Source organism: Kurthia huakuii LAM0618 (assembly GCF_000505545.1).
Lineage (GTDB): Bacteria > Bacillota > Bacilli > Bacillales_A > Planococcaceae > Kurthia > Kurthia huakuii.
Window position 1 is genome coordinate 517004 of sequence record NZ_AYTB01000008.1, and the last position, 115343, is coordinate 632346.

117 protein-coding genes, 1 other RNA gene and 4 other annotated features (2 of these 122 running past the window's edge) are annotated in these 115343 nt (G+C 38.9%); of the genes, 10 read left to right on the forward strand and 108 right to left on the reverse strand.

Annotation, left to right across the window (positions count from 1 at the left end; all coding sequences use genetic code 11):
- The 31 genes from era to lepA all read right to left on the reverse strand — a co-directional run.
- Positions 1-632: the 5' portion of a GTPase Era gene (era, locus tag V514_RS0106965; protein WP_029499207.1), read on the reverse strand. 271 nt of this gene lie to the left of the window's left edge; 632 of the gene's 903 nt are visible here — the first part of the coding sequence; its start codon is at positions 630-632; the stop codon falls past the left edge of the window.
- Positions 633-652: 20 nt separating this feature from the next.
- A complete protein-coding gene (locus V514_RS0106970; protein WP_029499208.1) occupies positions 653-1003 on the reverse strand; it encodes a diacylglycerol kinase family protein in 351 nt (116 codons plus the stop codon).
- A complete protein-coding gene (ybeY, locus tag V514_RS0106975) occupies positions 990-1475 on the reverse strand; it encodes an rRNA maturation RNase YbeY (RefSeq protein ID WP_029499210.1) in 486 nt (161 codons plus the stop codon). The genes V514_RS0106970 and ybeY overlap by 14 nt, the downstream gene beginning before the upstream one ends.
- Before the next feature lie 27 nt (positions 1476-1502).
- Positions 1503-3629, reverse strand: coding sequence for an HD family phosphohydrolase (locus tag V514_RS0106980; protein ID WP_029499211.1), 2127 nt, complete (start codon positions 3627-3629; stop codon positions 1503-1505).
- A 30-nt stretch (positions 3630-3659) separates the two neighbouring features.
- A complete protein-coding gene (locus tag V514_RS0106985; RefSeq protein ID WP_029499213.1) occupies positions 3660-4616 on the reverse strand; it encodes a PhoH family protein in 957 nt (318 codons plus the stop codon).
- Between the two features lie 125 nt (positions 4617-4741).
- On the reverse strand, positions 4742-5221 hold the full coding sequence (locus tag V514_RS0106990; RefSeq protein ID WP_029499214.1) for a hypothetical protein: 480 nt from the start codon (positions 5219-5221) through the stop codon (positions 4742-4744).
- Positions 5222-5234: 13 nt separating this feature from the next.
- Entirely contained in the window at positions 5235-6215 is a 981-nt protein-coding gene (floA, locus tag V514_RS0106995; RefSeq protein WP_029499216.1) for a flotillin-like protein FloA, read from the reverse strand.
- A gap of 24 nt (positions 6216-6239) precedes the next feature.
- On the reverse strand, positions 6240-6938 hold the full coding sequence (locus V514_RS0107000) for an NfeD family protein (protein ID WP_029499218.1): 699 nt from the start codon (positions 6936-6938) through the stop codon (positions 6240-6242).
- A 68-nt stretch (positions 6939-7006) separates the two neighbouring features.
- Positions 7007-8998 carry an ABC1 kinase family protein gene (locus V514_RS0107005; protein WP_235073169.1) on the reverse strand — a complete coding sequence of 664 codons (1992 nt, stop codon included), beginning with the start codon at positions 8996-8998 and terminating at the stop codon, positions 7007-7009.
- Positions 8999-9234: 236 nt separating this feature from the next.
- Entirely contained in the window at positions 9235-9408 is a 174-nt protein-coding gene (rpsU, locus tag V514_RS0107010) for a 30S ribosomal protein S21 (RefSeq protein ID WP_010287987.1), read from the reverse strand.
- A 143-nt stretch (positions 9409-9551) separates the two neighbouring features.
- On the reverse strand, positions 9552-10220 hold the full coding sequence (deoC, locus tag V514_RS0107015; RefSeq protein WP_029499220.1) for a deoxyribose-phosphate aldolase: 669 nt from the start codon (positions 10218-10220) through the stop codon (positions 9552-9554).
- Positions 10221-10382: 162 nt separating this feature from the next.
- Positions 10383-11174, reverse strand: coding sequence for an N-acetylmuramoyl-L-alanine amidase (locus V514_RS0107020; protein ID WP_029499221.1), 792 nt, complete (start codon positions 11172-11174; stop codon positions 10383-10385).
- A gap of 176 nt (positions 11175-11350) precedes the next feature.
- Complete coding sequence (locus V514_RS0107025; protein ID WP_029499222.1) at positions 11351-12151, reverse strand: SDR family NAD(P)-dependent oxidoreductase; 801 nt, start codon at positions 12149-12151, stop codon at positions 11351-11353.
- Positions 12152-12244: 93 nt separating this feature from the next.
- On the reverse strand, positions 12245-13588 hold the full coding sequence (mtaB, locus tag V514_RS0107030) for a tRNA (N(6)-L-threonylcarbamoyladenosine(37)-C(2))-methylthiotransferase MtaB (protein WP_029499223.1): 1344 nt from the start codon (positions 13586-13588) through the stop codon (positions 12245-12247).
- Positions 13589-13609: 21 nt separating this feature from the next.
- Positions 13610-14350, reverse strand: coding sequence for a 16S rRNA (uracil(1498)-N(3))-methyltransferase (locus tag V514_RS0107035; protein ID WP_029499224.1), 741 nt, complete (start codon positions 14348-14350; stop codon positions 13610-13612).
- Between the two features lie 4 nt (positions 14351-14354).
- A complete protein-coding gene (gene prmA / locus V514_RS0107040) occupies positions 14355-15296 on the reverse strand; it encodes a 50S ribosomal protein L11 methyltransferase (RefSeq protein ID WP_029499225.1) in 942 nt (313 codons plus the stop codon).
- A gap of 19 nt (positions 15297-15315) precedes the next feature.
- Positions 15316-16458, reverse strand: coding sequence for a molecular chaperone DnaJ (gene dnaJ, locus V514_RS0107045; protein ID WP_029499226.1), 1143 nt, complete (start codon positions 16456-16458; stop codon positions 15316-15318).
- A gap of 181 nt (positions 16459-16639) precedes the next feature.
- Positions 16640-18478, reverse strand: coding sequence for a molecular chaperone DnaK (gene dnaK / locus V514_RS0107050; RefSeq protein ID WP_029499227.1), 1839 nt, complete (start codon positions 18476-18478; stop codon positions 16640-16642).
- A gap of 94 nt (positions 18479-18572) precedes the next feature.
- On the reverse strand, positions 18573-19157 hold the full coding sequence (gene grpE / locus V514_RS0107055; protein WP_029499228.1) for a nucleotide exchange factor GrpE: 585 nt from the start codon (positions 19155-19157) through the stop codon (positions 18573-18575).
- A gap of 26 nt (positions 19158-19183) precedes the next feature.
- Positions 19184-20209 (reverse strand): heat-inducible transcriptional repressor HrcA, encoded by a 1026-nt coding sequence (gene hrcA, locus V514_RS0107060; protein ID WP_029499230.1) that lies wholly within the window; start codon positions 20207-20209, stop codon positions 19184-19186.
- 90 nt (positions 20210-20299) lie between these two features.
- A complete protein-coding gene (gene hemW, locus V514_RS0107065; RefSeq protein ID WP_029499231.1) occupies positions 20300-21445 on the reverse strand; it encodes a radical SAM family heme chaperone HemW in 1146 nt (381 codons plus the stop codon).
- Positions 21446-21589: 144 nt separating this feature from the next.
- Positions 21590-21760: a hypothetical protein gene (locus tag V514_RS20355; RefSeq protein ID WP_161630177.1), complete on the reverse strand. Its 171-nt coding sequence runs from the start codon at positions 21758-21760 to the stop codon at positions 21590-21592.
- A gap of 285 nt (positions 21761-22045) precedes the next feature.
- Complete coding sequence (gene galE / locus V514_RS0107075; protein WP_029499233.1) at positions 22046-23095, reverse strand: UDP-glucose 4-epimerase GalE; 1050 nt, start codon at positions 23093-23095, stop codon at positions 22046-22048.
- Positions 23096-23100: 5 nt separating this feature from the next.
- Positions 23101-24081, reverse strand: a complete 981-nt coding sequence (locus tag V514_RS0107080) for a polysaccharide deacetylase family protein (protein ID WP_029499234.1) — start codon at positions 24079-24081, stop codon at positions 23101-23103.
- An 11-nt stretch (positions 24082-24092) separates the two neighbouring features.
- Complete coding sequence (locus V514_RS0107085; RefSeq protein ID WP_029499235.1) at positions 24093-25688, reverse strand: GNAT family N-acetyltransferase; 1596 nt, start codon at positions 25686-25688, stop codon at positions 24093-24095.
- 2 nt (positions 25689-25690) lie between these two features.
- Positions 25691-26725, reverse strand: coding sequence for a glycosyltransferase family 4 protein (locus V514_RS0107090; RefSeq protein ID WP_029499238.1), 1035 nt, complete (start codon positions 26723-26725; stop codon positions 25691-25693).
- Positions 26706-27902: an O-antigen ligase family protein gene (locus V514_RS0107095; protein ID WP_152528949.1), complete on the reverse strand. Its 1197-nt coding sequence runs from the start codon at positions 27900-27902 to the stop codon at positions 26706-26708. The genes V514_RS0107090 and V514_RS0107095 overlap by 20 nt, the downstream gene beginning before the upstream one ends.
- A complete protein-coding gene (locus V514_RS0107100) occupies positions 27892-29202 on the reverse strand; it encodes a lipopolysaccharide biosynthesis protein (RefSeq protein ID WP_029499241.1) in 1311 nt (436 codons plus the stop codon). The genes V514_RS0107095 and V514_RS0107100 overlap by 11 nt, the downstream gene beginning before the upstream one ends.
- A 12-nt stretch (positions 29203-29214) precedes the next feature.
- Entirely contained in the window at positions 29215-30345 is a 1131-nt protein-coding gene (locus V514_RS0107105) for a Wzz/FepE/Etk N-terminal domain-containing protein (protein WP_029499242.1), read from the reverse strand.
- Between the two features lie 3 nt (positions 30346-30348).
- Positions 30349-30975 carry a sugar transferase gene (locus V514_RS0107110; protein ID WP_029499243.1) on the reverse strand — a complete coding sequence of 209 codons (627 nt, stop codon included), beginning with the start codon at positions 30973-30975 and terminating at the stop codon, positions 30349-30351.
- A gap of 335 nt (positions 30976-31310) precedes the next feature.
- Complete coding sequence (lepA, locus tag V514_RS0107115) at positions 31311-33146, reverse strand: translation elongation factor 4 (RefSeq protein WP_029499244.1); 1836 nt, start codon at positions 33144-33146, stop codon at positions 31311-31313.
- Between the two features lie 241 nt (positions 33147-33387).
- On the opposite strand from lepA, the gene rpsT reads away from it, so the two are divergent.
- Positions 33388-33636, forward strand: a complete 249-nt coding sequence (gene rpsT / locus V514_RS0107120; RefSeq protein ID WP_029499245.1) for a 30S ribosomal protein S20 — start codon at positions 33388-33390, stop codon at positions 33634-33636.
- Between the two features lie 56 nt (positions 33637-33692).
- Here rpsT and V514_RS0107125 read toward each other — a convergent pair whose 3' ends face one another.
- The 14 genes from V514_RS0107125 to V514_RS0107190 form a co-directional block, all read right to left on the reverse strand.
- Positions 33693-34391, reverse strand: a complete 699-nt coding sequence (locus V514_RS0107125) for a YfjL-like protein (protein WP_029499246.1) — start codon at positions 34389-34391, stop codon at positions 33693-33695.
- Between the two features lie 14 nt (positions 34392-34405).
- The gene (gene holA, locus V514_RS0107130; RefSeq protein ID WP_029499247.1) at positions 34406-35434 is read right to left on the reverse strand and encodes a DNA polymerase III subunit delta; all 1029 of its coding nucleotides are present in this window, start codon (positions 35432-35434) and stop codon (positions 34406-34408) included.
- Positions 35435-35512: 78 nt separating this feature from the next.
- The gene (locus V514_RS0107135) at positions 35513-37639 is read right to left on the reverse strand and encodes a DNA internalization-related competence protein ComEC/Rec2 (RefSeq protein WP_200864016.1); all 2127 of its coding nucleotides are present in this window, start codon (positions 37637-37639) and stop codon (positions 35513-35515) included.
- 119 nt (positions 37640-37758) lie between these two features.
- Positions 37759-38340 carry a ComE operon protein 2 gene (locus V514_RS0107140; RefSeq protein ID WP_029499250.1) on the reverse strand — a complete coding sequence of 194 codons (582 nt, stop codon included), beginning with the start codon at positions 38338-38340 and terminating at the stop codon, positions 37759-37761.
- Positions 38341-38421: 81 nt separating this feature from the next.
- Positions 38422-39057, reverse strand: a complete 636-nt coding sequence (locus tag V514_RS0107145) for a helix-hairpin-helix domain-containing protein (RefSeq protein WP_029499251.1) — start codon at positions 39055-39057, stop codon at positions 38422-38424.
- An 86-nt stretch (positions 39058-39143) separates the two neighbouring features.
- Positions 39144-39884: a class I SAM-dependent DNA methyltransferase gene (locus V514_RS0107150; protein ID WP_029499252.1), complete on the reverse strand. Its 741-nt coding sequence runs from the start codon at positions 39882-39884 to the stop codon at positions 39144-39146.
- Positions 39877-40230 carry a ribosome silencing factor gene (rsfS, locus tag V514_RS0107155; protein WP_029499253.1) on the reverse strand — a complete coding sequence of 118 codons (354 nt, stop codon included), beginning with the start codon at positions 40228-40230 and terminating at the stop codon, positions 39877-39879. The genes V514_RS0107150 and rsfS overlap by 8 nt, the downstream gene beginning before the upstream one ends.
- Complete coding sequence (yqeK, locus tag V514_RS0107160) at positions 40227-40805, reverse strand: bis(5'-nucleosyl)-tetraphosphatase (symmetrical) YqeK (RefSeq protein ID WP_029499254.1); 579 nt, start codon at positions 40803-40805, stop codon at positions 40227-40229. The genes rsfS and yqeK overlap by 4 nt, the downstream gene beginning before the upstream one ends.
- Positions 40792-41364, reverse strand: coding sequence for a nicotinate-nucleotide adenylyltransferase (locus tag V514_RS0107165; RefSeq protein ID WP_029499255.1), 573 nt, complete (start codon positions 41362-41364; stop codon positions 40792-40794). The genes yqeK and V514_RS0107165 overlap by 14 nt, the downstream gene beginning before the upstream one ends.
- Positions 41365-41375: 11 nt before the next feature.
- Complete coding sequence (gene yhbY / locus V514_RS0107170) at positions 41376-41678, reverse strand: ribosome assembly RNA-binding protein YhbY (RefSeq protein ID WP_029499257.1); 303 nt, start codon at positions 41676-41678, stop codon at positions 41376-41378.
- On the reverse strand, positions 41679-42515 hold the full coding sequence (aroE, locus tag V514_RS0107175; protein WP_029499259.1) for a shikimate dehydrogenase: 837 nt from the start codon (positions 42513-42515) through the stop codon (positions 41679-41681).
- Between the two features lie 12 nt (positions 42516-42527).
- Entirely contained in the window at positions 42528-43631 is a 1104-nt protein-coding gene (gene yqeH, locus V514_RS0107180) for a ribosome biogenesis GTPase YqeH (RefSeq protein ID WP_029499260.1), read from the reverse strand.
- Positions 43632-43634: 3 nt separating this feature from the next.
- Positions 43635-44153, reverse strand: a complete 519-nt coding sequence (locus V514_RS0107185) for a YqeG family HAD IIIA-type phosphatase (RefSeq protein WP_029499261.1) — start codon at positions 44151-44153, stop codon at positions 43635-43637.
- Between the two features lie 53 nt (positions 44154-44206).
- On the reverse strand, positions 44207-44989 hold the full coding sequence (locus V514_RS0107190) for a phosphatidylserine decarboxylase (RefSeq protein WP_029499262.1): 783 nt from the start codon (positions 44987-44989) through the stop codon (positions 44207-44209).
- Positions 44990-45070: 81 nt separating this feature from the next.
- Here V514_RS0107190 and pssA point away from each other — a divergent pair, with 81 nt between their 5' ends.
- Entirely contained in the window at positions 45071-45610 is a 540-nt protein-coding gene (gene pssA / locus V514_RS0107195; protein WP_029499263.1) for a CDP-diacylglycerol--serine O-phosphatidyltransferase, read from the forward strand.
- Positions 45611-45711: 101 nt separating this feature from the next.
- On the opposite strand, the gene mtnN is transcribed toward pssA, so the two are convergent.
- From mtnN to cymR, 21 genes are all read right to left on the reverse strand, one after another.
- Positions 45712-46404: a 5'-methylthioadenosine/S-adenosylhomocysteine nucleosidase gene (gene mtnN / locus V514_RS0107200; protein WP_029499264.1), complete on the reverse strand. Its 693-nt coding sequence runs from the start codon at positions 46402-46404 to the stop codon at positions 45712-45714.
- 87 nt (positions 46405-46491) lie between these two features.
- Positions 46492-47151 carry a YrrS family protein gene (locus V514_RS0107205; protein ID WP_029499266.1) on the reverse strand — a complete coding sequence of 220 codons (660 nt, stop codon included), beginning with the start codon at positions 47149-47151 and terminating at the stop codon, positions 46492-46494.
- Between the two features lie 139 nt (positions 47152-47290).
- Complete coding sequence (gene greA / locus V514_RS0107210) at positions 47291-47764, reverse strand: transcription elongation factor GreA (protein WP_029499268.1); 474 nt, start codon at positions 47762-47764, stop codon at positions 47291-47293.
- Positions 47765-48016: 252 nt separating this feature from the next.
- On the reverse strand, positions 48017-48655 hold the full coding sequence (gene udk, locus V514_RS0107215; protein WP_029499269.1) for a uridine kinase: 639 nt from the start codon (positions 48653-48655) through the stop codon (positions 48017-48019).
- Positions 48656-49933 (reverse strand): peptidase U32 family protein, encoded by a 1278-nt coding sequence (locus V514_RS0107220; RefSeq protein ID WP_029499270.1) that lies wholly within the window; start codon positions 49931-49933, stop codon positions 48656-48658. It lies immediately after the preceding gene.
- A 16-nt stretch (positions 49934-49949) separates the two neighbouring features.
- On the reverse strand, positions 49950-50879 hold the full coding sequence (locus V514_RS0107225; protein ID WP_029499271.1) for a peptidase U32 family protein: 930 nt from the start codon (positions 50877-50879) through the stop codon (positions 49950-49952).
- A 14-nt stretch (positions 50880-50893) separates the two neighbouring features.
- Entirely contained in the window at positions 50894-51526 is a 633-nt protein-coding gene (locus tag V514_RS0107230; RefSeq protein ID WP_029499272.1) for an O-methyltransferase, read from the reverse strand.
- A gap of 147 nt (positions 51527-51673) precedes the next feature.
- Entirely contained in the window at positions 51674-52789 is a 1116-nt protein-coding gene (gene mltG, locus V514_RS0107235; protein ID WP_029499274.1) for an endolytic transglycosylase MltG, read from the reverse strand.
- Between the two features lie 194 nt (positions 52790-52983).
- Positions 52984-53271, reverse strand: coding sequence for a DUF1292 domain-containing protein (locus V514_RS0107240; protein WP_029499275.1), 288 nt, complete (start codon positions 53269-53271; stop codon positions 52984-52986).
- 15 nt (positions 53272-53286) lie between these two features.
- Complete coding sequence (locus tag V514_RS19680; protein WP_029499277.1) at positions 53287-53802, reverse strand: DUF1292 domain-containing protein; 516 nt, start codon at positions 53800-53802, stop codon at positions 53287-53289.
- A gap of 12 nt (positions 53803-53814) precedes the next feature.
- Positions 53815-54357 carry a DUF1292 domain-containing protein gene (locus V514_RS0107250; protein ID WP_029499278.1) on the reverse strand — a complete coding sequence of 181 codons (543 nt, stop codon included), beginning with the start codon at positions 54355-54357 and terminating at the stop codon, positions 53815-53817.
- A 14-nt stretch (positions 54358-54371) separates the two neighbouring features.
- Positions 54372-54698, reverse strand: a complete 327-nt coding sequence (locus V514_RS0107255) for a DUF1292 domain-containing protein (RefSeq protein ID WP_029499279.1) — start codon at positions 54696-54698, stop codon at positions 54372-54374.
- Between the two features lie 12 nt (positions 54699-54710).
- Complete coding sequence (locus V514_RS0107260; RefSeq protein WP_029499280.1) at positions 54711-54992, reverse strand: DUF1292 domain-containing protein; 282 nt, start codon at positions 54990-54992, stop codon at positions 54711-54713.
- 11 nt (positions 54993-55003) lie between these two features.
- Positions 55004-55423, reverse strand: coding sequence for a Holliday junction resolvase RuvX (gene ruvX, locus V514_RS0107265; protein WP_029499282.1), 420 nt, complete (start codon positions 55421-55423; stop codon positions 55004-55006).
- Complete coding sequence (locus tag V514_RS0107270) at positions 55423-55692, reverse strand: IreB family regulatory phosphoprotein (protein ID WP_029499284.1); 270 nt, start codon at positions 55690-55692, stop codon at positions 55423-55425. The genes ruvX and V514_RS0107270 overlap by 1 nt, the downstream gene beginning before the upstream one ends.
- A 66-nt stretch (positions 55693-55758) precedes the next feature.
- Positions 55759-58419: an alanine--tRNA ligase gene (alaS, locus tag V514_RS0107275; RefSeq protein WP_029499286.1), complete on the reverse strand. Its 2661-nt coding sequence runs from the start codon at positions 58417-58419 to the stop codon at positions 55759-55761.
- 69 nt (positions 58420-58488) lie between these two features.
- Positions 58489-58703 (reverse strand) — a binding site (T-box leader).
- Positions 58704-58755: 52 nt separating this feature from the next.
- A complete protein-coding gene (gene recD2 / locus V514_RS0107280; protein ID WP_029499289.1) occupies positions 58756-61161 on the reverse strand; it encodes an SF1B family DNA helicase RecD2 in 2406 nt (801 codons plus the stop codon).
- 15 nt (positions 61162-61176) lie between these two features.
- Complete coding sequence (locus tag V514_RS0107285; protein WP_029499291.1) at positions 61177-61836, reverse strand: tetratricopeptide repeat protein; 660 nt, start codon at positions 61834-61836, stop codon at positions 61177-61179.
- Between the two features lie 14 nt (positions 61837-61850).
- Positions 61851-62978 (reverse strand): tRNA 2-thiouridine(34) synthase MnmA, encoded by a 1128-nt coding sequence (mnmA, locus tag V514_RS0107290; protein WP_029499293.1) that lies wholly within the window; start codon positions 62976-62978, stop codon positions 61851-61853.
- 22 nt (positions 62979-63000) lie between these two features.
- On the reverse strand, positions 63001-64143 hold the full coding sequence (locus V514_RS0107295) for a cysteine desulfurase family protein (RefSeq protein WP_029499295.1): 1143 nt from the start codon (positions 64141-64143) through the stop codon (positions 63001-63003).
- Positions 64144-64187: 44 nt separating this feature from the next.
- A complete protein-coding gene (gene cymR / locus V514_RS0107300) occupies positions 64188-64607 on the reverse strand; it encodes a cysteine metabolism transcriptional regulator CymR (RefSeq protein ID WP_029499297.1) in 420 nt (139 codons plus the stop codon).
- A 108-nt stretch (positions 64608-64715) separates the two neighbouring features.
- On the opposite strand from cymR, the gene V514_RS0107305 reads away from it, so the two are divergent.
- Positions 64716-66002 (forward strand): replication-associated recombination protein A, encoded by a 1287-nt coding sequence (locus V514_RS0107305; protein WP_029499298.1) that lies wholly within the window; start codon positions 64716-64718, stop codon positions 66000-66002.
- A 157-nt stretch (positions 66003-66159) separates the two neighbouring features.
- On the opposite strand, the gene V514_RS0107310 is transcribed toward V514_RS0107305, so the two are convergent.
- From V514_RS0107310 to hisS, 5 genes are all read right to left on the reverse strand, one after another.
- Entirely contained in the window at positions 66160-66921 is a 762-nt protein-coding gene (locus V514_RS0107310) for a tRNA threonylcarbamoyladenosine dehydratase (protein WP_029499299.1), read from the reverse strand.
- Positions 66922-67162: 241 nt separating this feature from the next.
- The gene (locus V514_RS0107315) at positions 67163-68893 is read right to left on the reverse strand and encodes a hypothetical protein (RefSeq protein WP_029499300.1); all 1731 of its coding nucleotides are present in this window, start codon (positions 68891-68893) and stop codon (positions 67163-67165) included.
- Positions 68894-68998: 105 nt separating this feature from the next.
- A non-coding RNA gene (gene ssrS, locus V514_RS19955) (6S RNA) lies at positions 68999-69184 on the reverse strand.
- A 118-nt stretch (positions 69185-69302) separates the two neighbouring features.
- Positions 69303-71090, reverse strand: coding sequence for an aspartate--tRNA ligase (gene aspS / locus V514_RS0107320; protein WP_029499301.1), 1788 nt, complete (start codon positions 71088-71090; stop codon positions 69303-69305).
- 16 nt (positions 71091-71106) lie between these two features.
- On the reverse strand, positions 71107-72372 hold the full coding sequence (gene hisS / locus V514_RS0107325) for a histidine--tRNA ligase (protein ID WP_029499302.1): 1266 nt from the start codon (positions 72370-72372) through the stop codon (positions 71107-71109).
- Positions 72373-72454: 82 nt separating this feature from the next.
- Positions 72455-72698: a binding site (T-box leader), on the reverse strand.
- Between the two features lie 165 nt (positions 72699-72863).
- On the opposite strand from hisS, the gene V514_RS0107330 reads away from it, so the two are divergent.
- Entirely contained in the window at positions 72864-74240 is a 1377-nt protein-coding gene (locus V514_RS0107330; protein ID WP_029499303.1) for an N-acetylmuramoyl-L-alanine amidase, read from the forward strand.
- 85 nt (positions 74241-74325) lie between these two features.
- Here the strand turns inward: V514_RS0107330 and dtd are convergent, their stop codons facing one another.
- From dtd to ruvA, 16 genes are all read right to left on the reverse strand, one after another.
- Entirely contained in the window at positions 74326-74772 is a 447-nt protein-coding gene (dtd, locus tag V514_RS0107335) for a D-aminoacyl-tRNA deacylase (protein ID WP_029499305.1), read from the reverse strand.
- 14 nt (positions 74773-74786) lie between these two features.
- Positions 74787-76979, reverse strand: a complete 2193-nt coding sequence (locus V514_RS0107340; RefSeq protein WP_029499306.1) for a RelA/SpoT family protein — start codon at positions 76977-76979, stop codon at positions 74787-74789.
- A 195-nt stretch (positions 76980-77174) separates the two neighbouring features.
- Positions 77175-77693 carry an adenine phosphoribosyltransferase gene (locus V514_RS0107345; RefSeq protein ID WP_029499307.1) on the reverse strand — a complete coding sequence of 173 codons (519 nt, stop codon included), beginning with the start codon at positions 77691-77693 and terminating at the stop codon, positions 77175-77177.
- Entirely contained in the window at positions 77693-79807 is a 2115-nt protein-coding gene (recJ, locus tag V514_RS0107350; RefSeq protein WP_235073173.1) for a single-stranded-DNA-specific exonuclease RecJ, read from the reverse strand. Before recJ ends, V514_RS0107345 begins: the two co-directional genes overlap by 1 nt.
- Before the next feature lie 114 nt (positions 79808-79921).
- Positions 79922-80344, reverse strand: a complete 423-nt coding sequence (locus V514_RS0107355) for an HNH endonuclease (RefSeq protein WP_152528950.1) — start codon at positions 80342-80344, stop codon at positions 79922-79924.
- A 130-nt stretch (positions 80345-80474) separates the two neighbouring features.
- Positions 80475-80687 carry a hypothetical protein gene (locus V514_RS0107360; protein WP_029499310.1) on the reverse strand — a complete coding sequence of 71 codons (213 nt, stop codon included), beginning with the start codon at positions 80685-80687 and terminating at the stop codon, positions 80475-80477.
- 714 nt (positions 80688-81401) lie between these two features.
- Complete coding sequence (locus tag V514_RS0107365) at positions 81402-81692, reverse strand: hypothetical protein (RefSeq protein ID WP_029499311.1); 291 nt, start codon at positions 81690-81692, stop codon at positions 81402-81404.
- Between the two features lie 61 nt (positions 81693-81753).
- Positions 81754-82473, reverse strand: coding sequence for a prepilin peptidase (locus V514_RS0107370; RefSeq protein ID WP_029499313.1), 720 nt, complete (start codon positions 82471-82473; stop codon positions 81754-81756).
- A 151-nt stretch (positions 82474-82624) separates the two neighbouring features.
- On the reverse strand, positions 82625-84403 hold the full coding sequence (locus V514_RS19685; protein ID WP_029499314.1) for a S8 family peptidase: 1779 nt from the start codon (positions 84401-84403) through the stop codon (positions 82625-82627).
- A 176-nt stretch (positions 84404-84579) separates the two neighbouring features.
- The gene (gene secDF / locus V514_RS0107380; RefSeq protein ID WP_029499315.1) at positions 84580-86856 is read right to left on the reverse strand and encodes a protein translocase subunit SecDF; all 2277 of its coding nucleotides are present in this window, start codon (positions 86854-86856) and stop codon (positions 84580-84582) included.
- Positions 86857-87023: 167 nt separating this feature from the next.
- Positions 87024-87257, reverse strand: a complete 234-nt coding sequence (locus V514_RS0107385; RefSeq protein WP_029499316.1) for a post-transcriptional regulator — start codon at positions 87255-87257, stop codon at positions 87024-87026.
- A gap of 141 nt (positions 87258-87398) precedes the next feature.
- The gene (yajC, locus tag V514_RS0107390) at positions 87399-87680 is read right to left on the reverse strand and encodes a preprotein translocase subunit YajC (protein ID WP_029499317.1); all 282 of its coding nucleotides are present in this window, start codon (positions 87678-87680) and stop codon (positions 87399-87401) included.
- A 44-nt stretch (positions 87681-87724) separates the two neighbouring features.
- On the reverse strand, positions 87725-88870 hold the full coding sequence (gene tgt / locus V514_RS0107395; RefSeq protein ID WP_029499318.1) for a tRNA guanosine(34) transglycosylase Tgt: 1146 nt from the start codon (positions 88868-88870) through the stop codon (positions 87725-87727).
- A 3-nt stretch (positions 88871-88873) separates the two neighbouring features.
- Positions 88874-89920: a tRNA preQ1(34) S-adenosylmethionine ribosyltransferase-isomerase QueA gene (gene queA, locus V514_RS0107400; RefSeq protein ID WP_029499319.1), complete on the reverse strand. Its 1047-nt coding sequence runs from the start codon at positions 89918-89920 to the stop codon at positions 88874-88876.
- A gap of 20 nt (positions 89921-89940) precedes the next feature.
- Complete coding sequence (gene ruvB, locus V514_RS0107405) at positions 89941-90945, reverse strand: Holliday junction branch migration DNA helicase RuvB (protein WP_029499320.1); 1005 nt, start codon at positions 90943-90945, stop codon at positions 89941-89943.
- Positions 90946-90960: 15 nt separating this feature from the next.
- A complete protein-coding gene (gene ruvA, locus V514_RS0107410) occupies positions 90961-91581 on the reverse strand; it encodes a Holliday junction branch migration protein RuvA (RefSeq protein WP_029499321.1) in 621 nt (206 codons plus the stop codon).
- A 148-nt stretch (positions 91582-91729) separates the two neighbouring features.
- On the opposite strand from ruvA, the gene V514_RS0107415 reads away from it, so the two are divergent.
- A complete protein-coding gene (locus tag V514_RS0107415) occupies positions 91730-92260 on the forward strand; it encodes a transcription repressor NadR (RefSeq protein ID WP_029499323.1) in 531 nt (176 codons plus the stop codon).
- A gap of 42 nt (positions 92261-92302) precedes the next feature.
- Here the strand turns inward: V514_RS0107415 and pheA are convergent, their stop codons facing one another.
- The 16 genes from pheA to V514_RS0107495 all read right to left on the reverse strand — a co-directional run bounded on the left by pheA (position 92303) and on the right by V514_RS0107495 (position 103638).
- Positions 92303-93166: a prephenate dehydratase gene (gene pheA, locus V514_RS0107420; RefSeq protein ID WP_029499324.1), complete on the reverse strand. Its 864-nt coding sequence runs from the start codon at positions 93164-93166 to the stop codon at positions 92303-92305.
- Positions 93167-93182: 16 nt separating this feature from the next.
- Complete coding sequence (locus V514_RS0107425; RefSeq protein WP_029499325.1) at positions 93183-93638, reverse strand: ACT domain-containing protein; 456 nt, start codon at positions 93636-93638, stop codon at positions 93183-93185.
- 18 nt (positions 93639-93656) lie between these two features.
- On the reverse strand, positions 93657-94946 hold the full coding sequence (gene obgE / locus V514_RS0107430) for a GTPase ObgE (protein ID WP_029499326.1): 1290 nt from the start codon (positions 94944-94946) through the stop codon (positions 93657-93659).
- Between the two features lie 2 nt (positions 94947-94948).
- The gene (locus tag V514_RS0107435) at positions 94949-95485 is read right to left on the reverse strand and encodes a Spo0B domain-containing protein (RefSeq protein ID WP_029499327.1); all 537 of its coding nucleotides are present in this window, start codon (positions 95483-95485) and stop codon (positions 94949-94951) included.
- A gap of 183 nt (positions 95486-95668) precedes the next feature.
- A complete protein-coding gene (gene rpmA, locus V514_RS0107440; RefSeq protein WP_029499328.1) occupies positions 95669-95965 on the reverse strand; it encodes a 50S ribosomal protein L27 in 297 nt (98 codons plus the stop codon).
- Between the two features lie 12 nt (positions 95966-95977).
- Positions 95978-96319 carry a ribosomal-processing cysteine protease Prp gene (locus V514_RS0107445; protein ID WP_029499329.1) on the reverse strand — a complete coding sequence of 114 codons (342 nt, stop codon included), beginning with the start codon at positions 96317-96319 and terminating at the stop codon, positions 95978-95980.
- A 17-nt stretch (positions 96320-96336) separates the two neighbouring features.
- The gene (rplU, locus tag V514_RS0107450) at positions 96337-96645 is read right to left on the reverse strand and encodes a 50S ribosomal protein L21 (RefSeq protein WP_029499331.1); all 309 of its coding nucleotides are present in this window, start codon (positions 96643-96645) and stop codon (positions 96337-96339) included.
- A 13-nt stretch (positions 96646-96658) separates the two neighbouring features.
- Positions 96659-96736 (reverse strand) — a sequence feature (ribosomal protein L21 leader region).
- A 142-nt stretch (positions 96737-96878) separates the two neighbouring features.
- Positions 96879-97679 (reverse strand): septum site-determining protein MinD, encoded by an 801-nt coding sequence (gene minD / locus V514_RS0107455; protein ID WP_029499333.1) that lies wholly within the window; start codon positions 97677-97679, stop codon positions 96879-96881.
- 1 nt (position 97680) lies between these two features.
- The gene (locus tag V514_RS0107460) at positions 97681-98358 is read right to left on the reverse strand and encodes a septum site-determining protein MinC (protein ID WP_029499335.1); all 678 of its coding nucleotides are present in this window, start codon (positions 98356-98358) and stop codon (positions 97681-97683) included.
- Between the two features lie 24 nt (positions 98359-98382).
- A complete protein-coding gene (gene mreD, locus V514_RS0107465) occupies positions 98383-98910 on the reverse strand; it encodes a rod shape-determining protein MreD (protein WP_029499336.1) in 528 nt (175 codons plus the stop codon).
- Positions 98910-99827: a rod shape-determining protein MreC gene (gene mreC / locus V514_RS0107470; protein ID WP_029499338.1), complete on the reverse strand. Its 918-nt coding sequence runs from the start codon at positions 99825-99827 to the stop codon at positions 98910-98912. The genes mreD and mreC overlap by 1 nt, the downstream gene beginning before the upstream one ends.
- A 13-nt stretch (positions 99828-99840) precedes the next feature.
- On the reverse strand, positions 99841-100860 hold the full coding sequence (locus V514_RS0107475; protein WP_029499339.1) for a rod shape-determining protein: 1020 nt from the start codon (positions 100858-100860) through the stop codon (positions 99841-99843).
- Positions 100861-100956: 96 nt separating this feature from the next.
- Entirely contained in the window at positions 100957-101631 is a 675-nt protein-coding gene (gene radC / locus V514_RS0107480; protein ID WP_029499340.1) for a RadC family protein, read from the reverse strand.
- Entirely contained in the window at positions 101631-102107 is a 477-nt protein-coding gene (locus V514_RS0107485) for a hypothetical protein (RefSeq protein ID WP_029499341.1), read from the reverse strand. The genes radC and V514_RS0107485 overlap by 1 nt, the downstream gene beginning before the upstream one ends.
- 179 nt (positions 102108-102286) lie before the next feature.
- Positions 102287-103039 (reverse strand): hypothetical protein, encoded by a 753-nt coding sequence (locus V514_RS0107490; protein WP_029499342.1) that lies wholly within the window; start codon positions 103037-103039, stop codon positions 102287-102289.
- Complete coding sequence (locus tag V514_RS0107495; protein ID WP_029499343.1) at positions 103039-103638, reverse strand: hypothetical protein; 600 nt, start codon at positions 103636-103638, stop codon at positions 103039-103041. Before V514_RS0107495 ends, V514_RS0107490 begins: the two co-directional genes overlap by 1 nt.
- 332 nt (positions 103639-103970) lie before the next feature.
- Between V514_RS0107495 and V514_RS0107500 the strand changes: the two genes are divergently transcribed.
- Both V514_RS0107500 and V514_RS0107505 read left to right on the forward strand, forming a co-directional pair.
- Complete coding sequence (locus tag V514_RS0107500) at positions 103971-104411, forward strand: DUF2059 domain-containing protein (protein ID WP_029499344.1); 441 nt, start codon at positions 103971-103973, stop codon at positions 104409-104411.
- 35 nt (positions 104412-104446) lie between these two features.
- On the forward strand, positions 104447-106015 hold the full coding sequence (locus V514_RS0107505; RefSeq protein WP_235073181.1) for a hypothetical protein: 1569 nt from the start codon (positions 104447-104449) through the stop codon (positions 106013-106015).
- A gap of 47 nt (positions 106016-106062) precedes the next feature.
- Here the strand turns inward: V514_RS0107505 and V514_RS0107510 are convergent, their stop codons facing one another.
- Positions 106063-107319, reverse strand: coding sequence for a bifunctional folylpolyglutamate synthase/dihydrofolate synthase (locus V514_RS0107510; protein WP_029499346.1), 1257 nt, complete (start codon positions 107317-107319; stop codon positions 106063-106065).
- A 79-nt stretch (positions 107320-107398) separates the two neighbouring features.
- Here V514_RS0107510 and V514_RS0107515 point away from each other — a divergent pair, with 79 nt between their 5' ends.
- Together V514_RS0107515 and V514_RS0107520 are read left to right on the forward strand one after the other, a co-directional pair.
- Positions 107399-108298, forward strand: a complete 900-nt coding sequence (locus tag V514_RS0107515; RefSeq protein ID WP_029499347.1) for an ATP-grasp domain-containing protein — start codon at positions 107399-107401, stop codon at positions 108296-108298.
- A complete protein-coding gene (locus V514_RS0107520) occupies positions 108273-109079 on the forward strand; it encodes an ATP-grasp domain-containing protein (RefSeq protein WP_029499348.1) in 807 nt (268 codons plus the stop codon). Before V514_RS0107515 ends, V514_RS0107520 begins: the two co-directional genes overlap by 26 nt.
- A 20-nt stretch (positions 109080-109099) precedes the next feature.
- On the opposite strand, the gene V514_RS0107525 is transcribed toward V514_RS0107520, so the two are convergent.
- Complete coding sequence (locus V514_RS0107525) at positions 109100-111751, reverse strand: valine--tRNA ligase (protein WP_029499350.1); 2652 nt, start codon at positions 111749-111751, stop codon at positions 109100-109102.
- Between the two features lie 50 nt (positions 111752-111801).
- Positions 111802-112013: a binding site (T-box leader), on the reverse strand.
- Between the two features lie 79 nt (positions 112014-112092).
- Here V514_RS0107525 and V514_RS0107530 point away from each other — a divergent pair.
- On the forward strand, positions 112093-112485 hold the full coding sequence (locus V514_RS0107530) for a VOC family protein (RefSeq protein WP_029499351.1): 393 nt from the start codon (positions 112093-112095) through the stop codon (positions 112483-112485).
- 47 nt (positions 112486-112532) lie between these two features.
- On the opposite strand, the gene hemL is transcribed toward V514_RS0107530, so the two are convergent.
- The 3 genes in view from hemL to V514_RS0107545 are tightly spaced (at most 2 nt apart) and all read right to left on the reverse strand, a layout consistent with a single transcriptional unit that may run on beyond the window.
- A complete protein-coding gene (gene hemL, locus V514_RS0107535; RefSeq protein WP_029499352.1) occupies positions 112533-113825 on the reverse strand; it encodes a glutamate-1-semialdehyde 2,1-aminomutase in 1293 nt (430 codons plus the stop codon).
- Between the two features lie 2 nt (positions 113826-113827).
- A complete protein-coding gene (hemB, locus tag V514_RS0107540) occupies positions 113828-114811 on the reverse strand; it encodes a porphobilinogen synthase (RefSeq protein ID WP_029499353.1) in 984 nt (327 codons plus the stop codon).
- 2 nt (positions 114812-114813) lie between these two features.
- Positions 114814-115343, reverse strand: the 3' portion of a protein-coding gene (locus V514_RS0107545) for a uroporphyrinogen-III synthase (protein ID WP_029499354.1). Its footprint extends 205 nt past the window's final position; only the last 530 of its 735 coding nucleotides appear in the window; the start codon falls outside the window, past its right edge; it ends in the stop codon at positions 114814-114816.

The following is a 115343-nucleotide window of genomic DNA, read 5'->3' on the forward strand; positions in this document are numbered from 1 at the left end:
AGTGAATGTGGTACTTCATCGCGCGTTAAATGTAGTGCTTTTTCACGAATCAATTCCGCAATAATAAAACGTTCTGGGTGATCGGTTACTTGATCGGCTGGATAATATTGAGGACCTTCTGGTAAATATTTTTTAAGTGTTGTTAATAAATTATCGACGTTATTTCCTTGAAGAGCTGAAATTGGCACAATCTCCGCAAAATCAAACTCATCTTTATATTGATCAACAATTTTTAAGATTTCATCTGGATGAATCGTATCAATTTTATTAATAATTAAAAATACTGGCGTTTTCGTACCTTTTAGCATATCGATGACATAACGGTCACCTGAACCTAATTTTTGTTGTGCATTAACCATAAACATAATTGCATCTACTTCACGCAATGCATTTTTTGATACTTTTGACATGAATTCTCCTAGCTTATGCTTCGGTTTATGAATTCCAGGTGTATCAATAAAAATCATTTGCGCATCATCTTCTGTTAAGACGCCTTGCACTTTGTTACGCGTAGTTTGTGGTTTATCTGACATAATCGCAATTTTTTGTCCGATTACGCGATTTAAAAACGTTGATTTTCCAACGTTTGGGCGGCCAATAATTGAGATAAAGCCTGATTTGAACTCTGACATAAAATAAATTCCTCCGTTGTTTAAAACCATTTTGGTAAAAAAATGATGCACGCAATACCGACGCTAGCAACAGCATAGATTAATACCGCACCAGCTGCTATATCTTTAGCAGCTTTGGCAAGTGGATGAATGTCTTGCGTTGCTAAATCGACGACACGCTCAATCGCACTATTCATCATTTCAAGCGCAAGCATACCGGCAATTAATAGTACAATGATGCACCACTCCATTGCTGATAAGCCTGTAAAAAAACTAACAGCTAAAACAACAACAGCCGCGACAACATCGACGCGAAAGTTTTGTTCAGCTGCAGCTTGTTTCATTCCGCTTAGTGCATAGCGAAATGAACGTATAAATTTAGTGACGTTCATTCGTATCGCGTGATAAGCCATATGATTCTAAAATTTCATCTTGTTTACCAAACATGATTTTTTCATCTTCAGGAACCATATGGTCATAACCTAAAACGTGTAGTAAGCCATGTACAGCTAAAAATCCTAGTTCGCGTTCAAATGAATGCCCAAATTCTTCAGCTTGCTCACGCGTACGATCAATTGAAATAATGACATCACCTAAAATACGTGGCATACCTTCTGCAATAATCGCTGTTTCACCTTCACCAAGTTCCTCTAGCGCAAATGAAATAACATCTGTTGGAGCATCTTTATGACGATACTCTTTGTTAATTTCATGAATAGCTTCATTCGTAACAAACGTCACTGATAATTCAGTACCATCTTCTACTTGCTCAATTTTCGCCGCATGTTGTAACAATCCTTCTACAAGTTCCAAATCCTGCGTTGTTATTTTTCCTGTTTCATCTAAAAAATCAATACTTAACATATGTGCCTCCTAAGCAATCCATAAGTCTTATTCGTTTGGCTCTGGATATTCAATACGCGAATGGAATGTTCCATTCAATGTTTCACAGAACACTTGCTCAATTGTATGCAACTCTTGAATTGTTAAATCACATTCATCAAACTGGCCATCCTGCAACTTATCTTGCGCGATAGCATGGACTAAGTTTTTAATCTTCTCTGGTGTAGGTTCTTTCATCGAACGTACCGCAGCCTCTACACTATCAGCTACTGTTATAATAGCAATTTCTTTTGTTTGTGGCTTTGGTCCTGGATAACGATAGTCAGCTTCCTTCACAGTTGAATCTTGTTGCTTCGCCTTATAATAGAAAAATTTTACCGCTGTTGTACCATGATGTTGCCGTGCAATATCAACGATTTCTTTCGGCATTTTATATTTTTCTAAAATACGCACACCATCTTCCGCATGAGCAATAATTATATCGCGAGATTTCTCTGGTGGCAAATGGTCATGCGGATTTAAGCCATTTGTTTGGTTTTCGACGAAAAATCCCGGGCGTTTTGTTTTGCCAATATCATGATAATAACATCCTACACGAGCTAGTAAGCCATTTGCGCCTACCGCTTCACATGCCGCTTCTGCTAAATTAGCAACCATAACACTATGATGATACGTTCCTGGTGCTTCCATTAAAATCTTTTTCAATAATGGATGATTTGGACTTGATAATTCGATCAAGCGTAAGCTCGATAAAATGCCAAATGTCGTTTCAATAAATGGCAACGTACCAATTGTTAATGCTCCTGATAATAGCGCCGATACAAGTGCTGCTACTAAATAAAAGATAAGCTCTTTTCCGGTATATGTCGATTGCGTCATCAATAAATAAAATGCAATAAATAACATGTTAACAATTGCGACACCAAAGCTCGTCTGTAATACTTTCGAACGTTTTTCCATATTGCGTACAAAATAAAGTGAACTCATCCCACTCAAAATCATATACAATGCTACTTCCATTTGCATCACAGTAGAGTAACCTTCTTGGAAAATTAGACCGGCCGATAAACCAAGCATAATCGTTATTAATACAGCAATTCGCTCACCTACGAGCATACGTATAAGCATCGGTGCAAGCGCAGCTGGGAATAAAAAGCCAAGTAAAATATCAAACTCTCGGTCAACAATACCGAGCAATTCCATAAACCCTATGCTCACGATATAAATAATCGATACGATTAATAAATTACGAATTTTATGTTCAACTTTCATCTTTTTCGCATTGTTAAAAATCATATAAAAAAAGATCATTTGAATCATGATTAATAAGCTAAGACCAATATAAGGCTTTAGCGATTGATGCGCCGATAACATTCCCGTTACTTCTAATTGATGATACACATCGCGGTCGATTACTTCGCCTTCTTGCACGATAATTTGCCCTTGTAAAATACGAGTCGGATCAATACTATCACTCGCTTGCTGGCGTTTTTGGTCCGTTGCTTGTTGATCAAGTAATTCATTGGCCACCATCGCACCACGTGCAATACGAATGCTCACATTCATTAGATCTGTCGGAAATGAGTACGTTAAGCGAATAGAATTACCAATCGATTCTCGCTTTTCAGCAACATTGGTTTCGCGTACCGGTTCTTTTAAAACATTCGTTACTTTTTCTGCAACAGAGTCGCGTGCATTTTCTAATTCATTAGTAGACGCAGCTAATAGTACACGTAAATCTTCATCGGTCATTTCAAGATTTAATTCTTTGCTATCCAATGATTTTTTTAATGTTGCAAGTTGTTTTTTTTGTTGTGCCTTTTTAGCCTTCGCAGAATCATTCGTGGCATCGATTTTTTTTGCATCGAGTGCATAATTATAAATAGAGCGTACAACCGATGCCTGGTTTTTCCCGACTTCTTCTGAATATGTATAGACCGGTTCCACGCTATCTGCAGCAGCTTGCCTATCTAGTTTTGTTTGTTCAACATCTTCTACCGTTTTTACCGCACGAATTGTTTCAGGTGAAACTTGAAATAATTTAACGTTATAGTGTTGCCCTTGAATATTGCTCATCATTAAAATGAACTGAACTATTCCAACAACACTCAGCACAGCAATTAATAAAAATCGAAATGGTAATAATCGCTGGAGCCTTTGTATAATCGTTGTCAATCGACTCACCCCTTTCTTACGAGCTATCGACTATTGGTTTGTGTCGTATGCATTAATAATTTTTGCAACGATTGGGTGACGAACGATATCTCCCGCTTCAAGTATTTGGAATGAAATTTCCTTAATTCCTTTTAGCATATGTTCCGCATGTGTCAAACCTGAAGCGACACCATTTGGTAAGTCGATTTGTGTTCTATCGCCTGTAATGACCATTTTTGAGCCAAAACCAAGGCGTGTTAAAAACATTTTCATTTGTGCCTTTGTTGTATTTTGTGCTTCATCTAAGATTACAAAGGCATCATCAAGCGTACGACCACGCATATATGCTAGTGGTGCAATTTCAATCGTGCCACGTTCAATCATTCGCGTAGTTTGATCAAGACCTAACACATCATGTAACGAGTCGTATAATGGACGTAAATAAGGGTCTACCTTTTCTTTTAAATCCCCAGGTAAAAACCCTAATGATTCCCCAGCTTCAACTGCAGGTCGCGTTAAAATAATACGTTTTACATGGCCATTTTTGAGCGCTTGAACGGCCATAACAACAGCTAAATACGTTTTACCGGTACCAGCTGGCCCAATTCCAAATACAAGGTCATGCTTTTGCATTGCTCGAATATATTGACGTTGCCCAATCGTTTTCGCGCGAATGGCACGCCCCTTTGTCGTATGTGCAATTGCTTCATTATATAGCTCTGCAAAATATTCAATTTTCCCTGTTTTTGCTAATTCCAACGCCGACACAACGTCGCGTTGATTGATATTAATGTTCTTACGAATGACCCGTAACAACTGATCAATAAGCGCAGCTGCGAGTTCTTTTTGCGCCTCGTCACCAATAATGTTAATCGTATCCCCTCGCGTAATAATTTGTACCGCAAAAGCTTCTTCGATTAATTTCAAATTAGCATCAGATGTACCTAAAAGCATTACTGCTTCATTCGGGTCTTTTAATGATAGTTGAATAGGTTGTTGTTCAGTCATATTCATTCTCCTCAATCAAGAATTGCCTAGCTTTAACTTTACTGTAGCATTATCACTTCATTGGTGCAAAGTATTCCCATGAAAAAAAGAGAGTACTTCTTACTTCCTAGTACCCTCTTTTTTCGTTATTTACGCTTTGCTTTTGGTGGTGCTAATACTTCGGCCATTAACACCGCGCGTTTCACATCATTTTTAGAATGAAACAGTGGATGTTGTTTGGATGTTACGGGTTTTAGTCGTTCGTTGAGCATTTGATCCATCGATTTCACATGTACTCTTTTTGATGGAGTTTGCTCTAGAGCATGATGTACCGTATGCTCGAATGCATCGATGTGTGCTTTATCGTGCGGTTGTTGCGCTAATTGCTCTGCACGCTTCTTTGCTTGTTGCGCCACTTTTTTTGCTTGCTCTTGGCGTTTTGATAGCGGCTTTGTTTCTTGCTCAATATCATTCATTTTGTCTTTCATTTGTTGCATTAAATCTTCTAAACGATTCGGCTTATCCGCTGTTGTCGGTCGTTTTTTTTTCGATTTTCCCTCACCTTTTTTACCTGAAAAAAAATACCCAATAAGCGAGATAATAATAAAAATAATGAGTCCTTCCATACGCTAGACCCCCTTATTTTTCGTCTTGTTGTGAATCATCCATTTTACTTAATGATGTGCGCATCGATGTGTCTGCTTGGATATTCTGATAATTCATATAATCCATAACACCCATATTCCCTTGTTTAAATGCTTCTGCTAATGCGAGTGGTACTTCTGCTTCTGCTTCGACTACTTTCGCCTTCATTTCTTGAACGCGCGCAATCATTTCCTGCTCGCTTGCAACAGCCATCGCGCGACGTTCTTCTGCTTTTGCCTGTGCAATATTTTTATCTGCCTGTGCTTGTTCAATTTGTAATTCAGCACCAATATTTTTACCAATATCGACATCCGCAATATCAATCGATAAAATTTCGAATGCTGTACCAGAGTCTAAACCTTTCGATAACACAGTTTGTGAAATCATGTCAGGGTTTTCAAGTACTTCCGTGTGATGTTTGGCACTACCAATTGTTGAGACAATCCCTTCACCTACACGCGCGATAATGGTTTCTTCACCTGCACCACCAACTAAACGATCAATATTTGCACGAACTGTAATACGCGCCTTTGCCTTTACTTCAATCCCGTTCATTGCTACACCCGAAATAAATGGTGTTTCAATAACCTTTGGATTTACAGACATTTGAACCGCCTCTAAAACGTCACGTCCTGCTAAATCAATCGCCGCACAACGTTCAAATGTTAAATCAATATTTGCACGATGCGCTGCAATTAATGCATTCACAACACGATCGACATTACCGCCAGCTAAATAGTGACTTTCAAGTTGGTTGATTGTTACTTCAATCCCTGCCTTATGCGCCTTAATTAACGGGTTTACGACGCGCGATGGAATAACTCGGCGCAAACGCATACCAATTAATGTAAAAATACTAACTTTAACACCAGCTGCTAGTGCTGAAATCCATAATGCAACTGGTACAAATGTAAATAATAAAACCAGTACGACAAAAACGACCACGATTGCAATAATTGTTCCGATTGATATCATCTTTTCCCCTTCTTCCTCTATTATTTATTCTTTTGCACGCACAACGATACGCACACCTTCAACTGCAATAATCACAACCTCTGTGTTAGCGCCGATAAATCCTCCCTCGGTCACAACATCAAGTCGCTCCTCTCCATACATCGCCGTACCTGATGGTCGCAACGGTGTAGAAGTGATTGCAACTTTCCCTAAAAGTTCCGTACGGTTGACATTCGACACATAGCCCTTTTCCGTATCAGTCGCATCGGATAAAACCATCTTGTTAAAGACATTGAGTTTTTTACCGAAAAATTTCATCATAATCACCATTCCTACTACTGCGACGATAAGTGCAGTTAAAATTGAATACAGCATATACGGCGCATACGGTGCAATCGACATTAAACTCATAATAATGAGTGCAAAACCTATACTGCCGACAATCCCTCCAGGTACAATAAGCTCGAAAGCTAATAAAAACAGCCCGAGAATCAACATCATTACTGCAAGCGCTGTCAAACTTCCTTCTACATAAAAAATACCGTAAACAAAGCCAATTGCTAATAGGTGCACGATAATCGGTGCGATGCCACTTGCTGAGAACAGTGATAACACGAGACTAAGGCTAGCAATGCACAAAATAACAGTAATAATAAGTGGGTGCGCGAGTGACCATGTTGCAGCCGACTCAGGTGTACATCCGCTAAGCAATAGCACACTTCCGACTAAGGCCAATTGTTTCACTTTTTATCACCCTTTCGTTGCTGTGCTTACTTTATCTACGGATTTATGCAAGAAAAGTTTCAAAATATTTAAATTCTTTTAGAATAGCGAAGGGCCTGTACAGACAAACGCACAAGAATAACGGAACTTAAAAATAACCCAACAAATGCAGCAGTGTTTAAATACACCGCATACATCCCATTAATAAACTGGGCAATTGCGAGTAACGCTACCGAAATAAAACCAAATGTGACAGCGACGGTTAATAAAATTAACAGCGATAGCCAATGCGAGATAAATGTCGCATTTTTCGCGTCGGCAAAAATATTTGCCTTAACCGTCATTTCACCACGTTCAAAATTTTGCACGATTTGATCTACACGACGTGGTATATCACGCAATTGAGGCATTAATAAAATCATTTCTTGTACCGCTGTTGTTTTGAGTTCATCAAATGTCACAGCTTGTGCTAAGTCTTCTTTATTTTCAATTGAAAAGCGCTTCGCTTCATTAAAGATATCATACTGCGGATTGACTGAACTCAGCGTACCATCTATCGTAATCAATGCGCGTAACGCCATACTAACCATAGGATATAACTTTAACTCGTGACTCTTCATAATATCAAATAAGCGCTGTACTAATGTTTCGGTCGAAATTTTATCCATATATTGAATGCTAATGAGTAATTGACTTAAATCTTGTTCTAAGCTTGCACGGTTTTTTAAATTACCATCTGTCACTAAATTTTCAAGACCTTGCGCCATAATTTTCACATCATTACGTGCAATACCTATTAATAGCGTACGGAGCCCTCGATTTTGTAGCGGTCCAATACGTCCTGCCGCACCAAAGTCCAAAAATACCGGTTCCCCAGTATCCTCCATAACATACACATTTCCCGGATGTGGGTCTGCATGAAACACACCCGCAACAAGCAATTGTTCTAGGAATGCTCCATATAGTTCACTCAGTACTTGCTGTTGCTCTATACCACGTTGTTTCAGTAATGGTGCTGATTTTGTAATCGGCACACCTTTCATATATTCCATCACTAAAATTTTACGATTTGATAGCTCTGGATATACTTTTGGAATACGCACCTTATGACCTGAGTTTTTTAACGCATTCGTAATTTGTTCCATGTTACGACGTTCAATATCAAAATTAATTTCTTCGCGTAAGCCATTCGCAAAACCTGTTGCTAATTGATAAAACCCTAAATTTTCTGCCCAAGTTGACTCTTCTTCCAACCACATTGCAAAGTGCAACAGAATGTCCAAATCTTTATTCATAATGCGTGTCACATCCGAACGCAACACTTTCACAACAACTTCTTCATTTGTCTCTCGCAACTGTGCGCGGTGCACTTGACCAATCGACCCTGCTGCAAATGGCTGTTCAGCAAAATATTTAAAATAAACGCTTGGGTCCTCGCCGAACTCGCGGCGAATAATTTGTTGCACTTCATCCGTCGGCATCGGTCGAACATTTTGCTGTAATTTTGAAAATTCTTCAATAAAAACCGGTGGTAAAATATCTTTTCTCGTTGATAATACTTGCCCAAATTTAATAAAAATGCCGCCCGTTTCTTCCAAAATATTGCGTAATACAACCGCGATATAACGATCATTTTCATAAGAGCGTTTATACTGTAGTGCTTTCCCTATCCCTTGTTTAAAGGCAATGCGAAACACTTGTGCAAGACGGCGCTTACGATAATAATTGCTACGAATTTTTAATAAGGCATTTTCTTGATTTGCTTGAAAATCACTTTCTTGCTTCGGGTCAAACAACTCAAAAATCAAATAAAAGAGCATGGCAATCAAGAGCATGCTACCGAACCAAACGAGTGTACCAATATTCGACACTTGCTGAAGCACATCTTGATTCAAATAATTTGTATGACGAAAATAAGAATACCAAAAAACAAATGTTGTAAGCACAACACTTAAAACTGCTGATAAAACTAGTTTTATCATATTCAATTTTGTCCCCATCAAACGCCCACTTAAAAAATAAATAAAGACACCCATCACAACAAGTTGTAAAATTAGAATAATGATATTCAAACATAGCACCTCCTTCTCTACTCTTTAAGCATACAATCCTTTCCAAAAAAAGTCGCATATCTTGCTAAAAAAATAACAAGAGACTAGTCAAAAGCTAGTCTCTTCCCATTCAACACTATATCTACATCACATATTTATCAAACAAAAAAGACCTGAAGAATAAATCTTCAGGTCTCATTCATTTGCAATTTGTTAAATCATGATAGTGCGTGTTTATGAACGTAGGGATTGTCTAGGAATGGAAATTACCACTTACGTTTACGAGCAGCTTCTGATTTCTTTTTGCGTTTTACGCTAGGTTTTTCATAAAATTCGCGTTTTCTTACCTCTTGAATAGTACCGCTTTTAGAAACAGTACGTTTGAAGCGACGAAGAGCATCTTCAAGCGATTCGTTTTTTCTAACGACAGTTTTTGTCATCTCTTTTCCCTCCCTCCGAACACACATCAACACAACATGATACTGTTATATGTTCATATCGTTGTGTACTAAAAAATTATAACAGATAATATTTATGCGGTCAATAGATATTGAAAAATTTTAGTCGAATAATAATTTTCTTATTAGTAGTCTGATTCTGCAGCTAAACCTTGCATAATTTTCACACCAGAGCTTGCGCCAATACGCGTTGCACCTGCCTCGATCATCGCCTTTAAATCCTCTAACGAACGAACACCACCTGATGCTTTTACACCAAGGTCTGGCCCTACTGTGCTACGCATTAATGCGACATCTGTTGGCGTTGCACCGCCCGTAGAAAATCCTGTTGACGTTTTCACATAATCAACACCTGCTTCTACTGCTAATTCACAAGCTTTTACTTTTTCAGCATCTGTTAATAAACATGTTTCAATAATAACTTTTACAAGCGTACCATTCGCTGCTTCTACAACCGCTTTCATATCATGTAACACCGCTTCGTACTCAGCACCTTTTAATGCACCAATGTTTAATACCATATCGATTTCGCCAGCACCTTTAGCAATCGCATCTTTTGTTTCAAATGCTTTTACTTCAGATGTACTTGCTCCTAATGGGAAGCCGATTACCGTACATACTTTTGAAACAGCACCCGCTAATTCGCTCGCAGCTGTTTCAATCCATGTAGGATTTACACAAACAGAAGCAAAATCATATTGTTTTGCTTCTGCGCATAAAGCGATAATTTGCTCTTTTGTTGCTTCTGGTTTTAATAATGTATGATCAATATATGATGCATAATTTTCAGTCATGAAAAACTCTCCTTTAATTTAAGTTGTCCGTACCTCTCATTAGGATAGCATGATGGGACATAAATAGAAAGTATTTCTAAAATAATGCCCCGTAGAATCGACTTAAAACACATGAATGGTAACAAAAAAAAGAATTGCATGACGATGCAATTCCTTTTCAGCTTATTTAGCTATCGGAATGCCATTAGACACCCACTTAGCAAGTTCATGGATATAACGATCATTCGCTAATTTTTTATCATCATTCACATTTGTTAAAAACCCTAGTTGCAATGAAATAACGGGCATTGTTGTGAAATTAAACAATGCTAAATCGTCGCGATAAAAATGACCGTCAGAAAAAATTTTATCTTCTTTGGCTACAGCACGCAAAATACGCTCTGCCTGTTTTTTGCTCGTATGATAGCGTTTTTTTGATACAGCTTCTTTCGTTGGACTCATAACATAAAATCCTCGCTGATAATTTTTGCCTCCATCAGCATGCAGTGAAATAACTAATGCTGCGTGTTGTTTATTAGCAAATGTTGCACGCTGTCTATTTGAGAGATCCACATCATGCTTTGTGCGCGTTAAAACTACTTTATAGCCCTTCTTTTCAAGTTGGTGGCGCAGTTCTTTTGCAAACATCATCGTCACGCGATATTCTTTTTGATGCGTTAAAACCCCACTAGCACTTGCTAGTTGCTTAGCACTACGCTCTGTAGATTTAGATGACACACGCTCCATCGATAAATTTTTAACTTCCTGATGACTCGGGTCTAACACAATGACGGGCTTCACTTTTTTCTTTGGTGTTTTTGTTGCCTTTTTCTTAGGTTCTTCTTTTACAACAGGTATTTTTTGTGGCTTTGGTGCCGGTTGTATCACAATAGGTTCTTGTTTTGGTTGCTCGTTAATAGATACACCGTTTTCGAGTGCGGCCAGCGAGTTGCTTAAAGCTGGACGTTGTAACACACTGATAAGCACCGGTATAATAATAGCGATTATGATAAGAGTGATTCGCAGTTTTTGCACAGCTGTCACCTACCTTCTATGTTAAATTATACCTTATTTCTCATCAAAAGAGCGTGTAGACAACGCAAACTAAAAACAGGAATTGCAGTTAGACAATTCCTGTTTACTATAAACTATTACGCTTGTTGTGTAAAATCATTTAAATCTGAAATCGTTGGGTTAGCCATATAATGACCGCCTTCTATTTCCAACGTTTGACCCGTCATAAATTTCGATTCATCTGATGCTAAGTAAACAACCGCATAACCGATATCCTCAGCTTCTCCATTGTATGGTAACGCATTGTATTTTGTAAAAATATCTAACATTTTTTGTGGTAGATTATTTTTTGCTGCTGGCGTCATAATTAATCCTGGTGCTACCGCGTTACAACGAATATAATCTTTCCCGTACTGCGTTGCAATATATTTTGTTAATTGAACAACGCCGGCTTTCGAAGCACCATATGCTGAGCGAATTTGATCTGATGCAAACGCAGCCATAGATGCCGTATTAATAATTGAACCGCCACCTGCTTTTTGCATATAAGGAATAGCGTAACGCGCACCTAATAACACAGAATTTAAATTAATATTCATAACGCGATGCCATTCATCTAAATCAATATTCACAACATCCAAATCTTTTTGTGGATTTGTTACACCTACGTTATTATACAGTACGTTTAATTGGCCGTATGTGTCGACCGTGAATTCAATAGCTTCTTTAATTGATTGTTCCTCTGCTGCATTTAAAAAGACCGCAGTCGCTTCAAATCCCTGCTCTACTAACTGTGCAGCTATTTCTTTTGCGCCATCAATATTATAATCAGCTAATACAACCTTTGCTCCTTCTTGTGCTAATAATTGTGCTGATGCTAAACCAATACCTGATGCGGCGCCTGTTACTAATGCTACTTTACTTTCTACGCGACCCATTGACACAACCTCCTCTTATTTTCAATAATATTTTAACATTAAAGTATTATTCAGCAAAATAAAAAGCCTCTCGAAAAATCGAGAAGCTTTTCGTTATAGTTCAGCAGGCTCATCGTCCATCACACGTACAAATTGCCCTGTAGAAATCGGGTAACCTGATTGCGTTACTTTTACTTTCACAATTTGCCCAATCATATCTGGAGTACCTTCAAAAGCTACTTTCATATAATTAGCTGTATGCCCTAAAAGCATACCTGCATGTTCTTCGCCATCTTTAACAATTTCTTCTGGAATAACTTCCAACACATCATATTCAAAACGACTAGCATATTGTTTCGCAAGTTGATCATTTAATGATAATAAGCGATGTACACGGTCATTTTTAACTGCTTCATCTACTTGATCTTCCATGCGTGCTGCCGGTGTACCTGTACGTTTTGAGAACGGGAAGACATGTAGTTCCGCAAATTCATAATCACGAATAAAGTTATATGTCTCCATAAACTCTTCTTCGGTTTCACCTGGGAAGCCTACAATAACATCTGATGTAATTGCTAAATCTGGCAATACTTCTTTCAATTGTTGTAAACGATTGCCGAAAAATTCCATCGTATACTTACGGCGCATACGTTTTAGCACTGTATCCGAACCCGCTTGAATTGGAATATGCAAATGGTTAACGATAATTTTTGAATTGCGTAATACATCCATTACTTCATCGGTAATTTGAGAAGCCTCAATCGATGAAATACGCAGACGTTTTAGCCCTTTAACATTCGTTTCAAGGTCACGAAGTAACATCGCCAAATTATAATCTTTTAAATCTTGGCCATATCCACCTGTGTGAATTCCTGTTAAAACAATTTCTTTATATCCTGCATCTACAAGTTGTTGTGCTTGCTTCACAACTTGTTCAGGATCTCGTGAACGCATTAAGCCACGCGCCCAAGGAATAATACAAAATGTACAGAAATTATTACAGCCTTCTTGGATTTTTAATGAAGCACGCGTACGGTCTGTAAAGTATGGTACATCTAACTCTTCATAAACACGATTTTTCATAATATTACGTACCGCATTGATTGGTTGACGTTCTTCTTTATAATCTTCAATTAACCCTAATAATTTTTGACGATCCTGTGTACCAACAACAATATCGACACCTGGAATCGCCATAATTTCTGCTGGCGATGTTTGTGCATAACAACCTGTTACACAAATAACGGCATCTGGATTTTTACGAACAGCTCGACGAATGACTTGACGACTTTTTTTATCGCCACTATTTGTTACTGTACATGTATTAATGACATATACATCCGATTGATGATCAAAATCTGTACGTTCATAACCATCCTCTTTAAATAATTGCCAAATTGCTTCTGTTTCGTAATGATTTACTTTACAACCTAATGTGTGAAAAGCCACTTTAGACAAGGCTTCGACACCTCTTTCTTATCATTCAAATTCATATGAAATCGCAGATAACATATAAAGCGGAGCTGTTTCTGCGCGCAAAATTCTTGGTCCTAGTGAAGTAGTAATAACGCCCGCTTCACGAAGTTTTTCAGTCTCATTACGAGCAATACCGCCTTCTGGTCCAAAAATAACTAACATCGACTTACAATCATAAACCTTTTTCAGCTTATCGACAAGTCGCGTACGTTCTTCTGCTTTTGCATCTTCTTCATCCGCTACAAATACAACATCATAATTTGCACATGATTTGACAAGTTGTGCAAAAGAAATTGCCGGCAATACGTTCGGGATATGCGTCCGATGTGATTGTTCTGCTGCTTCTTTTGCGATTTTTTGCAAACGTTCTATTTTTTTCGTCCCTTTTTTTTCGTCCCATTTCACAATTGAACGGGCTGCTTCAAATGGTTGCATTGCATACATACCTAGCTCTGTCCCTTTTTGGACAATCAAATCTAATTTATCACCTTTTGGCAATCCACAAGCAATTGTTACATGAATAGGTAACTCCGGAGAAGAAATTGTACGACCGGTTTGGCGAACGATAACCGCTTGTTCATCAAAACTTGCAATCGTACAAATATGGGCAATTTCTTCACATTCAACAATAATGATTTCGTCACCTTCGCGCATACGCATAACTTTTGTTATATGGCGTGCATCATTACCCTTTATCGAGACAACATCCTCTTTAAATCGTTGTTCTGTAAAATATCGTTGCATCGCGCTACTCCGGTTTACGTGACACAATCGTTACCCAGTCTTCCATCATCATAACTTCATCGATGATAAATCCTGCATTTGTAAGTGATTGCTTCACATCTTCTTTTTTTGTTTCAATAATACCTGATGTAATAAATAAACCACCTGGTTTTACAACTGTGTACGCGTCATCCGTAAATGTCATAATAATTTCTGCTAAAATATTTGCCACAACAATATCTGCTGGTTCTTTAACTGTATCAAGTAAATCACCTTCAACAACATCAATCGTACCACCGATTTTATTTAAGGCGATATTTTCTTTTGCAGAACGCACTGCTATTGGGTCTAAATCAAGCGCATGAACATGGTTTGCTCCAAGCATGGATGCACCAATTGCTAAAACACCAGATCCTGTACCAACATCGGTTACATACATGCCTTGTTGAACATGCTTTTCTAATGCTTGCAAGCTCATAACCGTCGTTGGATGTGTACCTGTACCAAATGCCATGCCAGGATCTAACTCAATCATCAACTCATCGCTTTCTACAGGCTCATAGTTTTCCCATGTTGGCACAATTGTAAAGCGATTTGAAATCTTAACAGGATGATAATATTGTTTCCACGCAGTTGACCAATCTTCTTCATCAACTTCAGATAACGATACTTCGTTCGCACCAAGATTGATATTAAATTTTTTAAGGTTATTGATTGCAAGTTTGATTTCTTTAACGTTTTCAGCTAAAAAGCTCGATACCGGTAAATAAGCTTTTACGATGACCCCTTCTTGCGGGAAATCTTCGCGATCTAATGCATAAATTTCTCCATATTGTTGGTCACGTTGTCGCTCAAAATCTTGTGAGTCTTCAATAACGACGCCACTAGCGCCGGCCTCATGTAAAATATTCGAAATTGCGTCTACCGCTTCTTCCGTTGTGTGAATGGATAGTTCTGACCATTTCACTTGCAATCAACTCCTAAATTTAGTCTTTTAAATCATTAATTTTACGTTTAATTTTATCAAATAATGAGCTACCTTGTTCTTCTGGAATATCACCAGAAATTTCCGCAAACTCACGTAATAATTCTTTTTGTTTTGCATTTAATTTTTTCGGTGTTACAACTTTGACAATGACGTGCTGATCCCCTTGACCATAACCTTGTACATTTTTAACACCTTTGCCGCGTAGACGGAAACGATCTCCGCCTTGCGTACCAGCAGGGATTTTCATTTTTACTTTACCATGTACAGTTGGTACTTCAATATCATCGCCAAGTGCAGCTTGTGCAAATGTAATCGGTAATTCGTAGTAAATATCGTCGTTATCACGCTCAAATTTATCGCTTTGACGAACACGCACAGTGACATATAAATCGCCATAAGGGCCACCATTTAATCCGGCTTCTCCTTTACCACTGACACGAATTGTTTGTCCATGGTCAATCCCTTCTGGAATCGATACTTTGATTTTTGTACGTTTTTTCATTTTCCCTGCACCATGGCAAGTTTCACATTTCTCTTTAATGATTGAACCTATCCCGCCACACACTTGACATGCACGGCGGTTCGTCATTTGACCAAATGGTGTATTAACTGTCTCATTCACTTGACCTGTACCATGACAGTTTGAACATGTATCTTTTGTAGTCCCTGGTTTCGCACCTGCGCCATGACATGTTTCACATGTTTCATCGCGTACAAGTTCAATTTCTTTTTCTACACCAAATACAGCTTCTTCAAATGATAGAATAATTGAATGTTCAATATCTGCGCCCTTACGTGGTGCATTCGGATCACGACGGCGACTGCCGCCTCCACCACCAAAGAATGAACTAAAGATATCTTCGAAGCCACCGAAGTCTCCTCCGCCGCCAAAGCCGCCGAAACCTCCGCCAAATCCTTGTTGTGCACCTGCATGACCAAATTGATCATATTGAGCACGTTTCTGATCATCGCTTAGCACTTCATATGCTTCTGCAATTTCTTTGAATTTTTCATCTGCACCTGGTTCTTTATTAATGTCCGGGTGATATTGTTTTGATAATTTACGGTATGCCTTTTTAATCTCTGCTTGTGTCGCTGTTTTTTCGACACCTAGCACTTCATAATAATCACGTTTTTCCATTTTTACTAGTCAACTCCCGCTCTATTCGCATAGCTATTATTGTATCATGTTTTTTCAGGTTTCGATATATTGAAAAGAGCCAAAGCCCGGATACGGTCTTTGGCTCTTTATATACGATGGACTTTTACTAAAAGGCTATTTAGTTGTCGATCGTGTGATGTGCCAGTTGGGCTTCATCGCATTATTTTTTATCGTCATCTACTTCAGTGAAATCAGCATCTACAACGCCATCATCTTTTTTAGATGCTGCGTCATCGCCTGCTTCACCTTGCTCTGCTTGTTGCGCAGCTGCAGCTTGTTCGTAAACTTTCATTACTAATGGTTGTAATAAACCTTCTAGTTTTTCTTTTGCAGCTTTAATGACTTCTAGTTCACCTGCTTCAATTGCTTTTGCTAGCTCATCTTTTGCTTCTAAAACTGGTCTTTTCTCATCTGCTGTCACTTGTTCGCCAAGGTCAGCTAATGTTTTGTCTGTTTGGAATACTAATTGATCTGCTTCATTCTTAAGATCTGCTTCTTCTTTACGTTTTTTATCAGCATCTGCATTTGCTTCCGCTTCTTGAACCATACGCTCGATATCATCTTCAGAAAGGCCTGAATCTGATTGGATTGTAATATTTTGTTGTTTTTGTGTACCAAGATCTTTCGCAGTAACACTTACGATACCATTTTTATCAATGTCAAATGTAACTTCGATTTGTGGAATACCACGTGGTGCTGCTGGAATATCTGTTAATTGGAAACGACCTAATGTTTTATTGTCAGCAGCCATTGAACGTTCACCTTGTAATACGTGAATATCTACTGCAGGTTGATTATCTGCCGCTGTTGAGAATACTTGAGATTTAGATGTTGGGATTGTTGTATTACGATCGATTAATTTTGTGAATACGCCACCCATTGTTTCGATACCTAAAGAAAGTGGAGTTACATCAAGTAATACGACATCTTTTACATCACCTGTAAGAACGCCACCTTGTACTGCAGCACCTAATGCTACAACTTCATCAGGATTTACACCTTTATGAGGTTCTTTGCCTGTTGCTTTTTCTACAGCTTCTTGTACTGCAGGAATACGTGTAGAACCACCAACTAAAATAACTTGGTCTACTTCTGATGCTGAAAGACCAGCATCTTTAAGTGCTTGGCGAGTTGGAATCATTGTACGCTCTACTAAATTAGCAGTTAATTCGTTGAATTTAGCGCGAGATAATGATACTTCTAAGTGTAAAGGACCTTCTGCACCAGCAGTAATGAATGGTAGAGAAATTTGAGCTGTTGTAACACCTGAAAGTTCTTTTTTAGCTTTTTCAGCAGCATCTTTTAAACGTTGTAATGCCATTTTATCTTTAGCAAGATCAATACCATTTTCTTTTTTGAATTCTGCTACTAAGTAATCGATAACTTCTTGGTCAAAGTCATCGCCACCAAGACGGTTGTCACCAGCAGTTGCTAGTACTTCGAAGACACCATCACCTAATTCAAGGATTGATACGTCAAATGTACCGCCACCAAGGTCAAATACTAATACTTTTTGATCAACATCTTGTTTTTCTAAACCATAAGCAAGTGCTGCTGCTGTTGGTTCGTTGATAATACGCTCTACTTCAAGACCAGCAATTTTACCAGCATCTTTTGTTGCTTGACGTTCTGCATCGTTGAAGTAAGCAGGAACAGTAATAACCGCTTTTGTCACTTTTTCGCCTAAGTAATCTTCAGCATACTCTTTTAAGTGTGTAAGAATCATTGCTGATACTTCTTGTGGTGTATATTCTTTATCTTCCACTTGTACTTTGTAATCTGTACCCATGTGGCGTTTAATTGAGCTGATTGTATTAGGGTTTGTAATTGATTGACGTTTTGCTACTTCCCCAACTTGACGTTCGCCATTTTTAAAAGCAACAACTGAAGGAGTTGTACGTGCGCCTTCTTTGTTAGCGATTACGATTGGTTCTCCGCCTTCTAATACTGCTACACATGAGTTTGTTGTACCTAAGTCAATACCAATAATTTTAGACATATTGAATTTTCCTCCTATATTTAAGCGCCTTTTTAGACGTTTGTTCCATTCTATTCTATTTACTTATTACGTTTTTGCCTGAATTTAGTTTCAATTATTCGTTAACTTTTACCATTGCTGGGCGTAAAACGCGATCTTTTAATTGATAACCACGTTGAAGCTCTTGAAGTACGATGCCAGATTGTTGTTCTGGATCTGATTCTTGCATCACTGCTTGGTGTACATTTGGATCAAATGGTGCACCCTCTGTTGCGATGATAGTTAAACCTTCTTTTTCTGTTGCTTCAACAAGTGCACGATAAACCATATCAATACCTTTTTTCATATTTTGTGCTTCTTCAGTAGTTGCTTCTACCGATAAAGCACGCTCGAAATTATCAAGTACTGATAATAAATCTGTTAATAAAGATTGGGCACGATATTTAGCTTGTGCTTCGCGATCAAGTTGACTACGACGTTTTAAGTTATCAAAATCAGCACGAAGACGTAAATAACGTTCTTCCTCTGTTGCAAGTTTTGCCTCTAACTCTTCAATAGGGTCTACTGCCGTTACTTCCTCAGCTGCTTCTTCAATAGCTTCTGTAACAACTTCAGCTTCTTCCGTTGTTTCCACTACTTCTTCTACAGCTTCTGTTTCTTCGATTGCTTGTTCTTGGTTTTCTTTCTTTTCATCAGTCACTGGTCATCCTCCTTCAAGATGTCATCTTAGCGATTGTTTGTTAGCAGTCGGCTTAAATCGCCACTCATAAAGTCGAGCAACGTCACGACACGCTTGTAGTCCATCCGTTTTGGGCCAATAATTGCAATTGAGCCGTGTTGATCATCTCCAACATCGAACGATGCGGTAATAATACTACAATCTTCCATTGCTAATAAATTATTTTCCGAGCCAATTCGAACTTGCACGCCTTGTTGATTGCCTGCTTGGAAAAGCATTTGCACTTGTGGTGTTTTTTCCATAATGTCGAGCAACATACGCACTTTATTAATATCATGAAATTCTGGTTGATTTAACATATTTGTCTTACCACCATAATAAATGCGCCCTTCATCTTGTGCCGAAATACGGTTAAATAAACTAGACACAAAATCACTGTACGCGCCAACATGCTCTCTAATCAACTGTGCAATTTCCCCATCAATACGAAGAGGAATCTCAACAAGAGGCTTGCCAACTAAGCGGTCATTTAAAATATTCACGATTTTTTCAATACGGCGCATGTCGAAATCTTCTGGTAGTGTAAACACACGATTTTCAACATGTCCACTATCGGTCACAATAATTGCTACAGCCTGCGTCGCCGATAAAGGCACAATTTGAAATCGTTTCACTTTATGCATATGCACATCGGGACCTAAAATAACAGACGTATATGTCGTTAAATCAGATAAAATATTAGCGGATTCACGAATCACTTGCTCTGTTTCCATTAACTGATCAGCATATACTGATCGAATGGTCGCAATTTCTTGGTTCGTAATTATTTGAGGTTTTAACAAATGATCCACGTAAAATCTATATCCTTTTTCCGATGGCACACGCCCCGATGAAGTATGTGTCTTCTCTAAAAAACCTAAGTCTTCTAAATCCGCCATCTCATTACGTATCGTAGCAGAGCTAAACGACACATTGTCTTTTTTCGCAATTTGACGTGAACCGACCGGTTGTCCAGAAGAGATAAAATCGTCAACGATTACTTGTAACACTTGTAGTTGTCGATCTGTTAACATGATCATCACCTCTTTTTAGCACTCGTTCTTAGTGAGTGCTAACACTATATTTAATATAACGAATGTTACTTTTTATGTCAACGTATAAGCTTATGATTCTAATAAAAATTGTTGAAAAACTTCATTGCCTACAAAACGACCATTGTAACTTAGTTTCAAGACATCTTCTGTATTATCAATCAAGCCTTCTGTTTCCAACTTGGCAATATGTTCTGCAAACAATTGTTCCATAGGTACATCAAATTTTTCAATAAACTGTTGTTTTGATACCCCCGCTGTTTTGCGTAAGCCTAAAAACATTTCTTCTTCAATACGTTCTTTTTTTGTTACCTCATGTGTATCCAATAAAGGAAGTGTTCCATTTTCGACCGCTTCAATATATTTTCTTAATGGGCCAATATTTTGATAGCGTACATTATTTAAATAGCCGCTTGCTCCCGCACCAAATCCAGCGTATTCATCATTTTCCCAATAAATACAATTATGTGTTGATTCAAAGCCTTTTTTTGCAAAATTACTAATTTCATATTGCGTTAAACCATGCGCTTCCATTTGTTGCATGAGCATATCATACATTTTGGCTTCTAAATCTTCACCCGGTAAACTTAACTTTCCTTTGTTCATTAAATTATAAAAAATTGTTTTCGGTTCAACAATTAATGAATATGCAGAAAAATGTGGTAAGCCTAATGAAAAAGCAATATCTAATGTTTCTTGCCATTGTTCAAGTGTTTGACCTGGCAAGCCATACATTAAATCAATACTAATATTACTGAAACCAATTTCCTTTGCATCACGTAACGTCTTAAAAACGTGCTCATTTGAATGGGTACGACCTAATTTTTTTAAAATTTCTTGATTGAATGATTGAACACCTAAACTCAATCGATTAATTCCATATTTTTTTAACACCATTAATTTTTCATGCGTCAATTCATCTGGATTTGCCTCCGACGAGAATTCCATCACCTGTTCTAATGGAATATATAAATGAATTAATTCCATCAAACGTGTTAACTGCTCAACAGATAGCGATGTCGGCGTACCACCACCTAGAAAAATTGTTTCGATATGCGTAAAAGTTTGTGGATTATTTTCAACAGTCATGCGCATCTCTTGTCCAAGTGCTTCAATATATTCATCTACTGGCTGATTTTTAAAAAATACTTTATTAAAATCACAATAGTTACAAATTTGATGACAAAAAGGAATGTGTATATAAACGCCCCTAGCCATGTGTAGATCCCTACTTTCTTTCTCGTTAAAGTTCTGTTTAAGTGTACAGCATTTCGAAGTAAAACTATACTATACAGCTTTTCACATTCATAAAAAAAGAAGTCGCCTATTTTTAACTAGGCGACTTCTTTTTTATATTATTAATTAAACAGCTTTTGTGTGCCATAAGTCTTTAGAAGGTTCGATGATTTGCTGCATCGTTTTTAATTCCGTTAATTTTTTCTGCATGTGAGAAACATTTTTTTCAAATCGACTAAGGCGTTTCTCAACTGTTAAAATTAAACTGTCTAAGCGCGCTTCATCCTTTTCCAGCATGCTACTCACTCCTTTATGTTTCTACTACGCTAATAGTACAAACCAATAATAACAAAAAAAACAATTGTTGTATATAACTTTTTACTCATGGTTTTGCGGTTATTCGACTTTCAATGAATTTCCCAATAGACACTGCTGCTACTTCTTATAAATTACCTAAAGGCCTATTTCAATTAACTGTTTCTTCTTTGACATACCTTGTAATTTATAGATAATTTACCACATTAGTCTTTTTACCCTTATATTATTAATAAAAAACAAATTTTTATCATTTCCAATTCATAATCAAACAGTTTTTTTTGACGGAAATACAATTTGAGCTTCGACATGTTGTTCTTTTAACAATTTCAATTGCCAACGCCACGCATCTATACACATTTCTTCTAATGTTTTATTTGGCCTCCACCCTAAAAAACGTTGCGCTTTTGAAATATCGGCAAAGCTTACAGGGATATCACCTTCTCGACGAAGCCCAATATGATATGGAACATCAATTTCATTGACTTTTGCGAAGGTATCAATAAGTTGTAAAACGCTATACCCCGTACCAGATCCAAGGTTAAAAGCTTCGCAACCTGTATTTTGCATACTATAATACAACGCTTTAATATGACCTTTCGCTAAATCCTCAACATGGATAAAATCACGAACACCCGAACCATCAACTGTATCGTAGTCATTTCCAAAGACTTCGAGTATCGGTCGCTTACCACTCACAGCGTCCATTAAATATGGCAATAAGTTATTAGGCACTTCAAGTGGTTTTTCACCCATTTCTCCAGAAGAATGTGCTCCAATTGGATTAAAGTAACGTAGTAATACTACAGAAAAATTCGAATGTGCTGCAGTCAACTCACGGAAAAAGTTTTCAATTGCCAGTTTTGTACGACCATATGGACTAGAACTTTTTAATGTAGCAGTTTCTTGTATTGGGCAAATTGAAGCTGGATGATAAACCGTCGCAGATGAGCTAAAAATAATCGATTGAACATCATATTGTTGCATTAACTGCACAAGCATTACTGTTCCAATTAAATTATCGTAATAATATTGCAATGGATTTTCAATCGATTCACTAACAGATTTTTTACCTGCTAAATGAATAACACTATCAAATTGATACGATCTGAAAATGACTTCAAGTGCCGTACGATCTGTAATATCAACATTTGCATATTGCACCATTTTTCCCGTAATTCCCATAATCTTTGTAATAGTACCCATTTCGCTATTTGAAAAGTTATCGACGATAAACACATCATGACCTTCATTTAACAATTCAATACATACCATTGATCCAATATAGCCTGCGCCCCCTGTCACGAGTACTTTCATGCCATTCAACCCCTTTCTTTTTTCTCCATCTCGTCAACGATTTCTTGCATATTTTTACTTTTAAATCCATAAGTTTTATGCAGTTCATCATAATGTTCAAAAATTTCCTCTAAAGCTTTAAAGTTACGAAAAACGTGTTTTCCTAAATTATGTGGATGCCACCATAAATGGTAAACTTCTTTATTTTTTGCCGCATATGTCATCGCTTCTTTAATACGACGAATACGCAACCGCTCTAAAAGATGTAATTTACGATGATACGGTCGCATAAAAGCGCTTGCCGGAATATTCCAAATTGGGTTCTTTTTAATCTCGTTAATTGGAAAAGTTTGATGACCTGTTAAGTTCCAATACGTGTCAGCGATTTGCAAAACACGGCGCCATTTCCAACCTGCTTCGTGGCACTGTGGGGCATATAACAAATGCCGTGCATTTCCACGATACGCTGTAATCCCCAAACTTTTGCATATATCCAAATAATCTTTATTCGCTTGATTGCGCGGGAAAATAATCGATGTATATGTTCTATCTGCAATAGCCAACGCCGCTTCAATATCTTGCTTAAATTGATTACTTGTCTGACCATCTTCTAAGCAATAATAATGGCTAAATGTATGTGTTCCTATTTCTTGGTGTGGTGTATCTAATACTTGTTGAATAAGTGATTTGCCAAAATAACGCACATCTTGTTCATAAATTAACTTATTATCAATCAATTCATACGGTGCATATTGCTTTTTTTTATAACTTGGTCTATCCATTGGGATATATGCTTTTATTTCGCTCATTGAACCTGCAAATAAAGCTCCTACTGTAGCCCACGTTGCATGAATATCATGTTGTTCAAAAAGTTGGAGCAGCCTTGGTACAACGTCGTATACCGCCAATATATTTTGATCATAATTCCCACCTCGATTAATATCTTGTACGCCCCATCCCAACTCAAAATCCAATGAAACGACAAATATTCCCTGTCGTTGTACCAAATTTATTCACCTCATTTCGTTAATGTCACCTTCGTCGCATCAATTACTTCAAAATCATCACAAAACATTTTTTTCTGTTTAAAGAATCTCGATACTTGCATCGTTGTTACATATACAAAACCTAAATTTTTTAAGATATTTTTTAAAGACTCATTCGAAGCGTCCACTTTCGTATAAATCATTTTGTCATTAAAATTCCTTGCTACTTCATCTGCATAACTCATTGTCATATTCGGAATATAGCGCTCATTTTTCTTTAATAAAATCGTATAGTACCAATCATCATCTTTACATGTTCGATCATTCACTTGAACAACTGTTCCATTAACATTGTAAAATTGATATTGTCGATACAATAAATCAATTTCAATAGGTGACAATTTCCCTTGTAATTCGCGATAGCTCACTTGTTCAGCTGTTTTCAATGGTTTAAGCGTACGCGCCGGTAAACGATATAGTTCAACTTCTGTTGTAAAAATATTCTCTTGTGTGTATTGCGGTAACTCTCGATAATTACGTAGCCAATATCTCGCCGCACCTAATGTATTGCGCTTTAACTTAACAATTTTTGGCGATTTTTTTGTTATTTCAACACATTTCCCAAGCAACATCTTCTTTTGCCAAATCGCCTTTCCGGGATTATTTGCAACATAATACGTGCGAACGAAATTACTATGCGTTGCCCATCGATATTTATAATCTTCATAACCAATGCTAAAGTCTAAAATATCAACATTTTCTTCGTAACGGCGAATCGTCATAAAATAATCGAGTAAATTCCCTGCTCCAAATCGACGATAATCTTCATCGAATGAATGCAAGTAACATACAAATCTTGATCCCTTTGAAAAACAATAACTGAATCCAAGTAAAGTGTCATCTAATTCTAGTACTTCTACCTTTGTAATATCGTAGCGCATCATCTCATGGAAAAATGCTTGTTTCTCTGGTGCTGTAAAACCGCTTGTATCCATCTTCTTTTGCCAGCGTTTATCAAAAAGTGCAAAAATCTCTGGCAAATCCTTTTCAGTTGCATAACGAAATTTCAATTCACCAATTTTATTTAAACGCTTGATACGTTTTTGAAGCACAGATTTATTAACAGGTGCATATACCTCACGCGGGGTTTCAACCAAACTCGTATACGGCGATACTGTACGTGTGAAGTTATATAAATATTTTTCTTTCATGAACGTATGCTCTAAAATTTCATTAGTCGATGAAGCTTCTTCCACTCCTCGCAACTCTAACGTAACAGCTTGTTCACCACCCAATAATTCATTTAAAAACGCTGGAATAATATGTTGCTTATTTTCTTCTAAAATGATGAAGTCCATATAGTTCAAATCAAGGTTCCCAACAAATTGATATTGTTCACCTTGTTTTGTTGATACCAGTTGTAATGGCCAAAATCCTTGAACAACATTATCTAATGTACAAACATAAATTTTGATTACTTCATTTCTCCCAACGGTTCCCCACCATGTGTACAATAAATCGAACTCTAAGAATGGATTATCCGATTTGTTAGCATTAATAATTTGTTGCCACTTCTCTTTATAAGGAAGCCATTCTTCTTGCGTTGTTAATATTTCAAACTGATACATTCCTAACACCTCACTTGTTCGTAAATTGCTATTGTTTGCTGATATGTCCGCCTAAATTGAAATGATTGTTCAAATAATCTGCGACTTTGTTTCGCCAATATTTTTCTAACCTTATCATCCGTCAAAATTTTCGTTAGATATTTACTAAGTTCTTGCGCATCATTACGAATGGTATAGCCATTATAGCCCGGCTTCACTAATTCATGTACACCCCCAACATCCGAAGCCACAATCGGTAACCCAACGGCCATTGCTTCAATAATAGAAATAGGTAAGCCTTCAAAATCCGACATCAACACAAAAATAGAAGCATTCATCAAATAGCTTGAAACATCTTGCTGATCTCCAGCAAAATGGACGCGCTCAGCAATTCCAAGTTCAATTGCTTGTTGCTCTGCTGCTGCTTTCAATGGCCCATCACCAACAAGCGTCAACGTTACATTTAAATCTGTTCTTAGCAATGCAAATGCTTCAAGCACTAAATCTTGACGTTTTGGTGCTTGAAATCTAGATACCATGACAATATTTTTCGTTGGAACAATTTTTTGCTGCTCCATACCAACAATGCCATTGTGCACAACATATAAGCCCTTTTTAGCAGTAATATGGGCGCGTCTTGCAAGATTAGCATCGTAATGAGATACCGCAATAATTGCATCCGTTTGCGTTGCGAGCCCTTTTTCTACTAAACGATATAAACGACGTTTATTACGTGATATTCCTTCTGTAAAAGCCCAACCATGTGCTGTAAAAACCGTTGGAATGTGTAAAGTCTTTGCTGCAAGACGACCAATTGTTCCCGCTTTAGACGAATGCAAGGCGATGATATCTGGTTGCAATTCGCGAAATCTTTGGTGTACTTCTTGTACCGCCTTCACATCTTCAATAGCGTGAAGTGGATGTATTAAGTGAACCAACGAAATAAACGTAATATTTTCATGCTGCACATCATAACCTTTATGACGTTTACCACCGTATAAAATAAAAACATCATGGCCATCTTCTGCAAGTGATAAGCTAAGGCTCATCAAATGCATCTGTGCTCCTCCTAGAACGTCCATTCGTGTAATCATTTGAACAATTTTCATTTTTCTCTCCTCCCAACGGTATCCAAGCTAATGCCAAAACTATCCAAAAATGGCGCCAATGTAAGGTATCAATAAAAAAACCATTGATGATATGTCCTACTATCACGGCAAAACAGATGCGATACACATAACCATAGCTTGCAGAATGAAATTTTCGTGCGCAAATAATCAATGTAGCGACTAAAAATAAGATTAATGTTAATAACCCTAACCAGCCATTCTCAAAAAAAATACGAGCATAGACATTATGTGGTGCAATTGTTAAAAGTATTTCAGATTGTCCCGGGCCACTCCCTAATGGTGATATAACCCCTTCATGCCATGCGGCTTCTTGTGAGGCAAAACGCTCATTATCATAGTTTTGAATCGATGCACGCTCTGTAAATTGCGTTAAAAGTGTTTGATTTTGCAAAATAATTGCTGTAGCAGCAATGGCGACGATTCCTAAATAAAACGTAATACCACTACGCCAGTTGGCCAATTTCACACGAGGAAGTACGTAATAAACAGCAATGGCGATTACCAGGTTTAACCATGCTGCTCGAGAAAAACTGATTAAGACAGCGCCGACAAAAAGAAGTAATAAAACGAAGTACAAACCACGCCTTTTCTGTTCAACAAGCCCTAACATATACAGTGTCGGTAGCACAAAATATGGCCCAAAAACATTCGGATCTTTAAAAAACATTTTAATTCGTTCGAATAAAAACCAATCAGGATTACTCGGTATAACCGCAAAATATACGCCAATTGCGACAAGTGCTGTGAAGAAAGCTCCTACCGTGTAAAAAAGCATAATAGACTCTGCCAAACGCGAGCGATAAATTTCACCAAAGCCGACAAGACCAATCCATGTGACGATTAAATACAGTGTAATAATAAAGTAACTAATCCCTTCCATCGCCTCATATGCGAGCCAAGTCGAGATGAAATTAGCAATAATAAAACCAAACAAAATGAGCATTCCTAATAATGTTTCTTTTGAAAAATAAATCCTCTTGAGTATGATTGCCAACATCGTAGCTAAAATAAGCAATAAATCTGTTGGCGCTGGCTCGATGATGACATATGAGCTTGTTAGCATACTAAGCATGATACACCCAAGAATTAGTCGATCAGATTTCATGCTGCTTTGAGTTATCGCCAATGTCGTCACGGTTATCACCTACCTTATTCATCACTTGCCATGCAAAAATAGCACATACAATATAACCGAGCGTCGTCATAATACTAATCATCCACATTGCTTCAATATGCGTCATCTCATGTGTTGACGCAAATACTAATGCCAAAATAATAAATACAAGGCGAATCAACTCAGCCGTAATTTGCATATAAAATGCTTCACAAACTTGGAACACTCCATTGATTGGTTGTAGTACCATTTTCGTAAAATACATAAGCGATAAAATTTGGATAAATGTTACAGTTGTATCCCATCCATGCCCAAAGAAAAATGTGAAACCAATCGGTGCGAAAATATCAATACTCACGATGATTACAAACGCTATAATAAAAAGATGTTTTACGGTTTCTAAACAATGTTTCTTTAAATCTTGTCCATCTTGCATCATTTTTGCTGCTTGTGATAAATATACTTGCGTTGCCGAGAAACCAACTAAATTCTCTGGAACGGTTAAAATTTTTTGTGCCAAATAATAAAATCCTGCTGTCGCCACGTCAAAGTAAGCTGCTAAAAATAATGGTGGTAAATTAACTGCAACGCTATAAATAACATTTGAAATACTCGAAACAAGTGGAAATTTTTTATAGCGTATAACCATTTCTTTCATTTGTTGTAATGAAGTTTTTTGTGAAGCAAGCAAATCTTTTCTATAATAACGAATGTACTGCATCATACCAGTTAATCGCCCAAGCATTTCGCCAAGTAGCAACCCAATCACACCCATATTTAAAAATCCAAAGAGTAGCTGGCCAAACCCTTGCCCTGTATTCATTGAAATTTTTGCACGATTAATAATGTCATATTGTTCATAACGCAACGCCCAATTGTTCATAGATTGAAAAATACCAACGAACAGTAAACTCAACCCTAAAATCCAAAAGAAGGAATGTGTTTCACCGATGCCAATCCATGTTGTAAACGGCGTTAAGACAAGTAGCAAAATCACAATACCTGCAACGATAAATGTACTAGCATTAGCAATAAATAATAATGCCAAGGCAGCCTTCTTTTCTTTGGGCAACACAAGTGCTGCTTCATAACGAAATGACACAATAATCATTAAGACATACAAAATGGAAGTGAAAATGGAGAGCACTCCGAAGTCTTCTGGCGTGTATAACCTTGTTAGAATTGGTGTGATGCAAAGCAAAATAATACTAGAAACAGCCGATCCTGCGACTAATACAGATAACGCGCGAATAAAACGATGCTTTAATTGCTTCTGCATCCACTTTTTCATTGAGGTTCCCTCCTACTTCACAATGACGATGCCTAAAATATGCATCTTCAATTGAGATACCTTTTTTAAAATGGATTGTGCTTGTTTTACCGACGTTTTTTTTGCATTTGCTAAATAAACAAACATCGTACGATTCGATGCTAGCAACATAGTTTGCATACTATCTAATTGAGTCGTTTCAACAATCACTACATCATATTGTTGTTCCAACTCTAAATATTTTTGTTGCAATGTAGCAATCGGTGTTGATGAACTATAAATAAAAGCATCTGCTTCGTCATCAGTTGTTTTAGCAAAATGCGTATTCCCCTCTAGATTTCCGCTCTGTTTTAAAATCGCTACTTTTTGATGACTTGCTAAAAAACCACTAAGCTGTTGTAAATATTTATCTTGTTGTTTTGTATCATTTAATAAGAGCACTGTTTTACGCCCAGTATTTTTTTCATTGCTAATCAATACCGCTAAATGATACATCCAATGTTTTGTCGTATCCTGTTTACTAATATTCGCAAGTAATTGTGTTTGAAGTCGTTGTACCTTTACCTCAGAATCCACTTTTGTGCTGTATATCTCTCGGATAAGACAATATGCAATAGCTATTAATAACCCGATGACTCCTCCGATTAAAACACTTATTAACCGATTAAATGAACTCTCTTGATTTGACGTACTTTCACTTGCTGAATTTAAGACGAGCGCAGTATTAATTTTTGAATATTTCGTGATTTCTTTTTTGAATACTTCTGCAATTCCATTAACAAGTTTTACTGGCTCCTTTGAATCGGTTGATTTTGCTGTAATCGTAATTAATTGTGATGTATTGACCATCGAAATTTTTACGGTTTCATTATAATCATTCGTTGAAAGCTCAAAACCTGTTGCATCATTTACTTTTTTTATCAATGCTGAACTCGTCAAAATCTCACGATAAGTTTCCATCATATTTTGCGTATACAATAAATTGTCACTTTTATCTGTTTCAATCAAAATTTCAGTTGTCGCTTCATATTTGGGTTTCGTTTGTTCAAAAACGCCGTATCCAACACCTATACCTAATACTGTAATGATCAAAACAAGCCACTTCTGGCGCCAAAGTACGAGTAATATTTCTTGTAATGAATAAGGAGATTCCATCGGTTTCATACTCTAATAAGCCCCCTTTCGTCGTATAACTTGCGCCACAGTTTTTTTTAAAATTTTCATATCTAACTTAAGGTTATAATGTGTGACGTAATAACGATCGAACTCAATTTTTTGACCATGGTTAATAGTGGAACGACCATTTACTTGCGCCCAACCAGTAATACCAGGTTTAACATCTAAACGCTTCGTTTGATATGGAGAATAGTAATATGTGTAGCTTGGGGTTTCGGGTCGAGGACCGATAATACTCATCTCTCCTCTTAAAACATTTAAAACTTGTGGTAATTCGTCCATACTCGTTTTACGAAGAAATTTCCCAATCGGTGTAATACGTGGATCGTCCGCATTTTCTTTAAAAACAAATGAATCTGGAATACCATCAGACCATGCACTGCGATCTTCTTGTTCTACAGTAAATTTAGTTTGATCCATATACATTGTACGCAACTTCCACATTGTAAACACTTTTCCTTGTTGGCCGACACGTTGTTGCTTAAAAAAAATAGGGCGACCATCACTCACCCAAATACTAACGATTGCTAATAAAAAAAATGGGACGAGAATCGGCAACAAGAGAAGTGAAAATACAACGTCAAATAATCGCTTTCCAAATGGCTTATATGACTTCATTCAAACCACCTCTTTTTTCATTGTATATTCATACAATTAAACTAAATTCACTAGAATAAAACACAAATCGTTGTATTCTTTCGTAAATTGCTATAAAATGAATGCGTTTTACCTTTTTTTACCTTTTTAAAAGGTAAAAATATTCATTATAAATTTAATAATTAAAACATCAAATTTAAAACTAACTACTTATGGATTAATTACATAATCACTAATTAAAACACATTATCTATATACATCTTTTAACCTAGCATTTACGTTACCAAATTTTTTCATAGGTGTTAAAAAGTCCAAAAAAAAAGCCTTCTAAACAGAAAGCTTCTCTTTTAAAATTATTATTTTTTAGGTTGATCATCATCCATTTTTAATACAGCCATGAATGCTTCCTGTGGTACTTCAACAGAACCAACTTGTTTCATACGTTTTTTACCTTCTTTTTGTTTTTCAAGAAGTTTTCGTTTACGTGAGATATCCCCACCATAACATTTTGCTAAAACGTTTTTACGCATTGCTTTAATCGTTGAACGTGCCACAATTTTTGTACCGATTGCTGCTTGAATTGGCACTTCAAATTGTTGGCGTGGGATAAGTTCACGTAATTTATCAACAATCACCTTACCACGCTCATATGCGAAATCGCGGTGAACGATAAAGCTCAGTGCATCGACCTGTTCAGCATTTAGCAGGATATCCATTTTAACAAGTTTTGATGGTTGATAACCAATCATTTCATAGTCGAATGAAGCATATCCTTTTGTTGATGATTTTAATTGATCAAAGAAATCATAAACAATTTCAGATAGTGGCATTTCGTAGAAAATGTTCACACGCGTCGTATCAATATAATCCATCGTTAAGAAGTTACCTCGTTTTCGTTGGCAAATTTCCATTACAGCACCAACATAATCATTTGGCACCATAATGTTTGCTTTAACATAAGGTTCTTCAATTTGTTGAATCTTTTGAGGATCTGGCATTTCAGATGGGTTTGCTACTTGTAGTTCTTCACCATCCGTCAGTTCAACATGATAGATTACCGATGGCGCTGTTGTAATTAAATCAATTTTAAATTCTCGTTCAATACGTTCTTGAATAATTTCCATGTGTAACAAACCTAAGAAACCACAGCGGAAACCAAAGCCTAATGCTTGTGACGTTTCAGGTTCATATTGGAGTGCTGAGTCATTTAATTCTAGTTTTTCTAACGCTTCACGTAAGTCATTATATTTTGCTGTATCAATTGGATAAAGACCACAATACACCATTGGATTTAATTTACGATAGCCTGGTAAAGGTTCCGGCGCAGCATTTAAGACAGATGTGACCGTATCCCCCACTCGCGTATCTCCAACATTTTTAATAGAGGCTGTTAAATAACCTACATCCCCAACCGTTAAGAACTCACGCGGTGTCATTTTCGGTGTATGAACACCAACTTCAATGACTTCAAATTCTGCTCCTGTTGCCATCATGCGAATTTTATCACCCGGTTTCACCGTGCCTTCCGCAATACGAATTGAAATAATAACACCTCGATATGCATCATAAACAGAGTCAAAAATAAGCGCTTGTAATGCTGCTTCTGGATCTCCTTCAGGTGCCGGTATTTTTTCAACAACCTGCTCTAAAATATCTTCAATTCCAATACCTGCTTTAGCAGAAGCTAATACCGCTTCCGATGCATCTAAACCAATTACATCTTCTACTTCTTGACGAACCCGTTCTGGATCTGCAGAAGGTAAATCAATCTTGTTAATAACTGGTAAAATCTCAAGGTCATTATCAAGCGCTAAATATACATTTGCTAATGTTTGAGCTTCAATTCCTTGCGCGGCATCTACAACTAAGATAGCACCTTCGCAAGCTGCTAGACTACGCGATACTTCATATGTGAAATCGACATGTCCTGGTGTGTCGATTAAATGCATCGTATATTCTTCGCCATTTTTTGCTTTATACACTAGTTGGACCGCGTTTAATTTAATGGTAATTCCTCGCTCGCGTTCTAAATCCATTGAGTCTAACAATTGGTGTTTCATTTCGCGTGATGTTAATGCTTCCGTTCTCTCTAAAATACGATCGGCAAGTGTCGATTTACCATGGTCGATATGCGCGATGATAGAGAAGTTACGAATGTGTGATTGTCTATCTAATAATTCTTGTCGATTCATCTATTTCACTCCTATTTAAACTACTAGAATTATAGCAGTCGCAGTAGTACATTGGCAACGTTCCATTCATTTCCGATGAAATTCTTAAAAAAAAGCCACTTTTTTTCTGTCAAGTAAATATTCTTTGCATTTCTCTCTTGCTTTTCCATAACTTGCTTTGCTATAATAATGCTTGTTGTATTAGATACAGACACAAGTTGAGAATTTTGCTCATCTCGATTTATCCTAGGAGGTGAATTTCATGCCAAACATCAAATCTGCTATCAAACGCGTTAAAGTTGCAGAAAAAGCGAATGCTGCTAACGTACAAGTTAAATCAGCTATGCGTACAGCTATCAAAAAAGCTGAAACTGCTTTAGTTGCTAAAGACGAAAACGCTGCTGAATTATTAACAGTTGCAGTTAAATCTGTAGATAAAGCTGCTTCAAAAGGCTTAATCCACAAAAACGCTGCTGCACGTACAAAAGCTCGTTTAATGAAAAAAGCTTAATTCTATATCATATAGAAAGAAAAAAGACGTTCCGATTGGGACGTCTTTTTTCTTTGTTATAATTCATGAACCGATTTTAGTGTTGGCATCACGTTTTTAAATTCCAATTTATATGTTGTTTGCCATACATCTTGAACACGTTGAGTTCCGATAATTATCACTTTTTTGTACGCAATACCTTGTTGTTGAAAAACATCATAGATTATACGCGTCGCATCATAAAATGCCTCTGTTGACAAATCACTCGCATCAAGCATCACTACATATGTTGGCTGTTGTAGTAGATTCCCGACCATTTCAGGCTTCCATTTAAGTGTAGTAGCAAGTGAGCTTTTTTGAATATCCATCATTGCTTGTACACTGCGTACGGTCGTTAAATGTCCCTTTAATTGTTGAGTAATATAGCGCTCTGCTTGTTGTTCTATACGAGCACTTGCTTCATCATCACGTTTTAAATTCGGCATAGAATCGTCAAGCACTTTATAAGGACTGTAGTTTGTTACAGTAACCTGTTCTGGTTTTTCCTTGTTTGCTGCATCTGTTACTGTAAACTCAAACTGACCTTTTTTATAATCATATGCTCCATTAGTAACAATAAAAGATTTCAACGGATAATCTTTCATTAATTGCATTTCAAGTTCTATTTTAGCCACACTTTTAGCCATTGGCGTACGGTAAAAATGATTGTAGGTGAACGCTAGCATAAGACAAATAGCTATTACAAGCGCCACAAAAATTTTTTGTTGTGTTTTCATCGCTAATATCCCTTCTAGTTCATCCGATAGCCAATCGGTTTCATCAAGAAAAACTCTAAAAAACGAGCGCGATTGCCACTCATTGTTTTTAATTGTAAATCCACATCACCTAAACCATAAAGTGCATCTAGTAACTGTTGGTCACCAATATGTCCTCTATCTTCGACAATACGTTTTACACGATATGGGTTCACTTTTAATTGTTTTGAAATTTGTTGCGGATGGTACCCTTTTGATAATAAATAATAAACATTAGACATTAAACGCACTTGTGAAGATATTAAAGCAACAAGCGCTATCGGTTCTTCTTTTTGACGCAACAAATCGTGATAAATTGATAACGCTGTTGAACGGTCACCACGAATATAAGCATTCAATAGTTTAAAAACGTCTTGCTCTAATGTTTTAGCAACCATAGCTTCAACAAGTGGTGGTTCAATCAATTCTTTCGTATCGGCTACATATAATGCTAACTTTTCAATTTCCGTTCGCAAATGTAGCATATTCATACCAACCATTTCAATCAATTGCGCTATTGCGTTATCATTCATTATAGCACCACGACTAACGACTTCATTTTTCGCCCAAACTGCTAGGTCACGTTCTTTTGGTGTTTCTGCAAATAAATATAATGCATGCTCCTTCATTTGCTTCGTCACCTTTTTACGTTCGTCTAACTTCGCATAGGGTGCTATAAATACTGTTACAGACGTTTCTGACGGAAATTGCAAGAAGCGTTCTAATTTTTTTAAATCATGATTAAGCTTTTCTTTACCTTTTTCAGTTGCCTTTAAAAATGAGGCATTTTTTGCGACAACTAGCTTTCGATCAGAGAAAAAAGGAATTGTATCTGCTTCATCAATGACTTCATCAACTAATTGCTCGTCCAAATCATAATTCATAATATCAAGCTCGCCTTGCTCTGCTAGTTTATCTTTTAATCGCTGTAACGTTTCATCAATAAAATACGACTCCTCTCCTGCAATGACATAAACCGGTTCAATATGACCGTTCGCTATTTCTTTCCATACTTTTTGAAACATGTAAACCAACTCCTATAATACGTTAAGTATACACAAAAAAGGTCAACTCATACTACCTTCTTCTTTGAAATCATGTCACTATTGTCGCTGTTTGACATACCATGATGTATTTGTGACAATCGCTTCCACCGTACCATCCTCAGCCGTATTTAAAGTTGGAATCTGCTGCTTTTTATATCGCTCGCGCACTTCTTGTGCTGGATGACCGTAGCGATTATTTTTCCCTGTTGAAAATATCGCTAGCTGTGGTTGTGTCGCTTGTAGAAATGCCTCACTACTCGATGTTTTTGACCCATGGTGCCCAGGAGACAAAATCGTTGTTTGTAACAGTGTCTCGTGCACAAGTGATAATTCGCCTGCTTCTTCAATATCGCCTGTTAGAAGCGTTGAAAAAGAGCCTCTCGCAACGTGTAAAACAAGCGAATCATTATTTCCATCATAGGTTGTCTCTTTCGGCCAAATATATGAAAATGTCACGTCCCCCTGCTGCCAATTCGAACCAGCCATACGCTCAAGTACGGGTATGCGCTGAGTAGTTGCTTCAGCCAGCACATCAGCCATTACTGTTTTTGTTGATGAATTCGGTGTGATATGAATTTCTCGAACGCGTATTTCTTGCATGACTTCTTCAGCACCTTCTACATGATCCGCATCAGCATGTGTCAAAATAAGCGTATCAATCGTTGTCAATCCACGCCCTTTTAAATACGGTACAACGATACGGCGTCCAACTTCATACGGCGTCTCACTCGTCTTCCAATTTTCCTGTTGAAAGCGCAATACACCTCCAGCATCTACAACATATACACCTTTTTTATGTGGCAATTCAATAATTGTACAATCTCCCTGACCAACACTTAAGTACGTAATACGCAATTCGTCATGTAACAGAGGTTTCATTTCAAGTAGTACAACAGGACATAAGACTGCTAGCAATGCTAAACCATAACGTCGTTTTTCAAACATAATAAATAATAAAAACACGCCAATCATTGCGATAATCAACCATAGAAAGTCTGGTTTTCCTGGTTGCCAAAGTTGATACGGCCTTTCTGCAAGCCATATTAGTGCCGTTGTTAATTGCGTTCGAAAAGGTTCATATAATGCTAATAGCCATGCACTCAGCGAGGGCATACTATACGATAATATAAAGAACATAAGATTCAGCGGTAATATCATAAACGAAAACAGCGGTACTAAGATGACATTGACAATAAAAGAGGATAAACTCAATTCATAAAAATGATGGAGCAGTAATGGATAGACAAACATTTGACAAACGAATGTCATAAAAAAAGCATTTTTTAGCCAATTGCTTGTCAATAAAATTTTCGTAGAATAAATCAATGATGCTGTTGCTAAATAAGATAATTGAAATCCAACTTGATAGACGACACTTGGATTATAGAGTACAAAACCAATAAAAGTTAGCGCCAGCGCATCCGCTGCAGTTAATTTTGTTTGGCGCATCTGTAAAAGTACAACAATCATTGTCATAATGGCAGCACGCCATACAGATGGTGAACTACCTGCTAAAATCGCGTACGTTGGTAATGCAAGTACAAGTAACCATTTAGCATAATAGATGCGCATTCCACAAAATAGTAGTATTTGATAAAAGGCACCGCCTAACAATGCAATATGCAATCCTGAAATAGCAAATAAATGCGTAATACCTAAAATTTGATAAGCGCGTGATAACTCATCATCGATGTCCTGCTGATCACCGAACAATAATGCTTTCGCTTCACCGCGCAACGATTGCGGAAAATGAGCATCAATGTGGCTCATTAACTTGTATCGGTAACGCGCTAACTTCGCCGTAATTCCGTTATCATAACGAATTGCCTCAAAGTGTTCAATTTCATAAATACCTGTTGCCTGCTGACTTTTCAAATAATCTCGCATTGAAAACTGATAGCGATGCAATGGTGGTTCTGGTGGTATTAATTCGCCAGATGCTTGAATCGTTAAACCTGCAAGAGGCGTGGTCAACAGTTGTTTTTTCTCTTGTGCGCTATGCATCGTATACGTAATGTAGATGCGACCATACTCAGACGTGGCAAAGCCTCGCAATGTTTGACCATTTATTTTTGTGTTGTCTTGGAATGTCAGTGTAATTTCGTTGGGGAGTGTAGTAGGTAATTGCTGTGTGGTATATGTGCGCCATGCAATAGCCGTTGCTAATAGCAGTAATGTAGTCATAAAAATCTTAGAATGGCCGCGCCATATAAGAAATACACTGTACGGGAGGAATAATAAAAAAAGCTTTGGTGACACCGAAGCGGCCAATGTCGCTAGCAATGTTGCCAAAGCAAGGAAAATTACTTCGTTTCTAAAATGTGTTGACCAAATAATTGTTCCACCTTCTGTTCATAAGGTGCCAATTCTTCTGGCGTTGCGCCTTTATCACGCAATTCATTTAGTAAAGATAAATATAATGTCACTTTTTCATCGCTTAAAAAGTCGATTTTACGCTCATCAAACGGCACATGTAACACGTTAACGCCGGCTTGCTCAAATAATTCAATCGCATAATCATTATTTTTATAATCTTTTGCGTAATATAAATTTTTAATACCCGATTGAATAATTGATTTCGTGCATGGTAAGCACGGGAAATGCGTCACATATAAATCAGCGCCATTTGTTGGTGTCCCATACTTTGCGCATTGTAATAATGCATTCGTTTCTGCATGTACTGTACGCACGCAATGGTTATCGACGACATAACAGCCTTTATCAATACAATGATCATCACCTGAAATTGAGCCGTTATAACCCCCAGCAATGATTCGTTTATCGCGCACAATTGTTGCGCCTACTGATAGGCGAGTACATGTGCTACGCAGCGCTAATAAATGACTTTGCGCCATAAAAAATTGGTCCCATGTAATACGCTCCATATGAATGCCTCCTAATGATGTCTTATTGTCTAGTGTAGCCTTCGATTCTTTTTATCGTCAATGCTTTTAGGAGAAGTCAGACTATTGAACAGTAACGAGTGGCCGGAGTCTTTCTACTGTCTTTTCACCAAATCCGGAAACATTTTTTAAATCGTCTACGCTTTGAAATGGTCCATTATCCGTACGATGTTGAATGATTGTTTTTGCTTTTGCAGGACCAATACCACTAATTGTTTGGAGAACTGCTTCATCTGCTGTATTCAAGTTAACAAGCGCCTGGTCGGTTTCTTGTTGTGAAGGGGCTACCACAGTATTTGTAGCACCTACCTCATCTACTTTTTCACCGCGTTTTGGTACATAGATGACCATTTCATCTTGAACTCGGGCAGCATGGTTAATTGCTTTTGAGTTAGCGGTGTCTTTATAGCCTCCAGCAGCCATAATTGCGTCGTATACGCGATCATCTGACTCCATTGTATAAACGCCTGGTTTTTTAACAGCGCCTTTGACATCGACTGCTATCGTTGTTTCAAGCACTGTTCGTTCATCGCTTTGTTGTTCAATTGGTTTTGGTGTCTCTTGTGGTGTATTCGTCGCGAGTTGTTCAATTGGGTCGAGTGGTGTTGTAGGTTGTTTCGTAGATGATTGATTGAAGAAATAAAAGAGGATGGCACCTAAAATGGCGCCGCCGATAAGAAGTTGCTTTTTATATTGCATAAAAAAAGGAATTAGCTTCACGCACCTTTCTTTCGGCATTCATAGAAGCTAATTCCAATATACAATATTTTCTAATTTTTACAAGTTTATTTTACACAATGGAAGAAAATTCTTTCCGAATCAAGCGATGGCACTTCTTCAGTAAAGTCTGCCGTCACGGTAATATTCGTAAAGCCTGCTTGTTGTAACATGGCCATATATTCTTCAATCGGATAAGTACATTGATAATGTTGCTCTTCAAAGCGCTCATATGTGCCATCTGCCGTCACAATGTAAAATAACATATCGTGATGTACAGAATGAGGTACTTCACCCGCTTCGGTATCCCATAAATAGGTGATATCGCCATCATCATATGTGAATGGACTGTCCATAAAAATGTCATCCATTTTATAAAGTGAATGCACATCAAAAAATAAATGCCCACCCGATTTTAGTGCCTCATAAATACGTGTAAAAGTTTGTGCTACAGCTTGTTGCTGTGGTACATAGTTTAATGAATCAATTGGAATCGTTACAACATCAAGTTCATTAAAGCCAGCTAATTCATCCATCGATTGGCAGACGAAAAAGACATTCACATCTTCTTCGTAGCAGCGTTCACTTGCGACCATGAGCATTTCCTCTGATAAGTCGAGTCCACTCACTTGATAACCTGCTTTCGCAAATTCGACAGCCATTACGCCTGTACCGCAACCTACATCAAGCAATGTACGATTGTGTTCTGCAGGTGCATGTGCTTTCACCCATTCAACATATTCCGCATATGGAATATCGGTCATCAGTGCATCATACACTTCTGCAAAACGACCATAACTATTAGTCATTTGAGTCAGCTGCTACAAATGTTTCTGGCGCATCGCCCCATAAACGTTCTAAGTTATAGTAGCTACGCTCATCTTTGTGGAAAATATGAGCTACTACATCCCCTGCATCTACTAATACCCAGCGACCTGCGTCAAAACCTTCCATACGCTTTACATCATAGCCCGCTTTTTCAGCTTGCTCTTTTACTTCGCGCGCGATTGCTTGCACTTGACGTTCAGAACCACCACTACAAATTAAGAAATAATCTGATAGTAAAGAAATTCCTTGCATATTTAAAACGACGATATCCTCGGCGCGTTTGTCATCTACTGCTTTAAAAACTGTATCTAAAAGTGTTTGTGTCATGATTTAAGTCCCTTCTTATTTAGCAATAAATCATTGTAACAATTAAATGAATCTGGGAATATAGGTTGATGTTTCGACATTAAAAACATAATGGAATGACTTAAACATGTAATCATTAAGTCATTTAACTCCATTGTTTTAGCGGCTTCTCGCAATTTATCTACATCCGGAAATTTACGATTCGGTTCAATCATGTCTGCAATATAGACAATTTTTTCTAAATCACTCATTCCAATGCGACCTGTCGTATGGAAACGAATTGCATTGAGCATGTCCGGATCTTCCACACCAAACTCCTGTCTTGCTACATAAGCACCTACAGGCCCATGCCATAATTCATGATGGTACAACAATAATGTTGGATCCATCTGTTGTTCAATAATCATTTGCTTCATCCATTCACGGTCTGCATATTTACATGAATCATGTAAAATTGCTGCAACTTCCGCTTTTTTCGGATTTTGTCCGAATCGCTCCGCAAGAGCCATCGCCGTGTCTGTTACGCCAATTGTGTGAATATAACGTTTTTCAGGCATACGGTCTTTCATCGCTGCAAGTAACTTAGCGCGTTCCATATAATCCTTCCTCTCGAATATATTGTTCCACTGCTTCTGGCAGTAAATAGCGGACGGGTTCTCCCGTCTGTAGGCGCTCGCGAATAATCGTTGAAGAAAGGTCTATTAGCGGTGCTTCAACGAGCTCCACATCATACTCTGTCTTAGCAAAAAAGCCTGGTCGTTGTACACCTACAAAATGCACTAACTTCATGAGCTCATCTATATGATACCATGTGCTAAGTCCATCGATACTATCGCCGCCAATGATAAAGTAAAACATTACATTTGGTTCACGTTCTGTTAACAATGCCATCGTCTCTACTGTATACGAAACACCACCGCGTTCTATTTCAAATGGTTCAAGCGTAAATAAAGGATTGTCAGCAATCGCTCGCTTCGTCATTTCAAGGCGTTCTTTTGCTGTTGCATCCCCTTGTTTTACTTTATGTGGTGGTACAGCATTGGGCATAAACCGTACTTCATCAAGCCCGAGCTTGCTGGCTACTTCATTTGCCATTATTAAATGGGCGATATGGGGCGGGTTAAATGTGCCGCCTAATAGACCAATTTTCTTCATAACTATCATCCTTACGCGCGTGGTAATTCGATTTTGCGGTTTTCGCGTTTTGACGCTTGTTTATATAATACGACAGTTAAGCCGATTAATTGTACTAATTCTGCTCCTGTGCCTTCTACTAATTCTGCTGCGACAACTTTTTTGTCATCTTCACAGTTATCTAAAATGCGCACTTTTAACAACTCACGTGCATTTAATGCTTGGCGAATTTGCTCGCATTGCGCTTCATTGACACCGCCTTTTCCTACTTGGAAAATCGGGTCTAAGTGGTGCGCTTCCGCACGTAAAAATCGTTTTTGTTTGCCTGTTAACATCTATTTGTTTCCTCCTAAATTTGCAAGCAGGACGTCCTCTACGACGGCTGCTTTAGGATATACATCGGTCCAATAACTATAAGCAAGCGCCCCTTGATGGATAAACATGCCTAAGCCAGTAACGACTGTAGCTCCTTTTTCTTTTGACTGTGCTAAAAATGGTGTCATTAATGGATTATACACAATATCCGCGACAATTGCAGTCTTAGATAAATTTTCGAGCGATAATGGCAATTCAAAGTTGCTATGATTGAGTCCTGCTGATGTTGTTTGCACGATAATGCCAAATTCCGCTAGTTGCGCTTCCGCCTCATCAAGCGATAAAGCTTGCGCGGCCACGTCTAGTTCATCACAAATTGCTTGCGCTTTTGTGATGGTACGGTTTGCTACAGTAATATTTGTATAACCTTCCTGTACAAGTGCAAAGCAAATACCGCGTGACGCGCCACCAGCACCAATCACTAATACCTGTTTGTCTCTATGTGTTTTGCCCACTGCATCTTCCAGCGATTTCACAAAACCAAGCCCATCTGTATTATAGCCTTTATACGTGCCATTTCCTTGACGGACAACCGTATTAACGGCTCCCATTTTCTCGGCAAGCGGATCTAGTTCATCTAACAGCGGAATAATCGTTTCTTTATGTGGAATCGTAATGTTAAAACCACTAATACCTAACAGTTTCATTCCTTCAAATGCTTGCTCTAAATTTTCCGGTAACACATGCAGCGGTAAATACGCCGCATCGCGTTCCTCCGATGTCATCCACGTATTGTGCATAAGTGGTGATAGTGAATGTTCAATCGGATTTCCAATGACTGCATACCATTTTTTCACGTTAATTTCCCCCTAAATAAGTGACGGACGAATCATTACTTCTACGCCAGCTGGAGCGTAAGCCGCAATAACAACATCTGGATTTTGGACTGTAATCCAACCAAGTCCAGAGAATACGATATCTGTTTTACCTTCTTTAATTGAGAACTCATGGCGCACTAACTCTGGTAATTGTTCGATGAATTCTTTTGTTGGAGGCGCAAGTAGGTCTCCTTTATGTGTCGCATATAATTCATCAGCCTTTTCAAGCTTTGTACGGTGAATCGTTAAATCATTCGCGATGTGCACAGTGAAATTTGAGCGCATTCCTTGAATAAAGTCAAAGCGCGCCAATGCACCGATGAATAGCGTTTGTTCCGCATTCAACTGGAATGTTTTAGGTTTAATTTCTTTTTTCGGCATAATATATTTTAATTCTGATGGGTCAATATAGTGCGCCATTTGGTGGTGATTAATAATCCCTGGTGTATCAAAAATTGCTTTTTTATCATCTAATGGAATTTCAATCATATCAAGTGTTGTCCCTGGGAAGTATGACGTTGTAATGACATCACCTTGTCCAGTTGCTTGTTTGATAATACGGTTAATAAATGTTGATTTCCCTACATTCGTACAACCTACTACATAAACATCTTCCCCACGACGATATTCCTCGATTTTTGTCATGGCTTCTTCAATGCCCGTACCTTTATGTGCTGATACAAGTAACACATCAACTGGTTTCAAGCCAAGCTGTTTTGCTTCATGACGAATCCAGTTAACTACTTTTTTCGGGTTAATTGATTTTGGTAATAAATCAACTTTGTTCGCGATTAATAATACCGGGTTGTTGCCGACAAAACGGTGTAACCCTGGTAACCAACTTCCATTAAAATCAAAAATATCAACGATTTTTACAATTAAGCCTTTTTGTGTTCCAAGACCATTTAAAATACGTAAGAAGTCATCATCCGTTAGGGCAACAGGTTGTAATTCATTATAATTTTTTAAACGGAAACAGCGCTTGCAAATAATTTCTTCCTTTTCAAGTGCTGATGCTGGTGCGAATCCAGGTGCTTTTGAATCTTCCGTTTGGATTTGTGTGCCGCAACCAATGCAGTGTGGCATTTCGTTCATAATTTATTTTTCCCTCCAAGTTTCAATACCTTTTTTGCGTAAATAATTAAATACGCGGCGTTCTAGGCGACGGTTTAATTTCGTAACAAGGCCGTCCGATTGAGCGACAGGTTTCACTAAAATTGTATGCAAATGAAGCGCATTTGCACCGAGCATATCCGTCATCATTTGATCCCCTAGCATCAACACTTGGTGTGATGGTAGATTCATCAATTGCAAACCGCGTTGAAAGGCATTCGTCAGCGGCTTTCTTGCTTGGAAAATGTACGGTAAGTCAAGCGGTGCAGCAAAATGCTTCACGCGTGCCTCTTTGTTGTTTGACACAATGACCACTTGGATGCCCGAATCGCGAATAAGCTTTAACCAAGCCATTAATTCTGGCGTGGCATCTGCGCGGTCCCATTCTACTAATGTATTATCAAGGTCTGTAATAATTCCTCTAATCCCTAACGCATGCAATTTTTCAGGCGTTACATCATAAACAGAATCTACAAACTCTCTTGGCATAAAACGTTTATACAAAACTATTTCCCTCATTTTTCAATTATTCATTGTGCAACAAGTTACTTAAAAGATTATAACACATCCGCAAACGCTTCACCCACTCGGATTACTGCGTTCTTTTGAACATTATCAAAGAATGTTACACAATCTTTTTCAAATAACATAATGACCGTTGAACCAAATTCAAAATAGCCAACCTCTTCGCCTTTTATCCATTGTTCGGTCGTATTTGTCAGCTTGATAGAATTGACAAACATCGCACCCACCTTAATAAATGCAGTCCGTCCACAAGTAGTTTGCAGTTCCGTAACAAGACGATAGTTATGTGAGAGTGGTTGCTTCCCATACGTCAATCCTAACTTGTTTACAGGATAAGAACGATTGCCAAGTACATATTGGCGCAACACATTACCATCAACTGGACTATGCATACGATGATAATCTGCTGGGCTTAAATAAAAGACGATGTATTGTCCGTTTTTATAATGCGCTGCATGTTCATCTTTTCCTAGTAAATCATGTAATGAATAGTTTTTTCCTTTCACAACAAATTGCTGCTCTGTTGTAATTTCACCAAATGATTCAATTTTTGCGTCTACAGGACTTACAATATGGTGTGGATTTGCATCAATTAGTCGCGCCGTGTCGATTAATTCTCGTGTAAAAAACTTTTGTAGTGACGTAAATTTATCGAGCGATTGTGAAACTTCTTCGGTATTAATCTCGTAGAATTGTTTATATGACGGGATGAAACTTTTACTAATAGGGCTCGTCATTATATGTTGAAGCATTTTTGATGTCATTTTACTGTTTGTTAGTTCGATCATAGTGCGGTATAATTTTTCTTTAAGCATCTAGTTTAACTCCCTTGGCATCTGTTTGTTTTCTTAACTAACAGTATAATAAAGCTACAAGAAAATAAAGGAGCACAATTCATGTTTTTACTCCAAAGAGTCGATGAGACTATAAAAAAAGTAAAGTCACAACTAGCGAATATTGTTACGCTATGTAATATTTCGTTCGGCGGGGCATCGATTATGGCGACGTTTAGTGAAGCCTATAGTCATGCGGTCCTTTATATTTTCATCGCAGCACTGTTAGATCGCTACGATGGAAAAATTGCTAGAAAATTTAATCAAGAATCAGAGCTTGGTAAACAGCTTGACTCGATGAGCGATATTATCTCATTCGGTGTCGCCCCGGCCTTATTATTATATTCATCCGTCTTAGCTCAACTAGGTTCAGCAGGTATGATTGCGGCAATACTTTATATCGTATGTGGCGCATTTCGACTGGCACGCTTTAATGTGTCAGAAGCAAATGGTTGTTTCACCGGTTTGCCAATTACAGCAGCAGGCGTTATTTTAACCGCATCATTCTTGATTGCGCCATTTATTAATCCTGGTGTCTACTTAGTTATTTTCCTTGTACTATCATATGTGATGGTTGCGAATTTTCAGCTCAAAAAAATATAGTGAACATTTTTAAGCATGCTCGGCTTTATAATCATAAAGCTAGCATGTTTTTTTGTGCCATAAAAAAAGAACCGCACATCGGCGGCCCTTCACATGCAAACTTATAATTTTTCAATTGCTTTTAACACAACTTGCGTTGAATGTTTTGCAGCAACTGGTAAAAATTCATCAAAACTAATATTTGATTCTTTCCCAGCAATATCTGATAATGCGCGAATAACAACAAATGGTGTACCAAATTGATAACATACTTGTGCAACTGCAGCTGCTTCCATTTCAACAGCTTTCATCGTTGGGAATTGACCACGCACTTTTTCAACTCGTACAGGGTCGTTCATAAATGCGTCCCCTGTTGTAATTAATCCTGTTGCTGATTGATGCGCGCCTACTTCAGCTACCGCTTCTTGTGCAATGTTCATTAAATGTTCATCTGCTTTAAAGCCTGCTGGCATTTGTGGTACTTGGCCAATTTCATAGCCGAAAATAGTAGCATCTACGTCATGGTGACGTACTTCATCTGAAATAACGATTGCGCCAACATCAAGTGCTTCATCGTAGCCACCTGCTGAACCTGTATTGATGACAACATCTGGATGATATTTCTCCAGTAAAATTGTTGTAGACATTGCTGCATTTACTTTGCCAATACCCGATTTTAATAACACAACATCTTTTCCTTTATATGTTCCCTGTGTATATTCACTGTTGGCAATTGTTTCAGATGTTGCATTTTCTAATGTTGCGCGTAGAAGTTCTACTTCCTCTTCCATTGCGCCGATTACTGCGATTTTCATAATGGTTATTTCCACCTTTCAAATTCTATCTTCTCTACGATATACAAAAAATCCTGTAGTCGTCAAGAACTACAGGATTTTTCTACATTAATAAGTGCCTTCTAATGTTTTTAAAACATCGATTTGTTCTGCTTTCCAGCCTTTATCAGCTACCCATTGCAATGTTACACGATATTTTTTCGCACCATCTACAGTTGTTACAATACCGATGGTCCGATCATTTGCGCCACCATTTTTCACGCGAATAATTTTCATCGTATCTTCAGGAATATTCGTAACCGTTGCCAATGTCGTTACTTTTTCTTGCCAATCGACTGAAGTACCATCATAAGCAGATACGTGGCCTTCTCCAATATTTTCCGTTTGTGTGGTTTTTGTTGGTTTCCATGTTGAATCGACAATGGTCATTTCAACATTCGCATCACTTGATTCACTTTGCGTTACTGTTGAACGTTCTGTAATATCCTTTTGTGCATCTTCAGCGCGTTGTTGCGCTTGTTCTTTTTTCGCTTGTTCTTGTTCTTTTTGTACATCTTCTGTACGTGAATTTGTCTCTTTTTGTTCTGTTTTCTGTTCAGTTGTTTGTTGATCAGAACCATCATATGTAAGAACAAAATAGCCAACGATCACAATTAAAATACTAACAACGGCAATCGCGATATTTAATAGTTTATCGGATTTTTTATTATTAGGTTCAGGCGTTGGATTATAACGTCGGCGCCTTTGTTGTGGTGGTTGTTGGTCCAATGTCATCACCTCATAAGCATATCATAGCATATTTTTAAGAAGTAACGCGCTTTGCACATATTACAATCGCGCTACATTTCGTTAACAAAACGAAAAGCGACAAGCAAAAGTTGCCTGCCGCTTCTCTTTTACAAAGCAATTATTTCACTTCGATAATTTTGACGCTGAATTCGCCACCAGGAGTTGAAATCTTAACTGTTTCGCCAACTTTGTGACCTAGTAAACCTTTTGCGATTGGTGAGTCATTTGAAATACGACCTTCAAATGGATCTGCTTCTGCTGAACCAACAATTTGGTATGTTTCAGGCTCATCACCATCTTCTTGGAATGTTACTGTACGGCCGATTGAACAAATGTCAGAACTGTCTGCTCCTTCTTCAATGATAACGGCGTTACGAATCATTGTTTCTACTAATTTGATACGGCCTTCTACGAAACCTTGCTCGTCTTTCGCTGCATCATACTCAGAGTTCTCTGAAAGGTCACCATAGCCGCGAGCGATTTTAATACGCTCTACAACTTCCGGTCGTTTTACGGTAATTAATTCTTCTAATTCTTTTTCTAATTTTGCTTTACCCTCTGCAGTCATCGGGTATTGTTTTTCTGCTGACATGCTAGTCACTCCTTAATTACTGTACAAGTATTGAACCTTTTCTTAGGAACAGAGCACTTTTGCCCTTATTTACTAAGCTATCCCCAATAGTCCGTATGGTTAAACGAGATTTCTATTCCTAACCATAACGGCAAGTAATAAAAATACTATGTCGCTTACTAAAATGTAGTAAGCGACATAGCTGTTAGTTAGTGTAACGTCCCCAATAAAAAAATTTATCGGTTCAAAGACAAATTCTCACTATCCATAATATTACACTATGTTGCTAGATTCAAGAATTGTTTTGATTTTTGTCACCATTAAATCGATTGCGACCTTATTTTCGCCGCCTTCAGGAATAATAATATCTGCGTAACGCTTTGTTGGCTCAATAAATTGATTATGCATTGGACGTACAACGCTTAAATATTGATCGATAACAGAATCCATCGAGCGACCACGTTCGTTAATATCACGTAAAATACGACGGATAATGCGTAAATCCGCATCGGTATCAACGAATAATTTCATATCCATTAAATCCCGTAAACCTTCATCTGCTAGTACAAGAATTCCTTCAAGAATAATGACATCTTGTGGTTCAATATGCACGGTTTCTTTTGAACGTGTATGCAATGCATAATCGTAAATCGGTTTTTCAATAGCTTCACGATTTAATAATTTTTGAATATCTTGCGCTAATAATTCATTATCAAACGCATTTGGATGGTCATAGTTTGTTTCTAAACGTTGTTCAAATTCTAAGTGGCTTTGATCTTTGTAATAATAGTCTTGTTCAATGACAACGACAGAATGGTCCTTAAACACGTCTAAAATGGCATGTGTAACACTCGTTTTACCTGAGCCTGAACCTCCCGCAATACCAATTACAACTGGGCGACTTTTTGTCATCTATCGCATCTCCTTACGCATCATATCATATGGGCTTACTTTTTTTGGGCATTTAAAACGCACAATTTCAAGTGGGTGACGAGCAGCATCTAATGAATTCCCTTTTTCGTCGAAAATTTCTTCCACAACAACGCGGAAGTTTTCAATATTCGGTCCGAAAAATTCTACTTCATCGCCTGGTTTGAAATAATTACGTTGTTGCAACGTAATCATTTGTGTTTCATCATCGTAGTCAAGGACCATACCGCAGAAATCATATGTTGTTTGTTTACTATGAACGCCAAACATTTGTTGTTCAAATCCTGGCTCACCTTCAAAGAATGACGAATCGGTTTCGCGGTTTGCACATTTTGCGAGCTCTTCCACCCATTCTTTTTTAATGACAAAATTTTCAGGATCTGCACAGTAGGCATCCATTACTTTGCGATAAACAGTAACTACTGTTGCAATATAGTGAATCGATTTCATACGACCTTCAACTTTCATTGAATCAATGCCTAATTCAATAATTTTCGGAATTGATTCGATTAAATTCAAGTCTTTCGGGCTCATTGCAAACGCTTCATCGTCTTCAGCAAACAATGGCTTTTCTTCACCATCTTCAACTGCATATAAATCATAATCCCAGCGACATGATTGGCAACAACCGCCACGATTAGAATCGCGTGCAGTCATATGGTTTGAAAGTACACAACGTCCTGAATAGGCAATACACATTGCACCGTGAACGAATGATTCAATTTCAATATCGACATTTTCCTTCATCAGTTTGATTTCTTCTGCGCCTGTTTCACGCGCTAACACAACGCGCTGTAAGCCTTCATCTTTCCAATATTGTACAGCTTTCCAGTTGGAAAGTGATTGTTGCGTTGACAGGTGAATTTCAAGTTTTGGTGCTACTTCGCGACATGTTTCGATAATTAATGGATCTGCTACGATGATACCTGTTACACCTGTTCCCTCAATGGCCACTAAATAGTCTTCTAAACCATCCATATTGTCGTTATGAGCAAAAATATTTGTTGTTACATAAATTTTTGCGCCATATTTATTTGCAAAATCAACGCCTTCGCGCATTTCGTCAATTGAGAAGTTACCAGCATTTGAACGCAAGCCAAACTCTCGACCTCCGATAAATACCGCATCTGCGCCGTAATGTACAGCGATTTTTAATTTTTCTAAGTTACCAGCAGGTGCTAGTAGCTCAGGCTTTTTCGTAATAACGCGTTTACCATCGATAATCTCGCTAATACGATCATTGATTTCAATTGTTGCCATCGTATTTGGCTCCTCCCTAGTAAACTGTTTCCTTGAAGAAAAAGCCGGTATCAAGTGGACGTAATGCTGGCTGAATCGCTTCAATCGCTTCGACTAATTCTTCCTTCATATCAATATAAGCATCTTCATCTTCAAAGTATGTATCGATTGCTTTACGATATTGCGCTACAACGGTTACAACATATGCTTCTTGTTGAAGAACACCTTCAATACGGAATACATCAATACCTACTTCAAACAATTCTTCTAACTCATCAATGATGCACATATCTGCCGGTGAAAAAATATGCGTGCCATTATAATCTTCATAAATTGGATATTTATTGCCACGTTCTTTATCATGTAAAAACATATTGCGTGCTTCTTTACGATTTTCTACTTCCATCGCTTTATCTTGATACAGGAAATAGTTACCTAAAAGTGGGCGTTTTGATTGGAACATACATGTCATACCATGTACTTGCACTTCGATTTCCACATTGGCATTTTCTTTGATTTCAACGATTTCTTCAACGCCTAATTCACGTGCAAGATATGTACGCGTTGCACCGCGTTTACCCCAATAATTAGCTTGGAACCAGTTTGTTGCAATTGTTTCCGCATCCCAATGAAGCGGTGTCTTAGAATTTATTTCACGCTTTGTCATGACAACAGCTGGGTCGCCAAAATAAATCGCGTCAACACCAATTTCATCGATTGCTTCCATATATGGCGCTAACAATGGTACACGATCGTTATGAAAAATCGCATTCATTGCGACATATACTTTTTTGTCCGCTGCATGGATTAATGCAGTGGCTGCCTTTACATCTTCCAATGTAAACTCGCCTGCTAAACGTAAACCAAATTTTTCTTCACCAATTAAAAACGCATCTGCTCCAGCAATAAGTAGCGCTTCTACATGTTTGACTGATTTCGGCGTTACGAGTAATTCAGGTTTCTTCATCAATAGGTCACCTCTTACTTTTTAATACAAACTAATAACCCATCACCGATTGGGAAAAATGTTGATTGATAGTCTTCGTTTTGAATGACCCAATCAGCAAAATGGTGTAGGTTACGAATCATTGTTCTTTTTCTTCTTGGTACATCTTTCATATCTAAATCTGATAAACCATGCATATACATGTTATCGATATATAAAATGCCCCCTTGTTTCACAAGTGGGCTATATTTATCAAAGAATTTTTGATACTGCCCTTTTGCGGCATCAATAAAGATAGCATCAAAAGTTTCATGAGTGGATGTAACCTCTACTTCCAATGCGTCTCCTTCAATGAGCTTAATGCGGTCCGCTACCTCTGAACGTGCAATAAAATCTTTTGCATTCACAATACGTGTCTCATCACGTTCAATAGTAATGATTTGACACTGTGGTACTGTCATCGCCATACGAATTGCTGAGTAGCCAATGGCACTACCTACCTCTAAAATTCGTTTAGGCTGTTGAATACGCAACATTTGTAGCAATGTTTCAATGGCCGGCAACTGCATAATTGGCACATAATTTTCCTCTGCGAACTGTTCCATTTCTAGCAATAAATCACTTCGCTTAGAAATGAAGGAGCTCGTGTAGGCATCTGAAATATTCACGTTTAACGCTCTCCCTTACATCTATACAAAATACACTTTATCCTATCATAAATGGTTGTAAAAAGCGAGAGTACGGGCATTGTGTCACGACTTCGTAAAAAAAAATAAAAAAAGAGGTGGCTAATTAGCACACCTCTTTAGCATTTCTTATTTAATGTATTTTGCTACATTTTTTTGATGTTCTGCATATGTTTTCGCAAAGTGATTTTGGCCATCTTTATCCGCCACGAAATAAATATATTCTGTCGTTGCTGGATCAATTGTTGCCTTTAATGATTCAATACCTGCATTTGCAATTGGCCCTGGTGGTAATCCTTTATTCGTGTAAGTATTGTATGGATTGTCCACTTTTAAATCTTTATATAAGACACGATTTTTATGTTTTCCTAATGCATATAATACCGTCGGGTCCGTTTGAAGTGGCATATCTTTTTCAATACGATTGTTAAAGACACTCGCAATCGTTTCGCGGTCTGTGCTAGCTGTTGCTTCACGCTCTAATAGTGATGCAAAAGTTAAGAAATCATGTACGGACATATTCTTTTCTTTTAACGTCGGTAAATATTGTTGAACAACTGTATCGGTTTGTTTGACCATATCGGTTGCGATTGTTTCAAGCGATGGTTCTTTTTCATAAAATGCATACGTTGCCGGATATAAGTAACCTTCTAAAGCATAACGAATATCTTTGTCGTTTACCGCTTTCGTTACAGTATCAGGGAATTGTTCTTTCATTTTTTTAATGAATTCTTTGCTTGTCACTAAATCCATAAATTGCTCTTTCGAATAATTCGTATTTTTTGCGACACGATCAGCAATTTGGTCGATTGTTAATCCTTCTGGTACAGTCAGTGTAAACTCTGGTGTACGATAAATTTTACCTGTTTTCAAACTTTTAATAATTTCTTCAATCGTCATAGACGGCGATAAATTATATGTACCTGCTTGGAAACCTGCACTATTATTAAATTTTGTATAATATTTGAAGATTTTCGCATTTTTAATAATGCCTTTATCTTCTAATGTTGCGGCGATTGTATCAATTGATGAACCGATTGGCACTTCAATTTTGACGCTTTTATCAGACTCCGTATCAACAGGCTTCAATGCACCTTGTACATAAAAATAGCCCCAAATACCGACAATTAACACAAGCGTAACAATAATAGCCGTTGCAATTAATACGATTTTTTTAGCGATTTTTTGCTCACTTTGGCGTTGCTCTAATTTTTTCAGTTGCTTTTCAGGCGATTGAGAATCCACAACATACCCTCCTTTTTTCCACATTTCATTATACATGGTTCTAAGCAATTGCACAAAAAAGAGGCTGGGACAAAACAGTTCATTTTCCTTTTTTAGCGTTCGCAACAAAAAACCGGAACCGCGCTGTGGCGCGGTTCCGGTTTTTTTATACTCATCTGAGAGGGTGTTGTTACACGTATGTCCCCGCCTCTTTATTAATTTGCTGAATCATCCAAGCTCATAATGGTATTAATAACTTCTTCGAGCATTTCCCATTCTTCTTCTGATTCAATCTCATAAAGTGCTTCGCCACCATCATCTGCTGGTAACACTTCCGCTGCTTCAATAAATACTTCCGCCGTTTCATCATCTGTATCTTCACAGAAAATCAAATACGTCTTTTCACTATTTGTTGGTTCAACGCGAGATAAAATTTTATAAACTGTCTCATCGCCATCTTCGTCATATTCAACGAAAGTTAGGCCGTGAAAGTCTTGTGCCATCGTATAACGCTCCTCTTAGTCTTCGTGACCAGATAAGATTTCAGTTAAGATTTCTTGCACTTTTTCAAATTCTTCGTCTGATTCAATTGGTGCTAAACCTTGCTCACCAGCTTCATTTTCTCTAATGATAGCTACTTGAAGTTCTGGATTTTCAACTTCTTCTTCTACAAACGCTACATATGTTTTATCTTCTACAGTAAAGCGTGCGATAACAACAAATGTAATTTCATTACCATTATCATCTACTGCAACAATATGCTCTGCATTTTCTTCATCTACACCGTTTGATAAACGTTCTAGTACTTCTGCTACTACTGCTTGGTCCTCTGATGATTCTACTGGTTGTAAATCTTCGTTACCATCTGCATCAACAACGATAACTGCTGCTTGCACTTCAGAACCACCTTCTTTTTCTTCTGCAAATAAGATAAAATCCTTACCATTTGCTTCAAAGCGTTCGATGACTGCAAAAACGATTTCGTTGCCATTTTCATCTACCGCTACTAAATGTTCGTGGTTGTGCTCTGCCATTTACGACATCCCCTATTCATTATCCATATTGTGTAGTACTTCATCAATTAATGCTAACTCTTCATCGCTGTCAACTGGGAATAGCTCTTGACCATTTTCAGTATCTACAAGCTCTGCTGCTTGCATTAAAGGTTGTGCTTCGCTTTCATCATAATAAATGATGTAGTTTTTACCATCGATTTCTAGGCGACGTTCAATCGCAAAAACAATTTCGTTGCCATCTTCATCTTCAGCATATAAATGCTCGTGATTATGTTCGTGCTCATGATCATGGCCTTGACCTTCTTCAGGTTCAAATTCTCCTGATTCTACCAAGTCATTTAACATATCATTAATTAAGTCCATTTCTTGTTGCGTTTCGATTTCACCAAACGCTTCACCGCCATTTTCTGTCGGTACTAATGTTGCGGCTTGAATTTCATTGCCAACTGCTTCGTCATTTGTCGCATAAAAAATAATGTATTTTTTATCGTTTGCTTCAAAGCGTTTCACAACAACCAATTCAATTTCTTGGCCTGCATCATTATGAATATATAAACGTTCTAATTCGCTCATGTGTTTGCCGCCTTCTATGATTGTTTCGATTGCTCGTCAATAATTGATTCAATGTACTTCCATTCAGCAGTACTTTCAATTAAATCAAGTTCGCCATCGTCTGTTAAGATTACCGGAATAATATCCGTTTTTCCTGCTTCATCTTCTTCATACCCTACAGCTGCATACAATGCAAAGCGTTTACCAAATTTGTTGCCTTTTGCTTCTTTTGTAATAAGTGAAAGCTGTTCGTATAAATTTTCATTACCATCTTCATCGACTAATGTAATGATTTTGAACGGATCTTCTTGCACTTCGGTGCTGTTTACTTCAACGTTTTCGTTGTTTATTTCTTCGCTCACGTCAACAGCCTCCTATGCTTCTGTATTTTCTTCTAAGTTGTTGAAAATGTCTTCGATATATTCTTGTTCTTCAGGTGTTTCGATATCACCTAGTTCGCCGTCTTCTGAGCCTTCATCGATTGATGCTACATATACGCGCACATCTTCGTCATCTGATTCATCTTCTACATAATAAAAAATGTATGATTTACCAAATTTATTGCCCTCATCTGTTGGTTCAATTTTGTAAACGATGACCGCTTGGTGTTCTACGCCCTCTTCGTCAACGATGATAAATGTTTGATTCTCTTCCATTATTGTCACCTCTAAAATGATTTTCGATCTAAATAGCCTTGTAAAATCATTACAGCAGCCATTTTATCAATTACTTTCTTACGATCTTTACGACGAACATCCGCTTCAATTAAGACACGCTCTGCAGCCATTGTCGTCAAGCGCTCATCCCATAAAGTAACCGGAAGTGCAAATTGTGCTTCTAATTTTTCTTTATAGGCAATCGACGCTTCGCCGCGTGGACCAACTGTGTTATTCATATTTTTTGGAAAGCCAACAACAAATTCTTTTACGCCGTACTCTTTAACTAACTCACTAATACGCGCTAAACCAAATTCGCCGTTTTCTTCATCAATCTTAATTGTTTCGATACCTTGAGCCGTCCAACCAAGTGCATCACTAATTGCAACGCCGACTGTCTTTGTACCGACGTCTAAACCCATTACTCTCATTATTTTGCCTCGTTATTCTTTTTGATATAAAACTTTACTAATTCTTCGACAATCTCATCACGTTCTAATTTACGCATTTTTGCACGCGCATCTTGATGGCGTGGAATGTACGCAGGATCACCTGATAATAAATAACCTACGATTTGATTGACCGGGTTGTACCCTTTTTCTTCTAGTGCCGCATGTACAGAAAGCAACGTTTCCTTGACTTCCTGTTCCATAGATTCTTCCGGGAAATTAAATTTCATCGTTTGATCGAACTTACTCATGCAATGCACCCCTCTCAGATTCATTAGAAACCATATACCTAAAGTATAACGGAATTAATGCTGGTTTTAAACTGATTTAACCGTTTCGTATACAGATTGTAATGCAGCGTCAAGTTTTGCAGCGTCTTTTGCACCAGCCATTGCCATGTCTGGACGGCCGCCACCTTTACCGCCGCATTGTTCCGCTACGGATTTCACGATATTGCCTGCATGATATTCTTTACCCGCGATGTCTTTTGTTACACCTGCACAAAGCATAACTTTATCGTCTGCAACGGCACCAAGTACAACGACTGCATGATTCATTTTCGCTTTTAAGTCGTCCATTAATTGACGAAGTTGACCATTATCTTTTGCTTCTACACGCGTTGCAAGAACTGTAACACCGTTAATTTCTTGAGCATCATTTAAAATGTCGCCTGCTTGAGCTGCGGCAATTTTCGCTGATAACGATTCATTTTCGCGTTGTTGTTCTTTTAATTCATGTTGAAGGTTTTCAACGCGCATTGTTAAATCTTTTGGATTTGCTTTTACTAATGCTGCTGTTGCTTCTAACATATGTTGCTCTTCTTTAGTAGCTTTATATGCTTCTTTACCTGTTACCGCCTCAATACGACGAGTTCCTGCGCCAATACCGCCTTCAGAAACGATTTTGAATAAACCAATTTCAGAAGAACGTTTCACGTGAATACCACCACAAAGTTCGATTGAGTAATCTGATACTTGAACAACGCGTACAACATCACCATATTTTTCGCCGAATAATGCCATTGCGCCCATTGCTTTTGCGTCATCGATTGCCATTTCTTCAATGATCACTTCGATATCATCCCAAATTTTTTCGTTCACTTGTAATTCGATTTGCTCTAATTCTTCCTTCGTTACAGCACCAAAGTGAGAGAAGTCAAAGCGTAAACGGTCAGGGCCTACATAAGAACCGGCTTGGTTAACGTGATCACCTAAAACATGTTTAAGTGCTGATTGCATTAAATGTGTAGCTGTATGGTTTTTCACGATTAAGTTACGATCTTCACGGTTTACTGATGCATAAACATCTGCGTTTAATGTTAATTCGCCGCTTTCAATGACGATTGTGTGCAATGGTTGACCGTTTGGTGCTTTTTGTACATCTTTAACGGTTGCTGTGAATGCTTCATTTGACAACATACCACCATCTGCAACTTGACCACCCATTTCAGCGTAGAATGGTGTTTTTGTTAAGATGACTAATACTTCATCACCTTCTGCCGCTACCGTCACTTCTTGACCACCTGCAACCATAGCAACAACTTGTGTATCCACATCTAACATATCATATCCAACAAATTCAGAAGCTTGCGTTAAGTTTGCTAACACTTCAGATTGTACTTGCATTGAATCCACATCTTGGCGTGCTGCGCGTGCGCGTGCGCGTTGTGCTTCCATTTCTTTGTCAAAGCCCGCTTCATCAACTGTCATGCCAACTTCTGCTGCATACTCTTCTGTTAATTCCACTGGGAAACCATATGTGTCATATAAACGGAATGCATCTGCACCCGGAATAAATGTTTCACCTTTTGCTTTTTGTGCTTCTACTACATCATTGAAGATAGACAGACCACCATCTAATGTTTCATGGAAACGAATTTCTTCGTTTTTCACAACTTTCATAATAAATGCTTCTTTTTCAGCTACTTCTGGGTAGAAATCTTGCATGATTGCACCGACTGTTGACACTAATTCAAACATAAATGGTTTTTCAATTCCAATTTGTTTTGCGTAACGGACTGCACGGCGTAATAAACGGCGTAACACATAGCCACGACCTTCATTTGATGGAAGGGCACCATCACCGATTGCGAATGCTACTGTACGGACATGGTCAGCAATTACTTTGAATGGTGTGTTGATATCTTCTTCAGAACCAAAGATTTCAGACAATGCAACTTCGTTAGGGCGTTTATATTTACGGTCTGCAAATTGTTCGATTTTTTCAATAATTGGCATGAATAAATCTGTGTCATAGTTTGTTGGAACATCTTGTACAACCGATGTAATACGCTCTAATCCCATACCTGTATCAATGTTTTGTTTTGGTAGCGGCGTATATGTGCCATCTGGGTTGTGGTTGAATTGAGAAAATACTAAATTCCAAATTTCAAGGTAACGTTCATTTTCGCCGCCTGTGTATAACTCAGGATCGGTTGCATCGTTACCATATTCTTCACCACGATCGTAGAAAATTTCAGAGTTTGGACCAGAAGGACCTTCACCAATATCCCAGAAGTTTCCTTCAAGACGAATTAAACGCTCTTCAGGGATGCCAATTTCATTTTTCCAAATGTTATAAGCTTCTACATCTTCTGGATGGATTGTAATTGATAATTTGTCGCCGTCAAAGCCCATCCACTTAGGATCTGTTAAAAATTCCCACGCATAGTGAATCGCCTCTTTTTTAAAGTAATCACCGATTGAGAAGTTTCCTAGCATTTCGAAGAATGTATGGTGACGCGCTGTTTTACCAACATTTTCAATATCATTTGTACGAATCGCTTTTTGTGCATTTGTAATGCGTGGATTCTCTGGAACTACTGAACCATCAAAATATTTTTTTAATGTCGCAACACCTGAGTTAATCCAAAGTAATGAGTTATCATTGATTGGTACAAGTGGCATACTTGGCTCTTGTTTGTGATTTTTTTCTACGAAAAATTCGATATATTTACGGCGAATTTCTGATGCTTTCATTGTATATATTCCTCCTAGATTATGATGAATGACGATAGGCAAACGCAAAATAAAAAGTCCCCATCCCTAGAAAGGGACGAGAACTATAATAACGTTTTCGTGGTACCACCCTAATTCATATGCAAAAAACCGCATATCTCTTAGCACTATAACGTAGTGAACGGCAGTGATTGGCTGCACTCCGGAGTAGCTTTCGGATAAGATATAAGAAGATTCTTGCAGCCTAATGGAACCTCTTTCTTTACATTATATCTCTATCGTACTTTTTCCGTCATCGTTTTCATCTATTCTATAGATGATTATAAGAAAAAGGTCTGACAGTGTCAATTGCTAGTGCTAAAGAAACTGCTGTGGCGTCACACTTTCCATACCAATCATTGGATCAATGGTTGAAATGTTTTCAAGCGTTAAGCGCTTCTCAGAATTATCGGTTGAATAATCGGTGTCATTCGTAGAAATTTCTTCCGCTTCAAGCGCACCATTTAGACGACCAACAAGCGTTGTGCGGCGCGATACATCCGCGATATTTTGAACTCCTCGAACAAATGTCTCCGGTTCGCCACATAAAATCAAGAAATCCTTCGCGCGTGTAAGCCCTGTATAAAGCAAGTTCTTACGCAACATTTTATAGTAACTTCGCACAACGGGCATAATGACCATTGGAAACTCGCTACCTTGCGACTTATGAATAGAGCAACAATACGCCAGCGTTAATTGACTCAAATCGCCACGCGAATACGTCACTTCATTCCCATCAAATGATACGATTAACTGATCGACATTATCTGTCGTTTCTTTCGCTCGAAAAATAGCAATTACTTCTCCCATATCGCCGTTAAACACATTGCTTTGTGGCTGATTGATAAGCTGTAATACTTTGTCTCCAATGCGGTATGTCGTATCACCAAAAGCCATTTCTTTTGTTTTTGCATTTTTCTTAGGGTTAACAAGCTCTTGAATCATATGATTTAAATTATCAATACCTGCATCGCCACGATACATCGGTGCAAGCACTTGGACATCATAAATTGTAAATCCTTTTTTTAATGCACTTTGAATAATCTGTGAGACAACAGTTGGAATTTGCGAAGCATGCGCTTGTATAAATGAACGATCGCCAGTTTTTTCCGTTAAATTCGTTGGAATCATATTATGTTTTAATTGATGAGCCATTTCAACAATCGATGAACCATTCGCTTGACGATACACTTGACCAAGCTCTACTGTTGGAATGACATGCGAATCGAGCATATCCTTTAATACTTGTCCTGGCCCTACAGGTGGTAACTGATCTTGGTCGCCAACAAAAATAATTTGGCAATCTTCTGGTAAAGCTTTTAAAAGTTGATACGCAAGCCATGTGTCCACCATCGACATTTCATCGATAATAATTAATTTCCCGGCAATATTACGTTCTGTTTCTTCATCCGGGTCTTCTTGCCCTGTAAATCCTAACAAACGGTGAATTGTTTGTGCTGGTAAACCTGTTGATTCACTCAAACGTTTTGCCGCACGTCCTGTAGGTGCAGCAAGAACAATTGGAAATGGTGTATCCTTATCATACTCTTTCATATCAAGTGATAGACCATGAAGTTCTGCATACACATCCACTAAACCGCGTACAACGGTCGTTTTTCCTGTACCCGGCCCACCTGTTAAAATCATTGCGGCACTATTGATTGCCGTTTCAATCGCCTTAACTTGCGGCTCTGCATAAACGACATTAAAGCGCTCCTCTGCATCACCAATCCACTTACGAATTTCAGAGCTTGGGAAAGCAGACTGTTCATCGTTGCGACTAATTAATTCAAGTAATGTCTCTGCAATACCTACTTCAGAATAATACAATGACGGCATATAAAGACGTTGTGCTTCACCGCAAAGTTTACCATTTTTCCCAAGTTCAATAATTGCAGCCGATACCGCTTCAATATCAATGATGATTGGTTGGCTTTTTTCAAGTAATTCTTTCGCTTCGGTAATTAATTGTGTGGCCTCCATATACACATGACCATCTGATAATGCCATTTGATTTAATAAATGCAACACGGCCGCTTTAATACGCCCTGGGTTATCGCCGGTAATTTCAAGCTGTTCACCTAAATCATCCGCTCGATTAAAGCCAATACCGCTAATATCTTCAATTAAGCGATACGGATTTTCTTGTAACAGTTGAATAGTCTTATCTTCATATTTTTGATAAATACGCACAGCTACTTGTGGTCCAAATCCCCATTCACCAAGCTTAATCAAAATACGATCCATGCCAAGATTTGCTTTTAAAACGTCACGTAGCGTTTCTTTCTTATCGTCACTTAAACGCGGAATATGTTCAAGCGCATCTGGATTTTCGATAATTTTTTTAATAGCATTTGGCCCTAACTTTTCAACGATAATTTCAGCTGTTCGCTTCCCAATTCCCGGAAACAAGTCACTTGATAAATATTGAATGACGCCCGTCTCTGTGGCTGGAATCTCTTTTTCAAATGATGTTGCTTGAAACTGCAAGCCGTACTTTGGATGTTGTTTTAAATCCCCTTGGAAACGATACATCGCTTCAGTATCAACTTGTGGAAAATAGCCCGCAACAATAATTTCTTTCTCGCTATAATCCGTATTCGTCTCCTGAATTTTCAACTTGATAATTGAAAATAAATTTTCCTTATTATGAAAAATGGAGACGACAGGTCGACCCACCACAAATAGCGGTTCCTCCGCAAAAAGTGATAAATTTTCAGTCAACACTGTCACCTCCTATTAGTCTTTACGTTGCATCAGCATATCGTAAATATATTTTGCTTGATCAAACTCTGGCGCAATTTCAAGCGCTTTTTGTAAATGTGTTTTTGCGGTCTCAACATCGTCTGTTGAAACGGCATATAATACACCTAAATTATAATAAGCATCTGCATTGTTTTCATCTAATGAAAGTACCGCTTCAAGCTCTGGTTTTGCAAAATCAAACATTTCAAGTGACGCCATTAAAATCGCATTCGCTAAGCGTACTTGAATGTCTTCTGGTGCAAGTTCTGCAGCACGTTGCATATAAGGTAATGCTAGCTTTAAATTCCCTGCATGTTCAAATGATTTACCAAGCATATAATAAGCATCTGCGCCCTCAATACCTGAACGAATCGCACGCTCATAAATTTTTGCCGCTTCTTCAAAACGTTCATTATTATAATAAAGATTTGCTAAACCATAATAAGCGGTTGCTGCCTCTTCATTTAATGAGATCGCTTTTTGGAAAAAACGTTCAGCGCGCTCCATATCACCCATACCGGCTAGTAAGTTACCAAAATTAATGTACCCAACTGTGTCGTTTGGATGTTCTTCGATTGCTTGTGTAAATGCCTTTACGGCGTCCTCAAAGCGTTCTTCTTGCATCGCTTTAATGCCTTGTTCGTTATGATTCAATTGTGACACCTCTATTATCCTACATATGTTAATTTTTCGCCGTCTTTAAAGACTTCGTCGATTGTTGCGCCACCTAAACACACATCGCCATCATATAAGACGACTGATTGCCCTGGTGTAATCGCACGTGTTGGTTCTGAGAACGTCACATGCCATTGGTCGTTACCCGTAATTTCAACTGTTACAGGAACATCTTTTTGACGGTAGCGGAATTTAGCCGTACAATCAAATTTTTGTGGCATTTCGCGTTTTGTTGAGAAGCTAGTTTTCACTGCTGTTAAGCTTGTTGAATACAATTTATCATTGTGGAAACCTTGACCAACTAATAACACATTGCGTTGTAAGTCTTTACCAACGACAAACCAAGGATCACCATCGCCACCGATACCTAAACCGTGACGCTGACCTAATGTATAGTACATTAAACCATCATGTTTCCCCATTACTTTACCATCGAATGTTTCCATATTGCCTGGTTGAGCTGGTAAGTATTGGCTTAAGAATTCTTTGAAATTGCGTTCACCAATGAAGCAAATGCCTGTTGAATCTTTTTTCTTCGCTGTCGCAAGTTCTGCTTCTGCAGCGATTTCACGTACGCGAGGTTTTACAATTTCACCGATTGGGAACATGACGTGTTCTAGTTGTTCTGGTGACAATTGATTTAAAAAGTACGTTTGATCTTTATTGTCATCGACACCACGAAGCATCACGCGATTTCCATCAGCATCTGTCCCCATACGTGCATAGTGACCTGTTGCTACATAATCTGCACCAAGGCGCAATGCATGCTCAAGAAATGCTTTAAATTTGATTTCTTTATTACACATAACGTCAGGGTTTGGTGTACGACCTGCTTTATATTCATCAAGGAAATAAGTAAATACTTTATCCCAATATTCTTTTTCAAAGTTTACTGCGTAGTATGGAATACCAATTTGATTACATACTTTAATCACATCTTCATAATCCTCCGTTGCGGTACAAACGCCATTTTCGTCTGTATCGTCCCAGTTTTTCATAAAGATACCGATGACATCGTACCCTTGCTCTTTTAAAATATGAGCCGTCACCGATGAATCGACGCCTCCTGACATGCCGACTACGACACGTGTTTCTGAACGATCTTTTACTGCTGTTGTCATTGTTTTACTTCACCTTTTCTCGTTATTTCGTTAAACGATTCACAATTCCAATTACGGCTTTTGCTGCACGTTCGATTTGCGCTGAATCCAAACCGTAACCAAAACTAAAACGAATCGAGTTGCGTAGCTCTTTGGCACCTTTGCCATACATCGCAAGCAACACATGCGATGGTTCAAGTGAGCCCGCTGTACAAGCAGAGCCACTTGAAACAGCTACGCCTTCGATATCTAGATTGATTAAGAACGATTCAACATCCATACCAGCGAAGCTCACATTGAGCACATGAGGTAATGCGTGAAGGGCATCCCCATTAACGTGGTAGGCAATACCAGCTGCATCAAATGCTGAAAGAAGCATTTGACGATAACCTGTATACACTGTTGCTTTTTCTTCCATAGAACTTTGCGCAAGCTCTACTGCTTTGGCAAAGCCGACGACTGCTGGAACATTTTCTGTACTTGCGCGACGCTTACGCTCTTGGTCACCGCCGACAATAAGAGGCTGTACTTTCGCACGTGGACGTTCATAAAGGAAACCCATTCCTTTTGGACCGTTCAATTTATGCGCAGAAGTTGATAATAAATCAACCCCTAACGCATCAACATCGATTTTTTCTAAACCGAACGCTTGCACTGCATCTGTATGAAATGCTGCGGTATGTTCTTTTAAGAGCGCGCCGATTTCAGCGATTGGTTGCTTCGTACCTACTTCATTATTACCGTACATAATCGTGACAAGAATCGTATCGTCACGCAAAGCACGGTTAAAGTCGTCGATAGCAATCATACCATGTTTGTCAACCGGAAGATACGTTACGTCAAAACCTTCTTTTTCAAGGCGTTCGCATGCACGAAGTACAGCATGATGTTCAACTTGTGTTGTAATAATGTGGCGCCCTTCTTGTTGACGTGCATAGGCTGTTCCGAAAATCGCTAAATTATTTGCTTCAGAACCACCGCTTGTCAAGACAATCTCATGGTCTTTTGCACCAATTGAATGTGCAATAAAACCACGCGCATCATCTAAGTATTTGCGTGCGTGTCGACCAATGCCGTGAATCGATGATGGATTACCATACACATCATTCATAACTGCTACCATCGCCTCAATAACTGCTGGATGCATTGGAGACGTCGCTGCATGGTCTAGATAAATTTCAGTCATTAAAAAATCTCCTTTAATCGTACAGCTTATGCTGCAATTGTTTCTTAAATATAGAACATATAGTTACTGTCATCTATTGACTCTGTATATTTTGCTAAATCTTCTAGGTTTGTTTTATCTAACACTTCTTTAACTGCATCACGTACACGAATCCATAATTCACGTTGTGGTGGCGCTTCGTTTTCAATACCTTCAACCGGTTGAATCGGTCCTTCTAGCACTTTAATGACATCTGCCGCAGAAATCAAGTGTGGTGGCTTCGCTAACATATAGCCGCCATAAGCACCACGTACACTTTTAACAAGTCCTGAGTTGCGTAGTGGCGACACTAGTTGTTCTAAGTATGCTTCAGAAAGATGATTCTCCGATGCAATTTGACGCAACGGAATCGGCCCCTGACCATATTGTTTTGATAGCTCAATCATAATTGTAAGACCGTAACGCCCTTTAGTTGAAATTTTCATATAGACACCTCTGCTTCATAATACTGTTATCATCTAAGTATAGCATATTCCCTTCCAATTCACTCGGTTTTCAACTATCATAAATAGTATAAAAAAGGAGGGCTTTTTATGTCCAATGAACCGCTTGCCTATCGCTTACGTCCGAAAACGCTTGATGATGTCGTCGGACACCGCGACTTTATTGGCCCAGAGACAACGTTATATAAGACGATTCAAAAAGGCCATGTCCCATCGATGCTTTTATATGGAGAACCAGGCATCGGCAAAACATCGCTAGCCTTTGCTATTGCAGGTACGAGCAAACTACCATTTTATGCACTCAATGCTACACGTGCCGGAAAAAAAGATGTTGAAGATGTAGTCGCTGAAGCAAATTTACAAGGAACTGTGCTACTTTTTTTAGATGAAATTCATCGTTTTAATAAATTACAACAAGATACGTTACTACCTCATGTAGAAAGCGGTAGAGTGATTTTAATTGGCGCTACAACTGAAAATCCATTTCATGATGTTAATCCCGCCATTCGTTCACGCTGTGGAGAAATCAAACAGCTCAAGCGGCTAACGAATGAAGACTTACTCGACCTTTTAAAGCGTGCATTAGCCGATGACAAACGTGGTCTTGGCAACTATAAAATAAAAATTTCTGATGAACAACTTGAAAAGATTGCGATAGCAAGTAACGGCGATGGGCGCAAAGCATTAACATTGCTGGAATCGGTTTATTATGCTTCTGACGAAATTGACGATATAGCCATTGTCAATGATTGGACGCTAGATCAACTTGCAGAACGCATTGGCGTTTATGGCGATAAAAAAGGCAGTCAATTTTACAATTTATTATCGGCACTACAAAAATCAGTGCGCGGTAGTGATGTAAATGCAGCGTTATATTATTTAGCTATGTGTTTAGAAAACGGTGATATTATTGCTGTATCACGTAGATTACTCGTTATGAGTTATGAGGATGTTGGCTTAGCGGCACCAGAAGTCGGTAGCCATGTGCTTGCAGCTTGCCAATCAGCCGAGCGTTTAGGGCTGCCAGAAGCTCGTATTCCGCTCGCTCACGCAGTCATTGAAATGTGCCTAGCCGAAAAATCAAATTCAGCGCTGCTTGCAATTGATAATGCAATTCACGCGATTCACGCTGGTAAAACAGGCGATATTCCCTTACACTTACGCGATTCACATTATAACGGTGCAAAGTCACTCGGTGTTGAAGGCTATCAATACCCACACGATACCCCAATTGGAACATTTGGTGGATGGATCCCTCAACAATACTTACCGGATAAACTTGTAGGGACCGAATTTTACAAGCCAGTCATTGCGGGTCAAGAAAAAAGAATGGCTGGCATTTACGACCATTTAACTAGCTTAAAACAAAAAGAATAATCAAAAAAAGCAGCCATCATAAAACAGAATGATGACTGCTTTTTCTTATGACCACTACTTGTCATAATGTTATATTTGCAATACGATGTTCCCGATAAACCAACAACTATACTGCGAATTGTAGCCGATACATCTATCATAAACTCCTATGCTGCAATTAACCTTGGACGCGCGTAATCATGATATCTTTTAAAATATCACGAATTACCCAACTTGCTGCAATTAAACCAACAGACGATGGTACAAAAGCATTTGATGATGGTGGCATTTTTGCTTTACGAATTTCCGCCTCAGGTTTCCCAACTGTTTCCGCTACATCTGGGCGAATAACAATCGGACTCTCATCAGAAAAAATAACTGGGATGCCCTTTTTTATGCCCTCTTTGCGAAGTTTCACGCGGATAACTTTCGCTAGTGGGTCCATAAATGTCTCTGAAATATCCGCAATACGGAATCGCGTAGGATCCATTTTATTCGCAGCACCCATACTCGAAATAATTTTCACATCACGTTTTAAACATTCTTTCATAATATGAATTTTATACATTACTGTATCGCTCGCATCAATAATATAATCTGGATTGTAACTGAAAAATTCTTCGTATGTTTCATCTGTATAAAACATATGCAAGTCAATTACTTCACAATCCGGGTTAATATCCGCAATGCGCTCTTTCATGACTGCTGATTTAGATTGACCGATTGTCGACATATATGCAACAAGCTGACGGTTAATATTTGTAATATCAACATCATCTTTATCGACTAGAACAATACGGCCCACGCCACTGCGCGCTACAGCTTCAGCTGCAAATGAACCGACGCCGCCAACACCAAGGATGGCAACTGTTGTATTTTTTAGTAGTTCAAGACCTTCTTGGCCAACTGCTAATTCATTACGTGAAAATTGGTGTAACATATCATTATTCACTCCGTTATGATTAAAATCCCTACATAAAAAGTAGACGTCTTTCAAAATATAAACAATCTGTTTTAAATTTGCAAGTAACCGACTAAGAATTAATGGAATTATTTCATTGTCTATCTACCGCTTCATATGAACTATGCACAGCTACAAAAAATTATGAATGCACAATAAATGTTAACAAGCGTTGCTATTTGTTATCACAATTGATTCTGAAAAAGAGCAACCATATTTTTTAATGTGACACTTGCAATTGTTCTTTGTTATTTTGTAGCATTGGATACAGTAACAAATAAATAAGCCTCCCTTGTATAGGACATCCTTCTGTATAAAAACAATGGCGTGGATAGGCTAGTGGGTCAATATCTCGCTGGCGATACTTATCGACAAAAGCGTTCATCGTAATAGCCACGCTATAATTTTCAGCGCTAGGATTATATGCCCAGCGAAACCATCGTGTTAGTGCATTATCAGGTAACGTTGCTAACAAATTTTGCGACGCTGCTACTTCCCCTAAGGCACTCAGTACTGCTAAGCGTAAATATTGCTGTTGAACCGTCCACGTAGTCATGCTATTTAAATAATCAAAAGCTGCTTCAAAGTTACGCTTGTCAAATGCACATGCGGCCGTTTTAAAATACGTACGATTGCGCATGGTTTCTGTTGTTTTTTTTGTAAGTGCAAGCGCATGTTGTAAATATACTTCATTATCCTCATAATCACTTAATAGTAGCAACGCATCAATGCATTGTTCATCATAAATAAAAGCCGTTTGCGCACATTCTAAGCGTTGCTGGTCATGCGTTTGTTCATATGCTAAATAAGCAAAATGCTGTGCCAAATCCGTGGCAGTCTTTGGTACAAATTCAATATCTTGCGTACGCTGTAATCGTTTGCGCGTTACTTCATCTGTGATACCGCGCTCGTCACAAACTTTAGTTAACTGCCATTTTTCACGCTCAACAACGGTTGCATCTGTTCCCGCACAATAAAGCGTTTGCTCATCCTCTAGCAAATGCCATGCTGAAAATTCTTCTTTATAATATTTTTCTAACTGCGCAGCATAATAATACACTGTTGTCGTTGATACACTACAAAGTTGCGCAACTTGATGCACTGTTAAAATGCGCGGAATAAAGTTGAATTTCATACCAAACTGTAACACAGCAGCAATAAATCCACCTTTTTTACGGGCCGTAATATTATTGTGTGTTACATAATAATGCGTAAATAAAAATAGCGGTTCACTTTTTAAATCGAGTTCAATCAATGCAGCATCAAGTATAACGAGTAATTGTTTTATTTGTGCTGACATACCATTCATCAATGATGCTTCAGATACAAATAAACGCCAACAATCGGCGATGTGGTGCTTAAAAAACATACTATATGATAATTCTGAGACATCATAAAGCTTCTTCCAAGCAACCAATAAACTGTCGCTTGCTTTCGTCAAAATAATGCCCATACTAAGTGAATAATAAATATTTTCTCCTAAACCTTTAACGAGCAACAACAAGGTGTTTTCACCGACATGATGCACTGCTGCTGAAAAATCGAGAACATATACGAGTTCCTTTGTCCACGCATGTTTAATTGCTACATAACGCTCGGTCACCTCAATAATTTCACCAAAAAAGAATAATGGTTGCTGCCATGTATGAATCAGTTTTTTTAATTTTGTTTGTGGTTCACGTTTCATGCGTTCCATAATAAATTGTGGCCAGTCTGGAGCGGCATCACTCAAAAAGAAATAACTATCTTCGATCAGTCGCCTCGCCGTCTGCTCATCTAGCTTTTGTTCCATTTCTCGAAAGAGTGTAGGTGATAACCATTTTTTCACTTGTTCAAAAGCCGCTTCATGCTCATATTGTGCTAAAAATTGTTGAACAAATTGTTGTTTTACAGTCATGAAATGATATTCTACCGGGGCAATGTTTTTTTGTATTGCAGGTTGCTTCTTCAAACCATCCACCTCCCTTTTGAAATCAATGCGAAAAAAGAGATTGTCCGCATCAACTATGGACAATCTCTTTGTATCGATTTATATACCCTTTTTACGCACAAAAAAACAAATCCCATTGTGCCGTCAGTTTTCACATCGTTTTGAGCCCGCGTAAAGCAGTTATTTGTTCGCACAACTTGCTCGAAAGTCCCACCTAACAGGCATGATCTAAAAAGCTGTATATGAACAAAATCTCAAAAATAAATATGTTCGGTCAAAACTGATTGCAGCTGTCGTACACCGCAGGATTTGTCGTTACAAGTATATTATCACTTTATTCTATTTCGTGCAACATTTTTGTTCAAAAATACGTTTTTTCTGTACAAAAAAACCCACACTCATACAGTGCAGGATTTTTTGCGTTAAACAATTAGTCTTCGTCAGCCATTGTTTTTACACGAATGTGTAAATCGTCAAGTTGAGCAGTTGCTACTTCTGATGGTGCGTCTGTTAATAAACAGCTAGCTGAAGCTGTTTTAGGGAACGCAATTGTGTCGCGTAAGTTATCGCGACCAGATAATAACATAATGAAACGGTCAAGACCGAATGCTAAACCACCATGTGGAGGAACGCCGTATTCAAATGCATCCATTAAGAAACCAAATTGTTCTTGAGCTTGTTCTTGTGTAAAACCAAGCGCTTTGAACATTTTTTCTTGTAAGTCTTTTTCATAGATACGTAAAGAACCGCCGCCTAATTCATAACCGTTAAGCACGATATCGTACGCTTGGGCGCGAACTTTACCAGGGTCTGTATCCATTAATGCTAAATCTTCATCGAATGGACGTGTGAATGGGTGGTGAGCTGCAGTGTAACGGCCAGCTTCTTCATCATATTCAAGTAATGGCCAATCTGTGATCCATAAGAAAGCGAAGCGAGATTCATCGATTAATTCTAAGTCTTTACCTAATTTTTTACGTAAAGCGCCCAATGCATCTGCTACTACTGATGGTTTGTCGGCTACGAATACTAATGTATCACCAGGTTCTGCACCCATACGTTCCATTAATTTCACGCCGAAATCATCTTGGAAGAACTTACCGATAGGACCTGTTAAACCTTCAACGCCTGTTTCAGTAACTTTAATCCACGCAAGACCTTTTGCACCGTAACGACCAACAAATTTTGTTAATTCGTCTAAATCTTTACGAGAGTATTTGTCATTCGCACCTTTGATGTTTAAACCTTTAACTTGTTTACCATCTGCTACTGTTTGTGCAAATACTTTAAATCCACAGCCGTCTACAACGTCAGTTAAATCGATTAATTCTAAGTCGAAACGAACGTCTGGTTTATCTGAACCGTAACGAGACATTGCTTCGTCATATTTCATACGTTGGAATAGACGTGGTACATCGATACCTTTAACTTCTTTCATTACTTTTTGAATTAAGCGTTCATTAATATCAAGAATTTGTTCTTGGTCTAAGAAACTCATTTCCATATCGATTTGTGTGAATTCTGGTTGACGGTCAGCACGTAAATCTTCATCACGGAAACAACGTGCGATTTGGAAGTAACGTTCGAAACCAGATACCATTAACAATTGTTTGAACAATTGTGGTGATTGTGGAAGCGCATAAAATTCACCATCGTGTACACGTGACGGTACTAAGTAGTCACGCGCGCCTTCTGGAGTTGATTTTGTAAGAATTGGTGTTTCAACTTCTAAGAAACCTTCGTCTTGTAAGAAGTTACGCACAACTTTTGTTACGTCAGAACGTAATTTGAATGTTTTGTACATAACAGGACGACGTAAATCTAAATAACGGTATTTTAAACGTAAATCTTCATTTACTTGGATACGGTCTTCAATTTGGAATGGTGGTGTTTGCGCCTTGTTGATTAATGTTACGTTATCAACATAAACTTCGATAGCACCTGTATCTAAGTTCGGGTTAACCATTTCTGGTGTACGCGCGCGCACTTCCCCTTCTACTTCAATTACATATTCACTACGGAATGAATCTGCTAAATCTAATGCTGCTTGAGAGTTTTCTGGTGTGAATACAACTTGTGTTAAACCTGTGCGGTCGCGTAAATCGATGAAAATCAAACCACCGAAGTCACGACGATATTGTACCCAACCTTTTAATACGACGCGCTCGCCAACGTTTTCAGCGCGTAAAATTCCACATTCATGTGTGCGTGTTGCCATTGTGTAATTCCTCCAATTAATGTGTTTGTAAGTAGTTCACTAAATCATGGAACGGCACTTTTTCTTGTGTACCAGATTCCATATTTTTCACAGCTGCAGCATTTTCAGCAAGCTCTTGTTCACCTAACACAAGAACCCATTTTGCGCCTTGACGATCTGCAGCCTTCATTTGCGCTTTCATTTTACGACTTGCGTAGTCAAGTTCGGTAGCGATGCCTTTTGCACGGAATGTACTTGCAAGCTCTACCGCTTTTTCTTTCGCAGCGTCATCCATCGATACGATGAACACATCAAGCGCATTATCTGTCTCTAATGTTTTACCTTCTGCTTCTAATGCAAGAAGTAAACGTTCGATACTCATTGCAAAGCCGATACCAGCCATATCAGGACCGCCGACGTCTTGCACAAGTCCGTGGTAACGCCCACCACCACAAAGCGTCGTAATTGAACCAAAGCCTTTTGATGTGCTCATGATTTCAAACGCCGTATGATTGTAGTAGTCAAGACCACGTACAAGATTTGGATCTACTTCATATTCGATACCTAGTAAATCTAAATAATGTTTTACTTGCTCGAAATATGTTGCAGACTCGTTATTTAAGAAGTCTGTTAAAGCAGGTGCTGTTGCCATTAATGGATTTTCGCTATCTACTTTACAGTCTAAAATGCGCAGAGGATTTTTCTCTAAGCGGTTTTGACAGTCTGAACAAAACTCGTGAATATGTGGCTCAAAGTGGTTAATTAATGCGGTACGATGCGCTTCGCGAACCTCTTTATCCCCTAATGAGTTAATCACTAACTTCAAATCTGTTAAACCAACAGTACGATAGACATTCATCGCAAGTGAAATAACTTCTGCATCAATTGCTGGATCTTTACTGCCGATTGCTTCAACGCCGAATTGTACAAATTGACGGTAGCGTCCTGCTTGTTGGCGCTCATAGCGGAACATTGGGCCAACGTATGAAAGTTTTACTGGTTGGTCTGGTAAACCATATAGCTTGTGCTCTACATAAGCGCGCACAGCTCCAGCGGTACCTTCTGGACGCAACGTTAATGAACGTCCACCGCGGTCTTCAAATGTGTACATTTCTTTTTGTACGATATCGGTCGTATCACCTACACCGCGTTGGAACAATTCAGTTGATTCAAACATCGGTGTACGAATTTCTTCGTAGCGATATGTGTGGCATAGATGACGAATGATTTCCTCTACTTTTTGCCATTTGGCTGATTGCTCTGGTAGGATATCCTGTGTTCCTCTTGGTACTTTAAACGTCATGTATATGCTCCTTTCAAAAATACTGAATTACGTGTCGAGAAGGGACGGAAAATAAAAAAGGCCGCCGTTCCTTGCAATAAATGCAAGGGACGACAGCTCATAATAGTAGCTTCCGCGGTTCCACCCTAGTTGGTCATTATCTAAAAATGACCCTCTCTAATCGGATAACGGCCGATTCCGTTTTCCCCTACTAAGCCTGCTACGTTTCGAAGAAAAACCTCGCGAGTGTTATTCACTAATTCACATGATAAGAAAACTTTCAGCCACGATTTTCTCTCTCTAAAACATGCCTCGAAATTAGTTACTTGTTCGGTCATAGGTATTTGTTAATAATGTCAGATTACTTCATATCATAATCAGAAACAGTTAAGATGTCAACTTTTTCTGAAATGTTACATGATATTTCGTTCATGTCAAAGTTGTAACAATTTTGAAATATACTAGCTTTTTGATGTTAAAAATTTATACTATAGAAGAAAGGGAGGACGATCATGAGTAAAAATCTATCAAAAGTCATGCTATTTATGATCGCTGCAATGCTTGTCATTTCAACGGTCATGATCTCTAACCCTGGCACTTCGCATGCGGCAACGACAACATACAAAACTACAGATTCGTTAAACGTACGCATTGGTCCAGGTGTGAAGTATTCAAAAATTGCCACACTGAAAAAAGGTTCAATTGTCACAAAAGTCAGCACTAAAGGAAACTGGTGGAAAGTAAAATACACAGCTTCAAAAACAGGTTGGGTAAATGGAAAATATTTAAAAGCTGTATCAACTGTTACAGCGACAACACCATCAAAAACAACTTATTACTATGTAACTGAGTCAACAGGCTTAAACATGCGCGCTTCTTATAGCGTTTCAAGTAAAAAAGTTGGCGTAACCATTCCTTACGGTGCAAAAGTAAAAATCAAGAAAACAGCGAAAAATGGTTGGATTCAAGTAGCATATGGTGGTAAAACAGGCTGGATCAACGCAGATGAACGCTATGGTTTCAAATCAACATCAAACATTAGCTACACAGCTAGCGAGCCTACTGAATTACAATATGTACTTGTTCATGATGATATGAATGTACGTAGCTTACCGTCAACAGCAGCTCCAAAATTAGGAACGGTAACAACTGATTACGCAGCACGTATTCTACGCGTTTCAAATTCAAACTGGGCAGAAGTTCAATATAGCGATTCACAAAAAGGTTGGATTTCGCTAAGAACATCTGACACAACTGTCACAAACAAAGAACCAGATCAAATTTCAAAACCAGTTAACGGTTCATTAGCTGGTATTAAAGTAGTAGTAGATGCTGGACATGGTGGTAGTGACCCAGGTGCTGGTGGTAAAGATTTAAATGGTAAATTTATCACTGAGGCATCACTTACATTACAATCAGGCAAAGCGTTAAAAGAACAAATTGAAGCAGTTGGTGGTACGGTTTATATGACACGCGAAGGTAACGGTGCTCTTTCTTCTAACAAGACGACAGACCTTGGTCTACGCGCGAAATACGCAGCGAAAAAAGGTGCTAATGCTTTCATCAGCTTACACTATAATTCAGCAGCAGCGTCATCAGCAACAGGTATTGAAACACTATACTATCAATCAACTTCAAAAGAATTTGCTAACACAATTCACAAAAACATGATGGCATCTATTAAAGAAGAATATCCAACAATGAAAGACCGCGGTTTAAAATATCAAAATGTTATGGTATTACGTGAAAACTCTGTATTCGCAACATTAGTTGAACTTGGTTTCGTTTCAAACCCAAGTGAATTATCTCGTATTAATACAGATGAGTATCGTGCAGTTGTAGCAGAAGGTATTACAAACGGTATTATCGAATACTACGGTCGCGACTAATCATGTCAAACACGCTCTTTGTTAGGGCGTGTTTTTTTGTGCACAAAAAAAGTCAGGAAATGCGTTGTAGCGCACTTCCTGACTTTTATTTTGTTCGTGAATCAAAAATGATTGTTACAGGTCCATCATTAATTAATTGTACGTCCATCATTGCTCCAAAGATGCCTGTCTCGACGTCTAAGCCTTCGTTGCGAAGTGCTTCATTAAAGTACTGCCACAGCGGCTCTGCATGTTCTGGGCGTGATGCACCGGTAAAACTCGGGCGATTCCCCTTCTTAGTATCTGCATAGAGCGTAAACTGTGAAATCGATAAAATCGTCCCGCCATGTTGGCCAATTGATCGATTCATCTTGCCATCTTCATCTTCCCAAATACGCGTTTTTGCAATTTTTGCTGCTAAAAAATCGGCATCCGCTTCCGTATCATCATGCGTGATACCAACAAGTAAAACATACCCTTTTGTAATTTGGCCTGTTACTGTCCCTTCGACAGTAACAGAAGCCTCTCTACTGCGTTGTAATACGATTCTCACTTACATTATCTCCCTTAGTTGTTGACACGTTGTACAGAATAAATGTCTGGAATTTGTTTAATACGATCGACTACTTTATATAAATGTTGAATATCACGAATTTGTAATGTTAAATGCACCGTTGCAATTTTATCGCGATCTGCACGACCATTCACAGCACTAATTTGTGTTTTCGTTTCATTAACAACTTGCATAACATCGGTAATTAACGCAGGGCGATCAAAGCCTGTTACTTCAATGTCCACCGCATATAATTTATTGTTATTATCTGCAAATGCCCATTCAACATCGATTAAGCGCTCTTTTTCAGTGGCAGCTTGTACATTCGGACAATCCGCGCGGTGAACAGAAACACCACGTCCTTTTGTAATAAAGCCAACAATCTCATCACCTGGCACCGGACGACAACAGCGCGATAAACGGATCAATAGATTGTCTAATCCTTTTACGACTACACCAGTTTCTGTCGGTTTCGTATCTTCTGGTTTTTCCATTTCTTTCGTGATTTTTTGAAGCGCTTCTTGAGAATCTCGCTCTTTACGGATTTTTTCAGCTAAACGATTGACAACTTGTAACGCCGTCATCCCATTAAAACCTACTGCCGCAATTAAATCATCGGCAGATTGATAATTGAACTTTTCACATGCACGCTTGAAGTTTTCAGCTGTTAATACTTCATCGTGCTTAAACCCTTGCTCGTCAATTTCTTTTTCAATCATTTCGCGCCCTTTATTGACATTATCTTCACGCGCTTGCTTTTTGAAGAATTGTTTAATTTTATGTTTAGCTTGTGAAGATTGCGCTAAACTTAACCAATCGCGACTTGGGCCAAACGATTGTTTCGACGTAATGACTTCAACAATATCTCCCGTATGAAGCGGTGTATCTAGCGGTACCATCTTGCCATTCACTTTTGCACCAATAGTACGATTGCCAATTTCAGAATGAACGCGATAAGCAAAGTCAATTGGTACAGAGCCTGCTGGTAACTCTAGTACATCGCCTTTTGGTGAAAATACGTAGACCATATCTGAGAATAAATCGAATTTCAATGACTCCATAAATTCTTCTGCATCATTTGAAACATTTTGAAATTCTAAAATTTCGCGGAACCATGTTAATTTACTATCAATATCTGATTTTTCAGTCGTTGCATTTTTGCCTTCTTTATAAGCCCAATGTGCCGCAACCCCGTATTCTGCAATGTTGTGCATATCCTTCGTGCGGATTTGGACTTCGAGTGGATCTCCATATGGCCCAATAACCGTCGTATGTAACGATTGGTATAAGTTTTGCTTCGGCATGGCAATATAATCTTTAAAGCGTCCTGGCATTGGTTTCCATAGCGTATGAACAATCCCTAATACCGCATAACAATCTTTAATACTATCAACGAGTACACGAATCGCTAATAAATCATAAATTTCATTAAACTGTTTGTGCTGTGACTCCATTTTCTTATAAATACTATAAATATGCTTTGGGCGACCTGATAAGTCCGCGTGAATTTCTACATCATCAAGCTGACTATGAATTTCGTCCATGACATTTTTCAAATATGCTTCGCGTTCTGTACGTTTGCGTTTCATTAAATTAACAATACGATAATATTGCTGTGGATTTAAATAACGTAATGCCGTATCTTCTAGCTCCCATTTGATTGCTGAAATTCCTAGTCGGTGTGCTAATGGTGCAAAGATTTCAAGCGTTTCTTTTGAAATACGGCGTTGTTTTTCAACAGGAAGATGTTTTAGCGTACGCATATTATGTAAGCGGTCTGCTAACTTAATTAAAATGACGCGAATGTCTTGTGCCATCGCTACGAACATTTTGCGATGATTTTCCGCTTGTTGTTCTTTTTTTGATTTGTATTTAATTTTCCCTAACTTTGTTACACCATCAACAAGCATCGCGACTTCTTCACCAAATTGCGCCACTAAATCATCACGTGTAACTTCTGTATCTTCTACAACATCATGTAAAAAACCAGCAGACACAGTCTCTGGATCCATTTGTAAATCCGCTAAAATGCCGGCCACTTGCACTGGATGCACAATATACGGCTCCCCTGAGCTACGGAATTGTTCTTTGTGTGCATCTCTTGCTAGCTCATATGCGCGTCGTACAAACTCGACGTGTTCCTCATTCATATAAGAAGAAAGTATGTCAAACACTTCTTCTGATGTCATTACTTGATCCTTCGCCATGTTAAGCCCACCCTATTCATAAATTTTCCGATTAGATATAAGTTCCATTTTATAAAACAATGCCTACCTTTGTAAAGCTACTGCCATTGATTTATTCGCAAAATGCCCAATCCAATAAGCTTTTCTTTTTAGAAAAACACAAAAGCCACGCAATGCGCAGCTTTTGTGTTCGATTTGATCGTCACAGTTAGACAATTAGTATGGGTATTGCATTAATGTGAAAATTTCATAGCCTTCGATTTTATCGCGACCATGTAATTCTTCTAATTCAATTAAGAATGCACAGCCGACTACTTCGCCGCCTAATTGTTCGATTAATTGAATGGTTGCAGCAACTGTACCACCAGTAGCAAGTAAATCGTCAACGATTAATACTTTTTGCCCTGGTTTGATTGCATCTTTGTGCATTGTTAGTGTATCTTTACCATATTCTAAGCCGTAATCAGCTGAAATCACTTCACGAGGTAATTTACCAGGTTTACGTACCGGAGCAAATCCGATTTCTAAAGCATATGCTACAGGGCATCCTGTAATAAAACCACGTGCTTCAGGTCCAACGATTAGCTCTGCGCCTACTTTTTTAGCATATTCCACAATTTGGTCCGTTGCATATCGGTATGCTTTACCATCGTCCATAATTGTTGTGATATCTTTGAAAGAAATGCCTTCTTTAGGCCAATCTTGTACAATCGATACGTATTGTTTTAAATCCATTATTGTTCCTCCTCAGAAACTGTTTGATGTACTCGTTCATCAAACCACTGTCTTAAATCTTTATATGGTGCATACAACAGCGTTTGTTCCAACGCCAATTGCTGCGTGCGCTCTTTGTAAATAGCAGCAGATGTCAAATCACGCTTTGGTGGGCTATCTACAATTTTAGCAAGTCCATTCTCTATTGTAACAAACTCAAGCTCAAAAAACACCTGTGTCATGAAAATTAGCATTGCGCGACTCCAGCCTTTATGCTTTGCTAACGTATTCAAATTTTGGTGTAAATGGAATTCTCGACGCTTGCGTAAAAAAGCATAATACCACACAAACTGCTCACGCGTCGGCATTCCATCGAATAAATGAGGGTCTGCAACATAAAAATGCGCATAAATTCTTTCCAATTTTTCAAGCGCTATTACGTGTTCTAACTGTTGAACATTTTGTGGCAAATCAAGTAAAACAATAAATTTCCCATATGCTTCTGCAGTATCTTCTTCATCATAATATTGAATTTCTTGTGGAATAACACTGTCATAATGTGCAATCGTTTCTTTTCGGAATGCTAGAAATGTCGTTTGTGCTGCATCGATTTTAGCAAGCCATTGTGAAATTTTATGTCCACCGCGAATATCAAATAGTTGCCAAGCATCCGTATGCACATCTTGCAGCATAAATTGTGGTTTGCGGCGGCCATTCCATTCATTGATTTGAATGTCACCCGCAAATGAAATCGCGATACCTTGTGTCAATTCATCTGCCAAATACCCCTTATGGAAACCTACTGCATCTAAATAATGATTATTTTTTCCAATTTCCATTTTAATATGGTCTTCATTGGCGCCAATTTTACGCATCGTTTTAATCGATAAATCGCGTAAACCATACAATGGCTTTTCAAATTCCACACCAAATGGCGCTAATTTTTTCAAGTCATCGAGCGCTTCTAAATCGATTTCTTCTACGTCTAATGGAATATCAATGTTTAATACCGGTACTAAGTCTTCTTCACTCAGGCATTGTAGTGCTTGCGTATGTAATCGACTACGCAATTCATCAACATGTTCCTGTTGCAGTGTCATACCAGCCGCCATTGGGTGTCCACCAAACGCTGGCAAAATATCACGATTTTTATCAAGTTCTACATACATATTGAATCCTTCAATACTACGTGCAGAACCTTTCGCGATACCTTGTTCACCGTCTATTGCTAATACGATTGTTGGACGATAATATTTTTCAACAAGGCGCGATGCCACAATCCCAACAACACCTGCATTCCAGCCTTCACCTGCTACTACTAACACACGTGAATCGCCAACTTCAGCAATATTTTCGACCATTTCAACCGCTTCTTCAGTAATCGTTGCAACTAAATCTTGGCGCTCTTTATTACGTTCATTTAAATAATTCGCCATATGGATTGCTTCTGTTGTGTGTTCCATCATCAGGAAATCGACCCCTGGTGCAGCATCGCCTAAGCGACCAAGTGCATTCAGGCGTGGTCCAAAACCAAAACCAATCGTTTGCTCATCAATATCACTTAATTCTGTTCCTGCGACTGTCGCAAGTGCTTGAATTGCTGGACGAGCATGGCGACGCATACGCTCTAATCCTTTGATGACAAAATAGCGATTTTCATCGACAAGTGGTACTAAATCTGCAACCGTTCCAATTGCAACTACATCAAATAATTCTTCTGGCACATGCCCTAATAATGCTTGTGCCACTTTAAATGCGACACCAACACCTGCCAATTCACCAAATGGATAATCCCCCTCTGGATGACGAGGATGAATAATAAAATCTGCATTTGGTAACTCTTTACCAGGTTCATGGTGGTCTGTCACAATAACATCGACACCAAGGGATTTAATAACATCGATTGGGCCATTTCCTGCAATGCCATTATCTACTGTAATTAATAAATTCGCACCCGCTTCGGCAATCTCACGAAATAGCGCTTCATTTGGACCATAACCATGTTCAAAACGATTGGGAATGACATGCTCGACAATCCCACCAAGCGCTTGTAATACCGTTTTCATAACCGTTGAACTTGTAATACCATATAGTGATAGGTAAGCCTTTGAAGTTATCGCTAGCTTTTCCCCCACTTCACACCGTGCGTGAGATTTTCACCTCACACGGCGTTCCATCGAAAACATTCAAAACTTTTGTAATCTACATAACTTAACAGAATTCACTTTTCTTTTATCTAATCGTCCAAATTAGATTATTACTTGTTCTACTTTTAATTGTTTTCTTAGCGTATTTAACTTGTTTAAACTTTTTTTGTTCGTAATTAGATACTTATACTTTGAGATTGTATCTTCATCTTTAGCATGTATTAAGATATGAATGTCTTTATCAACGAGACAGAGGTTTTTGTATTCGTCAGTACCACCTTGCAATCGTGGTACTTTGTGATGACAGTGAAGCGTCATCGGGTTTAGCTCTTGCCCTGTTACATGGCATTTACCTCTTTGTGCACAGTATAATGCAATTCGATTGTCATTGTATTCGACACTTCGTTGTGAAATCGGATGTTCCATTAAGAAACGAAGTACGGCAACATCAATAGTAGAGAGATTTTTATGAATTTCTTCTCTCCCTTCTTTTGTATATGCATTTACTACATTTCGTTTCATCATTTTTTTCCATTAGGCTTTGGTATTTCAACTCATCTAACTGCTTTCGGCTTATAATCTCGGAATTTATTCTTAGCATAGAAGATAAATTGTTCTTCTGTCAGCTTTGCTACATGTTCGATTGTTCGACCATCTACACCTGCTGTTTTGCTGCCAGTATTTTCTTAATATTACGATATGCTAATTTAATGTTTTCGGGCGAACTAATCATACCCATTAAATTTTTAAAGTTACTGCCTTTTGAACTTTGGTCATACAGCATATCAAATGTATCTTGCATACTGTAATATTCCGCATTTCTTAATTTGGACTTCTTAACATGTTTTGCGATTCGTGAATTTGCCACAGACATCAACCCCTTTCTCAAGTGGTGATTCTATTAGTCATACTCGAATCTGTGATTTGTTATGCATTTATAAGTCTTTGAAAGTTCCGACTAGAGCCTATCCCTCCACCGCTTATTATCATGGCTTCATAGGTACTGTGGCTCCACTCTCACGGAAGGTTAATCAGTTTTACTAGGTTGCCCCCTTATTTACCGAAATGCTTCATAAGTAGCTTAATACCTCCACATCCTCCGCTTTCCACGTTCCAATTTCCTTATCCTTAACATATATCCTTAGGTTTCTCCTATAGTCCTGTGCGCTGGAACTTGCCTATAACAAGCTATGGGTTTTCATAACGCCAGATTTTTACTCACCCACACACACGATGGCACTGCCATCCATTGCATTTCTACAATGTCTACGTCTAGACCTGTACATTCAGAGATTCGTCAGTGTTTTTGCAACACATTCTAACCATAGATATTTTATGGACTCCCGGCACATAGGACACACCACCCACCGCTGGATAGCTTTCGTGTAAGTTACTAATCCAACTTACTTACGGTATCTCTCTGCCGACTTCACCGAGCTTCATACTTTAATCATTTAACCTTAATGAAAGCATGTCGGAGTATCAGAGTAGGCGTTTCAGGGCGTTACCCCATCATTCCACCTATCAAGAAATCAGTTCTCCTAGGGAAATTAAGCGACTCCCTAGTGTCTAAGCTTTTCACTTAGAAACGTGTCGCACCCGCATCGTAATCACCGTAAACAACAATATTTTCTTGATGCTCAATTGCATGCTGAATCCGTGCTACAGCACCGTTCATATCATGCAACAAATAAGGATCATGAATAACTTGCTCATCGGTGCGTAAAAAACGTAAGGCACCCTCTGCTGTCGTATACCCTCGTGTTACTAAAATTTTCGCTGCAAGTGCAGATAATCCCGTTCCTTGTGCTACGGCCTCTACTGCTTGCTCATCCGGCGTATGAATACGCCATTTTTTCTCCATAGTTTCCATATTGTCACTTCCTCACTACCTTCTATTATACCGACAAACATTCGTTTGCCTATCTAAAAGCTTAGAGGTAATACCAGTTCAAAAAAATATCTCCATAAAAATAGGTCAGCATACTAGCAAGTGCAATCGATGGGGCAAATGGAATTGCTTGTTTTTGAGGTGTCCTTCTGAGACCAAACCATACTAAGCCAATGAGTGTTGATAAAAATAACGATATAAAAGCTAGCGGTAAGCCAAGTACAGCACCAATAAGCACATATAATTTCACATCACCACCGCCAATACCACCACGTGAGAACCAAGCAAATAATAGTAAAAACGTAAAGCTACCAATACTCCCCACTAGGCGCATCAGCATTAGTTGAGGCTCCGCGAAGCTAAGAAAAATAATACCTATACCGAAAAATAATAAAATATGATTTGGAATGAGTTGATAATAGATGTCGCTTACAGAAATTGTGACAAATAATAACGTGAACCATACACCGAAAAAAAAGACTATTGTAAAGCTATGCATATGATAAAGTACGACAAATGAACAACCTGCTAACAATTCGATTACCGGTGCTAGCGGCGTAATTTGAGCGTTGCAATATCGACAGCGCCCTCGCAATACAATATATGACACAAGCGGAATCAATTCTAATGGCTGCAATATTTCACGACATTTCTCACAATGTGAACGTCCCCGTAAAAATGATTGTTGAATTGGTAAACGATAGCCAATAACGTGACAAAATGACGCCAAGCACGCGCCCAGTAAAAATAATAAGAAATCCATGCGTTCAACTCCTTTTTGATAGTGTACGTGTCAGCAGCGATTTTAGCGAATTCATTTTTGTTCTATAATGTTGAAAAATCAGGCATCGTTAAAATCAGGCATTAAAAAACGTGCATTTGAACAAAAACTCTTCAAATACACGTCGTTATTTTTATTTCACCGTAAATTTAATCGCGAATGGTGTTGTAATCGCTTTACCTGTTTTCGTTTTTAATGTGGTAGGATCAATCATAATCACGTAATCACCCTTCGCCAAGGTTTTTGTTGTTGTGAGGCGAATCGCATTACCACTTGCCGCTTTTGTTAATTTAAAGCCCGATACAACTTGCCCAGCACGATAAACTACGACGCGGTTTGCACTTAGTGTTGATGCCTTAATCGGTGTCGTGAAGCGGATTTGTGTTGTTTTAGCACCTGCCATATTTTTTAAATTGGTTGCTTTTATTTTTGTTGACGTCGTTGATGCTGACGTCACGACTGTTTTCAATTTTTTATTGTATGCTCTTACTAATTTTTTCTCCGGGGCAGCTAAATCATTATAAAGTGAGTACAACGGTGTAAATTTCGTACGCAAGCCAATTTTTCGACCTTCTTGAATTGCTGAAAGCCATGTCGTAAGTTGATATTGATTGTTGCTTATAAACTTTTGTGCATCGCTTTGTGTTTCTATTTCTTTATCATCACTATCGATCGGTAGACTTGAACCATCGGAGTCTCCCGGCAATGCTGGTGTTTCCTTGTCACTATCCTTTGGTAATGTTTCATGTGCAGCTAAGACAGCTAATGATGGCAAACCATCACCATATAACGGGTCGCGGCCTGCTACGCCCAAATCTTCACTATATTTTTTTAATAATGCCTGTAGTTGCATTGGTGTCGCTGTTGGATATTTCTCTTTTAATAGCGCAAGCATAGCGGTAATATGCGGCGCTGCAAATGATGTCCCTGAATCCACTTTTACGCCGCCATTTTTAGAACGGAGATGAATATCTTCTCCTGGCGCTACAAAGTCAACTGTGCTTCCTACATTTGAAAACGATGCGCGGTCTTTTTGTTGGTCTACTGCCCCAACGCCAATGACACCGCTATAAGCTGCTGGATAATCAACAGGTGCTAATGTTGAAAATGTGCTCTCATTTCCTGTAGCCGCAACAACTGTAATGTCTGCTGCTTTCGCCGCTTTAATCGCTCGTTCTAAAATAGCATCGGGTTCTTCAGAGCCTAGAGACATATTTAAAATATCGACATTATTTTCAATACTCCACTCGATCGCTGATAAAATCGTCGTCATCGCGGCACTATCTCCTTCAAATACTTTGAGACTGTAAACATCTGCATTCGGGGCTAAACCAATTAATGTATTAGCACCATCTTTTAACGCATTTGTTGTAATAACACCTGCTACGCCTGTCCCATGACCTTCCGTATCGTAAACGCTACTTTCATCAATTGATGTTTTTGAATTATCCTTTACAAAAGTTAAACGCGTAACATGCTCCATTCCTCGTACGTCTGCAACACCCGTATCAATAACTCCTACTTTGATGCCCGTTCCTGTTAGCCCTTGTGTCCATGGACGTTGAATACCCGTCATCATCGTACTCCAAGAAAGATTTGTTAACGAATTTAATTCGCTTGATGTATGGCGTGTTGATGGTTCATATGTCGCTACATCTTTTTCAACTACTTGAATATTTTGATTATTTTTTAAGTTATGTAATGCTTCATCGCTAAATGTACCTTCAATTGTTTTAAATGATTCAAATTCTTTTACAATCGTTGTTGCATTGTCTTTGATTGCTTGCTTTCCAGCGTCATTATTATAAATAACAAAAACATCATCATGCTCCGCTGCCTCGACAAAATGTGGTGCAGCTACTGTTAACCAAGCAGTAGCGCCCACTGTTAAACCCCACTTTTTCCAATTCATCACTTACTCGCTCCTACTCATGTTTAAATTTGCTGAAAACGACCACATATTACACATTAATTGTCAATATTGTATCATATGCTTCTTGTGTTTACGTTACTTTCCTATATCATTTCAATGACATTTCACCGAAAAAAAGCACGCTAGCTGCTGCTAGCGTGCTTCATTAGTTGAGGTTATACGACTGGTTCGTCTGATCCCCATTTACTTTCTTTTTTACCTACATTCATCTTGCCGCCTTGCTTTTTCATTTGGCGTACTTTAAGCACGTACCAAATTTGCGCGGCAATATAAATTGATGAATAAACACCGGTAATCAAACCGATTAACAGCGCCAATGAGAACGTTTGAATCGATGTCGCACCAAAGATCATTAATGAAATAACAACGACCAATACAGTTACAACTGTATTTACTGAACGCGTTAATGTTTGGCGCAATGATTTATTCACGATATGTGCTAAATCCTCTGCGCTTTTAATGACGCCAACGCGGTGAAGATTTTCACGAATACGGTCAAATGTAACAATCGTATCATTAATTGAGTACCCGACAATCGTTAAGACAGCCGCGATAAATGTAATATCCACTTCAATGCGGAATAAACTGAAGATGGCAATCATAAAGAATACATCATGGAGTAACGCGACAACTGTACCGACACCCATACGCCATTCAAAACGAACTGCTACATAAATAATAATTCCGATTGCAGCAATTGATAATGCTTTAATTGCACTCTTCACAAGCTCTGCACCAATCGTTGGCGATACCGTTGAAATAACAACTTCTGTATCATCACCATATTGTGCTTTCATATGGTCTCGGAATTGTTTTACTTCATCTTTTGAGAAGTCTTCGACAAATCGCAGTACAGCTGTTTCAGACTTATCACCAGCAATTGAAATATCTTTTGGTTCTAAGCCTTCTTTTTCAACTACTTTTTGGACTTCATCGGAGTTTAATGTTTGCGTTGTTTGAACTTCAACACGAGAACCCGATGTAAAGTCGATGCCTAAGTTTAATTTGAAAACACCTAGCACAATCATACCTGCTAAAATTAATACCGCAGAAAGGGTAAAGAATTTTTTACGGTTGTGTACAAAATCGAAACGGTCAAAGTGCGTTTTTAAATCTAGTGTATCCACGCCCTCTGATAGTTTGTGTACTTTTTTCTTATTAACGCCGAACCACCCAGGTTTATTGTCTAAATAACCTGATTGAACGAGTAAGCCTAATAAAATACGCGTACCTGCAATCGCTGTTAAGAATGTCACAACGATACTAATAATTAATGTTGTTGCGAAACCTTTTACGCTACTTGTACCAAAATAGAATAATACAGCGGCAGCAAGTAATGTTGTAATATTGGCATCAAAAATGGCTGTGAACGATGATTTAGAACCAGATTTGAATGCCGCCTTGACCGACTTCCCTACGCGCAGTTCTTCTTTAATACGTTCATACATCAAGATGTTCGCATCGACGGCCATACCGATACCTAATACAAGTGCGGCGATACCCGGCAATGTCATAACAGCGTTAATCATACCGAAAATCCACAAGACGATGTATGTGAATACAGCTAATGTAATAACCGCAATTAAACCTGGTAAACGATAAACAACTAACATAAATACGAAGATTGCTGCCACACCGATGATGCTCGCAAATACTGTGGCTTTTAATGCGTCATCACCAAACTGTGCACCAACAGAAGTTGAATACATTTCAACTAACTTAGCAGGTAGTGCACCAGCATTTAAAATGCCAGCTAAATCTTTTGTTTCTTGTACAGTGAAGTTACCAGTAATTTGAACACTTGTTGTATTCAATGTTTGCGTAACACTTGCAGCTGAAGCATATGCTGGTTCTGCTTTTTGTGCTTCTTCTACGTATGAATTACCTTTTTGATAATCTAACCAAATAACTAACAAGTTTTGGCCATCAGGACGTTTTGAAATATCAGATGTAATATCCGCAAATTTCTGTGCATCCTTTAACGTTAACGTAACCATTGGCGCACCGTTTTCATCAAACGCTGCTTTTGCTCCACCTTGTTTTAAATCATTACCATTTAGTAATAATTTATTGTTAACATCGCGGAACGTTAAGTTTGCTTGGTTTGATAACACTTCACGCGCTTGGTCTTGGTTTTTAACCCCCGCAAGCTGTACGCGAATACGGTCCTTTCCTTCAATTTGAATGCTCGGCTCAGATACACCTAGCACGTTGACACGTCTAGAAATTGCATCTGCTGTTGCCTTTACATCCTCTTCCGTTACTTTACCGTCAGCTTTTAACGGTTTTACTTCATACAGAACCTCAAAGCCACCTTGTAGGTCAAGACCTAGGTTGATGTCTTTTAAGACTCCGTTAATCGTCGTGCCCATTGTTGCGAATAAAGCAATCACAATCAATAAAAAGGCCGCGATTCGGCTTCTTAATTTCATTCAAAAATCCTCCTCAAACGAATGCCACAATATGTTATAAAAATAATAACACGAAAATATTATTCTTATAAAGCATTAAGAACATATACCTATGCCCTTCTGCCATTTTCTACATAACAGCCTTATTATGAAACAGCTTGACGCCTGTGTCAAATGACGTCAAAAAATTATGACGACTCCGCACTATGCAGCGACCAATAATCTTGCACCGACAATGAAAATAGATCTGCAATTAAGCTGTGTATATGAAGCTGTTCAGGTTGTTCATGCTGCCATAGATGTTTCAAGCAAAATTCCCACAGTTCTTCTGTTGTGATGTGTGTTCCTTGTAATGCAAAATCTTCACATTTCATCGATAGGACAAATGCGACTTGTTGGTACAATTCATTAAATGCGACCATGATGAACAGCCTCCTCTTACTTGAATACTATTGTTATTATACCAAGAAGTTTAAATTCTCGCTCATGTCATATGGGAATATTTCGCTAAAAAAAGAAAAGGATGCCCACTTGGACATCCTTTTTGACTTATAACGTCATCATTATTTTGTTAATGATACGCCGTCGCCTTCTACAACACGTTGAATCGCAGCGCGCTCAAAACGTACTTTTGAACCGTCTTCGACTAATAAAACAACTGTTGAATCATCGATTGCTTCGACCGTACCATGTAAGCCACCAATTGTGACAACTTTGTTACCACGTGATAAGGCGCTTTGCATTTCTTGTTGTTTCTTACGTTGCTTTTGACTCGGACGAATTAACATGAAGTACATTAACGCGATAATCACGATCATTGGTAATAAACCCATAAGTGTATCCATTTCTCAATATTCCCCCTTTCTATCAAGAAGTAATTATACAAGACTTAGAAGTTTTTTGCATTGGGTTTGTTGAAACCATATTTTTCGAAAAACTCTTCGCGGAAATCGCCTAGTCGGTCTTCACGAATTGCTTCACGCACTTGGCGCATTAAATTTTGTAAGAAATGTAAGTTATGTGTTGATGTTAAACGAATACCGAATGTTTCATCCGCTTTAATTAAGTGACGAATATACGCTTTCGAATAGTTTTTACATGTATAGCAATCGCACTCTGGGTCAAGTGGTGTGAAGTCTTTTGCGAATTTCGCATTTTTCACGACAACGCGACCTTGGCTTGTCATACATGTACCATTACGTGCGATACGTGTTGGCAATACGCAGTCAAACATATCGATACCACGAATTGAACCATCGATTAATGAGTCTGGTGAGCCAACGCCCATTAAATAACGTGGTTTGTTTTCTGGCATTAATGGTGTTGTATATTCAAGCATACGGTTCATAATTGGTTTGGGTTCTCCTACAGATAAACCGCCAATCGCATAACCTGGGAAATCCATCGCCACTAAATCGCGTGCTGATTGTTTGCGTAGCTCTTCGAATTCTCCACCTTGAATAATACCAAATAAACCTTGTTCATCTGGACGTGCATGTGCTTTTAGACAGCGTTCAGCCCAGCGTGATGTACGTTCGACAGAGGCTTTCATATATTCAAATGTTGCTGGGAATGGTGGACATTCATCAAAGGCCATCATAATATCTGAGCCTAAGGCATTTTGAATTTCCATTGCTTTCTCAGGGCTTAAGAACATTTTAGAACCATTTAAATGGTTGCGAAAATGAACGCCTTCTTCAGTGATTTTACGCATATCTGATAGCGAGAATACTTGGAAACCGCCTGAATCGGTTAAGATAGCGCCATCCCAGTTCATAAATTTGTGTAAGCCACTCGCTTCTTTAATAAGCTCATGACCGGGGCGTAACCATAAGTGGTATGTGTTTGATAGGATGATGTTTGCACCCATAGCTTTAATTTCTTCTGGCGCCATTGTTTTAACGGTTGCTTGTGTACCTACAGGCATAAAAGCTGGTGTTTCAAATGAGCCATGTGGCGTGTGCACAATCCCTAGACGTGCACCTGTTTGTTTACATTTTTTAATCAGTTCATAACGAATTGGTTGTTCAGACATGTATTAATTTCCTTTCTTTTGTGGGCGAATAAACATTGCATCACCAAAACTGAAGAAACGGTATTTATTTTCTACAGCGACGTTGTATGCGTTTAGGACGTTGTCACGGCCTGCAAGCGCACTAATCATCATCACAAGTGAAGATTTTGGTAAGTGGAAGTTTGTCACCATACCATCAATTGCTTTGTATTCAAAACCTGGGTAAATAAAGATTTTTGACCAGCCAGATTCAGCGACAATGTTGCCATCATTATTTTGAGCGACTGTTTCAAGTGTACGTGTTGATGTTGTACCAACTGTAATCACGCGGCCACCATTCGCTTTTGTATCATTAATAATTTTTGCTGTGCCTTCTGGAAGATTGTAAAACTCGGCATGCATATCATGCTCTTCGATATTATCAACGCTGACCGGACGGAATGTACCAATCCCAACATGAAGTGTCACAAATGCTACGTTAACGCCTTTTGCGCGAATTGCATTTAAAATTTCTTCTGTGAAGTGTAGTCCAGCTGTTGGAGCAGCCGCAGAACCCAACTCTTTAGAGTATACAGTCTGATAGCGCTCTTGGTCATCTAATTTCTCATGAATATATGGAGGAAGTGGCATTGTACCTAATTTTTCTAGAATTTCGATAAAAATGCCTTCGTAATCAAATTTAAATTGACGACCGCCATGTTCTAATTCATTTGTGCATGTCGCTGTTAATAAACCGTCACCGAACGATACAACTGTCCCTTTTTTAATACGCTTTGCAGGTTTTACAAGTGTTTCCCATTCATCATCTTCTGTTTGTTTAATTAACAATACTTCGATGTGCGCACCTGTTTCTTGTTTTTCACCGATTAAACGTGCAGGTAATACACGCGTATCATTTAAAATCAGGCAGTCGCCTTGTTCTAATTCATCGATGATATGTGGAAAGTGGTGATGTTCAACTTCCCCTGTTGCTTTATCTAACACCATTAAACGGCTTGCTGCACGGTTTTCTAATGGGACTTGTGCAATAAGTTCCTCTGGTAAGTGGTAATCAAAATCTTCTAATTTCATGATTGTGTTCCTTCTTTTCTTTAAGTTTCAGATGGATAGTTATAACCAAAATGCTCATATGCCGGCGCTGTTGCCATACGTCCGCGTGGGGTACGTTGAATAAAACCAATCTGCATCAAATAAGGTTCATAAACGTCTTCAATCGTCATCGATTCTTCACCGATGCTGGCCGCAATCGTATCGAGCCCAACAGGACCACCGCGAAAGCGCTCAATCATCGTTTCGATTAATTTACGGTCGATATGATCAAGTCCTAACGGATCGACTTGCAATAACTCGAGTGCCGTTTTCGATAACGCTATCGTAATCGCACCATCACCAATGACTTGCGCATAGTCACGCACACGTTTTAACAAGCGATTTGCAATACGTGGTGTGCCGCGAGAGCGTCGCGCTAACTCAATCGAGGCTTGGTCATCAATTGAGACATCAAACAGCGTCGAACTACGTTTTACAATTTCAGCTAATGCTTCCTCATCATAATAGTCCAACCGTAATAATACACCAAAACGATCTCGAAGTGGAGCAGATAATGCGCCTGAACGCGTTGTTGCGCCAACTAATGTAAATGGTGGTAAATCTAAGCGTACTGAGCGCGCAGTTGGACCTTTCCCAACGACGATATCTAAACAATAATCTTCCATCGCTGGGTAAAGTACTTCCTCAATTGCACGTGGCAGGCGGTGAATTTCATCGATAAATAACACATCGCCCGGTTCAAGGTCGCTTAAAATCGCTGCCAAGTCACCCGGTCGCTCGATTGCGGGCCCGCTTGTCATGCGAATATTAACGCCCATTTCATTTGCAATAACGGCTGCTAGCGTCGTTTTCCCAAGTCCAGGTGGGCCGTATAATAGTACATGGTCCAATGACTCTTCACGCATTTTTGCTGCTTCAATAAAAATTTTTAAATTCTTTTTTACCTTTTGTTGTCCGATATACTGCTGTAAATTTTGTGGACGTAACGATAATTCAAATGATTCATCAAAATTGGTAGCGTTTCCTGTTACAACGCGATCATCCATCGAACGTCACCCTTTCTATTGTTGCTTTAATAATAATTTAAGCGCCTGTTTCATATACGCTTCAGTCGTTGTTAAGTTGTCGTCATCGGCTAAAACTTTCGTTACTTTTTCAAGTTCACGCTCTGAATAGCCGAGCGCAGCTAATGCTAGCATCGCTTCATCTAACGCGTGTTGATATGGATTAACGCCGAATAACGGCAATTCATCATCCGTACTTTTCAGGTCGATATTTTCTAAGAATTGGTCGAGCTTGCCTTTTAAATCTAAAATCATTTGGCGCGCTGTTTTTTTCCCAACACCGGGAAATTTCACAAGGAATTTTTCGTCTTCTTGTTCAATCGCCGTCACAACAGCATTTGGCGTGCCACTTCCAACAATCGCAAGCGCACCCTTTGGCCCAATACCCGATACTTGAATCAGTTTCCGGAATAACTCGCGCTGTTCAAGCGACGTAAAGCCAAATAATACGTGCGCATCTTCGCGTACTTGTAAATGCGTAAAAACTTGCACCGTGTCATCACTTTGTTCAAAAGCGTATGGATTTGGCGTATTCAATTGATAGCCAATGCCACGTTGCTCAATGACAATATATTCTGGCGTAATGCGTGTCACAATCCCTTTTATGTAATCATACATTCATTTTTGCTCCTTTAAATAAAATGTCCAAACACATATTCTCATTTTATCATAAATGACACGCATTATCAGTTTTAATGCGAATCCATAATATTTAATGGTACACTAAGTATGCGCATTATGCGAAACGTATTTAGAGGTGATGATTATGAAAAAATTATTAGGTGAAGAACGTCGCGCCTTTCTAATCGACTTATTAAAAAACGAACGAGCGGCAATTACCGGAACCGATTTAGCCAAGCGTTCGAATGTCTCACGCCAAGTCATTGTAAATGATATGGCGCTACTCAAAGCACGCAACGAACCGATTATCGCAACGAGCCAAGGGTATTTGTATTTCGTCCAACTACAAGAAGAAGTTTTCGAGCGCCAAATTGCTAGTCAACACCGCGCCGATCAAACAGAAGAAGAATTGATTTTGCTTGTTGATGCAGGCGTTACCGTAAAAGACGTTACGATTGTCCATCCGGTATATGGCGATTTAACCGCGTCGATTATGGTATCAAGCCGCTTTGACGTCACACAATTTTTACAGCGCATGACCGAAACTGCTGCATTACCTTTACTTGAATTGACAGAAGGTGCTCACTTGCACACCTTATCAGCCGATTCCGAAGCAAAATTAGATGCGGCAGAACAACAGCTTCGCAAGCATGGTTTTCTCGTTGAAGATGAATAAAAAAGAGTTCGCTCTCGCAACTGCGAAAAGCGAACTCTTTTTTTATTCAAACATATAGTAGCTACCAAGTGATTTGACCGAGCAACCAAGAGCGCGTAACTCTTCCATCGCTCCTTGCATCATCGGTACGCGCTCATCTTCTAAAATATCGACGATGAAAAAATATTCCCCAAGCTTCGTTTTTAGTGGGCGCGATTCGATTTTACTCAAGTTTAGGCGTCTCCAAGAGAACACCGACAGTAGTTGATGCAATGCCCCTGGATTATCATTTGGTAATTTCACCATTAATGTTGTTTTAATTTGTTCCTCATGTGTAACTGGTTCGATGCGAATGTTACTTTTCGATAGCACGAAAAAGCGCGTATGGTTGAAATGAAAATCATGGATATTCGATTCCACAATAGCCAAGCCATATTGAGCAGCAGCCGCTTCATTTGCGATGGCCGCAATACATTCTTCCGGGCGCTCTGACACGTATTTCGCAGCAGCCGCTGTAGAAGATTGTGCTTCTTGTGGCACTGTACGGAAACGATAATATAAATATTTATGACACTGTGCAAGTGCATGCGAATGTGAATAAATACGTTCGATGTTTTCCCAGTTGTCTAGCTGTGCTTTATTGACCATTAAATGCTGTGCAATTGGAATCGCCATCTCAGCAGCTACAAATAAATTAGCTTCATGATATAAATAGTCGATTGTCAGCGGTACAATGCCTTCTAGCGCATTTTCAATCGGCACAACAGCTAAATCTACCTGTCCTTCCGAAACAGCCTCAATACACTCTGGAATTGTCTTTACTGGAATCAACCAATCATTTTCAAATAAACGCTTTGTTGCTAAATGCGTAAATGTACCTTCTGGACCTAAATAGGCCACACGATTTTCCCATTCTTTTTCTGCCACGAAAAATTCCTCCTTGTTATAACGCCCCTGAACTAATAACCTCAGCTGACTCTACAAAATCTAATTTTTTCAAGTTTTGTAGTAAATCATCTAATTCTACGTCCATTGCCGTTACATCAAGAGATAATGTGACATTCGCTCTTCCTTGAATTGGAATCGTTTGGTGAATCGTTAGCACGTTACAATGCGTCTCCGTCACTGTGGAGAGTAAACGCGCTAATGTACCTTTACGATCCTCTAGTTGTAAGAAAACCGTTAAAATGCGTTCTTGCACAATAGAGTGGAAGGGAAAAACAGCATCTCGATACTTATAAAAAGCACTACGAGATAAATCGACTTCTTTTACGGCATCCCAAATAGAAGATACCATTCCTGTCTGAAGCAAATGTTTTGCTTGTAAAGTTTTTTGCATGGCGTCTGTCAATACATCTTCACGGACTAAATAGTAACGTTGATCCGCTACATTTTTCATGTCTTTCCCCCCTTATCACTAATCGACAAATTCGAATTCAAATTTCAGGATTCGTACTGTATCACCGTTTTCAATGCCATTGTCGCGAAGTGCATCATCAACACCCATACCGCGCATTTGACGTGCGAAACGACGTACAGATTCTTCACGGCTAAAGTCTGTCATTTTAAATAGACGTTCGATTGTATCGCCACTTAAGACGAAAGCACCGTCTTCATCGCGAGATACGACAAAGTCTTCACCTTTCGCTTCGTGTTTGTACAGAACCGTTGCATCTGTTTCTTCTTCTTCAACATCATGAAGTAAGAACTCAGGTGTTACGTCTAGTAATGCATCAATTTCGTAAAGAAGCTCTTGTAAACCTTGACGAGAAACCGCTGAGATTGCGAACACTTTAACATCTTCGCCAACTTTTTTACGGAATTCCGCTAAGTTTTCTTCGGCATTTGGCATATCCATTTTGTTCGCTACAATCAGCTGAGGACGCTCAGTTAAGCGTAAATTATATTCTTCTAATTCTTTATTGATTGTTAAGTAGTCTTCATATGGGTCGCGACCTTCCATACCACTCATGTCAATAACATGGACGATTACACGCGTACGTTCGATATGGCGTAGGAATTGGTGACCTAAACCGACCCCTTGTGCTGCACCTTCAATTAAACCTGGTAAATCGGCCATTGCGAATGATTTACCTTCGCCAACTTGTACCATACCTAAGTTTGGTACAATCGTTGTGAAGTGGTAAGCACCAATCTTCGGTTTTGCAGATGATACAACCGATAATAATGTTGATTTACCAACGCTTGGGAAACCAACTAAACCAACATCTGCTAAAACTTTTAACTCTAATATAACATTAAGTTCTTGTCCTGGCTCGCCTTTTTCAGATAATTCTGGCGCTGGGTTTGCAGGTGTCGCGAAACGAGAGTTCCCGCGTCCACCGCGTCCACCACGAGCAATAACAGCTTCTTGGCCATTTTCTACTAAATCGGCAATAACGCGTCCCGTTTCTTCATCCGTTACAACGGTGCCTGGTGGTACAGGAACAACATACGGTTTTGCTCCGCGACCATGCGCGTTTTTACTCATACCATTTTCACCGCTTTGTGCTTTAAAATGGCGTTTAAAACGGAAATCCATTAATGTACGTAAGCCTTCATCTACTTTAAAGACTAGGTCGCCACCTTTACCACCGTCGCCACCAGCTGGGCCACCGTTGGGTATAAATTTTTCACGGCGGAATGCTACCATACCATCCCCGCCGTCACCACCTTTTACATAAACTTTTACGTGGTCAACAAACATTGTTAAAGTCCCTCCTTATGGGCATAAATACTATAATACCAACGTTCTTCACAAAAAGAGGGTTCCTCTAATTGCAATTCGGTATTGGTCAAATCAAACGCAATCGTTTGTGCTGACGTTTTTCCTATAAAATCAAATGAAATCTCGAACTCTTTTTCATTTGCAAAAACATTTAATGAAAGTCGTTGTTCTACTAAAGGATCGAGTCCATCATAAATTGCTTGTACAGATCGTTCTAAACAATCACGCAAAGGCTCGTCCCATGACTCTCGCGCCGTCCCTTCTATATTACAATCAACCAAAATTTCTAATGATTGAAAGCGCCAAGGAGCCGTGTGGAGCCATTCAATTGTTTTTTGAATACCTAATCTATTTATATCAAAAAAAGTTTGAGACGCTTCTACGATATCATTCATCGCAGTCTGAGCGGCCTCAACCCGTTCTAAATCAAGGTTCATTTTCACAAGTTGCAGCTGATTCATAAAATCATGATGAACAAAGCGCAACACCTCATTTATCGTTAATGGCCGTTCTGTCACAAGTACACGCTCCTTCGATGAGATGTTCATGTTTTTAGTATACCAATTTTCTATCAAAAATGCGTTATGAAATGTGTTGAAAAGACATGTTTCAACAAAAAAAGGACGACCCTGCATGATGCGAGCCGTTCCCTTACCACAAAAAAAGGACTGCAACACGTGCAGTCCTTTTTTGCTCTTAAATTAAGCTTCTTGAGCTACAGGGTATACGCTAACTTTTTTCTTGTCGCGGCCTAAACGTTCGAATTTAACAACGCCGTCCACTTTTGCGAATAAAGTATCGTCACCACCGCGGCCTACGTTTTCACCTGGGTAAATTTTAGTACCGCGTTGACGGTATAAAATAGAACCAGCAGATGTGAATTGACCATCAGCACGTTTAGCGCCTAAGCGTTTTGACTGAGAGTCACGACCGTTTTTAGTAGAACCTACACCTTTTTTAGATGCGAAGAATTGTAAATCTAAAGATACTAGTAACATATGTTCCACCTCCTAGATCATTTTATATTTTAATTCGATAAAATCTCCATAACTAGCAACCATCGTATAAACTTGGGTTACCATTGTTTGAAGAATAATTTGCAGTTTTGCATCGTTTTCAGTGTCCAAATCAGCAGCGTCAATAACGACTGATAAATAGCCGCCATCTTCACCTTGTTCAATGCCAGGTGTGATTTGTAGTAATTGTCCGATTGCATTGACTGTACCAAAGGCAATAGCCGATGCACCTGCACAAACTAAATCACGACCAGGATCGCCAGAGTAGGCATGACCTGAAAATTCAAAGCCATATGATTTGCGTTCTTCAGTAGAATGAATTTCAACAGTAATCATATTTGTCACCTCACATATTAAGCGTTGATAGCTTCAACTACTAATTTTGTGTATGGTTGACGGTGACCTTGTTTACGACGGTAGTTCTTTTTAGCTTTAAGTTTGAAAACTGTCACTTTCTTTTGACGACCTTGTTTTTCAATTTTAGCTGTAACTGTTGCGCCTTCTACGAATGGAGCGCCAACTTTAACAGCGTCACCACCAACGAAAAGAACTTTGTCGAAAGTTACTACTTCACCAGCTTCTGCGTTGATTTTCTCAACGTAGATTTCTTGGCCAGCTTCTACTTTGATTTGTTTACCACCAGTTTCGATAATTGCGTACATAACTGCACCTCCTCATTAAACTCAGACTCGCCTTCAAGCAGTGTTTCTTAACGAAAACTTTAAAACTGTTTCAGTGCGGTTGTAGCACGGGTGCTACATAACGTTACAAATCATACCATACCACTATAAGCGCGTCAAGAATAATAATAAAATAACTTTTATCGCATACTATTCACACAATTCACTACAAAAAAAGGAATCGCGCCTCTGCACGATTCCTTTTTGGAGCATCATTATTTTTTGAACATCGCTTTTAATTTTGCGAAAAATCCCGGTTTTTGTTTATCTAATGTCATTAATGGCACAGATTCACCTAACACGCGACGCACGATATTGCGATAGGCTTTTGATGCCACGCTTGATGGGTCCATTACAATCGGCTCACCTTTGTTTGATGACGCAATAACATGCTCATCATCAGGGATAATACCTAACAATTCGATTGATAGGTGCGTCGTAATTTCATTCACATCAAGTGTTTCGCCGCGATCCATCATATCTGGACGGATACGGTTAATAATCAATTTCGGTGCTTCGACATTCGGTTCTTGTTCTAATAAACCAATGATACGGTCAGCATCGCGAACCGCAGAAATCTCTGGTGTTGTCACAACAATTGCTTTGTCAGCACCTGCTACAGCATTTTTATAGCCTTGTTCAATGCCAGCAGGACAATCAATTAACACAAAATCAAATTCTTGTTTCAAACCATCGACAAGTTCTTTCATTTGTTGCGGTGTCACAGCTGTTTTATCGGAAGTTTGAGCTGCTGGTAATAGGAATAACAATTCATCAAAGCGTTTGTCTTTTACAAGTGCTTGATGAACTTTACAACGACCTTCAACGACATCTACTAAGTCATAGATGATACGGTTTTCTAGCCCTAAAATAACGTCTAGGTTTCGTAAACCAATATCTGTATCGACTAAGCAAACCTTTCTTCCTTGAAGCGCCAATGCAGTACCTAAATTTGCAGAGGTTGTTGTTTTACCAACGCCCCCCTTACCAGAAGTAATTACAATAGCTTCCCCCACATTAGCTTCCTCCTTTAAACGTTGCCAAATTCGGTCGTATATTGCGTAAGTTTTGTAAACGGTCAATGACAATATGGCCATTGTCGTGTAAGTATGCACATTCCATTTCTGGTTGTTCCGATAAAATCGTCGTTTCATTCGTCATAATTTCAATGACATCATCGACCATTAAATGCGTTGCTTCAAGCCAAGAAGCGACAATCACAGCCTCGCGATTGCCTCCTTTGCCTGCATGTACGATACCCTTCACACGTCCTAGTACGAATATACTACCTGTTGCTTCCACGCGCCCGTTCGGATTGACGTCACCAATAATAACGACATCTCCTTCGATTTTCAATACTTGGCCGGAGCGCACGATACCAATATATGTAGAAGATTGATGCTTTAACACACGCTGATTACTTTCTTCAACGGTTAAAACATCACTCTTAATTTTGGAAACAGTCACATGCTGAGTCTCTTCAACAGCTTGCAATAACTGTTTAAGTTTTTCATGTGTACAATAGCGGTTTCCTAAATGAATCTGTACATCCAAATGTTCATCATCATCATGCTGCGTTACTACTTTTGTTGACTGTAAAGCATCTAGTAAATCCGCAAATCCGCACTGGTCATCCAATTTCAGCACAAGGCCTTCTTTAGTCCCCTTCATTGTCACTAGTTGCTTTGTTGCCAAACTTATACACCTCTTATTTTTAAATTATAAAATGGAACGATTCGCTCGTTGATAAGAACGATACTCTAGTAAATATTTAAAGCCGCCACCTAACAGGACAATGAAAATGACATTTGCAATCATTGTTGGAATGAGGCGTGTATTTAAAAATTGCGCAAACGATATATCTGTAAAGCTAATCAATACGAAGAATTGATACAGCGCTACTTCTAAAACCGCAATGAGCGCCAATGACAGCGTTGTTGTCACGACTAAATGTTGATGTATATATTTTACTGTAGAACCAGCGATAAAACAAATAAATGGATATAAAAACGTATAAAGACCTATGATATCAATATAGAAAATATCATTAATAAGCCCAAAAATCAGACCGTAAATCATCGCTTTCTTACGATCATAATAAATAGCCATAAAAATTAAAAACAAAATTAGAAATCGTGGCACTAAATAAATTAAATGACCATGCCACTCAATTGGTGAAAATAGAGAGAACTCAGTTTCAGCAAAAAAAAGCACGATAACAACAACAGGAATAAGATAACGTACCATTAGTTGCCAGCTCCTGTTGTACTATCTTTTGTTGCATCTTCCGCTTTGTTTGTATTGTTACCATCCACACCATCCACGGCAATGGTACCGCGTTTAGCAATGATAACATGATCAATCATTGAGAAATCTGCTGCTGGTTTAACATAGGCTAGTTTTGTTAAGCCAAAGTCGTCGGTCGACACTTTTGTTACTTCCCCAATTAAAATGCCTTTCGGGAAAATACCACCAAGGCCAGACGTTGTCACTTTGTCGCCTTTTTTCACTGAAAGCTCTGAATCCACACGTTTTAAAATTAATTCGCCACGTTTACGATCATAGCCTTCAATTAAACCATTTGTTTCTTTTTTCTTGTTTGCAATCGTTGCTGAAACACGATAATTTGTATTGCTTGTAGATAATAACTCAACTTCAGATGTTTGTGGTGTCGTTTGGACAACTTTACCAATTAAACCTTGCGCCGTAATTACAGCCATATTTAATTTAACACCATCATTAGAGCCTTGGTTTAAAATCAATTTTTCTTCCCATTGGTCCGGATTACGAGCAATAACATTTGCTTGAATTGGATCATATTTGCGCAGGCTATCTTGCTTGCCAACAAGCTTTTGCAAGCGCTTGTTTTCAACAGTCAATTCATTAACCTCCGCTTGTAATGTACCGAATTCTTCCAAGCGCGATTTTAAACGTTTATTTTCTTCATAAGTGTTAATCATCGCATCAATATCTTCAATAAATCCAGTAACATAGTTCGTTGGCTTTGCAACGATTGATTGCGCAAAGCCAACGGTGTCTTTTACGATTTTTTCAGGTAATGATGCGTTTTGTCGATCGCGTAAGGATAAGCCGATTAATGCCACGAGTAAGATTACACCAATTATTAGAAAAATAACTTTTTTTCTGTTTAAAAATTGTGGCATTACTTAAACCTCCTTATTTCGTTTGGTGACGTTTCATTAAGTCAATGTGCTCTAATGCCATACCTGTACCTGTTGCTACGCAATCTAAAGGATTTTCTGCGATAAATACCGGCATGTTTGTTTCGCCACTAATGACTTTATCTAAGTTTTTCAGAAGTGCGCCACCGCCTGTTAAGACGATACCGCGTTCCATAACGTCAGCAGATAATTCTGGTGGAGTTTGCTCTAACGTTTTCTTCACACCATCGATGATAGCTAAAATTGATTCGCGTAATGCATCAACGATTTCAATTGAAGAAATTTCGATTGTCTTTGGAAGTCCTGTCACTAGGTCGCGACCACGGATATCCATTTTTTGTTCTGGCATACCTTCTGCAGAAGCAGAACCAATTTCCATTTTGATGGCTTCAGAAGTACGTTCACCGATTGTTAAGTTATATTGCTTACGGATGTATGCAATGATTGCATGATCCATCGCATCACCTGCTACGCGTACTGATTCACTTGTTACAATACCACCTAATGAAATAACCGCTACTTCCGTTGTACCACCACCGATATCAACGACCATTGAGCCAGTAGGTTCCCAAACTGGTAAATTTGCGCCGATTGATGCTGCGAACGGTTCTTCGATTGTGAAGGCATCTTTTGCACCTGCTTGGCGTGCTGCGTCAATTACGGCACGTTGTTCAACTGATGTAATGCCATAAGGTACACAAATCATGACGTTTGGTTTTTTGAAGTTGCTGCCTGAAGCTTTCATCGCTTCTTTTAAATAATAGCTGATCATCGTTGTTGTAATTTCGAAGTCTGCAATAACGCCGTCTTTCATTGGACGAATTGCTACGATTGATCCTGGTGTACGACCAATCATATTTTTAGCATCATTACCAACTGCTACGATTTCACCTGTTTGTGTGTTCTTTGCTACTACCGATGGCTCGCGTAAAACGATCCCTTTTCCTTTAATAAATACCAATGTATTCGCTGTGCCGAGGTCAATACCGACATCTTTTCCACCTAATCCAAACACTTTTTGTTCTTCCTTTCTCTAAAGCTGTTACTTTTAACTAGCTATCTTAAAATCATACGTTTCATTATAACGAAAAATGCTGAAAAATTACAGTCTTTACATAAAACCTTTCTCTTTTAAGCTGATAAATTGATGATCGCCTATAATCACATGGTCTAAAAGCTCAATTCCTACTATTTCTCCGGCATGTTGAATTCTCTTCGTGACGTCTATATCTTCGGAGCTAGGGGTTGGGTTTCCTGACGGATGGTTATGCGCGCAAATAATGGATGCCGCAGAACGCTTCACTGCTTCACGAAAAATTTCTCGTGGATGAACGATACTTGCGTTTAAACTGCCAATAAAAATCGTTTGTTTATGAATGACCTGATTTTTAACATTTAAGTACAACACCACAAAATGTTCTTGTTTTAAAATAGTCATATCAGACATTAACAACGTTGCTGCATCATCCGGTGTGCGTATCGTCCAACGATTGTGTAATTGTTTTGCATAAACACGCCTTCCAAGCTCAGTTGCAGCTAATAGTTCGATTGCTTTCACTTCACCAATGCCATTAATTTCGATCAATTCTTCAATTGTAGCATCTTTTATGTCATGAAGCTGTTCAAAATGCGCCAATACATTCGCCGCAAGTTGTGTCACTGAAATATTTTTAATGCCTGTTCGGAAAACAATTGCTAACAACTCTTGATTTGTGAGTTGTTGCGCCCCATTTTGACGCAAACGTTCTCGCGGTTGGTCGACTGCATGCGCATCACGAATAAGCATCATGCCACCCCCACATCAAGTAGCGCTTTTAAATATCGCTGAGTATGCTTTAGCACTTCATTTATATCTTGCACTCCATCAATTATAAATGACGTTGATTCTCCTAATATATTATAACCAAAATTATATGAAAAAGGTTTCCGATAACGAATATATTTTGTAATATTTTTTGAATGGTGTTGCGTATAAAAAACTAATTCCACTGTTTTAAATATTTCAGCACGCCAAATCGCTAATGCAACGGTAATTTTATGCTGATTTAACGTGTGCTCGACAGCAGAAATAATTGAGATGGCTACTTCATTGTCGCAACGTTTTGGTGCAAGTTGCACAAGTTGATGGACAGCACGCGTATATGCATCGTCAAATGACACGTCTGAGAAACGAATACACGGTCCATATATAGGCTCAAATGGATAAGCTAACGCACGCAACACCGTTTCACTAAATGGTTGAGGATTAATTAAATACAACATCGTAACGCCTCCTTTTCGCTATCATACGAAAAGACGCCTTAGCGCGAAAAAAAGTATTGCGTATAAATTCACGTGAAAAAGTATCGATTTATGACGAATAGCTCCCAGATAGACTCATTTCTTAAAAATGCATACAAAAAGAGGCAAGCTTGATAGCCTTGCCTCTTTCACACATATTTTTATTTTGCTGTGTCAGCTTCTTCTTTTGGTGCATCTGTTGCTGGTGTTGCAGTTTCATCAACAGGCACTTCATAATAAAATGTTGTTACTTGAATTTTCGCTGCCACGATGTCTTCTGTTGTAGCATCTTCTGTATCAGGTGCTTCAAATTTTACTTTTTCAACCGTATAAATGCGCGTAGCATTTTCAAGTTGATCGATGAAATTACGTACATCTGCTTCAGAATAACCACTAACTGCTAATTGCATCGTAATCATCTTCGTATATTTCGGTAATGTACTTTCAGGAATAGCTGAAACCGGCGTCGCTTCTACTGCATATGCGGATTTTTCTTCTGCTTCTGTTAACGCCGTTGTAGCTTGTGCTTGTTTTGCTACTTTACTTTGTGCATCATATGCATTGAAGTTAAAGTTTGTAATTTGTGTTGAACTAGCAGATTCTGCTGCTTGTAAATCATCTACTAATGTATCCATAGCAGCCCCGCTCGGAATTTGTTGATTCGTTGCCACTTGTTGATTGTTTGGTTTATTTTTTGAGTCTTCTACGGATTTAATTAATTCTTCGATATCCGTTAATTGTGTTTTTACCGTTTGTAATTCTGTTTTTTGAACAGCTACCTTGTCTTCAAGGGCGTCACGTTTTTCCATTTGTGGTTTCAACATGTAATAATACAATGAAAATGCGATAGCAACCGCTACAATAACGATTAGCGCGTACAGTAGGGGTTGTTTTGATGCCTTTTCGTTATCCATTATTTAGCCCCCTCCTTCGCTTGTTGTGCTTGTTGTAGCTTATCTTTATTAAGCGTTACATTAAATACAGCTTGATAGCGTGCAGTTGAAGAGATTTCTGGTTTTGATGCTAAATCATCTTCTGCTACCGGCGTATAAGCAGCAACTTTTTCCATATCAACTGCTGTAAAGATATCGGTGTTTTGTGCTAATGTTTTTTGATATTTTGTAGCATCTTGTAACGTAGAGAAGTTCATTTTCACTTGCATGCCACTGTCATCATATGTGATACCAGTAAGTGCTGCACTGCTACCTCCATCTTTTAATAACGCTGCAAAAACAGGTGTTAATGAAATTTTTTCTTCTTTCGCAAATGCTACTGCTTCATGTAAAACAACTTCAGGTATGCGCTGCTTTTTTTCAATTGTGTCTGTTGTATGATCGATTTGTGCTGAAAGGTTTTGACTTTGTTTTTCAGCATCTTGAATATCATTATGTACTAAGAAATAATTGATACCAAAGAATAATGCGATTACTACTACAACAAAAATGCTCAAACCGAGTACCGGATTTTTCTTTTTCGGCTTCTCAGCTCGTTGCTGTGCTTCTTCTTGAGCCATGATGAATCCCTTCCTTTTCAATGTTCTTCTTAACGCGTTACAGATCTGTTAACTACATCGTTAATGATACAAATAACACGTTCGTTTTTCAAATGTTTTCCGAATGTTCTTCTCATTCCCACTAGATAGATTGCCAACTTTGATAATACTGCTTTCTGAGCCATCTCACAACAAAAAAATGAATTTTTTATTCCAAATTTTGTATAAATCCCTTATTATAATAAGTTGGAGTCGTTTTCTTCAGCAAAATGAGTTGTTTAACGTCTTAAAAACGCTTATCATTAAAGCGTTAACGTCAGACTACTTTCTCAAATAGAAAGAAGGGTACATAAATGGAAGGAAAAATGATAAAATTCTTGGCTGCTATCATACTGGCACTAGTCTTTACATTCGTTGTCGTCCATCATAATCAAACGATTGCGGCACACGATGAAGAAGTAGCTAGCTATGCAGATGCGACCGCAGATGCAGATCGTGAACTGACAACTATGAATAAAAATGCCACGCAGTACCGTTCGTCGGACCGACAAAAAGCACTTGAGGAACTCGGTTACGAACGCGTACTCAATTATGCAGAGGATGCGATTACAATGGTGCGCCTTGAAGCATCTAAAGACCGCACGTATGCTGTCACGCTAAAGCCAAGTAATTACACTGGATTATCGCATGCTATTTTAACGGTCTATGACGGTCAAAGTACAACATTAAATCCAACAAAATTAACCGAAAAAACAACAATTGAAACCGTTATTTCGTGGAAAAACGGTTATTAATACGCGTCGAGAGGTGATTAGGAACCATGAAGAAGATGAAAAAAAGTTCTCTCGCTTTGCTCGTAGTAGCGACCGCTATTATTATTTGTGCCATCGCCTTTTTATTTATTGAGCAATCCAATGCGAAAGAACAGGCGAAAAAAATGGAAGCATTAGATACGGCGTCGCGCAACATCGCTGAAGCCGGTCTTGCAACAACGCGCGCAGAATTAACGCAGCTCGTTAAACAAGCTTATGATGACACGATGGCGCGTTACGACCAATTATCTGCTACAGATAAAAAAGGGTTTGAAGTCGATAACATGTTTTATGCACGTGCAGAAGCATTGTTAAAAAATCGCCTTGGAAAAGAAGTGACGGCGAGCGACTATGAATTAGTACGTGGCGAACAACCAACATCCGAAACAGTTTTAACGCATGTGGATGGTCAACACTACACTTTAACGGCGACAGGGACCATTGCTGACACGTCAGCAACGGTCTCACAAGATTACACGTTGTCATTAAAAGTACCGGTGACAAAAACAAATGATATTTACAACTATCAATATGCTGTCCATGCAACAAATCAAATTGTCGTACAACAAGGTTCCAAAGTTGTTGGAAACTTAGCAACGGCGAAAACGAGCAATATTACTGTTGACAGCGCTAGTTGCCAATACTTACAAAACAGCAGTGGTTATTATAATGAATGTTATAACGACGGCAATACCGATGCTTCACCACTGAAAATGCGTAATGCACAAAGCTTTAAAACATATTTACCATCGTTCCCGAAAAAAGATTTACAAGCGTTTGCTGCGCTACCCATTCCTACTGAAAACTTATATTTACCAATTCCTGAAGCAGATCAATATAAAGAAGTAACCGAAGAAGATGGCACTGTACGCAAAGTGAAGAAAACAGATGCCGAATTGGAGTTACTAAAAAAGTATTATTATAAAGATGGCGTGCTATCCATGAATAGCACAACACAGGAAATGTTTACGACAGCGAAACCATTTAGCTTTAGTGAATCTGAAGTGCATATACGTGAATTAACAGTCGATGGCATTAATGCTGTCATTGATATTGGCGATAGCGACCAAGTTATCCGTGCAGAGCGCGTTACACTGCAAAATGGTGCTACATTAACAATTAAAGGCGCTGGTTCTTTCAAACTGTATGTGAAAAACTTTGGTGCCACAAATGGTGAAATCGTCGCTGAAGATAAAGCTTCTATTGAAACGTATTTAGACGGTAAAGAAGCGTTAACGTTCGATGAGCAGTTTAAAGCGCCGGGTTTATTTTATGTTCGTGCAGCACATGTAACATTACCAGCAAGCGGTGGCTTTGAAGGCAATATTATTACCGGTGCGCAACGCTTAACATTTAATGGCGGCGAAAATACTACGAAACAATTAATTTTAGCACCAAAAGCAACGGTTTCATTGAAAAATAATACCGTATTCCATGGTGCGATTATCGCAAAAAATGTTTACATTGAAGAGTCAACACTGCTATTTGCGAAACCAACTGACCCTGTTCCAATTCCGTTAGCAGTTGAACAATTTGATACACCGATTCAACTTGTCGAAACGAGCAATATTACAGTAAAAAAATAATAAAAAAAGCCGTAAACACTATATGATGTGCTTACGGCTTTTTTTATTTATTGAGCACGAAATACTTCTTGTAGTGTATGACGCCATTGCGCTAATAAATAAAGCGAACCCGTCATAATCACAATGCCTGGCTCTTTTCGTTTTTCTAACACCGCTTCTAACGCATTACCGGATATATGTTTATGCGCCGCTTGACTATGCGCCAATAATTTTTCAGCTGGCATAAGGCGATGTTGTTCACGCTCAACTTCTACAAACGTAAAATCGTCGCACACTTGTTCAAGCTCTCGCAATACACCATCAACATCTTTATCGCGTAAAATGCCCATCACAATATGAATTGGCGTATCGGGGTAAAGTTCTGCAATTGTTTTACGAAGTGAGGCCGCACTCGCAGGATTATGTGCGCCATCTAAGAACACATTTTTCGCCAATTGCTCAAAGCGCCCTGCCACAGCAGCGGTTGCGATGGCTTGTCGCACAGCATCGTCATGAATTGTTTTTGATAATTTTTGTGCCACTTCGATAAATGCTGTAATCGCTAGCGCCATATTATGTCGCTGATGTGCGCCTTTTAAATTGCGCGTCAAATTATTAATTTCTAATAGTCCTTGCACATACGTATCACCAATCAGCGCTTCAAAATCGACGCCATCCACGCGCATCGTCACCTCGTGCTTAATCGCCTCTTCCTGTACCACATCAAATGCTTCATGTGGTACCTCGCCAATGACCGCAACAGCATTTGGCTTCAAAATGCCGGCCTTATGATACGCGATTTTTTCCAATGTATCCCCTAAAAAATTCGTATGCTCTAGCGCAATACTCGGAATAATCGATACGATTGGTCGAACGACATTCGTGCTATCAAAACGTCCGCCCATACCCGCTTCAACAATCGCAATGTCCGGCTTGTACAATCTACACGCCATAAAGGCAGCCGCTGTCAGTAATTCAAAATCTGTCAATAAGCCGCTAATCCCCGCTTCTTTTAATTCGCTGAAAATAGCATCCATTTGAAATGGTGCGAGTGGTCCATTATTAATACTAATTTGATCATGAACGTCTTCAATACATGGTGATGTAAACGTCAATGTTTTTAAATCATGCGCACGACAAATCGCTTCAAGCATCGCAATTGTCGAGCCTTTGCCATTTGTCCCGGCAACATGGACAACCGGCACACTCAACTCTGGATGACCGAGCAGCTCCATTGCTTGTTCAATCGCTTCTAATCCCGGCTTAATCTCATCGCTACTGTCTACATTAAAACGTTGTTTATAGCTATCAAAACCTACTATCATACGCTCTCCCCCTTGCTATTCAATTCAATTTTTTCATGCTACACTTATTATATACCATTTCTCGTTGGAGGCTTTAATCGTGAAAAAAACTTGTTGGATTATTTACAACGGTAGTCTTGTGGCTGATAAATTCGTAGACCAAGCTCGCTTAATGGCAGAGGCTTGCACACACCACAATGTCGAACCAATCATTTATAAAAACTATGAAATCCCGATGACATTACATGCACCACTCGATGTCAAACCAGACTTTGTTATCTTCTTAGATAAAGATATTTTATTAGCAACGTACTTAAAAAATCAAGGCATTCCGATATTTAATGACCCTGATGTTATTGAAACATGTGATAATAAGGCCAAGCAATATATTCAACTCGCACAAGCGAATATCCCAATGCCAAAAACGATTGTCGCACCGAAAGTGTACCCGAAATTTACGATAAAACAGAGTGGCTACTTTGAAGGCGTCCTTGAAGCACTTGGCTTGCCAATGATTATTAAAGAAGGGCATGGCTCATTTGGTATGAAAGTGTATTTAATCGACACGGCCGAACAGTTTTTCGAAAAAGTAGAAGCGCTACGTGGCGTTGATTTCGTGTTCCAAGAATTTATCGCTTCTAGTAAAGGGCGTGACGTGCGTGTCAATACGATTGGCGATGACGTCGTGGCGGCAATGTACCGTCACTCTGAAACAGACTTCCGCGCAAATGTTACAAATGGTGGCACAGCAGAAGCTGTTATTTTAACAGAAGCACAAAAAGCTGTCGCATTGCGCGCAGCAAAAGCAGTTGGTGCCGCATTTGCTGGCGTTGACTTATTATTTGGTCCTAATGAAGAACCAATTGTTTGCGAGGTCAATGCAGCAAGCCATATTCGCAACATTTACAACGTTACGGGCATCAATGTTGGTGACCGCTTCGTTGAATACATTTTACACGAATTGGAGGCCAGCCATGAAGCAGGCGTATCTTCTCTATAGTGAAGCCGATGCGGCAACAAATCAGGCGTTTATTAAACAACTACGGCAAGCGGGATTGCAACATAACGTCCAGCTAACGTTACTCATTGAAGAACAACACGACATCATCAATGAAACGAGCGATGCGCTATTTATTTGGAATCGCACGCGCAATGCTGCTATCGCCAAACAATTAGAACAATTAGGGCGCCGCGTCATTAATCGTAGCGAGGTCAACTTTATTGCTAATGATAAATTACGTGCGATGCAACTCGCTATTTTACAAGGCGTGCCAACCGTACCACGTATTTTAGAACAACATCTAGCGGACGAGCATTTCCCACTCATCGTTAAATCAACATCTGGCCATGGTGGGAGCGAAGTATTCAAATGCGATACACGCGAAGAATTTGAGCAAGCAAAAGCAAAGCTCGACAACTATTTGATTGAGCCTTATATCGATACAAAAGCGAGTGATGTGCGCGTTTGGATGATTGGCGAGACAATTATTGGCGCGGTAAAACGTACCGGTGCCCCAGGTGATTTCCGTTCGAATTACACGCTCGGTGGCTCGATTGAAAAATTCGACTTAAACGCCGAACAGCGCGATTACGTAGAGCGCATTCAAAAGGCCATTAAGAGCGATTATATCGGCATTGATTTTTTACATGTTACACGCGACCACCTACTCTTTAATGAAATGGAAGACCCCGTTGGCGCACGCTCGTATTATGAGCTATTTGATGAAGACTTAACCGAACTGTTATGGCAACATCTGCTAAAAAAAGCGGACACCTTGTAAGGGGTGCCCGCTTTTTTATGTTACATTTCTTTTAATTCAGCAATACGTTTTTGAACCGTTGCTTGTTTTTCCAAGTAATCGGCTTCTTTTTCGCGTTCTTTCGCAACAACTGCTTCTGGTGCACTTGCGACGAATTTTTCGTTGTTCAATTTGCCTTGAACACGTTTTACTTCTTTTGTCCATTTGTCTAATTCTTTTTCAAGACGTGCTACTTCATCTTCAACGTTAATTAAACCTTTTAATGGTAAGAATAGTTCTGCACCTGAAACAACAGCCGACATCGTTTTGCCTTCTGGTTCAACATTTAAACCAACTGTTAATGTTTCTGGGTTACAGAATTTTTCGATATATGATTTATTCGCTTCAAGTACGGCAAGTTCCGCATCTGTTTTCGCAGAGATGAACATTGGTACTTGTTTGCTCATTGGCGTATTTACTTCTGCACGAATGTTACGCACCGCATGAATAATATCCATTAATAATTGCATGTTTTTCGCTTCTTCTTCGAAATGAAGATCTTCGCGCACTGTTGGCCATGCAGCGTTAACGATTGTGTCGCCTTCGTGTGGTAAGTGTTGCCAAATTTCTTCTGTAATAAATGGCATTAATGGGTGTAATAGACGCATTGTGTTGTCTAATACGTATGCTAATACCGAACGTGTTGTTTTCTTCGCTGCTTCATCTTCACCGTATAATGGTAGTTTCGCCATTTCGATGTACCATGAACAGAAATCATCCCAGATGAAGTTGTTTAAATAACGACCTACTTCACCAAATTCGTATTTATCAGCAAGCTCCGTTACTTTTTCAATCGTGTCATTTAAGCGTGTTAAAATCCATTTGTCGGCTACTGATTTTTCGCCTGTTAAATCGATTTCGTCATAGGTCATGCCATCCATGTTCATTAATGCGAAACGAGAGGCATTCCAAATTTTATTTGAGAAGTTCCATACGGCTTCTACTTTTTCAGTTGTGTAACGTAAATCTTGGCCTGGAGATGAACCTGTTGCTAAGAAGAAACGTAATGAATCGGCACCGTATTCAGCGATAACATCCATTGGGTCCACACCGTTACCAAGCGATTTCGACATTTTTCGGCCTTCTCCGTCACGTACTAAACCGTGGATTAATACGTCTTCAAATGGACGTTCACCTGTGAATTCAAGCGATTGGAAAATCATACGAGAAACCCAGAAGAAGATAATGTCATAACCTGTAACAAGCGCACCTGTTGGGAAGTAGCGTTTGAAATCTTCTGCTTCCGCATCCGGCCAGCCCATTGTAGAGAACGGCCATAAAGCAGATGAGAACCACGTATCTAATACGTCGTTGTCGCGTGTCCAATTTTCTTCGTCTGCAGGTGCTTCTTTGCCTACATATAATTCGCCTGTTTCATTATGATACCAAGCTGGGATTTGGTGACCCCACCATAATTGACGAGAAATACACCAGTCATGAACGTTTTCCATCCAACGTGTGTACGTGTTTTCGAAACGTTGTGGTACGAAGTTTACTTTTTCATTTTCTTTTTGTTGTAGCGCTAATGCTTCTTTCGCCAGTGGTTCCATTTTTACGAACCATTGTTTAGAAAGATACGGTTCAACGACTGCACCAGAACGTTCAGAGTGACCTACTGAGTGTAAGTGGTCAACGATTTTGATTAATACACCTTGTGCTTGTAAATCTTTCACGATTTCTTTGCGGCATTCAAAACGATCCATACCCGCATATTTGCCCGCTTTATCGTTCATTGTACCGTCACCGTTCATGACCATAATGCGCTCTAAGTTGTGGCGTTCACCAACTTCAAAGTCATTCGGGTCATGCGCTGGTGTCATTTTTACAACACCTGTACCAAATTCCATGTCTACATAGTCATCTGCTACGATTGGTAATTCGCGACCTACGATTGGTAAAATGGCTGTTTTACCGACTAAGTGTGCATAACGTTCGTCGTTTGGATTTACGGCGATACCTGAGTCACCAAGCATTGTTTCTGGACGAGTTGTCGCGATTTCAACTTTTTCATCGCTATCTTTAATTTGATATTCCATATGGTAAAATGCACCTTGAACATCTTTGTAAATTACTTCGATATCCGACAATGCTGTTTGAGCTGCTGGGTCCCAGTTGATGATGCGTTCGCCGCGGTAGATTAAGCCTTTTTCGTAAAGTTTTACGAATACTTCTTTCACCGCATCTGATAAACCGTCATCTAATGTGAAACGTTCGCGAGAATAATCTAGCGCTAAACCTAATTTAGACCACTGCGCGCGGATTGTAGACGCGTATTCTTCTTTCCATTCCCATGTTTTTTCTAAGAATTTTTCACGGCCAAGATCGTAGCGTGAGATGCCTTGTTCACGTAATTTCGCTTCTACTTTTGCTTGTGTGGCAATACCTGCATGGTCCATACCTGGTAACCATAGCGCATCGTAGCCTTGCATGCGTTTCATACGGATTAAAATATCTTGCAATGTTGTATCCCATGCGTGACCTAAGTGTAATTTACCTGTTACGTTTGGCGGTGGAATGACGATTGAATACGGTTCTTTGCCGCTTTCTGGATGTGCTTTAAAGCAATCTTTTTGTAACCACCATTCATAACGACCGTCTTCGATTGCTTGTGGATCGTATTTCGTTGGCATTGAAATGTTTTGTTGTTCTGTCATAAGTACGCCTCCTAATTTTATGCATAAAAAAAAGCCTCTTCATTCCTTCACATAAGGACGAGAGATCTTCGCGGTACCACCTTACTTCTAGCAATTTGCTAGCAGCTTCATTCGACATAACGGCTCGGTACCGGTTTTTGCTACTATGAGTTCACAAAAACTGCTCTAGGGCTACATTCAAGCATCTACTTGAGGAACTTTCACCAACCGTTCCCTCTCTAACAAGTAGGAGTGCTCTACTCCTCCCCTTCATCGCATTGTATTTAGCTTCAACTCATTGTAACGAATTTATTTCCCTTTTTCAAGTATTTCTGTTATGTTGGAAATAAGAGGTGATAAGCATGAAACGATTCATTCATCATATTTGTATTCAGACAAATGACTATTCCGCATCGAAACATTTCTATGAGACGCTCGGCTTCACGCTTGCCAAAGAAACGCAAGGTTTTCATTTGCGCGATTACAACAGCTGGTTGAAAATGGACCATTTCTACATCGAGCTACAAACAGCAAAACAAGGTGAATTGCTACGCGACTTTTCAAAGCACTCTGCAGGACCTGTTCACTTCTGCTTATATATTGAAGATCTTGAAAAAGAAGTGTCACGTCTACAAGTACTTGGCGTGCCATTTGCGAAAAAAAATGGCCAAGTATTGTATGATGTCGAAGGAAGTCATCTTGCAAAAGTGGTCGCACCAGAAGGCACGATTATCGAATTACGTGATTCATTTTAATAAAAAAAGAGGACGCCGCATATCATGTGCAGCGTCCCCTTTTTTTATTAACGGCGTAATTGTTTAAATACTTTTTGGAATGCCGCAACCGTTTGATCGATATGTGCTTCCGTATGCGCTGTTGACATAAAGACACCTTCAAATTGTGAAGGTGGAAGGAAAATACCTTCTTGTGCCATTAAGCCATAATATTCAGCGAATAACGCTAAATCGGCTGTTTTCGCTGTCTCAAAGTTAATTACTTGTTCATTCGTTAAGAAGTAACCAATCATTGAACCCGCGCGGTTAACCGTGTGCGGAATGTTATACGTTTCGGCCGCTTCACGGAAACCTTGCTCTAAACGGTCACCTAATTGTTCAAAGTAAACATATGATTCAGGTGTTAAACGGTTAATTGTTTCTAAACCGGCTGTCATCGCTAATGGGTTACCTGATAATGTACCTGCTTGATAAACCGGACCCGCTGGCGCGATTTGTTCCATAATATCGAGGCGACCACCGAATGCACCGACCGGTAGACCTCCGCCAATTACTTTACCTAAACACGTCAGGTCAGGTGTCACGCCGTAATAGCCTTGTGCTGAGTTAAAGCCAACGCGGAAACCTGTCATTACTTCATCAAAAATTAATAATGAACCGGCTTTTGTTGTCATATCACGTAAGCCTTCTAAGAAACCTGGTAGCGGTGGTACACACCCCATATTCCCTGCTACAGGTTCTACGATAACAGCAGCGATCTCTTCACCGTAATGTTCAAATACTAATTTCACTGATTCTAAATCGTTGTATGGCACTGTTAACGTGTTTTGCGCAATGCCCATTGGCACGCCAGGACTATCTGGTAAACCAAGCGTTGCCACGCCTGAACCCGCTTTAATTAATAATGAATCACTATGACCATGGTATGAACCTTCAAATTTGACGATTTTATCACGACCTGTGAAACCACGTGCTAAGCGAATCGCTGATAATGTTGCTTCTGTCCCAGAGTTCACCATACGCACCATGTCAACAGATGGCACACGTTTGATGACTTCTTTTGCTAAGTCATTTTCAACAGCAGTTGATGCACCGAAGCTTGTACCTTGCGCTGCAACGTCTTGAATTGCTTGAATAACATTTGGTTCAGCGTGACCTAAAATAAGTGGACCCCATGATAACACATAGTCAATGTAGTCATTGCCATCAACGTCTGTGATGATAGCTCCTTTACCATGGTCCATAACAATCGGCGCTTGGTTTACGGCTTTAAAAGCACGGACAGGTGAGTTGACGCCACCTGGCATTAAGTTAACGGCTTCTTCATAAATAGCTTTTGATTTATCGAACGAACGAGTCATATTTATTTACCCTCCATAAAACGAATCGCATCTTTTGCATGATACGTAATAATTAAATCGGCACCGGCGCGCTTCATTCCTAATAATGTTTCAAGTACTACTTGTTTTTCATCAATCCAACCATTTAATGCGGCAGCTTTCACCATCGCATATTCGCCTGATACGTTGTATGCGACAACCGGCACATCATAATTGTTGCGCACATCGCGAACGATATCTAAATAGGCTAATGCTGGTTTGACGATTAAGAAATCAGCACCTTCTTCAATATCTGATGTTGCTTCGCGCATTGCTTCCATACGGTTTGCGGGGTCCATTTGATATGTTTTACGGTCACCAAATTGTGGTGCGCCGTCTGCAGCATCGCGGAACGGACCGTAGTACGCCGACGCATATTTTACAGCGTACGACATGATTGGCACATCTTCAAAGCCCGCAGCATCTAAGCCTTCACGAATCGCTGCGACAAAGCCGTCCATCATATTTGATGGTGCAATAATGTCGGCACCGGCTTCCGCTTGTGATACCGCTGTTTTTGCTAATAAATCAAGCGACGGGTCATTTAAGATTTTTTCATCTGTCGACACAACGCCGCAGTGGCCATGCGATGTAAATTCACAAAGACACGTGTCCGCTACAACTAACACATTTGGATAATTCTTTTTAATAAAACGCGTCGCTTCTTGAACGATGCCATGATCGTGATAAGCTTGTGAGCCCATTTCATCTTTTTCAGCGGGTAGGCCGAATAAAATAACAGCAGGGATGCCTAATGCAACAACTTCATCCATTTCTTCACCTAAGCGGTCAATTGAAAACTGGAATACACCCGGCATTGAAGCTACTTCATTTTTAATGTTGTGACCATCTTGAACAAAGATTGGGTAAATGAAATCTTCCTTGTGTAAATGTGTTTCTTGAACCATTTTGCGCAGTACAGCCGTTTGACGTAAGCGGCGGTGGCGTTTGAATGTTAATTGTGTCATGTTTAATTCGTTCCTTTCTGTTTGACGAGTTCATCAATTACGGCGCGCATCGTATACGTATGAGGCATGATAATATTCATTTCTCCCGCATTTTCGAGTGCCGTTTTTGTAATATGTCCAATTGCTGCGACATGATAAGGTTTTGATGCTTTATGTGCTTCAAAAACATCGACGGCAGACGGGCTAGCAAAAATAATCGTGACTCGTTCCGTTAACAATTCATTGAGTGCTGGCATATGCGCAGCCGTTTGGATTGTGTCATACACAGTATAGCACTCTACATGAAAGTTGAGACCATCTGGTATAGTAGATTTCGCTAAATTACCACGAAAAAACACACATTTCTCCACAATTTCCGGCTGAAACTCTTGGATAAAAACATCGGCGCTAAAAACGCTCGGCGTAAAATCAATCGTAAAGCCAAGTTGTTGCAATGCGGCGGCTGTTTTGGAGCCGACAACGGCAACTTTCGCATGAAAGTGCTGTGCCGTATAACCGTAGCGAATCAGCTTTTGTTTAAAAAAATGGACCG

Coding starts and splice junctions, on each gene's coding strand:
- V514_RS0107095 (WP_152528949.1), bottom strand. CDS start 27,902: ATGAAATCTGATCGACTAATTCTTGGGTGTATCATGCTTAGTATGCTA.
- rpmA (WP_029499328.1), bottom strand. CDS start 95,965: ATGTTACTAGTATCTTTAGATTTACAATTCTTCGCATCTAAAAAAGGT.
- udk (WP_029499269.1), bottom strand. CDS start 48,655: ATGACAAAAAGTCGCCCAGTTGTAATTGGTATTGCGGGAGGTTCAGGC.
- V514_RS0107370 (WP_029499313.1), bottom strand. CDS start 82,473: ATGGATTTCTTATTATTTTTACTGGGCGCGTGCTTGGCGTCATTTTGT.
- V514_RS0106990 (WP_029499214.1), bottom strand. CDS start 5,221: ATGGAAGGACTCATTATTTTTATTATTATCTCGCTTATTGGGTATTTT.
- floA (WP_029499216.1), bottom strand. CDS start 6,215: ATGATATCAATCGGAACAATTATTGCAATCGTGGTCGTTTTTGTCGTA.
- cymR (WP_029499297.1), bottom strand. CDS start 64,607: ATGAAAATTTCAACTAAAGGGCGTTACGGTCTTACAATTATGATTGAG.
- V514_RS0107035 (WP_029499224.1), bottom strand. CDS start 14,350: ATGCAACGATATTTTACAGAACAACGATTTAAAGAGGATGTTGTCTCG.
- rpsU (WP_010287987.1), bottom strand. CDS start 9,408: ATGACAAAAACTGTCGTTAGAAAAAACGAATCGCTTGAAGATGCTCTT.
- rsfS (WP_029499253.1), bottom strand. CDS start 40,230: ATGACACAAACACTTTTAGATACAGTTTTTAAAGCAGTAGATGACAAA.
- V514_RS0107110 (WP_029499243.1), bottom strand. CDS start 30,975: ATGAAGTCATATAAGCCATTTGGAAAGCGATTATTTGACGTTGTATTT.
- V514_RS0107510 (WP_029499346.1), bottom strand. CDS start 107,319: ATGATAGTAGGTTTTGATAGCTATAAACAACGTTTTAATGTAGACAGT.
- V514_RS0107295 (WP_029499295.1), bottom strand. CDS start 64,143: ATGACTGAAATTTATCTAGACCATGCAGCGACGTCTCCAATGCATCCA.
- obgE (WP_029499326.1), bottom strand. CDS start 94,946: ATGTTTGTTGACCACGTAAAAGTTTATGTAAAAGGTGGTGACGGCGGG.
- V514_RS0106985 (WP_029499213.1), bottom strand. CDS start 4,616: ATGACTGAACAACAACCTATTCAACTATCATTAAAAGACCCGAATGAA.
- hemL (WP_029499352.1), bottom strand. CDS start 113,825: ATGACTCGTTCGTTCGATAAATCAAAAGCTATTTATGAAGAAGCCGTT.
- greA (WP_029499268.1), bottom strand. CDS start 47,764: ATGTCAGCAGAAAAACAATACCCGATGACTGCAGAGGGTAAAGCAAAA.
- yqeH (WP_029499260.1), bottom strand. CDS start 43,631: ATGAACGAAATGCCACACTGCATTGGTTGCGGCACACAAATCCAAACG.
- deoC (WP_029499220.1), bottom strand. CDS start 10,220: ATGACTGAAAATTATGCATCATATATTGATCATACATTATTAAAACCA.
- V514_RS0107520 (WP_029499348.1), top strand. CDS start 108,273: ATGAAGCAGGCGTATCTTCTCTATAGTGAAGCCGATGCGGCAACAAAT.
- V514_RS0107025 (WP_029499222.1), bottom strand. CDS start 12,151: ATGGGTCGCGTAGAAAGTAAAGTAGCATTAGTAACAGGCGCCGCATCA.
- V514_RS0107385 (WP_029499316.1), bottom strand. CDS start 87,257: ATGGTCGCATTTAATGAATTGTACCAACAAGTCGCATTTGTCCTATCG.
- V514_RS0107340 (WP_029499306.1), bottom strand. CDS start 76,979: ATGGCGAAGGATCAAGTAATGACATCAGAAGAAGTGTTTGACATACTT.
- V514_RS0107190 (WP_029499262.1), bottom strand. CDS start 44,989: ATGCTTAAAGAAAAATTATACCGCACTATGATCGAACTAACAAACAGT.
- V514_RS19685 (WP_029499314.1), bottom strand. CDS start 84,403: ATGAATTGGAAAAAGTGGGGTTTAACAGTGGGCGCTACTGCTTGGTTA.
- V514_RS0107260 (WP_029499280.1), bottom strand. CDS start 54,992: ATGGAAGAGAATCAAACATTTATCATCGTTGACGAAGAGGGCGTAGAA.
- V514_RS0107090 (WP_029499238.1), bottom strand. CDS start 26,725: ATGCATTTGATGAGCCTTAGCTTATCACTTGCAGAAGATGGCCATGAT.
- V514_RS0107505 (WP_235073181.1), top strand. CDS start 104,447: ATGAAAAAAAGTTCTCTCGCTTTGCTCGTAGTAGCGACCGCTATTATT.
- yhbY (WP_029499257.1), bottom strand. CDS start 41,678: ATGTTAACAGGCAAACAAAAACGATTTTTACGTGCGGAAGCGCACCAC.
- V514_RS0107445 (WP_029499329.1), bottom strand. CDS start 96,319: ATGATTACTGTTGAAATTCATTCTACTGAAGAACGCAAATCATATGGC.
- mreD (WP_029499336.1), bottom strand. CDS start 98,910: ATGGTACGTTATCTTATTCCTGTTGTTGTTATCGTGCTTTTTTTTGCT.
- V514_RS0106970 (WP_029499208.1), bottom strand. CDS start 1,003: ATGAACGTCACTAAATTTATACGTTCATTTCGCTATGCACTAAGCGGA.
- V514_RS0107135 (WP_200864016.1), bottom strand. CDS start 37,639: ATGACTACATTACTGCTATTAGCAACGGCTATTGCATGGCGCACATAT.
- pssA (WP_029499263.1), top strand. CDS start 45,071: ATGTTTTTACTCCAAAGAGTCGATGAGACTATAAAAAAAGTAAAGTCA.
- V514_RS0107225 (WP_029499271.1), bottom strand. CDS start 50,879: ATGAAGAAACCTGAATTACTCGTAACGCCGAAATCAGTCAAACATGTA.
- V514_RS0107500 (WP_029499344.1), top strand. CDS start 103,971: ATGGAAGGAAAAATGATAAAATTCTTGGCTGCTATCATACTGGCACTA.
- V514_RS0107345 (WP_029499307.1), bottom strand. CDS start 77,693: ATGGATTTAAAACAATACGTATCGATTGTACAAGATTGGCCTAAAGAA.
- V514_RS0107495 (WP_029499343.1), bottom strand. CDS start 103,638: ATGGCTCAAGAAGAAGCACAGCAACGAGCTGAGAAGCCGAAAAAGAAA.
- V514_RS0107525 (WP_029499350.1), bottom strand. CDS start 111,751: ATGACAGAACAACAAAACATTTCAATGCCAACGAAATACGATCCACAA.
- hrcA (WP_029499230.1), bottom strand. CDS start 20,209: ATGTTAACAGATCGACAACTACAAGTGTTACAAGTAATCGTTGACGAT.
- V514_RS0107355 (WP_152528950.1), bottom strand. CDS start 80,344: ATGATGAAACGAAATGTAGTAAATGCATATACAAAAGAAGGGAGAGAA.
- lepA (WP_029499244.1), bottom strand. CDS start 33,146: ATGAATCGACAAGAATTATTAGATAGACAATCACACATTCGTAACTTC.
- secDF (WP_029499315.1), bottom strand. CDS start 86,856: ATGAAATTAAGAAGCCGAATCGCGGCCTTTTTATTGATTGTGATTGCT.
- V514_RS19680 (WP_029499277.1), bottom strand. CDS start 53,802: ATGGCAGAGCACAACCACGAACATTTAGTAGCGGTAGATGAAAATGGC.
- ruvB (WP_029499320.1), bottom strand. CDS start 90,945: ATGGATGATCGCGTTGTAACAGGAAACGCTACCAATTTTGATGAATCA.
- ruvA (WP_029499321.1), bottom strand. CDS start 91,581: ATGTATGATTACATAAAAGGGATTGTGACACGCATTACGCCAGAATAT.
- V514_RS0107165 (WP_029499255.1), bottom strand. CDS start 41,364: ATGAAGAAAATTGGTCTATTAGGCGGCACATTTAACCCGCCCCATATC.
- dnaJ (WP_029499226.1), bottom strand. CDS start 16,458: ATGGAAAAACGTGATTATTATGAAGTGCTAGGTGTCGAAAAAACAGCG.
- V514_RS0107125 (WP_029499246.1), bottom strand. CDS start 34,391: ATGAAAACACAACAAAAAATTTTTGTGGCGCTTGTAATAGCTATTTGT.
- alaS (WP_029499286.1), bottom strand. CDS start 58,419: ATGAAAGCATCAGAAATTCGCCGTAAATATATCGAATTTTTCGTAGAA.
- V514_RS0107220 (WP_029499270.1), bottom strand. CDS start 49,933: ATGGCAACAATTGAAATCAATGATCGTATTAGCGAGATTATCGATGGT.
- V514_RS0107105 (WP_029499242.1), bottom strand. CDS start 30,345: ATGAAACCGATGGAATCTCCTTATTCATTACAAGAAATATTACTCGTA.
- V514_RS0107100 (WP_029499241.1), bottom strand. CDS start 29,202: ATGAAAAAGTGGATGCAGAAGCAATTAAAGCATCGTTTTATTCGCGCG.
- rpsT (WP_029499245.1), top strand. CDS start 33,388: ATGCCAAACATCAAATCTGCTATCAAACGCGTTAAAGTTGCAGAAAAA.
- mtnN (WP_029499264.1), bottom strand. CDS start 46,404: ATGAAAATCGCAGTAATCGGCGCAATGGAAGAGGAAGTAGAACTTCTA.
- radC (WP_029499340.1), bottom strand. CDS start 101,631: ATGCTTATTCGTGATGCGCATGCAGTCGACCAACCGCGAGAACGTTTG.
- V514_RS0107150 (WP_029499252.1), bottom strand. CDS start 39,884: ATGACTAATAGTTATGGTCGTTTTGCAGAAGTGTATGATGCACTGATG.
- mreC (WP_029499338.1), bottom strand. CDS start 99,827: ATGCCACAATTTTTAAACAGAAAAAAAGTTATTTTTCTAATAATTGGT.
- V514_RS0107425 (WP_029499325.1), bottom strand. CDS start 93,638: ATGAAAAATGTAGCGGATCAACGTTACTATTTAGTCCGTGAAGATGTA.
- aspS (WP_029499301.1), bottom strand. CDS start 71,090: ATGGCAACACGCACACATGAATGTGGAATTTTACGCGCTGAAAACGTT.
- dnaK (WP_029499227.1), bottom strand. CDS start 18,478: ATGTCTAAAATTATTGGTATTGACTTAGGTACAACAAACTCATGTGTA.
- ybeY (WP_029499210.1), bottom strand. CDS start 1,475: ATGTTAAGTATTGATTTTTTAGATGAAACAGGAAAAATAACAACGCAG.
- mnmA (WP_029499293.1), bottom strand. CDS start 62,978: ATGACAACAGCAGTAAAAGATCGTTCAGAAACACGTGTCGTAGTCGGC.
- rplU (WP_029499331.1), bottom strand. CDS start 96,645: ATGTACGCAATTATCGAAACTGGTGGTAAACAAATCAAAGTAGAAGCT.
- V514_RS0107250 (WP_029499278.1), bottom strand. CDS start 54,357: ATGAGCGAATTAGAACGTTTATATATTCATAATGATGCAGGCCAAGAA.
- yqeK (WP_029499254.1), bottom strand. CDS start 40,805: ATGGAACGCGCTAAGTTACTTGCAGCGATGAAAGACCGTATGCCTGAA.
- V514_RS0107270 (WP_029499284.1), bottom strand. CDS start 55,692: ATGAGTAAGTTCGATCAAACGATGAAATTTAATTTCCCGGAAGAATCT.
- V514_RS0107415 (WP_029499323.1), top strand. CDS start 91,730: ATGAAAAAATTATTAGGTGAAGAACGTCGCGCCTTTCTAATCGACTTA.
- V514_RS0107145 (WP_029499251.1), bottom strand. CDS start 39,057: ATGCAATATAAAAAGCAACTTCTTATCGGCGGCGCCATTTTAGGTGCC.
- V514_RS0107085 (WP_029499235.1), bottom strand. CDS start 25,688: ATGTATCAGTTTGAAATATTAACAACGCAAGAAGAATGGCTTCCTTAT.
- V514_RS0107330 (WP_029499303.1), top strand. CDS start 72,864: ATGAGTAAAAATCTATCAAAAGTCATGCTATTTATGATCGCTGCAATG.
- hemW (WP_029499231.1), bottom strand. CDS start 21,445: ATGGCTAGGGGCGTTTATATACACATTCCTTTTTGTCATCAAATTTGT.
- V514_RS0107490 (WP_029499342.1), bottom strand. CDS start 103,039: ATGGATAACGAAAAGGCATCAAAACAACCCCTACTGTACGCGCTAATC.
- queA (WP_029499319.1), bottom strand. CDS start 89,920: ATGAAATTAGAAGATTTTGATTACCACTTACCAGAGGAACTTATTGCA.
- hisS (WP_029499302.1), bottom strand. CDS start 72,372: ATGACGTTTAAAGTACCAAGAGGAACACAGGATATCCTACCAGAGCAA.
- V514_RS0107140 (WP_029499250.1), bottom strand. CDS start 38,340: ATGGAGCGTATTACATGGGACCAATTTTTTATGGCGCAAAGTCATTTA.
- holA (WP_029499247.1), bottom strand. CDS start 35,434: ATGTTTCAAAAAGTATGGAAAGAAATAGCGAACGGTCATATTGAACCG.
- ruvX (WP_029499282.1), bottom strand. CDS start 55,423: ATGAGAGTAATGGGTTTAGACGTCGGTACAAAGACAGTCGGCGTTGCA.
- V514_RS0107530 (WP_029499351.1), top strand. CDS start 112,093: ATGAAACGATTCATTCATCATATTTGTATTCAGACAAATGACTATTCC.
- galE (WP_029499233.1), bottom strand. CDS start 23,095: ATGAAAGTACTCGTGACAGGGGGCGCAGGCTATATTGGATCAATGGTA.
- tgt (WP_029499318.1), bottom strand. CDS start 88,870: ATGTCTGAACAACCAATTCGTTATGAACTGATTAAAAAATGTAAACAA.
- V514_RS0107310 (WP_029499299.1), bottom strand. CDS start 66,921: ATGTTACACCAATTTTCACGTAATGAATTAGCAGTTGGCCAAGAAGGT.
- V514_RS0107305 (WP_029499298.1), top strand. CDS start 64,716: ATGTCCAATGAACCGCTTGCCTATCGCTTACGTCCGAAAACGCTTGAT.
- V514_RS0107240 (WP_029499275.1), bottom strand. CDS start 53,271: ATGGCACAAGACTTTCACGGCCTAACTTTCGTTGAATATGACGAAGAT.
- V514_RS20355 (WP_161630177.1), bottom strand. CDS start 21,760: ATGCTGGAAAAGGATGAAGCGCGCTTAGACAGTTTAATTTTAACAGTT.
- yajC (WP_029499317.1), bottom strand. CDS start 87,680: ATGGATACACTTATGGGTTTATTACCAATGATCGTGATTATCGCGTTA.
- hemB (WP_029499353.1), bottom strand. CDS start 114,811: ATGACACAATTAACATTCAAACGCCACCGCCGCTTACGTCAAACGGCT.
- V514_RS0107485 (WP_029499341.1), bottom strand. CDS start 102,107: ATGTTGTATTTAATTAATCCTCAACCATTTAGTGAAACGGTGTTGCGT.
- V514_RS0107365 (WP_029499311.1), bottom strand. CDS start 81,692: ATGGAAACTATGGAGAAAAAATGGCGTATTCATACGCCGGATGAGCAA.